This window comes from Kordiimonas marina, assembly GCF_023006325.1.
Classification (GTDB): domain Bacteria; phylum Pseudomonadota; class Alphaproteobacteria; order Sphingomonadales; family Kordiimonadaceae; genus Kordiimonas; species Kordiimonas marina.
In genome coordinates this window covers 169,204-283,521 of record NZ_JAINDF010000001.1, presented here as the reverse complement: position 1 = coordinate 283,521, position 114,318 = coordinate 169,204, and the positions used below count along the sequence as shown (strand labels likewise).

At 60.4% G+C, this 114,318-nt stretch carries 106 protein-coding genes and 1 tRNA gene (2 of these 107 cut by a window edge); 67 read left to right on the top strand and 40 right to left on the bottom strand.

Annotation, left to right across the window (positions count from 1 at the left end; genetic code table 11):
- The 4 genes from K6118_RS01345 to K6118_RS01330 all read right to left on the bottom strand — a co-directional run.
- Positions 1–846: the 5' portion of a saccharopine dehydrogenase family protein gene (locus K6118_RS01345; RefSeq protein WP_247118328.1), read on the bottom strand. 213 nt of this gene lie to the left of the window's left edge; only the first 846 of its 1,059 coding nucleotides appear in the window; it begins with the start codon at positions 844–846; its stop codon lies off the left edge, out of view.
- On the bottom strand, positions 846–1,529 hold the full coding sequence (locus K6118_RS01340) for a glutathione S-transferase family protein (RefSeq protein ID WP_247118327.1): 684 nt from the start codon (positions 1,527–1,529) through the stop codon (positions 846–848). The genes K6118_RS01345 and K6118_RS01340 overlap by 1 nt, the downstream gene beginning before the upstream one ends.
- A complete protein-coding gene (locus K6118_RS01335; RefSeq protein WP_247118326.1) occupies positions 1,526–2,218 on the bottom strand; it encodes a glutathione S-transferase family protein in 693 nt (230 codons plus the stop codon). Before K6118_RS01335 ends, K6118_RS01340 begins: the two co-directional genes overlap by 4 nt.
- Positions 2,219–2,321: 103 nt before the next feature.
- The gene (locus tag K6118_RS01330; RefSeq protein WP_247118325.1) at positions 2,322–2,942 is read right to left on the bottom strand and encodes a TetR/AcrR family transcriptional regulator; all 621 of its coding nucleotides are present in this window, start codon (positions 2,940–2,942) and stop codon (positions 2,322–2,324) included.
- Positions 2,943–3,053: 111 nt separating this feature from the next.
- Here K6118_RS01330 and K6118_RS17470 point away from each other — a divergent pair, with 111 nt between their 5' ends.
- The 3 genes from K6118_RS17470 (at position 3,054) to K6118_RS01315 (ending at position 6,605) form a co-directional block, all read left to right on the top strand.
- Complete coding sequence (locus tag K6118_RS17470) at positions 3,054–3,908, top strand: peptidylprolyl isomerase (protein ID WP_247118324.1); 855 nt, start codon at positions 3,054–3,056, stop codon at positions 3,906–3,908.
- Positions 3,905–5,056 (top strand): HupE/UreJ family protein, encoded by a 1,152-nt coding sequence (locus K6118_RS01320; RefSeq protein ID WP_247118323.1) that lies wholly within the window; start codon positions 3,905–3,907, stop codon positions 5,054–5,056. Before K6118_RS17470 ends, K6118_RS01320 begins: the two co-directional genes overlap by 4 nt.
- Positions 5,057–5,171: 115 nt before the next feature.
- Entirely contained in the window at positions 5,172–6,605 is a 1,434-nt protein-coding gene (locus K6118_RS01315; RefSeq protein WP_247118322.1) for an aldehyde dehydrogenase family protein, read from the top strand.
- An 85-nt stretch (positions 6,606–6,690) separates the two neighbouring features.
- Here the strand turns inward: K6118_RS01315 and K6118_RS01310 are convergent, their stop codons facing one another.
- Positions 6,691–9,600: a TonB-dependent receptor plug domain-containing protein gene (locus K6118_RS01310; RefSeq protein ID WP_247118321.1), complete on the bottom strand. Its 2,910-nt coding sequence runs from the start codon at positions 9,598–9,600 to the stop codon at positions 6,691–6,693.
- 363 nt (positions 9,601–9,963) lie between these two features.
- Here K6118_RS01310 and K6118_RS01305 point away from each other — a divergent pair, with 363 nt between their 5' ends.
- A complete protein-coding gene (locus tag K6118_RS01305; protein WP_247118320.1) occupies positions 9,964–10,671 on the top strand; it encodes a PepSY domain-containing protein in 708 nt (235 codons plus the stop codon).
- On the opposite strand, the gene K6118_RS01300 is transcribed toward K6118_RS01305, so the two are convergent.
- Positions 10,649–11,239: a thymidine kinase gene (locus K6118_RS01300; RefSeq protein WP_247118319.1), complete on the bottom strand. Its 591-nt coding sequence runs from the start codon at positions 11,237–11,239 to the stop codon at positions 10,649–10,651. The two genes, K6118_RS01305 and K6118_RS01300, sit on opposite strands and share 23 nt — an antisense overlap.
- 115 nt (positions 11,240–11,354) lie before the next feature.
- Between K6118_RS01300 and K6118_RS01295 the strand changes: the two genes are divergently transcribed.
- The 4 genes from K6118_RS01295 to K6118_RS01280 all read left to right on the top strand — a co-directional run bounded on the left by K6118_RS01295 (position 11,355) and on the right by K6118_RS01280 (position 18,019).
- The gene (locus tag K6118_RS01295) at positions 11,355–12,917 is read left to right on the top strand and encodes an adenosine deaminase family protein (protein ID WP_247118318.1); all 1,563 of its coding nucleotides are present in this window, start codon (positions 11,355–11,357) and stop codon (positions 12,915–12,917) included.
- Positions 12,918–12,966: 49 nt separating this feature from the next.
- The gene (locus K6118_RS01290; protein WP_247118317.1) at positions 12,967–14,568 is read left to right on the top strand and encodes a SulP family inorganic anion transporter; all 1,602 of its coding nucleotides are present in this window, start codon (positions 12,967–12,969) and stop codon (positions 14,566–14,568) included.
- Between the two features lie 72 nt (positions 14,569–14,640).
- On the top strand, positions 14,641–15,600 hold the full coding sequence (deoC, locus tag K6118_RS01285) for a deoxyribose-phosphate aldolase (RefSeq protein ID WP_247118316.1): 960 nt from the start codon (positions 14,641–14,643) through the stop codon (positions 15,598–15,600).
- 10 nt (positions 15,601–15,610) lie between these two features.
- Positions 15,611–18,019, top strand: a complete 2,409-nt coding sequence (locus K6118_RS01280; protein WP_247118315.1) for an aldehyde dehydrogenase family protein — start codon at positions 15,611–15,613, stop codon at positions 18,017–18,019.
- Between the two features lie 77 nt (positions 18,020–18,096).
- Here the strand turns inward: K6118_RS01280 and K6118_RS01275 are convergent, their stop codons facing one another.
- Genes K6118_RS01275 through upp form a run of 3 tightly spaced genes read right to left on the bottom strand, consistent with a single transcriptional unit; the run spans position 18,097 to position 20,135 of the window.
- Complete coding sequence (locus K6118_RS01275) at positions 18,097–18,915, bottom strand: purine-nucleoside phosphorylase (protein ID WP_247118314.1); 819 nt, start codon at positions 18,913–18,915, stop codon at positions 18,097–18,099.
- 20 nt (positions 18,916–18,935) lie between these two features.
- On the bottom strand, positions 18,936–19,490 hold the full coding sequence (locus K6118_RS01270) for a phosphoribosyltransferase (RefSeq protein ID WP_247118313.1): 555 nt from the start codon (positions 19,488–19,490) through the stop codon (positions 18,936–18,938).
- Between the two features lie 6 nt (positions 19,491–19,496).
- The gene (gene upp, locus K6118_RS01265) at positions 19,497–20,135 is read right to left on the bottom strand and encodes a uracil phosphoribosyltransferase (protein WP_247118312.1); all 639 of its coding nucleotides are present in this window, start codon (positions 20,133–20,135) and stop codon (positions 19,497–19,499) included.
- Positions 20,136–20,323: 188 nt separating this feature from the next.
- Here upp and K6118_RS01260 point away from each other — a divergent pair, with 188 nt between their 5' ends.
- From K6118_RS01260 to K6118_RS01215, 10 genes are all read left to right on the top strand, one after another.
- Positions 20,324–21,325: a BMP family lipoprotein gene (locus K6118_RS01260; RefSeq protein ID WP_247118311.1), complete on the top strand. Its 1,002-nt coding sequence runs from the start codon at positions 20,324–20,326 to the stop codon at positions 21,323–21,325.
- Positions 21,326–21,354: 29 nt separating this feature from the next.
- The gene (locus K6118_RS01255; RefSeq protein ID WP_247118310.1) at positions 21,355–22,893 is read left to right on the top strand and encodes an ABC transporter ATP-binding protein; all 1,539 of its coding nucleotides are present in this window, start codon (positions 21,355–21,357) and stop codon (positions 22,891–22,893) included.
- A complete protein-coding gene (locus K6118_RS01250; RefSeq protein WP_247118309.1) occupies positions 22,893–23,999 on the top strand; it encodes an ABC transporter permease in 1,107 nt (368 codons plus the stop codon). The genes K6118_RS01255 and K6118_RS01250 overlap by 1 nt, the downstream gene beginning before the upstream one ends.
- Positions 23,996–24,970 carry an ABC transporter permease gene (locus K6118_RS01245; protein ID WP_247118308.1) on the top strand — a complete coding sequence of 325 codons (975 nt, stop codon included), beginning with the start codon at positions 23,996–23,998 and terminating at the stop codon, positions 24,968–24,970. Before K6118_RS01250 ends, K6118_RS01245 begins: the two co-directional genes overlap by 4 nt.
- A gap of 3 nt (positions 24,971–24,973) precedes the next feature.
- Positions 24,974–25,405: a cytidine deaminase gene (locus K6118_RS01240; protein WP_247118307.1), complete on the top strand. Its 432-nt coding sequence runs from the start codon at positions 24,974–24,976 to the stop codon at positions 25,403–25,405.
- Positions 25,402–26,733, top strand: a complete 1,332-nt coding sequence (gene deoA / locus K6118_RS01235) for a thymidine phosphorylase (RefSeq protein ID WP_247118306.1) — start codon at positions 25,402–25,404, stop codon at positions 26,731–26,733. The genes K6118_RS01240 and deoA overlap by 4 nt, the downstream gene beginning before the upstream one ends.
- Positions 26,734–26,738: 5 nt before the next feature.
- Entirely contained in the window at positions 26,739–27,956 is a 1,218-nt protein-coding gene (locus tag K6118_RS01230; RefSeq protein ID WP_247118305.1) for a phosphopentomutase, read from the top strand.
- A 28-nt stretch (positions 27,957–27,984) separates the two neighbouring features.
- Entirely contained in the window at positions 27,985–28,767 is a 783-nt protein-coding gene (locus K6118_RS01225; RefSeq protein ID WP_247118304.1) for a S1/P1 nuclease, read from the top strand.
- Between the two features lie 416 nt (positions 28,768–29,183).
- Positions 29,184–32,318: a TonB-dependent receptor gene (locus tag K6118_RS01220; RefSeq protein ID WP_247118303.1), complete on the top strand. Its 3,135-nt coding sequence runs from the start codon at positions 29,184–29,186 to the stop codon at positions 32,316–32,318.
- Between the two features lie 122 nt (positions 32,319–32,440).
- On the top strand, positions 32,441–33,085 hold the full coding sequence (locus K6118_RS01215) for a TetR/AcrR family transcriptional regulator (protein WP_247118302.1): 645 nt from the start codon (positions 32,441–32,443) through the stop codon (positions 33,083–33,085).
- A gap of 4 nt (positions 33,086–33,089) precedes the next feature.
- On the opposite strand, the gene K6118_RS01210 is transcribed toward K6118_RS01215, so the two are convergent.
- The 6 genes from K6118_RS01210 to K6118_RS01185 form a co-directional block, all read right to left on the bottom strand.
- On the bottom strand, positions 33,090–34,739 hold the full coding sequence (locus K6118_RS01210) for a sulfatase-like hydrolase/transferase (RefSeq protein WP_247118301.1): 1,650 nt from the start codon (positions 34,737–34,739) through the stop codon (positions 33,090–33,092).
- A 65-nt stretch (positions 34,740–34,804) separates the two neighbouring features.
- Entirely contained in the window at positions 34,805–36,100 is a 1,296-nt protein-coding gene (locus K6118_RS01205; protein WP_247118300.1) for a spinster family MFS transporter, read from the bottom strand.
- 172 nt (positions 36,101–36,272) lie between these two features.
- A complete protein-coding gene (locus K6118_RS01200; RefSeq protein ID WP_247118299.1) occupies positions 36,273–39,575 on the bottom strand; it encodes a S41 family peptidase in 3,303 nt (1,100 codons plus the stop codon).
- Positions 39,576–39,727: 152 nt separating this feature from the next.
- Positions 39,728–40,924 (bottom strand): dipeptidase, encoded by a 1,197-nt coding sequence (locus K6118_RS01195; protein WP_247118298.1) that lies wholly within the window; start codon positions 40,922–40,924, stop codon positions 39,728–39,730.
- A gap of 70 nt (positions 40,925–40,994) precedes the next feature.
- The gene (feoB, locus tag K6118_RS01190) at positions 40,995–42,839 is read right to left on the bottom strand and encodes a ferrous iron transporter B (protein ID WP_247118297.1); all 1,845 of its coding nucleotides are present in this window, start codon (positions 42,837–42,839) and stop codon (positions 40,995–40,997) included.
- Entirely contained in the window at positions 42,836–43,132 is a 297-nt protein-coding gene (locus K6118_RS01185) for a FeoA family protein (RefSeq protein ID WP_247118296.1), read from the bottom strand. Before K6118_RS01185 ends, feoB begins: the two co-directional genes overlap by 4 nt.
- A gap of 165 nt (positions 43,133–43,297) precedes the next feature.
- Between K6118_RS01185 and K6118_RS01180 the strand changes: the two genes are divergently transcribed.
- Positions 43,298–44,572, top strand: a complete 1,275-nt coding sequence (locus K6118_RS01180; RefSeq protein WP_247118295.1) for an NAD(P)/FAD-dependent oxidoreductase — start codon at positions 43,298–43,300, stop codon at positions 44,570–44,572.
- Between the two features lie 10 nt (positions 44,573–44,582).
- On the opposite strand, the gene K6118_RS01175 is transcribed toward K6118_RS01180, so the two are convergent.
- The 3 genes from K6118_RS01175 to K6118_RS01165 all read right to left on the bottom strand — a co-directional run bounded on the left by K6118_RS01175 (position 44,583) and on the right by K6118_RS01165 (position 48,148).
- Entirely contained in the window at positions 44,583–45,443 is an 861-nt protein-coding gene (locus K6118_RS01175) for a DMT family transporter (RefSeq protein ID WP_247118294.1), read from the bottom strand.
- 9 nt (positions 45,444–45,452) lie between these two features.
- Positions 45,453–46,655, bottom strand: coding sequence for a pyridoxal phosphate-dependent aminotransferase (locus tag K6118_RS01170; RefSeq protein ID WP_247118293.1), 1,203 nt, complete (start codon positions 46,653–46,655; stop codon positions 45,453–45,455).
- A 773-nt stretch (positions 46,656–47,428) separates the two neighbouring features.
- Complete coding sequence (locus tag K6118_RS01165; protein WP_247118292.1) at positions 47,429–48,148, bottom strand: TorF family putative porin; 720 nt, start codon at positions 48,146–48,148, stop codon at positions 47,429–47,431.
- 300 nt (positions 48,149–48,448) lie between these two features.
- On the opposite strand from K6118_RS01165, the gene uvrB reads away from it, so the two are divergent.
- Positions 48,449–50,593: an excinuclease ABC subunit UvrB gene (gene uvrB / locus K6118_RS01160; RefSeq protein WP_247118291.1), complete on the top strand. Its 2,145-nt coding sequence runs from the start codon at positions 48,449–48,451 to the stop codon at positions 50,591–50,593.
- 16 nt (positions 50,594–50,609) lie between these two features.
- On the opposite strand, the gene K6118_RS01155 is transcribed toward uvrB, so the two are convergent.
- Entirely contained in the window at positions 50,610–51,521 is a 912-nt protein-coding gene (locus K6118_RS01155; protein WP_247118290.1) for a glycosyltransferase family protein, read from the bottom strand.
- A 124-nt stretch (positions 51,522–51,645) separates the two neighbouring features.
- Here K6118_RS01155 and K6118_RS01150 point away from each other — a divergent pair, with 124 nt between their 5' ends.
- Positions 51,646–51,957, top strand: a complete 312-nt coding sequence (locus K6118_RS01150; RefSeq protein ID WP_247118289.1) for a cupin domain-containing protein — start codon at positions 51,646–51,648, stop codon at positions 51,955–51,957.
- A 52-nt stretch (positions 51,958–52,009) separates the two neighbouring features.
- On the opposite strand, the gene K6118_RS01145 is transcribed toward K6118_RS01150, so the two are convergent.
- The 3 genes from K6118_RS01145 to K6118_RS01135 form a co-directional block, all read right to left on the bottom strand.
- Positions 52,010–52,816 (bottom strand): hypothetical protein, encoded by an 807-nt coding sequence (locus K6118_RS01145; protein WP_247118288.1) that lies wholly within the window; start codon positions 52,814–52,816, stop codon positions 52,010–52,012.
- 91 nt (positions 52,817–52,907) lie between these two features.
- Positions 52,908–53,399 (bottom strand): GNAT family N-acetyltransferase, encoded by a 492-nt coding sequence (locus tag K6118_RS01140; protein ID WP_247118287.1) that lies wholly within the window; start codon positions 53,397–53,399, stop codon positions 52,908–52,910.
- An 80-nt stretch (positions 53,400–53,479) separates the two neighbouring features.
- Positions 53,480–53,758, bottom strand: a complete 279-nt coding sequence (locus K6118_RS01135; protein ID WP_247118286.1) for a PGPGW domain-containing protein — start codon at positions 53,756–53,758, stop codon at positions 53,480–53,482.
- Positions 53,759–53,916: 158 nt separating this feature from the next.
- Between K6118_RS01135 and K6118_RS01130 the strand changes: the two genes are divergently transcribed.
- Both K6118_RS01130 and K6118_RS01125 read left to right on the top strand, forming a co-directional pair.
- A complete protein-coding gene (locus K6118_RS01130) occupies positions 53,917–54,459 on the top strand; it encodes a pyridoxamine 5'-phosphate oxidase family protein (protein ID WP_247118285.1) in 543 nt (180 codons plus the stop codon).
- Positions 54,460–54,488: 29 nt separating this feature from the next.
- Positions 54,489–55,028 carry a putative signal transducing protein gene (locus tag K6118_RS01125; RefSeq protein WP_247118284.1) on the top strand — a complete coding sequence of 180 codons (540 nt, stop codon included), beginning with the start codon at positions 54,489–54,491 and terminating at the stop codon, positions 55,026–55,028.
- A 15-nt stretch (positions 55,029–55,043) separates the two neighbouring features.
- Here the strand turns inward: K6118_RS01125 and K6118_RS01120 are convergent, their stop codons facing one another.
- The 4 genes from K6118_RS01120 to K6118_RS01105 form a co-directional block, all read right to left on the bottom strand.
- Positions 55,044–56,426, bottom strand: a complete 1,383-nt coding sequence (locus K6118_RS01120; protein ID WP_247118283.1) for a glutamate--cysteine ligase — start codon at positions 56,424–56,426, stop codon at positions 55,044–55,046.
- A gap of 118 nt (positions 56,427–56,544) precedes the next feature.
- Positions 56,545–57,099: a cysteine dioxygenase gene (locus K6118_RS01115; RefSeq protein WP_247118282.1), complete on the bottom strand. Its 555-nt coding sequence runs from the start codon at positions 57,097–57,099 to the stop codon at positions 56,545–56,547.
- A 209-nt stretch (positions 57,100–57,308) separates the two neighbouring features.
- Positions 57,309–58,052 carry a 16S rRNA (uracil(1498)-N(3))-methyltransferase gene (locus K6118_RS01110; protein ID WP_247118281.1) on the bottom strand — a complete coding sequence of 248 codons (744 nt, stop codon included), beginning with the start codon at positions 58,050–58,052 and terminating at the stop codon, positions 57,309–57,311.
- Between the two features lie 19 nt (positions 58,053–58,071).
- Positions 58,072–58,551, bottom strand: coding sequence for a GNAT family N-acetyltransferase (locus tag K6118_RS01105; RefSeq protein ID WP_247118280.1), 480 nt, complete (start codon positions 58,549–58,551; stop codon positions 58,072–58,074).
- 166 nt (positions 58,552–58,717) lie between these two features.
- Between K6118_RS01105 and K6118_RS01100 the strand changes: the two genes are divergently transcribed.
- From K6118_RS01100 to ppa, 3 genes are read left to right on the top strand one after another with little or no spacing between them, the layout of a single operon-like run.
- A complete protein-coding gene (locus K6118_RS01100; protein WP_247118279.1) occupies positions 58,718–60,337 on the top strand; it encodes a tetratricopeptide repeat-containing sulfotransferase family protein in 1,620 nt (539 codons plus the stop codon).
- A 5-nt stretch (positions 60,338–60,342) separates the two neighbouring features.
- Positions 60,343–61,275, top strand: a complete 933-nt coding sequence (gene ubiA, locus K6118_RS01095) for a 4-hydroxybenzoate octaprenyltransferase (protein WP_247118278.1) — start codon at positions 60,343–60,345, stop codon at positions 61,273–61,275.
- A 48-nt stretch (positions 61,276–61,323) separates the two neighbouring features.
- A complete protein-coding gene (gene ppa / locus K6118_RS01090) occupies positions 61,324–61,860 on the top strand; it encodes an inorganic diphosphatase (RefSeq protein ID WP_247118277.1) in 537 nt (178 codons plus the stop codon).
- 75 nt (positions 61,861–61,935) lie between these two features.
- Here the strand turns inward: ppa and K6118_RS01085 are convergent, their stop codons facing one another.
- Positions 61,936–62,661, bottom strand: a complete 726-nt coding sequence (locus tag K6118_RS01085) for a glutathione S-transferase family protein (RefSeq protein WP_247118276.1) — start codon at positions 62,659–62,661, stop codon at positions 61,936–61,938.
- A gap of 101 nt (positions 62,662–62,762) precedes the next feature.
- Positions 62,763–63,032, bottom strand: coding sequence for a hypothetical protein (locus K6118_RS01080; protein ID WP_247118275.1), 270 nt, complete (start codon positions 63,030–63,032; stop codon positions 62,763–62,765).
- Positions 63,033–63,311: 279 nt separating this feature from the next.
- On the opposite strand from K6118_RS01080, the gene K6118_RS01075 reads away from it, so the two are divergent.
- A complete protein-coding gene (locus K6118_RS01075) occupies positions 63,312–64,016 on the top strand; it encodes a CoA transferase subunit A (protein WP_247118274.1) in 705 nt (234 codons plus the stop codon).
- Complete coding sequence (locus K6118_RS01070) at positions 64,016–64,645, top strand: CoA transferase subunit B (protein WP_247118273.1); 630 nt, start codon at positions 64,016–64,018, stop codon at positions 64,643–64,645. Before K6118_RS01075 ends, K6118_RS01070 begins: the two co-directional genes overlap by 1 nt.
- Positions 64,646–64,698: 53 nt before the next feature.
- Here K6118_RS01070 and K6118_RS01065 read toward each other — a convergent pair whose 3' ends face one another.
- Positions 64,699–65,463, bottom strand: a complete 765-nt coding sequence (locus K6118_RS01065) for a transporter substrate-binding domain-containing protein (RefSeq protein WP_247118272.1) — start codon at positions 65,461–65,463, stop codon at positions 64,699–64,701.
- A gap of 234 nt (positions 65,464–65,697) precedes the next feature.
- Here K6118_RS01065 and K6118_RS01060 point away from each other — a divergent pair, with 234 nt between their 5' ends.
- Positions 65,698–66,273, top strand: a complete 576-nt coding sequence (locus tag K6118_RS01060; RefSeq protein ID WP_247118271.1) for a PAS domain-containing protein — start codon at positions 65,698–65,700, stop codon at positions 66,271–66,273.
- Positions 66,274–66,309: 36 nt separating this feature from the next.
- On the opposite strand, the gene K6118_RS01055 is transcribed toward K6118_RS01060, so the two are convergent.
- Positions 66,310–66,837, bottom strand: a complete 528-nt coding sequence (locus tag K6118_RS01055) for a PAS domain-containing protein (protein WP_247118270.1) — start codon at positions 66,835–66,837, stop codon at positions 66,310–66,312.
- Between the two features lie 192 nt (positions 66,838–67,029).
- Here K6118_RS01055 and K6118_RS01050 point away from each other — a divergent pair, with 192 nt between their 5' ends.
- Entirely contained in the window at positions 67,030–67,980 is a 951-nt protein-coding gene (locus tag K6118_RS01050) for a hypothetical protein (protein ID WP_247118269.1), read from the top strand.
- Here K6118_RS01050 and tldD read toward each other — a convergent pair.
- Positions 67,977–69,410: a metalloprotease TldD gene (gene tldD, locus K6118_RS01045; RefSeq protein ID WP_247118268.1), complete on the bottom strand. Its 1,434-nt coding sequence runs from the start codon at positions 69,408–69,410 to the stop codon at positions 67,977–67,979. The two genes, K6118_RS01050 and tldD, sit on opposite strands and share 4 nt — an antisense overlap.
- A gap of 317 nt (positions 69,411–69,727) precedes the next feature.
- On the opposite strand from tldD, the gene coxB reads away from it, so the two are divergent.
- From coxB to K6118_RS00985, 12 genes are all read left to right on the top strand, one after another.
- Complete coding sequence (gene coxB, locus K6118_RS01040; protein WP_247118267.1) at positions 69,728–70,618, top strand: cytochrome c oxidase subunit II; 891 nt, start codon at positions 69,728–69,730, stop codon at positions 70,616–70,618.
- A gap of 23 nt (positions 70,619–70,641) precedes the next feature.
- The gene (gene ctaD / locus K6118_RS01035) at positions 70,642–72,246 is read left to right on the top strand and encodes a cytochrome c oxidase subunit I (RefSeq protein WP_247118266.1); all 1,605 of its coding nucleotides are present in this window, start codon (positions 70,642–70,644) and stop codon (positions 72,244–72,246) included.
- Positions 72,247–72,336: 90 nt separating this feature from the next.
- Positions 72,337–73,209 carry a heme o synthase gene (cyoE, locus tag K6118_RS01030; RefSeq protein WP_343269896.1) on the top strand — a complete coding sequence of 291 codons (873 nt, stop codon included), beginning with the start codon at positions 72,337–72,339 and terminating at the stop codon, positions 73,207–73,209.
- Positions 73,206–73,343 (top strand): hypothetical protein, encoded by a 138-nt coding sequence (locus tag K6118_RS01025; RefSeq protein WP_247118264.1) that lies wholly within the window; start codon positions 73,206–73,208, stop codon positions 73,341–73,343. Before cyoE ends, K6118_RS01025 begins: the two co-directional genes overlap by 4 nt.
- The gene (locus K6118_RS01020) at positions 73,340–73,951 is read left to right on the top strand and encodes a cytochrome c oxidase assembly protein (protein ID WP_247118263.1); all 612 of its coding nucleotides are present in this window, start codon (positions 73,340–73,342) and stop codon (positions 73,949–73,951) included. The genes K6118_RS01025 and K6118_RS01020 overlap by 4 nt, the downstream gene beginning before the upstream one ends.
- A 50-nt stretch (positions 73,952–74,001) precedes the next feature.
- The gene (locus tag K6118_RS01015; RefSeq protein ID WP_247118262.1) at positions 74,002–74,862 is read left to right on the top strand and encodes a cytochrome c oxidase subunit 3; all 861 of its coding nucleotides are present in this window, start codon (positions 74,002–74,004) and stop codon (positions 74,860–74,862) included.
- On the top strand, positions 74,862–75,305 hold the full coding sequence (locus K6118_RS01010; protein WP_247118261.1) for a DUF983 domain-containing protein: 444 nt from the start codon (positions 74,862–74,864) through the stop codon (positions 75,303–75,305). Before K6118_RS01015 ends, K6118_RS01010 begins: the two co-directional genes overlap by 1 nt.
- Entirely contained in the window at positions 75,305–76,024 is a 720-nt protein-coding gene (locus K6118_RS01005) for an SURF1 family protein (RefSeq protein ID WP_247118260.1), read from the top strand. The genes K6118_RS01010 and K6118_RS01005 overlap by 1 nt, the downstream gene beginning before the upstream one ends.
- 153 nt (positions 76,025–76,177) lie before the next feature.
- Positions 76,178–77,575, top strand: coding sequence for a threonine synthase (gene thrC / locus K6118_RS01000; RefSeq protein ID WP_247118259.1), 1,398 nt, complete (start codon positions 76,178–76,180; stop codon positions 77,573–77,575).
- On the top strand, positions 77,572–78,810 hold the full coding sequence (locus tag K6118_RS00995; RefSeq protein WP_247118258.1) for a M16 family metallopeptidase: 1,239 nt from the start codon (positions 77,572–77,574) through the stop codon (positions 78,808–78,810). The genes thrC and K6118_RS00995 overlap by 4 nt, the downstream gene beginning before the upstream one ends.
- A 131-nt stretch (positions 78,811–78,941) precedes the next feature.
- Entirely contained in the window at positions 78,942–79,634 is a 693-nt protein-coding gene (locus K6118_RS00990; RefSeq protein WP_343269763.1) for a PAS domain-containing protein, read from the top strand.
- Positions 79,635–79,738: 104 nt separating this feature from the next.
- Complete coding sequence (locus tag K6118_RS00985; protein ID WP_247118257.1) at positions 79,739–80,122, top strand: MAPEG family protein; 384 nt, start codon at positions 79,739–79,741, stop codon at positions 80,120–80,122.
- Between the two features lie 3 nt (positions 80,123–80,125).
- Here the strand turns inward: K6118_RS00985 and K6118_RS00980 are convergent, their stop codons facing one another.
- The gene (locus tag K6118_RS00980; protein WP_247118256.1) at positions 80,126–80,677 is read right to left on the bottom strand and encodes a hypothetical protein; all 552 of its coding nucleotides are present in this window, start codon (positions 80,675–80,677) and stop codon (positions 80,126–80,128) included.
- Between the two features lie 65 nt (positions 80,678–80,742).
- Positions 80,743–81,306, bottom strand: a complete 564-nt coding sequence (locus K6118_RS00975; protein WP_247118255.1) for a YqgE/AlgH family protein — start codon at positions 81,304–81,306, stop codon at positions 80,743–80,745.
- Positions 81,307–81,512: 206 nt separating this feature from the next.
- On the opposite strand from K6118_RS00975, the gene K6118_RS00970 reads away from it, so the two are divergent.
- The 4 genes from K6118_RS00970 (at position 81,513) to K6118_RS00955 (ending at position 86,235) form a co-directional block, all read left to right on the top strand.
- A complete protein-coding gene (locus K6118_RS00970) occupies positions 81,513–82,358 on the top strand; it encodes a protein-disulfide reductase DsbD domain-containing protein (protein WP_247118254.1) in 846 nt (281 codons plus the stop codon).
- A 109-nt stretch (positions 82,359–82,467) separates the two neighbouring features.
- On the top strand, positions 82,468–82,950 hold the full coding sequence (locus K6118_RS00965; protein WP_247118253.1) for a peroxiredoxin: 483 nt from the start codon (positions 82,468–82,470) through the stop codon (positions 82,948–82,950).
- 184 nt (positions 82,951–83,134) lie between these two features.
- Complete coding sequence (locus K6118_RS00960; protein ID WP_247118252.1) at positions 83,135–84,424, top strand: DsbA family protein; 1,290 nt, start codon at positions 83,135–83,137, stop codon at positions 84,422–84,424.
- A gap of 131 nt (positions 84,425–84,555) precedes the next feature.
- Positions 84,556–86,235 carry a M28 family metallopeptidase gene (locus K6118_RS00955; protein ID WP_247118251.1) on the top strand — a complete coding sequence of 560 codons (1,680 nt, stop codon included), beginning with the start codon at positions 84,556–84,558 and terminating at the stop codon, positions 86,233–86,235.
- A 73-nt stretch (positions 86,236–86,308) separates the two neighbouring features.
- Here K6118_RS00955 and rnhA read toward each other — a convergent pair whose 3' ends face one another.
- From rnhA to ispH, 3 genes are read right to left on the bottom strand one after another with little or no spacing between them, the layout of a single operon-like run.
- Complete coding sequence (gene rnhA / locus K6118_RS00950) at positions 86,309–86,773, bottom strand: ribonuclease HI (RefSeq protein ID WP_247118250.1); 465 nt, start codon at positions 86,771–86,773, stop codon at positions 86,309–86,311.
- A complete protein-coding gene (gene thrB / locus K6118_RS00945) occupies positions 86,763–87,722 on the bottom strand; it encodes a homoserine kinase (protein WP_247118249.1) in 960 nt (319 codons plus the stop codon). Before thrB ends, rnhA begins: the two co-directional genes overlap by 11 nt.
- Positions 87,722–88,696 (bottom strand): 4-hydroxy-3-methylbut-2-enyl diphosphate reductase, encoded by a 975-nt coding sequence (gene ispH, locus K6118_RS00940; protein ID WP_247118248.1) that lies wholly within the window; start codon positions 88,694–88,696, stop codon positions 87,722–87,724. The genes thrB and ispH overlap by 1 nt, the downstream gene beginning before the upstream one ends.
- A gap of 224 nt (positions 88,697–88,920) precedes the next feature.
- Between ispH and K6118_RS00935 the strand changes: the two genes are divergently transcribed.
- A complete protein-coding gene (locus K6118_RS00935; protein WP_247118247.1) occupies positions 88,921–89,427 on the top strand; it encodes a hypothetical protein in 507 nt (168 codons plus the stop codon).
- A 174-nt stretch (positions 89,428–89,601) separates the two neighbouring features.
- On the top strand, positions 89,602–90,060 hold the full coding sequence (locus K6118_RS00930; RefSeq protein WP_247118246.1) for a VOC family protein: 459 nt from the start codon (positions 89,602–89,604) through the stop codon (positions 90,058–90,060).
- A 70-nt stretch (positions 90,061–90,130) separates the two neighbouring features.
- Here the strand turns inward: K6118_RS00930 and K6118_RS00925 are convergent.
- Positions 90,131–90,207 (bottom strand) — tRNA-Pro (locus K6118_RS00925).
- A 97-nt stretch (positions 90,208–90,304) separates the two neighbouring features.
- On the bottom strand, positions 90,305–91,333 hold the full coding sequence (locus K6118_RS00920; RefSeq protein WP_247118245.1) for a polyprenyl synthetase family protein: 1,029 nt from the start codon (positions 91,331–91,333) through the stop codon (positions 90,305–90,307).
- Between the two features lie 169 nt (positions 91,334–91,502).
- Between K6118_RS00920 and K6118_RS00915 the strand changes: the two genes are divergently transcribed.
- From K6118_RS00915 to K6118_RS00880, 8 genes are all read left to right on the top strand, one after another.
- Positions 91,503–92,297 carry a tRNA1(Val) (adenine(37)-N6)-methyltransferase gene (locus tag K6118_RS00915; protein ID WP_247118244.1) on the top strand — a complete coding sequence of 265 codons (795 nt, stop codon included), beginning with the start codon at positions 91,503–91,505 and terminating at the stop codon, positions 92,295–92,297.
- A 26-nt stretch (positions 92,298–92,323) separates the two neighbouring features.
- Positions 92,324–93,238 (top strand): S49 family peptidase, encoded by a 915-nt coding sequence (locus tag K6118_RS00910; protein WP_247118243.1) that lies wholly within the window; start codon positions 92,324–92,326, stop codon positions 93,236–93,238.
- Positions 93,239–93,565 carry a chorismate mutase gene (locus K6118_RS00905; RefSeq protein WP_247118242.1) on the top strand — a complete coding sequence of 109 codons (327 nt, stop codon included), beginning with the start codon at positions 93,239–93,241 and terminating at the stop codon, positions 93,563–93,565.
- 3 nt (positions 93,566–93,568) lie between these two features.
- Positions 93,569–94,309: a type I methionyl aminopeptidase gene (gene map, locus K6118_RS00900; protein ID WP_247118241.1), complete on the top strand. Its 741-nt coding sequence runs from the start codon at positions 93,569–93,571 to the stop codon at positions 94,307–94,309.
- 126 nt (positions 94,310–94,435) lie between these two features.
- Positions 94,436–95,320 (top strand): glycine--tRNA ligase subunit alpha, encoded by an 885-nt coding sequence (locus tag K6118_RS00895; protein WP_247118240.1) that lies wholly within the window; start codon positions 94,436–94,438, stop codon positions 95,318–95,320.
- 2 nt (positions 95,321–95,322) lie between these two features.
- Positions 95,323–97,527 (top strand): glycine--tRNA ligase subunit beta, encoded by a 2,205-nt coding sequence (gene glyS / locus K6118_RS00890; protein ID WP_247118239.1) that lies wholly within the window; start codon positions 95,323–95,325, stop codon positions 97,525–97,527.
- 126 nt (positions 97,528–97,653) lie between these two features.
- Positions 97,654–100,314 (top strand): pyruvate, phosphate dikinase, encoded by a 2,661-nt coding sequence (gene ppdK, locus K6118_RS00885; RefSeq protein WP_247118238.1) that lies wholly within the window; start codon positions 97,654–97,656, stop codon positions 100,312–100,314.
- Positions 100,315–100,395: 81 nt separating this feature from the next.
- Positions 100,396–101,232 (top strand): phytanoyl-CoA dioxygenase family protein, encoded by an 837-nt coding sequence (locus tag K6118_RS00880; protein WP_247118237.1) that lies wholly within the window; start codon positions 100,396–100,398, stop codon positions 101,230–101,232.
- 11 nt (positions 101,233–101,243) lie between these two features.
- Here the strand turns inward: K6118_RS00880 and K6118_RS17245 are convergent, their stop codons facing one another.
- On the bottom strand, positions 101,244–101,369 hold the full coding sequence (locus K6118_RS17245) for a hypothetical protein (RefSeq protein WP_281500524.1): 126 nt from the start codon (positions 101,367–101,369) through the stop codon (positions 101,244–101,246).
- A gap of 69 nt (positions 101,370–101,438) precedes the next feature.
- A complete protein-coding gene (ygfZ, locus tag K6118_RS00875; RefSeq protein WP_247118236.1) occupies positions 101,439–102,239 on the bottom strand; it encodes a CAF17-like 4Fe-4S cluster assembly/insertion protein YgfZ in 801 nt (266 codons plus the stop codon).
- A gap of 131 nt (positions 102,240–102,370) precedes the next feature.
- Between ygfZ and pyrC the strand changes: the two genes are divergently transcribed.
- From pyrC to K6118_RS00820, 11 genes are all read left to right on the top strand, one after another.
- Positions 102,371–103,441, top strand: a complete 1,071-nt coding sequence (pyrC, locus tag K6118_RS00870) for a dihydroorotase (RefSeq protein WP_247118235.1) — start codon at positions 102,371–102,373, stop codon at positions 103,439–103,441.
- Positions 103,442–103,494: 53 nt separating this feature from the next.
- A complete protein-coding gene (locus K6118_RS00865; RefSeq protein ID WP_343269749.1) occupies positions 103,495–104,133 on the top strand; it encodes a LysE family translocator in 639 nt (212 codons plus the stop codon).
- Positions 104,134–104,341: 208 nt separating this feature from the next.
- Positions 104,342–104,896: a peptidoglycan-associated lipoprotein Pal gene (pal, locus tag K6118_RS00860; RefSeq protein WP_247118233.1), complete on the top strand. Its 555-nt coding sequence runs from the start codon at positions 104,342–104,344 to the stop codon at positions 104,894–104,896.
- Positions 104,897–105,045: 149 nt separating this feature from the next.
- Positions 105,046–105,933: a tetratricopeptide repeat protein gene (locus tag K6118_RS00855; RefSeq protein WP_247118232.1), complete on the top strand. Its 888-nt coding sequence runs from the start codon at positions 105,046–105,048 to the stop codon at positions 105,931–105,933.
- A gap of 18 nt (positions 105,934–105,951) precedes the next feature.
- Positions 105,952–107,235: a tRNA lysidine(34) synthetase TilS gene (gene tilS, locus K6118_RS00850; protein ID WP_247118231.1), complete on the top strand. Its 1,284-nt coding sequence runs from the start codon at positions 105,952–105,954 to the stop codon at positions 107,233–107,235.
- A 131-nt stretch (positions 107,236–107,366) separates the two neighbouring features.
- The gene (gene ftsH / locus K6118_RS00845) at positions 107,367–109,277 is read left to right on the top strand and encodes an ATP-dependent zinc metalloprotease FtsH (RefSeq protein ID WP_343269747.1); all 1,911 of its coding nucleotides are present in this window, start codon (positions 107,367–107,369) and stop codon (positions 109,275–109,277) included.
- A 6-nt stretch (positions 109,278–109,283) separates the two neighbouring features.
- Positions 109,284–110,411: a dihydropteroate synthase gene (folP, locus tag K6118_RS00840; protein WP_247118230.1), complete on the top strand. Its 1,128-nt coding sequence runs from the start codon at positions 109,284–109,286 to the stop codon at positions 110,409–110,411.
- 42 nt (positions 110,412–110,453) lie between these two features.
- A complete protein-coding gene (gene glmM, locus K6118_RS00835; protein WP_247118229.1) occupies positions 110,454–111,797 on the top strand; it encodes a phosphoglucosamine mutase in 1,344 nt (447 codons plus the stop codon).
- The gene (gene thiD / locus K6118_RS00830; protein ID WP_247118228.1) at positions 111,797–112,609 is read left to right on the top strand and encodes a bifunctional hydroxymethylpyrimidine kinase/phosphomethylpyrimidine kinase; all 813 of its coding nucleotides are present in this window, start codon (positions 111,797–111,799) and stop codon (positions 112,607–112,609) included. The genes glmM and thiD overlap by 1 nt, the downstream gene beginning before the upstream one ends.
- Positions 112,609–113,370 (top strand): alpha/beta fold hydrolase, encoded by a 762-nt coding sequence (locus K6118_RS00825; protein WP_247118227.1) that lies wholly within the window; start codon positions 112,609–112,611, stop codon positions 113,368–113,370. The genes thiD and K6118_RS00825 overlap by 1 nt, the downstream gene beginning before the upstream one ends.
- Positions 113,371–113,435: 65 nt before the next feature.
- On the top strand, positions 113,436–114,318 hold the 5' portion of the coding sequence (locus K6118_RS00820) for a serine hydrolase domain-containing protein (RefSeq protein ID WP_247118226.1). It continues 293 nt past the right edge of the window; the window shows 883 of its 1,176 coding nt (coding positions 1–883); its start codon is at positions 113,436–113,438; the stop codon falls past the right edge of the window.

The following is a 114,318-nucleotide window of genomic DNA, read 5'->3' as shown; positions in this document are numbered from 1 at the left end:
GAGCGTCGAATGGGTGTGCGCTCGTTCTTCCTCGCTCGGCCCGGCGGGCTGTTTGTCGATCCGGCGCTTGAGGAAATTCTGGAACCAGGGTTTGCGCAGAAGCGGCGCCAGAAGCCGTGCCAGGCGCGCCATGGATTTGATCTCCCCGCTATAGGGAAAATAGACCTCAATGTTGCCGATATGGGTGCTGTAGTATGCCGTGGCGATGTCGCCCCAGGAAACGGTGAAGAACTCTTTGGGGCCGTTCCCTAAATCAAACGTCCGACGCAGGTCGCCCATCGGCCGGGCAATATATTCGCCTTCCTCCCGGGTGAGGGAGCCGATGCCGAGCGTTTCCACCCCGGTTTTGGCGGTGCCCTGGGACATGCTGCTGAGTGCGTCGATAGCAATCCGGAGCGCGACGGGGTTTTTGACGCGGGCGGCAGTGTGGGCGGCCAAACAGTCGCTCGGCACCACATCGAAGCCAACACCGGGGATCAACGCAATCCCGGCGTTCTTGGCGGCATTGTCTTGGCTTGCCGCGTGCTCGAACACCGCAAACTCACCGGTGACATCCAGATAGTGGCAGCCGGACTTGAGGCAGGCGTCGATCATGTGTTTCGCCGTGTGCGAGAAGGGCCCCGCGACCGACAGCACGGCATCATGACCATTGAGTGCAGCTTCAGCGGCCTCCCTGTCATCCACCTGGAAAGCGGTCCAGTCGAAGCCGTAGGGCTCAGCGACGGCCCGCACCTTATCGGCGTTCCGGCCAGCCAGTGTCGGCTTGAGGCCCCGGCGGGCGGCTTCCGCGGCGATCAGCTTACCGGTGTAGCCGGTGGCGCCATATATCATCCATTTTCTACCCATCAGCGTGTCACCATAGTGCGGGCTTGCTTGACGAAGTCGTCCGCTTTGGCGTCCTCTTTCAGTTTGGCGGAAATATCATAAGGCACGGCGATGCCTTTCTGGGCCGCGGGCCGGTCGGCGATGGCCGCGAGCCAGCGTTCCAGGTTCGCGAGGCCCTCGGTTGAGACGCCTGACCATTTGTGCGTCCGTACCCAGGACCAGTTGGCGATATCGGCGATGGAATAATCGCCCGCGAGATACTCATGGCTCGCCAGTTGGCCATCCAGCACTTCGAACAGGCGGCGGGATTCATTCTGGTAACGGCTGATGGCGAAGGGGATTTTCTCCTCCGCATAACGGTAGAAGATATTGGCCTGGCCCATCATCGGGCCGATGCCGCCCATCTGGAACATCAGCCACTGGATAACCCGGCTTCTGCCTGCCACGTCGGTCGGCATCAGTTTGCCGGTTTTCTCGGCCAGGTAAATCAGGATTGCGCCGGATTCAAACACCGCCAGGTCGCCTTCATCATGGTCGACGATGGCGGGGATGCGGCCGTTGGGGTTGATCTTGAGATAGTCGGGTTTTTTCTGGTCGCCCTTGGCGAGGTCGATGGCTTCAACCTCATAGGGCAGGCCCATTTCCTCAAGCGCGATGGAGGCTTTCCAGCCGTTCGGGGTCGGCGATGTATATAGCGTGATCATGACCATAGCTCCTCAGCTGGTACATTCAGTTTGGCAAGCCCTGCATCCATTTCCGCGTGCTCGGCGTTGACGGTGCGGAAGCTTTCGCGGGCGAAAGCGCGGCTCAGGAAATCGTCCAGCGCGGGCCAGCGGTCGGACGCGGGGGCCACACCCGTCAGCCCAAGGTTGACGAAATGGGTGGCGACCGAAATGTCCGCAAGGCTGAAGCGGTCGCCCGCGAACCAGTCCCGTCCCTCGATCTGGCTTTCCAGATAGTCGAACAGCCGGGCGAGCTTGCGCGCGCCTTCAGCGGCGCTTGCCATATCCGGCGCGCCACCAGCCAGTTGCGGGAACACCATGGGCCGGAACACGCCGATACCGACTTTGCCAGCCAGTTCCGTGTCGGCATATTCCTCAAGCCACAGCGCGCGGCCATAGTCGGCGACGCTTTCCGGCATCATCGGGCTGTCGGGGTGCTTGCGCTCGATATAATGGGCGATGGCACTTGAATCCGGCAGGGTGAAATCCGGCCCTACGTCGGCATCCTTCAGAAGGGGAATACGGCGCAGCGGGTTGATGGCGGTGAAATCGTCACCGGCCTGAAATGGGTTCAGGGGTTCCACATCATGCGGCACGCCTTTTTCGATCAGTTGAACGCGGATTTTACGGACAAAGGGCGACAGGTTTACGCCACAGACGGTCAAGGCCATCAAATTCCTCCCCCAGGTTACAGGCTCACTCGTACAGAGTGTAACATGGAGCGTCTTGGCATTTTGCCAACCGGGGACCGATCAAAAGCCGGTGAACCGGTCGTCAGGACTTGAGGATAGCCATGGTCGTGCGGATGACGAGGTCGGAGATTTCCTGCGCCGATTGCTTGGGCGCTTCCCGCAGGCACCAGCGCTTGAGCGCGAGCACACCGGCGTCATAGGCGATCGACTGTTTGAAGCGGCGTTCGTCATCCGGCAGGTGGCTGAGGCAGCGGTCATACTGCTCGAATGTGCGGCCGAGACCGGTAAGGGTATAGTCCTTGATCGCGCGGCGGAGGTCCCAGTCCGGCTGGCTGATCGCCTGGCTCAGGAACAGGACATAGTTGCGCCCGGCTTCATCGGTTTCGGCGAGCTCGGCCAGCGGCAACACCAGTGCGGTCAAAACTTCCTTGAGGCTGGGCTCACCTTTCCAGGCTTCGACAAGCTCCACCCGGCGCACATCGATCTGCGCCGTGCGCTCGCTGATGGTGGCGTGCATCAGCCCGGCTTTGGAGCCGAAATGATACTGCAGCGCTGATTGGTTGCGTTGGCCCGCTTCCTGTAGTATCTCGCGTGTAGACACTTGGGCTAGGCCCTTATGTGCGATCAGGCGTTCGGCGGCCTTGATAAGGGCAGCACGGGTCGCGTCAGCCCGTTTGGCCTTCCCGTCTGTCTGGCTTGTCACCCCTGGTCTCCTACAGTTTTTATATTCTGTCCCTGCTTCTTATTTAATGAGAAACATTAATAAAAGCAAGGCTCTATTTGGCTTTGGACGCAGGGGAAATCCGGGGGCGGTGTGGCTTCTTCCTTAAAAACCAAACTTTTTGCGGCCTCGGCCTTCGTCGGCATCGCGCTGGCGGTGGCGGGCAGCATTGTCGCCCCGGCGAAGACGCAAACGCCCGGTGGCGTCGCCCGCGTGAATGGCCATGAAATTACCAAAGCCGAGTATGACCAGGCGCTTAAGGCGTATGCAGGGTCAGCGGCGGATGCGCTTGATGCTGAGGGCCGGAAGGCTGTTCTGGACAAGCTGATCAACGAACGCCTGCTGATTGACAGGGCCTTTGCGCTTGGCCTGCCAGAACGGGACGCGAAGGTCAGGCAGGCGATCCTGTCGGCCATGCAGGAATTTATCGTCGCCGAGGTGCCGGAGCCTGATGACGCAACGCTGAGGGCCTTCTATCAGGCCCATCAGGCCGAATTCACTCCGCCCAAACAATATGCCGTCCGCACGCTTTTTATCGCTGACAGCCGGGACAGGGTGCGCCTGGGCCGTGTTGAGGCGGGGCTCAAGGCCAGGGTTTCGTTCGCGGAGCTTGCCAGCAAGGAAGGGCAGGCGTGGGACGGGACGCCGCCCAAAGCGGCGCTGCCGGAAGGCCTGCTCGTGCGCAAGCTTGGTCCGTCGGGGGCAGCCGCCCTCCCGACCATGAAGGTCGGGGAAACCATGGGGCCGTTTGAGGCCGGGCACGGTGTTTATTATCTGCATCTCGCCGATGTGAAAGCTTTGCCCGCGCCCGCGTTTGAAAGCGCCCGCACCCAGGTGCTGGCAGACTGGCGCCGTCTCAAAAATGCCGAAGCGATGAAAGCCTATATCGCCAAGCTGCGCGCCAAGGCTGAGATCGACCGGCAGGGCGGGGAGGGCACAGCCCCATGATGCGGTTTCTGTCCGTCCTGCTGTTGCTGCTGTTCACCACGGGCGCCCACGCGCACACCATCGGCCGGTCGTCGTCCGACTGGACGGTCGCGGACGGCGCCACCAAGGGCCAGTGGGTCATGGCGTCCGGCGAGTGGAAGAGCCTATCAGGCGGCCAGGGGGCGGATGCTGCCGCGCTGGTGAAGTCCTTTCTGTATCTGGAGGCAGACGGGCAGGCGTGTCCGCTCACGCTCCCCGTTCCACCGCGGGACCGGGACGGGGAAATGGTGCTGACGATCAGCGCGCCTTGCGCCGCTGACCGGATCAGTTTTGAAGGGCTTTTTAAGGCCGCGCCTACCCATGTGCATCTGCTGCGCGTGACCCGTGGGGCAGGCCAAACCGAATATCTGCTGACCCGTGCGCAACCGGACGTGAGCCTCGGCGCGGAAGCCACCGGCGGGTTCGGGCCCTACCTGCACCTCGGCATCTTCCATATCCTTGAAGGCTTCGACCATCTGGCCTTTCTGTTGGCGCTGATGCTGGCCGTCCGCGCCTTGCGCCCGCTCATCTGGTGTATCACCGGCTTCACGCTGGGGCATAGCATCACGCTTGCCCTGGGGGCGCTTGGCCATGTCGCGCCCAATTCCGCCGTGGTGGAGCCGCTCATTGCCTTCACCATTGCCTTCACGGTTGCTGACTGGGCGGTCGCGCGTTCGGCGGCGCCCAAGCGCCTGATGACCATCGGCCTTCTCGCCGTCGCGGGGCTCGCGCTCGCCGATCAACTGACGGCGGGCATCCTGCCGCCTGTCGTCTGGGCGGGCCTGCTGCTCATGAGCACGGGCATCTGGGGCATCAGCCTTGAGGGCGAAGAAAAGGCGGTGCGTATCCTGCCGCTAGTCACCATCGGCTTCGGCCTGATCCACGGCTTCGGGTTTGTGGGCGTACTGACGGACATTGGCCTGCCGGTGGAAAGCCGGGTGCTGGCGCTTTTCGGTTTCAACCTCGGTGTTGAGGTCGGCCAGTTGCTGTTCCTCGGTGCGGCCCTTGGGGCTTTTGCCCTCCTGAAGCGCTTTGCGTCCCGGCTGCTCCCGGTGGCGGAACCCGTGTTCGCCATGGCGATTTTGGCGGTGGGGCTGTTCTGGTTCAGTGAGCGGGTTTTCTTCACCTGAGCTGTCAAGGACAGGCTGTTCAAGAAAAACTGACTTGCCCCGCCTGCCTGTAACCCCCATTTAACAGGTCAATTCCATAGTACCTTCTCAGTTTCAGCTTTCAGGGAGAAAGATCATGCGGCAGCTTGATAAGCATTATATCGGCGGTGAATGGGTGGCGCCCGCGGGCACGGATGTGCGCGATATCGTCAACCCGGCCACGGGCGCCAAATCCGGCACCATGGTGCTCGGCACCGAGGCCGACGTCGACAAGGCAGTCGCCGCCGCGCGCGAGGCTTTCGAAAGCTTCGGCCAGACCACCCGGGAAGAGCGCCTGGCGCTGATGGAACGGGTGATCGAAGAATATAAAAAACGCATGGGTGATATGGCTGAGGCCATCACCGAGGAAATGGGCGCTCCGAAAGCCTGGGCTTCGGGCGCGCACGCGCCGTCCGGCCTCGGCCACCTGATGGTCGCCTATGAAGCCTTGAAGACCTACAGCTTCCATGAAGACCGCGGCACCACCCGCATCCGCAAGGAACCGATCGGCGTTGTCGGCATGATCACGCCGTGGAACTGGCCGATCAACCAGATCGCCTGCAAGGTGGCCCCTGCGCTGGCGACCGGCTGCACCATGGTGCTGAAGCCGTCTGAAGTGGCGCCCTATAGCTGCCAGCTGTTTACCGAAATCATGGATGCGGCGGGTGTCCCCGCGGGTGTCTATAACGTCGTATACGGCGAGGGCCATTCGGTTGGCAACGCCATGTCCGGCCATCCGGGCATCGACATGATGTCCGTCACCGGTTCCACCCGCATGGGCGCGGCCGTTCAGGCCAACGCCGCCGCCACCATCAAGCGCGTGGCGCAGGAACTGGGCGGCAAGTCGGCCAATATCATCCTCGACGATGCCGATTTCGAAAAGGCCGTGTCGGCCGGTGCCGTCGGCGTGATGCGCAACACCGGCCAGACCTGTACCGCGCTCACGCGGATGCTGGTGCCCCATGGCCGCATGGACGAAGCCGCCGCGATCGCGGGCCAGGCTGTCGGTGCCGTTGTTCCGGGTGACCCGAACAAGGAAGGCACCACCATGGGGCCGATTGCGCATTCGGCGCAGTTCCAGAAGGTCAAGGACATGATCGAGATCGGCGTCAAGGAAGGCGCGCGGCTCGTGGTTGGCGGGTCGGACCTGCCCGCCGGGTGCCCGGAAGGTGGCTTCTATGTGAAGCCGACCGTCTTCGCCAATGTAACCCCGGACATGACCATCGCGCGCGAGGAAATCTTCGGCCCGGTCCTGTCAATCATTGGGTATGAGGATGACGAAGATGCCATCCGCATCGCCAACGACAGCGTCTACGGCCTGTCGGGTGCGGTGCAGTCCAAGGACCTGGCCCGTGCCCAGCGCGTTGCCTCGCGGATGCGGACCGGCATGGTTTACATCAATGGCGCCCAGGGCGACCTGACGGCGCCGTTCGGTGGCTACAAGCAGTCCGGTAACGGCCGGGAGTGGGGCGACCATGGTTTCGCCGACTTTCTCGAGCTCAAATCCGTGCTGGGCTACAACGCTGGCTAAGCCTCACCGACACGTCGGTTGAAAAAGAAGGAGCGCCCCGGTTGGGACGCTCCCTTTTTTATGTTTTGGATGAATTCCTGACGCGTTAGAGCGTGAAGGAAATCCGGCCGTAGAAGAAGCGGCCCGGTACCGGATAGATGGTGCCGTCCATGCTGTTCAGGTCACAGCTGTAGCAGATCGGCGTTGCCGTCTTGAGCAGGTTCTGAACACCGAAGGTGATGCCCACCTTGTCGTTCAGGTCTGTCGGACGGTACGTAACCTGCAGGTCGGTATAGAGACGGCCCTTCAGCTTGTTGCGGGTCGGGGTCGTACACTGGTTGGTGAAGCCGAAGTCGGCAACCGTGCCCGTGCAGTCTTCCCAGACCGTGTCGATGTAGCGGAAGGTGGCACCAGCCGACCATTCGTCCAGCGTCCAGTCAACCAGGAGGCTCGACTTCCACTTGACGTAAGCGCGGGTCGGCGAACCGAGTTCCTCACCGGCCAGGTCCTGCACCTGGAAGCCGTCCGCCGTCGGGGTCGTCTGCTCATACTTGAACAGGTGGCTGTTCACCCACTTGAAGCGCATCTGGCCCCAGTCCGCCGGCGTGGTATTCAGCGCGATGGACCAGTCAAGACCACTGGTTTTGATGCTGGCGATATTCTGAAGGATACCGTCGATCCGCGTTACCGTACCGGTCGAGGAGCGGGTGATCGCACCACAAGCGGTCGGGTCGAGCGTATCAACACAGCGGTTCAGAACGTCCGCAGCGTCAGGCGCCTGGATGGCGTCGTTGATCTTGATGTTATAGTAGTTGGCTTCAAAGGTGATCAGGTCGACACCCATGCTGTCCGCCAGGCCTTTCGGGCTGTAGGTCAGGCCCGCGGTCCAGGTTTTCGCCTGTTCCGGTTTCAGGTTGCGGTTACCACCGGTGGTGACGCTGATCTGCGGGTTCGGCTGGTTATAGTCAGCCGGAAGACCGAAGGTCGCACAGTTATCCGGAACAACGCCGTCCGAGCTGTCGCACGGGTCGGTGATGCCGGCATCGAAACGCGAACCGCTGTTGAACAGTTCACCGATATTCGGTGCCCGGAAGCCTTCGGACCAGTTGCCGCGGAAGGTCAGGTCGTCGTTAACCTGCCAAACGCCACCGACCTTGAAGACGGTGTTGCTGCCCGAGGTGCTGTAATCCGACCAGCGGAAGGCTGCATCGAGGGCGAGCAGTTTGGCACCAGACACGTCCGAGAGAAGCGGAACGTTGGTCTCGCCGTAGATTTCTTTGCTGTGGATCTTACCGGCGGTGGGGCTGGCCGGAACACCCGCGGTTTCACCCGAAGATACGATCGCATCCGGGGTGAAGGAGCCTTGCTCTTCGCGGTATTCCCAACCGACAGCAACGCCGAGCGGGCCTGCAGGCAGGTCAGCAACGCTACCGGACAGGTTGGCGGTCAAATCCAGAAGCTTCTGCTGGCTGACGTCCTTCTGCGCGAAGGTGACATAGTCCAGCATGGCTTTGGTGATGCTGCCGTTGCCGTCAGCACCCTGGCCACCGAACAGGTTGAACGGTACACAGCCCGGAATGGCCGAGCAGGCTGCCGGGTCGCCCAGGGCATCGAACAGCTTGCGGGCGTTGAAGGCGCCGTGCTTGATCTGGCTTGCGTTGTTCTGCGACCAGACAGCGTTCACATCCCAGTACCAGTCTTTGCCGCCAGCATTGAACGAACCGTCAATGGTGTTGGCGATGTACCAGGTGTTGACATTCTGCTCGAAGACACGCGGGCCAGCCTCGATCGGACGGCGTCCGATAAAGATCAGGTTGCTGCTATCGAGCGTAATGCCGAACGGGTTGTAGGGGTTGTTGGCCGAGATGGAGACGTTTTCCATCCAGTGACCACCGCCACCGTCCGGGCCGAAGAACAGCGGCTCAGGCGCTGCACGGCTGGTGGACTGGCGGTTGTTGAACGCAGCCAGCACCCGGTAGGTGATGGTGTCGGTCAGGTCATACTCAGCCTTGGCGAACACATTTACGCGCTCGTTCGGCGTGCTCAGATAGTTATAAGGCTGGTAGTTGAAGCGGTCAGCCAGGGCGAAGTTATGGAAATCGCCGCCGGTCGGGTCCGCATAGTCGTAGGACGGAACGCCGCCAACACCATCGTTGATGGTGAGGTTCATCGTCTCGCCGTTACGCGGGTCGGTGAACAGGAAGCGGCCCTGCGGGGTACCCGAGGAAGCGCCGAAGGTCTGACCCGGGATCGGGTAGGCCGAAATGTCACGGTCGCCTGCGGAAATACCGCCTTGCTTGGCATAGCTTACATCCAGGAACATCCGGGCCTTGTCGGCTTTTGCACCGAAGGAAACGTCATATTCCTGGGTTTTGCCGTCGCCCTGGCCGTAAAGGCCATAGTAGGCGCTGCCGTGGATGCCGTCGTAATTGTCGCTGGTCTTGATGTTGACCACGCCTGCGATGGCGTCGGACCCATAAATGGTCGAGGCGCCGTCCTGCAGGACTTCGATCGACTTGATGGCGCCGGTCGGGATGGTGTTGAGGTCAACAGCCCCCGAAACGCCCGATGCGGACGAACCGCGGACCCAGCGCTTGCCATCGACAAGCACGAGAACGCGCTTGGAGGTCAGGTAGCGAAGGTCGACTTCCGATGCACCGGCACCGATACCGGAGCCATCCGGCGGGAAGCCGAGGTTACCGGACGAGTTGTTGGTGCGGTTGATGGCTGAACCGGCGATCGGCAGGCGCTGCAGGAAGTCAGCGATGCCAACAACACCGGACTGGTCGATGTCCTCGGCGGACATGACCTGCACGGGCGCTTTGGCTTCGAGCGGGTTCTGGCGAATACGGGAACCCGTTACGACCACTTCTTCAATCTGTTTGGGCTGATCAGCTTTTTTGGCTTTGTCGCTCGTGGTGTCCTGAGCGTGAGCCGCCGTCGCGAAGCTCAGGCTCAACAGAGCGCAGCTTGCAAGCAGCTGACCTTTTCTATTAGAGGCAAGATGATTTTTCATTGCCACTTCCTCCACTTGTTTTTGTGATTATCCGGGGCTGGCGCCGCTTTGTAGGAAACGACCCCCGTGTTCCCCAGGCAATTTCTCCCCTATCGGGAAAATCGCAACGAAAAGTAGACACGAAATGGTGGGGAAGGACGTAGTGGAAAGTGACTAAACGAAAGTAACGTTCGTAACTAATCTGTCATACTGTGACTTATTTGACGCACAATATCAAGGGTAACTTACTGGAAAATAATGGTTTTCATTGATTTTTGCCGGAATGGCGGAATTCTGGGGTTTTGGAGGGAAGAGTGCTTTTCAGGGTTGTCTCATGTTTATCTATGATGTCTTTTTTGTTCTCAATGGGGACAAGGAGGAAACATGGCGTCGAAAGTCCATCTGCTCGCGAGCAAAATCCATAAATGGATCGCTTTGATCGTCGGGCTTCAATTTCTTGCCTGGACCACAGGCGGGTTGGTGATGACCTGGCTGCCGATCGGGCTTGTGCGCGGGGAAGGCAATGTGGCTGAAGTAGCTGCGCCAGTTCTGAGCACGGACCAGGTTTCTCGCCTCGCTGCCTTGCATGGAGACATCCAGTCCCTGAAGGCCCGCAGGCTTGGCGGTCATCTCGCGGCCGAAGTCCGTACACCAGGGGGCTTGCACCTATTGGACGCCGAAACAGGGCAGTCGCTGTCACCGCTTAGCCGGGACCATGCAGTCGCTGTCGCCAAGGCGGACTTCAGCGGCAAGGGGGATGTTGCAGGGGCAACGCTGCTCAAGGCTCAGCCTGTTGATTACCGCGGGCCGCTGCCGGTGTGGCAGGTGGCCTTCGCGGATGCGGACAACACGAGGCTTTATGTCTCCCCCACCGAAGGCAGGGTCGTCGCGCGCCGCAACGCCTATTGGCGGGTCTATGATTTTTTCTGGATGCTGCACATCATGGATTATCAAGGCCGGGAGGATTTCAACCACCCGCTCGTCATGGCCGCTGCCCTCAGCGCCGTCCTGTTCGCGCTATCGGGCTTTGTGCTTATCTATCACCGTTTTCACCGGCGGGATTTCGGCCTCAAGCGCCGGCGGGCCCCCTGAGCTTTTCCATGAAATGCTTGCGGCAGAGCGCGATGTAGCGGTCGTTGCCACCGATCTCGATCGACTGGCCTTCCCTGACCGGGTTGCCCTTGCTGTCGATGCGCAGGTTCATGGTGGCCTTCGACCCGCAGGTACAGATGGTCTTCAGCTCATGCAGTTCATCGGCGACGGCGAGAAGCCACTGGCTGCCTTCAAACAGGTTGGCCTGGAAGTCGGTCCTCAGGCCATAGGCCAGTACTGGAATCTTGAGGCTGTCCGCCACGGAGGCCAGCTGGAAAACCTGCTCTTTTTTCAGGAATTGGGCCTCATCGACCAGAATACAGTGGATCGGGCGCGTCTTTAACGCATCTGCAATCTTGACAAAAAGGTCAACGTCCGCATCGAATAGGTGCGCGTTGGCATCCAGGCCGATGCGGGAGGAAATTTTCGGGTCGCCAAAGCGGTCATCCAGCGCGGCGGTGAACAACATGGTATTCATGCCGCGTTCCTGATAATTGAAGCTGGATTGCAGAAGCGTCGTGGTTTTGCCCGCATTCATTGCGGAATAATAGAAATAAAGTTTGGCCATGCCTTGGGCGCCCTATGGTCTTGCCTTTAGAGAGTATGATGCGCCGCCGAAATAGGTGGTGCGGGCGAGAGCCTAGGCGGATCGGACCGCGCGGGCAAGTGGCTGGGAGGAAAATATGCAGGTACGCAAGATCGGGCTAGCGGCTCTGGGCCTTCTGGCCGTCATCAGCGCCGGGACCACAGGGGCCGTCGCCGATAACCCGCAGGCCTTAAAGGCGCGAGCGGCGGCAGCAACCATCAGCTGGGCCGAAAATAATGGCCGCCTCCGCCAGGTGATGGCGGCGTTCCCGAAGGGCGGCGACCTGCATAACCACCTGCGCGGTGCCGTTTATGCCGAATCATGGCTCAAGTGGGCGGCAGAGGACGGCCTCTGTGTCGATATGAAGAAGCCCGCGATCAAGTTCAAGGCAGCGGCAACCTGTGCGGCCAGCGGCTGGATCACCGCCGATGAGGCCCAGAATAACGCCGATGACCGCCGCCGGTTGATCAACGCCATGTCCGTGCGCTCCTACGCGCCCGAAAACGGCTGGTCGGGTCATGACCAGTTTTTCGAGACCTTCAACCGCATCAATGTGGACCCCAAACGGCTGGGGGACGAGCTTGCCATGGTGGCGAACCGGGCAGGGCACCAGAATGTGCTGTATCTGGAGCTGATGGAAACCATCGTGTTCCCGGAGCTGTTCCCGCTTCTGTCCGACGTCAAGCTCTCGGGCAACCTGGATCAGGACTATAAAACCCTGATGGACGGCAAGTTCGGCAAGGCGATGCCCGACCTCGTGGCGTCTGTCCGCAGTCAGATCAGCGCTGCCATGAAGCGCAAGGACGAGCTTCTGAAATGCGGCACCAAGGACGCCAAGCCCGGCTGCGATGTGAAAATCCGCTTCCTCCATCAGGTGATCCGTGAATTCAACCCGGCCATGGTGTTCGGCCAGTTCATCCTGGGCTGGGAAGTCATGAAGGAAGACCCGATGGTCGTCGGCGCCAACCTTGTGGCGCCGGAGGACGGCTATATCGCGCTCCGGGACTATACGCTTCATATGCGCATGATCGATTATCTCTACCGCCACCTCGGCCCGCGCAATATTGCGCTGCATGCCGGGGAACTGGTGCCGGGCATGGTGCGACCGGATGAGCTGCGCTTCCATATAAGACAGGCGATCGAGATCGGCCACGCCAAGCGCATCGGCCACGGTGTCGATATCGCCTATGAGGACAATTCCGACCAGCTTCTGGATGAAATGGCCAAAAAGCACATCATGGTGGAGATCAACCTCACCAGCAACGATGTCATCCTCGGCGTGAAGGGCAAGAACCATCCGCTGATCCTCTACCGGGACAAGGATGTGCCCTATGCCCTCTCGACCGATGACGAAGGCGTGTCGCGGATCGACCTGACGCACGAATATATGCGCTACTATACCACCTACCACATCCCGTATTTCGAGATGCGCCATGCGTCGCGGAATTCGCTGACCTACAGCTTCCTTCCCGGCGCCAGCCTGTGGACGAATGGGGCCTGCGAAAAAGATGTGGAAGGCGCGCTTAAAGCTGGGGCAGACTGCAAAGCCTTCCTGAGGACAAGCGAAAAGGCGCGGCTTCAGTGGAAGCTGGAGGAACGCTTCCGCACGTTCGAGGATGAGGAGCGCATACCGAAGCGCAAGAAAACATCCTTCAATTAAAAGACGTTACGAAACATACGAAACTTAAAAGTGGGATCAGGGGACCAGTATGTCAGAGACTAAAACGGCGGCGTTTCAGATGGACGCGCCCACGTCGCAATTCGCGGCGGACCTCAATGCCGGGATGGCCTTCTTTCTGGATGTCACCGTCAACCTGTTCGTGATCGCGAGCATCCTGATCGGCGGCTTCCATTTTCCGACCGAGGTCGTGTTCGGGCGTATCATCCCCGGCTCGGTCGCCGGTATCCTGTTCGGCAACATCGCCATGTACTGGCTGACCCGCAAAACCCGCGAGGCCACGGGCAACCCGCGCCTGACCAGCATCCCCGTGGGCATGGACCTGCCGACCGAGTTCGGCATGTGCTTCTTCATCCTCGGCCCGACCTTCGCCGCCAATGTCGCCACGCTCGGGCCGGACGCCGCCGCGCATAAGGCCTGGGTCCTCGGCATGGCCTGCACGGTCTGGATGGCGGCGGTGAAGTTCGGCCTGTCCTTCTTCGGCCGCGCCATGCAGCGCGAACTGCCGCAGATGGCGCTTGTGGGCGCCATGGCCGGTATCGCCACCGTCTGGCTGGGGGCTGAGGCGCTTTATGGTGTCTTCTCGCTGCCGGAAGTGGGTATCGTGTCGCTGGTCATCATGATGTTCGCGCTGATTGCCGGGCACAAGCTGCCGTTCAACCTGCCGGGTGCGGTGTTTGCCATCATCGGCGGCACGGCGCTTTATTATATCCTGGCGTTCGCGGGCGCGGGTGACGGCTATGTCATCCACAGTTTGCCGTCCCTGTCCCCGGCGCTGCCGACCCCGACGCTCGAAGGCTATATGGCCGTCTTTGGTGACGTGACCAACAAGCTGGGCATCATCGTACCCTTCGCACTTCTGATTGCCGCGAGCAGCGTCAATGTGGTTGCGGGCGCGAAGATCACCGGGGATGATTTTGACGCGGGTAAAGTCGTGCGGCTCGATGCGGCGGCGACCGCCGTCAGCGCGCTGATGGGCGGGGTGGTACAGACCACGCCTTACTTCGGCCACGCCACCTACAAGCGCATGGGCGCACGCACGGGCTATGCGCTCGGGGCCGCCGGTATTGCCACCATCTTCGGCTTCCTCGGCGTTATCGCCTTCGCCTCGCAAATGATGCCGGAAGCGGTGTTGAAGCCGATCTTCGTCGTCGTCGCCTGTGACATCCTGCGCCTCGCTTTCTCGGGCGCCGATATCCGCCATGCGCCGGCGCTTCTGTTCGCCACCGTGCCGGGCATCCTCAATTACGCCTACACCAAAGTCTCCGACCTGATGGGCCGGATCGGGTCGGCCGCCCACACGCTCAGCCCGGACTGGATGAAGGACTATTATGTGCTGGGCGCGATGGCGCGGGGCTATATCCTCACCAGTCTCATCTGGGGTGCGCTGGTGGTCTGGATCATCGACCGCAAGCTTATCCGCGCGGCCATTGCTGCCTTCACGGCGGCGCTGTTCACCGAATTCGGCATCATCCATTCGGTTCTGCCGTCCTCCGGCATGTATCTGCCGTGGGCGATGCCGCACCTGGACGGCAATATGGAAACCTTGCCACACCGGCTGGCCCTCGGCTATTTCATCGGCGGTGTGTTGCTCCTTATCGCCAGTCGGCTGAAAAATGGAGAAGACGCCTAAATCATTTCTTGACCATAGGGTCAGGATTTGGCTTTGTGTCGCGAAGTTTTCGCACTCTTATCGGGATAGGTCATGACACCTGAAGGTTCGATCAATCGGGGTACCGCTTTCCATGCCGACTGGCTGGATGGTATCCGTGTCAACAAAAGCGCGGTTGAGCGCCGTATCGGCTCGCTTATGGGCCGCCGCTCGGTCAAGAAGGACAGCCAGATTGCGTTCATGCTGAAGGCGATCAGCTGTATCGACCTCACCACGCTCGCGGGGGATGACACGCCGGGCCGGGTGGAGCGCCTGTGCCGCAAGGCCGCGCACCCTGTCCGCCAAGACATCATGGACGCGTTGGGCGTGGGTGACATGCAGCTCACCACCGGGGCTGTGTGTGTCTATCATGAAATGGTACCGACTGCGGTGAAGGCGCTTGAGGGCACCGGCGTGCCGGTGGCGGCGGTTTCGACCGGCTTCCCGGCAGGTCTCGCGCCGTTTGAAACCCGGCTTGAGGAAATCCGCCGTTCGGTTGCTGCAGGCGCGGGCGAGATCGATATCGTCATCACGCGCGGTCATGTGCTCACGGGCAACTGGCAGGCGCTGTATGATGAAGTGAAAGCCTTCAAGGAAGCCTGTGGCCCGGCGCTGATGAAAGCCATCCTGGCGACCGGCGAGCACGGCAACCTCACGCAGGTTGGCAAGGCCTCGATGACCGCGATGATGGCGGGAGCCGATTTCATCAAGACCTCGACCGGCATGGAAGGTGTGAACGCCACGCTGCCGGTCACGCTGGTGATGATCCGCCAGATCCGTGATTTCTATCAGCGCACCGGCCAGAAGGTCGGCTACAAGCCTGCGGGTGGTATCAAGACCGCGAAGGACGCTGTGGCTTACCTCACGCTCATCAAGGAAGAGCTGGGCCGGGATTGGCTCACGCCGGAGCTGTTCCGCTTCGGCGCGTCCAGCCTTCTCGGTGACCTTGAGCGCCAACTGGAATATCATGCCTTCGGCGGCTACTCCGCCGCTTACCGCCACCCGATGGGCTAGGGAGCAGACGATGACTGTGAAAGAGAAGTTCGAAACCATGGACTATAGCCCGGCGCCCGAAAGCAGGGCGAACGCAGACGCGTGGCTGAAGGCGCACGACGGCCGTTTCGGCCTGTTTATTGACGGCAAGTGGGTGCAGCCCGCGGACGCGAAAACCTTTGCGACCTATGCGCCTTCAAGCGGCGAAAAGCTGGCGGACCTGACCGCCGCCGGTCAGGCCGAAGTGGATGCCGCCGTTGCCGCCGCCCGTTCGGCGCAAGGCAAATGGGCGTCGCTCGGCGGGCATGGCCGTGCGCGGTATCTTTATGCGCTGGCGCGCTTAGTGCAGAAGCATTCGCGTATCCTTGCCGTGCTCGAGAGCCTGGATAACGGCAAGCCGATCCGCGAAAGCAGGGATATCGACATCCCGCTGGTCGCGCGGCATTTCTATCATCACGCCGGTTGGGCGCAGCTGATGGATGAGGAATTCCCGGACCATGAAGCCGTCGGTGTCGCAGGCCAAGTGATCCCGTGGAACTTCCCGATGCTGATGCTGGCCTGGAAAGTGGCCCCCGCGCTCGCCGCCGGGAACACCGTGGTCCTCAAGCCCGCGGAATTCACCTCGCTGACTGCGCTCAAGTTCGCGGAACTGTGTGAGGAAGCAGGCCTGCCGAAGGGGGTCGTCAATATCATCACCGGTGAGGGCGACACCGGCGCCATGCTGGTGAATTCGAATGTCGACAAGGTCGCTTTCACCGGCTCGACCGAGGTCGGCAAGATCATCCGCCGCGCTATCGCGGGCACGGGCAAGAAGCTCACGCTCGAGCTGGGTGGCAAGTCGCCTTACATCGTCTTCGAAGATGCCGACATCGACGGCGCCATTGAAGGCCTTGTGGACGCCATCTGGTTCAACCAGGGTCAGGTCTGCTGCGCGGGCTCCCGCCTCCTCGTTCAGGAAGGCATCGCTGAACGCTTCCTCGAGAAGCTGCGGCGCCGGATGGAAACCCTGCGTGTGGGCCCGAGCCTCGATAAATGCATCGACATTGGTGCGGTGGTCGATCAGGTCCAGAAAGACCGCATCCATGAGATGGTGACCGCAGGCAAAGCCGCGGGCGCCACCGTATGGCACGCGCCGTGTGACATGCCGGAACACGGGGTCTTCTACCCGCCGACGCTGGTGACCGATGTCGGGACCGACAATATCCTCTTCAAGGAAGAAGTGTTCGGCCCGGTGCTGACCGCCATCACCTTCCGCACGCAGGCGGAAGCCGTGGCGCTGGCCAACAACACCCGCTATGGCCTCGCCGCCACCGTATGGTCGGAAAGCCTGTCGCGCGCGCTTGAAGTCGCACCCGCCCTCAAGGCCGGGGTGGTCTGGATCAACGGCACTAACATGTTCGATGCCGCCGCAGGCTTCGGCGGTTACCGCGAAAGCGGCTTCGGGCGTGAAGGCGGCCGCGAAGGTATGCTCGCCTACCTGAAGCCCAAGTTCGAAAAGGGCCTGAAGGAGTGGAAACCGGTCGCCAAGCCCGCCGACGTCGCCAAGCCGAAAGCGTCCGGCGGTATGCCGGGCGTGGACCGTACCGCCAAGCATTATATCGGCGGCAAGCAGGCGCGGCCGGATGGCGGTGATTCTGTTGCCATTGCCACCCATAAAGGCGCGTTCGCGGGCCTCGTAGGCGACGGCAACTATAAGGATATCCGCAACGCGGTTGAGGCCGCGACCAAGGCACAGGGCTGGGCGGGCACGACCGCGCACCTGAAGGCGCAAATCCTCTATTATGTCGCCGAGAACCTCAGCGCCCGCGCGGACGAGTTCGCGGACCGCTTAAGCGAGCTCACGGGCGTGAGCGGCAAGGCTGCGACGGCTGAGGTCGAGCTGTCGATCCAGCGCTTGTTCTCTGCCGCGGCGATTGCCGACAAGCATGACGGTGCCGTGCACCAGCCGCCGATCCGCGGTGTCGCGCTGGCAATGAATGAAGCCATCGGCACCATCGGTATCATCTGCCCGGATGAAGCACCGCTCCTCGCGTTCGTCACGCTGACGGCCTTCGCGATTGCGGCGGGCAACACGGCAGTGGTGATCCCGTCCGAGCGCTATCCGCTCCTCGCGACCGACTTCTACCAGATCCTCGAGACTTCCGACCTGCCGGGCGGGGTGGTCAACATCGTCACCGGCGCGCGTGACGCCATGGCGATGCCGCTTGCCAAGCATTACGGCATCGATGCCGTCTGGTACTTCGGGGACCGCGAAGGCTCGGCTGCCATTGAAAAGGCCGCGGCCGATAATATGAAACGGACGTGGGTCAGCTACGGCAAGGCCTATGACTGGTTCGACGCCAAGCAGATGGCGACCCGTGTGCTGATGGACCGCGCGTCGGAAGTCAAAAACATCTGGGTGCCGTATGGCGATGCCAACGAAGGCGGCAAGAGCTACTGAGCCTTGCCCCTTTAAAGCCCAAACAAAAAAGCCCGGCCAAACCAGCCGGGCTTTTTCATGTCTGAATGGTTTGAAGCCTAAAGCACGTCGGCGACGAAGGCGCGCAGCAGCTTCTCCAGGTTCACGGCGGCGATGGCGCCATATTCCATGGTTTCATGGTGCGTGAGCTCACCCTGCATCCCGGCGGCGAGGTTGGTGATCGAGCTGATGCCAACCACTTTCATGCCGCAGTGACGCGCGACTAGGCATTCCGGCACGGTCGACATGCCGACGGCATCGGCGCCCCAAACCTTGAAAGCACGGATTTCTGCCGGGGTCTCGAAGTTCGGGCCCTTCGCCATCAGGTAGACGCCGCTATGAAGCGGAATACCGAGCGCGTTCGCGCACGCCAGCAGCTTCTTGGTCAGGGCCTTGTTCCAGGCTTCACTGACATCCGGGAAGCGCGGGCCGATACGGTCATCGTTCGGGCCGACAAGCGGGTTGACGCCCGAGAAATTGATATGGTCGGTGATCGCCATCAGGCTGCCGGGGCCGGCTTCTTCGCGCAGGCTGCCCGCCGCGTTCGTCAGCACCAGCGTCTCGACGCCGAGGGCCCACAGCACGCGGGTGGCGTAGCCGAGCTTTTCCGCCGGGTGGCCTTCATAGGCATGGGCGCGGCCCTGCATACAGATGACCGGCTTGTCGCCAAGCTTGCCGATCAGCATCCGGCCGGCGTGGCCCTCCACCGTCGGCTTCGGAAAACCGGGCAGGTCAGCGTAGGAGAAGACGGTGGCGTCTTCGAGGGCATCAGCCAGGCTGTTGAGCCCGCTGCCGAGCACCATGGCAAGCTTGGGCATCTCGCCGGTGAAGCGTTCGCGGATGAAGCCCGCACAGGCCTGGACGTCGTCGTAATTCATGGCGCCGCGGCTCCCGTTCCTCAGAATTTCATGTCCGGGAGGTCGAGGCCCTTATGTTCCTTGATCTCCGCGAGGCTCATGTCCGAAAGCTCATGCGGGAACACCAGCCAGTCGTCGGTTTCATGGCAGTAGAAATCCGGCTCCAGGTCGGTGACGTTGCGCGCGGGCTTGTAGAAGACCGTGGCGATCTTGATGATTTCCGGGGTGTTGCGGCGGCATTTCGCCTTCAGGTGCTCGATGATCGCGGCGATCGAACGGCCGCTGTCGAACACGTCATCGACGATGAGGAGGCTGTCCTCGGCGTTGATGTTGTTGACGATATATTCGAGGCCGTGAACCTTGACCTCTTTCTGCTGCTGCATCCCGATGTAGCTGGAGGTGCGGATGGCGATATGGTCGGTATGGATACCGTAATAATCCATGATTTCCTGCACGGCGATGCCGGTCGGGGTGCCGCCACGCCAGACACCGACGATGAATTTCGGCTTGAAGCCGCTTTTCAGGATTTTGACGCCGAGCTGGAACGAATCGTCCAAGAGCTCTTGAGCGGTTACATAGTGTTTCGTGACGGTCATTTTACTTTAGGCCCCTTTGGTTCCAAACAAGCGGTCACCGGCGTCGCCGAGCCCCGGGACGATGTAAGCTTTTTCATTGAGCTTTTCGTCGATCGAGGCGGTCACAACGGGCACGTCCGGATGCGCTTCCGTGAAGGCCTTGATACCCTCGGGCGCGGCCAGGAGGCAAACAAAACGAATATCCTTGGCGCCTGCGTCCTTGATTTCCTGTATAGCCCGGATCGCCGAATGGCCAGTCGCCAACATCGGGTCCAGCACCACATTGAGGCGTTGGCCCAGGTTCTGCGGCACCTTGAAGAAATATTTGGTGACCTCCAGGGTCTCCTCATCGCGGGACAGGCCGATCTGGCCGATCCGGGCGGAGGGCACCAGGTCCAGCATCGGGCCGAGGAGGCCGTCGCCTGCGCGCAACACCGAGATAAAGGTCAGCTTCTTGCCCGCGATCACCGGGGCTTCCATGCCGCAGATGGGCGTGTCGATATGCAGTTTACCGAGCGGCAGATCGCGGAGCGCTTCATAGCCGAGAAACAGCCCGATTTCGCGCAAAAGTTTGCGGAATTCTGCGGTACTCGCTTCCTTGCGGCGCATCAGCGTCAGCTTATGCTGAACAAGGGGATGATCCACAACTGTAACATTTGAAGTCATAGAGTAGCTCCGTCGGCAACTGGATTTGCCTTTTCATAGGGGCAGGAAATGCAATTGTCGACTGAATCTTGACCAAAATGTCAAAAATGGTTGACCACGGGGTGATGCTCTGGTTCCCTTGCGCCCTTCCGTCAAATCAAGGCATAACAAAGCATAGATAAACATATGCTGCTGGGGAGTGAAAAGTCATGAAAAAGACCTTTGGCCGCGCGGTGCTTTCGCTTGCCGCGTCCATAGTGATGAGCGTCACGGCGATGGCGGCCGACTTCAAGCCTGTTGTGCTTTATGATATCGGCGGCAAATTCGATAAGTCCTTCAACGAGGCGGCGCGCGTGGGCGCTGACGCCTTCAAGGCCGAAACCGGTATTGCCTACCGCGAATTCGAACCCCGCAGCGAAACCCAGTATGAGCAGGCGCTGAAGCGATTCGCCCGCCGCCACGCGGACCTGATCGTCGCGGTGGGCGTTGGCTATGCCGTTGCGGTCCGGAATGTCGCGAAGGAATTCCCCAATGTGAAATTCACGGTCGTCGACGCCATTGTCGACCTGCCGAACGTGCAGTCGATCACCTTCAAGGAAAACGAAGGCTCGTTCCTTGTGGGCATGATCGCGGCGATGAAAACCAAGACGAACAGCATCGGCTTCATCGGCGGCATGGATATACCGCTGATCCGCCGGTTCGAACGCGGCTATAAGCAGGGCGCGGACTATGTGCGCAAGGACCTGACGTTCACCGAAAACTATGTCGGCACTACGCCGAGCGCCTGGAATGACCCGATCAAGGCGGCTGAGCTTGCCAAATCCCAGTATGCACGCGGGGTGGATATCATCTTCTCCGCCGCCGGGCCGTCCGGCCTTGGCGTCATTCAGGCGGCGAAGGATGCGGGCAAGTTCGCGATCGGCGTTGACAGCAACCAGAACTATGTCGCCCCGGGCACCGTGCTGACCAGCATGATGAAGCGCGTTGACCTTGCCGTTCACCGGGCGCTTGCCCAGGCCAAGGATGGCACCTGGAAGCCGGGCCACACGGTCATGGACCTCAAGGACGGCGGTGTCGATTATGCGCTCGACAAATATAACGCCAGCCTGATCACGCCGGAGATGAAGGCGAAGCTCGATGAGGCCCGCGCCAAGATCATCAGTGGTGAACTCGTCGTCGGCGATGTCGCCGGTAGCAACACCGGACGTTAACAACCGCCCTAGAGCCCGCAGGACCCACCATGTCCAACCCTGAATTTGCTATCGAAACCCGTGCGCTCACGAAGCGCTTCGGTGATGTTGTCGCAAACGACAGCGTTTGCCTGAAGGTGCGTGCGGGCACGGTGCATGGCATCGTAGGTGAAAACGGGGCGGGCAAGTCCACGCTCCTTAAAATGCTGTTCGGCTTCTACCAGCCGGATGAAGGCGAGGTGGTGGTGGATCGCACGGCGCACACGTTTGCCGACCCGTCGGCGGCCATGAAGACGGGCATCGGCATGGTGCATCAGCATTTCATGCTCGTGGAGCCTTTCACGGTGCTCGACAATATCATCCTCGGGGCGGAAGGCAGCGCCAAGCTGGAGGACGCCCGGGCCACGGCACGCGGGGCGCTGGCGGCGCTTGAGCGCCAGTTCGGCTTCAACCTGCCGCTCGACACGGTGGTCGAGGAGCTGCCGGTCGGTGTGAAGCAGCGGGTGGAGATTTTGAAGGCGCTCTACCGGGGCGCGGAAATCCTGGTCCTCGATGAACCGACAGCCGTCCTGACCCCGCAGGAGAGCGAGCAGCTTTTCGCGCTCGTCCGGCAACTCAGGGCCGAAGGCAAGACCGTGCTGTTCGTCACCCACAAGCTTCATGAAATCATGGCCGTCACCGATGACGTGACGGTGATGCGCGCCGGCAAGATCGTGGCTGAGCGTAAAACCGCGGAAACCTCCACGGGGGAGCTGGCTGAGCTGATGGTCGGTGCTAAGGTCGCGCGGGAAAAGACGCGGGAAGCGCATGGCGAGCGCGTCATACGGCTGAGCCTCAAAAATGTCTCCGCCAATAATGACCAGGGTGTCCGGGCGCTCAAGGCCGTGTCGCTAGATGTCCATGACGGTGAAGTGCTGGGCGTCGCCGGGGTTGCCGGAAACGGCCAGACCGAGCTGATGGAAGTCATCACTGGCCTCAGGCAAGTGGCGGCGGGCTCGGTCGAGTTCGACAATGTCGTCATCGCGTCCCCGGATGTGGCAACCAACCCCATAACGCTCCGACGCATGGGCATGGCGCATGTGGCCGAAGACCGTTTGAAAACCGGCGTAGTCGAAAGCTTTTCGGCCGAGGACAATGCCATGCTCGGCTACCAGCGGGAGCCTGATTTCTCCCACCGCGGTATTCTGAAGCTGAAGGCGCTGGCCGAAACCGCGAAGCGCTATTTCGAAAGCCAGGACGTACGGCCCCGGAACCCCAAGCTGGCGATCAGCAGTTTTTCGGGCGGCAACCAGCAGAAACTGGTGATCGCACGGGAAATCGCCCGAGACCCGCAGCTGATGATCATCGGCCAGCCGACCCGGGGCGTGGACATCGGCGCCGTCACCAAAATCCATGACCAGATCACCGAGCTCCGGAACGCCGGCAAGGCGCTTCTGGTCGTCTCCGCCGATCTCGATGAACTGCTCGCCATTTCCGACCGTATCGCCGTCATGTGCGAAGGTGAGCTGGTCGGTATCGTAGCGGTTGAAGACGCGGATGAGAAAACGCTGGGCCTGATGATGGCGGGCGAGAAGAGGAGGGCAAGCTGATGGCGGCCGCGCGTAAGCTGCCCTTTTGGGCCGACAATATCCTGCTGCCCGCGCTCAACTTGCTGGCGGCCTTTGTGGTCTCAGGCATCGTCATCTGGGCGCTGGGTGATAACCCGTTCCAGGCGCTGTCGCTTCTGGTTCAGGGCGCGTTCGGCTATCAGGAAGCCATCGGATACACGCTTTATTACGCCACCAACTTCATCTTTACCGGGCTTGCCGTCTCCATCGCTTACCATGCCGGGCTTTTCAATATCGGCGGTGAAGGGCAGGCGATGGTCGGCGGGGTTGGCCTTACGCTCGGCGTGTTCGCCTTCGGGCCTCATGCCCCGCTTCTGGGCGTGTTTGCAGGCATTGTGGGCGCGGCTCTGTTCGGCGCGATTTGGGCCTTCATCCCGGCGTGGCTTCAGGCCAGGCGCGGCGCGCATATCGTGATCACCACGATCATGTTCAACTTCATCGCCTCGGCGCTGCTGGCTTACCTGCTGGTGGGGCCCTTGCACCGGCCGGGCGGCCAGATGCCGGAAAGCGCGGACTTCCCTGCAGGCACGGCGCTCATTCATATCCATGACCTGCTGGGCATGATGGGGATTTCTTACGACAACAACCCGATGAATATCTCCTTCCTGATCGCGCTATTGTGCGCGTGGGGTATGGGCTTCCTGCTGTGGCGCACGCGCTTCGGCTATGAGCTTCGGGTCGTTGGCAAAAGCGCAGGCGCGGCGCGGTTCGCCGGGGTTTCGGTTTCGCGCATGACCATCATCGCCATGATGATTTCGGGCGCGCTGGCCGGGCTCATGGGGCTGAATGAGCTTCTGGGCGAGCAGCACCGGCTCCTCGCCAACTTTACGCTTGGCTACGGCTTCGTCGGGATCGCAGTCGCCTTCATGGGCCGGAACAAACCCCTGGGGATCATCCTCGCTGCCATTCTTTTCGGCGCGCTTTATCAGGGCGGCACCGAGGTGGCGTTCGACATTCCGAACTTCTCACGCGATGCGGTGGTGATGGTGCAGGGCCTCGTCATCCTGTTCGCGGGGGCGATGGAACATCTGTTCCGTGACCCGATCAGTCTCTTGTTCTGGCGCTTTGCGGAAAGGAAGGCGGCATGATCGACCTTTACGCCGATACGCTGCTTCTGGTGGCCTCGACCATCCGCACCGCCACGCCGCTGGTGCTGGCGGGTCTCGCGGGCCTGTGCGCCGAACGCGCGGGCGTTGTCGACATCGGGCTTGAAGGCAAGATGCTGGGCGCAGCCTTTGCGGCCGCGACAGCGGCGGCGGTGACCGGCTCGGCCTGGGTCGGGCTAGGCGCTGGCCTGGCCACGTCGTTGGTCCTCGCGCTTCTACACGCCTACGTCTCGATCACCCAGCGCGGCAACCAGATCGTCTCCGGCATGGCGATCAATATTGTCATCGCGGGCCTCGCGCCCACGCTCGCTGGCGCCTGGTTCCATCAGGGTGGGCAGACGCCGCTTCTCTCCGGCGGTGCGCGCTTCACCGAAATCAACCTGCCGTTCGCGGAAAGCCTCGCCTCCGTGCCGGTGATCGGCCCGCTTTATAGCGAGGTGATTTCGGGCCATAATATCATCACCTATATGACGGTGGCGATTGTGCCGCTGGTGGCGTGGATGCTGTACCGCACCCGCTTCGGCCTGCGCCTGCGCGCAGTGGGCGAAAACCCGGAAGCGGTGGATACCGCCGGTATTTCGGTGGCCAAGCTGCGCTATCAGGCGATGGCGATTGCCGGGTTGTTGTGCGGGCTGTCGGGGGTCGTGCTGTCGACCGGGCTTGGCGCGGGCTTCATCCGGGACATGTCGGCGGGTAAAGGCTATCTGGCGCTGGCGGCGATGATCTTCGGGCGCTGGAAACCGGTGCCGACACTGCTTGCCTGCCTGTTGTTCGGCTTTGTCGACGCGCTGCAGGGGCGGCTGCAGGGCGTGGCGCTGCCGCTCATTGGTGAGATACCGGTTCAGTTCACCATCATGCTGCCGTACGTGCTGACGGTGCTTATTCTCGCGGGCTTTGCCGGGCGCATGGTTGCGCCGAAAGCCAGCGGTATTCCGTATGAAAAGGACCACTAGGCCATGACAGACACCCTGAAGGCGATGATCGAGGCGGCGCTTGATGCCCGCGCGCGCGCCTATGCGCCTTATTCCCACCACCCGGTGGGCGCCGCGATCCTGACCCGGGGCGGCAAGATCTATGCGGGCTGCAATGTGGAAAACGCGGCCTATCCGCTCGGCACCTGCGCCGAAGGTGGCGCCATCAGCGCCATGGTCATGGGCGGGGATACGGCCATCGCGCATGTCGTGGTGATCGGCCCCTCGGATACGCCCTGCACACCGTGCGGGGGCTGCCGTCAGAAAATCCGGGAATTCAGCCCGCCTGAAGGCTGCAAGGTCACCGTGTGTAGCAAGGACGGCGAGGTGCTGATTGAGACCGACAGCTTGGCCCTGCTGCCCCACAGCTTTGGACCTGAAAATGTTCACGCGCAAAAGGAAGACCAGTCAAAATGACATTCCTGCCCCAGGAAATGATCCGCACCAAACGGGATGGCGGCACAGTCTCAAGCGCCGACATTCAGGCGTTCGTGCGCGGCATCACCGACATGAGCGTGACTGACGGCCAGGTCGCGGCTTTTGCCATGGCGGTGTTCTTCAACGGCATGAGCCCGGAAGAGGGTGCTGCGCTCACGCTCGCCATGCGGGACAGCGGTGATGTGATCGACTGGTCCAAATATGGCCTCGATAAGGAGGCGCCGATTGTCGACAAGCATTCGACCGGCGGCGTTGGCGACAAGGTCAGCCTGATGCTGGCGCCGATCGTGGCGGCCTGCGGTGGCCTTGTGCCGATGATCTCGGGCAGGGGCCTCGGCCACACCGGTGGCACGCTCGACAAGTTCGAAGCCATTCCGGGCTATGACCCGTACCCGAGCATCGACCGCTTCGCCGAGATCGTGAAGACGGTCGGCTGTTCGATCATCGGCCAGACCGGGGACCTTGCCCCCGCGGACCGGCGCTTCTACGGCATCCGGGACGTGACGGCGACGGTGGAAAGCGTGCCCTTGATCACCGCCTCGATCCTGTCGAAGAAGCTGGCGGCGGGCCTGAACGCCTTGGTCATGGACGTGAAGTTCGGCACTGGGGCCTTCATGGACAGCGCCGACAAGGCGCGGGTGCTGGCGGAAAATATCGTCCGGGTCGCCACAGCGGCGGGCGTACCGACGACCGCGCTGATGACCGACATGAACCAGGTGCTGGGCCGCACGGCCGGCAACGCGGTTGAGGTCATGGAAACGCTGGCGTTCCTGAAGGACCCGGCAGGTGCCGATAAGCGCCTCATGGATATAACGCTCGATCTGGCAGCCCACATGCTGTCGCTTTCGGGTGCGCAGGCTGATGCAAGCGCGGCGCGCAAGGCAGCTGAGGAAGCGCTTGCGAGCGGCAAGGCGACAGAGATTTTCGGCCGGATGGTTTCGGCCCAGGGCGGCCCGGCGGACTTCCTTGAGAAAGCAGACAGCTACCTCACGCTCGCGCCGGTGGTGAAGCCGGTGACACTCGGGGAAGGCTATGTGTCCGCGATGGATGCCCGTGCAATCGGCATGGCGGTGGTCGCGCTTGGCGGTGGCCGCACGGACCCGAGCCAGAAGGTCGACCACAGCGTCGGCTTCACGGAATTTTGTCAGGTCGGCGACAAGCTCACGGCGGATCAGCCCGCGTTGATGGTGTATGCTCAGGATGAGGCCGCTGCGGATGCCGCGATTGAACGCGTGCGTGCAGCCGTGACGCTTTCGGATACCGCGCCCGCGCTCAAGCCCATCACCGCCGAGATTATTGAAGGATAAGGCCCATGGCCCGCGCATTCATTCTTGTTTTGGACAGTTTCGGCATCGGCGCCGCGCCGGACGCCGCCAAATTTGGCGATGTGGGCGCAGACACGCTCGGCCATATTGCTGACTGGTGCGCTGAAGGGAATGTGGCAGCTGACCGCCCGGCCGCGGGCCCACTTTCGCTTCCCCACATGGCAGAGCTCGGCCTCGGCAAGGCCGCAGAACTGGCGACCGGGCATGAGCCCAAGGGGCTTGAGTTCAGCGGTGACGTGAAGGGTTTCTATGCCGCCTGCGCTGAGCAGTCTTTCGGCAAGGACACGCCGTCCGGCCACTGGGAGATGGCGGGCGCGCCGGTGCGGTTCGACTGGGGCTATTTCGCGCAGGAATACCCGAGCTTCCCGAAGGACCTGCTCGATGAGCTGTGCAAACGCTGCGACCTGCCGGGTGTGCTCGGCAACAAGGCGGCGTCGGGTACCGTGATCCTCGAAGAGCTTGGCGATGAGCATATGAAGACCGGCAAGCCGATCGTCTACACCTCGGCCGACAGCGTGTTCCAGATCGCGGCGCACGAAGACACCTTCGGGCTGGAGCGGCTTTACGAAGTGTGCGCGGTCGCACGCGAGCTGGTGGATGACTATAATATCGGCCGGGTGATCGCACGGCCGTTCGTCGGCGAAAATGGGGTCTTTACCCGGACGGGGAACCGCCGTGATCTCGCGACCCCGCCCCATATGCCGACGCTGCTGGAAAAGCTGGCGGATGTCGGGCATGAGGTGATCTCGGTTGGCAAGATCGCCGATATTTTCGCCCACAAGGGCCTGACCAAAAAGGTCAAGGCCAACGGTCTCGATGGTCTCTTTGACCTCACGCTGAAGATGCAGGCAGAAGCGCCCGAGGGCTCGCTCACCTTCGTCAATTTCGTTGATTTCGACCAGAGCTTCGGCCACCGCCGCAATGTGGCGGGCTATGCGAACGCGCTCGAATATTTCGATGACCGGTTGCCGGAGTTCATGGAGGCGATGAAGGACGGCGACATTGCCATCCTGACCGCAGACCATGGTTGCGACCCGACCTGGAAAGGCACCGACCACACGCGGGAGCATGTGCCTTTCATCGCCTTTGGGCCTGCGCTCAAGCCGGGCACCGGCGGGGTTCGCAAAAGTTTCGCAGACATCGGCCAGACTGTGGCCGCACATCTGGGTATCGCGCCGCTCAGCGAGGGCGAGCGCGCCTTTTAACAAGACCTTTCCTTTATAGGGGGAACTCATGCGTCGTTTGATTGGACTTGTGGCCTGCCTGATGCTTGGCAGCCTTTCCGCCCATGCTTATGGCCCCACCGGCCACCGGGTGATTGCCGAAATCGCCAGCCATCACCTGACACCCACGGCCGCTAAGGCGGTGAAGGACCTTCTCGGCAATGAATTCATGGCGGAAGCCGCCACCTGGCCGGATGACATGCGTGCCGACCCGGACGAATTCTGGCGCAAGACCGCGTCGCCCTGGCACTATATCAACGTGCCCCAAGGCCAGACGTACGAAGAAAGCGTGAAGAACCCGGCGGGCGATGCGCTCACGGCGCTCAAGGCCTTCACCAAGACGCTGAAGGACAAGTCCGCGCCGAAGGCCGAGCGGGTGAAAGCGCTCCGCTTCATCATCCATATCGTCGGTGACCTGCACCAACCGATGCATACCGGCAGGCCGGAGGACCATGGCGGCAACCTCATCCCCGTCGTCTGGTTCGGGGTGATGAGCAACCTGCATAAGGTTTGGGACGTAGACCTTATCCAGAAGCGCGGGCTTTCCTATACCGAATGGACCCGTTTCCTCGATGCCAAGATCACCCCTGAGGAGATCAAGACCTGGCAGAACAGCAAGCCGATCGATTGGGTGCATGAAGACATGGCGATGCGGGACGGCATCTATAATGTCGGCAGCGCGATCCTGAGCTACGACTATGTCTATAAATATATGCCGGTCATCAAGAGCCAGCTTTCGAAGGGGGGGATTCGCCTGGCGGGTTATCTCAACCAGATTTTCGACGGCAAATAACCTGAAATAGTGATTCGCTTGAAGCGCTTATCAAGGCGCAAAGCGGGAAAGGCATCGCCTGTGGGCGGTGCCTTTTGCGTACCCGGGACGTTTTCCTGACGCTACGGTTTTCGGGGGCAAAAACGGGAACTGTGCTTTTTAAACAACGGCCTGCAAACGAAAGTTCGTGAGGGGTTTCAGGGGGGCTCACCCAATCTTGACACTTTCGTCAAAAAACTGAAAAGAAAGCCGCATAAAAGGGCATTCCACGCAGCGCGGGGGCGACGCGGGCCAGGCCTTGACCTTTTGGTCAGGATTTGATCCACTGGCGGCCTTGTTTTGTGTGGGGACTTTTTAGAACAACTGAATAGTTGTCGGAATCGTATATTCGTGCCTCCCCAGGGGGCGGGTGTGCGGCACTCAATGGAGCTTAGGGAATGAAACGCCAAATTAAAGCTGTCCTGTTCGGCGGCGTGGCTATTGCTGCACTTGCAGCAACCACTCTGCCTGCAGCGGCACAGGAAACGTCGTCCGCGATCCGCGGCGTCGTGGTCAGCCAAACCGGTGATCACCTTGCCGGTGTCAAAGTACAAATCGTTCACGTGCCCACGGGTACAGTTAAGGAATTCACCACCAACGCCGACGGCACCTTCTTCGCCCGCGGCCTGAAAGTCGGTGGCCCTTACATCGTGAAGCTTGCTGATGGTACGCAGTATAAAGCCAACAGCATCAGCGACCTGAACCTGGTTCTCGGTCAGGCTGCCAACGTTACGCTCGTTGCCGCCAGCCACAGCGCCGGCATGGAAGAAATCGAAGTCACCGCGCAGCGCGGCAGCTTCATGATCAAGACCGGTGCGGCGAGCGAATATGGCAAAGCCGACATCTCCAACATGAACTCCACCGACCGTGACCTGAAAAGCGTTCTGCGGATGGATTCGAAAGTCTGGATCGACCCGGCCAACTCCGACGCACTGTCGATTGCCGGTACCAACAACCGCTACAACAGCCTGACCATTGACGGCGTTCGTCAGAGCGACGACTTCGGCCTCAACAACAACGGCTACCCGACCCAGCGTTCGCCGATCTCGCTTGACGCGATTGAGCAGATTTCGGTTCAGACCGCGCCGTTCGATGTAACCTATGGCCACTTCCAGGGCGGTAACATCAACGTCGTGACCAAGTCTGGTACCAACGAATTCCACGGTGGCGCCTTCCTCGACTATTCGAACGACGGCATGGTTGGCAGCTCCAGCAAGGACGACACCGACCTTCAGTTCAACTTCACCGAAAAGAACTACGGCGCATACCTCGGCGGTCCGATCGTCAAGGACAAGCTGTTCTTCTTCGGTTCGTATGAAAAGTACGACAGCACGAAGCCGTTCGAATACGGTGCGTCTGACTCGAACGCTCCGAACAAGATCATCGGCGTTACCCAGTCTGACCTCGACCGTGTCGAAAGCATTGCCAAGTCGGTTTACAACTACGACCCGCAAGGCTTCAGCGCTGACAACCTCAAGGAAACCGACCGCAAAATCCTGTTCAAGATCGACTGGAACATCGCGGACGGCCAGCGTTTCTCGGCTACGTACCAGAATGTTGACGGTAACAACATCAACCCGCAGAACACCTACTATAACAACGCAGGTATGCTGGGTGACTGGTACAACAAGAACGACAAGATGCAGACCTACAGCTTCCAGCTCTTCTCTGACTGGACCGACAAGCTGTCGAGCGAACTGAAAGTTGGCATCAAGAACGTTCACACCATCCAGCAGTCGATCGGTGGTACTGACTTCGCTCTGATGAAAATTCAAACCGCTGATGGTGGTAACATCTTCATCGGCCCGGACTTCTATCGCCATGCAAACGACCTGAAGGACGATAGCCTGACGGTTAAGGCTAAGGTTGACTATTCGACCGGTGACCATGTGTTCACCGCGGGTTACGAGCTGGAGCACCTGAAGGTCTTCAACCTGTTCGTACCGGGTTCGGCTGGTGAATATACCTTCAACAGCATCGACGACTTCGAAAACCAGAACGCTGCCAGCCTTTACTACAGCAACGCCTACACCAACGATGCCAACGATGCTGCGGCCAACTTCACGTTCAACGTCCACACCCTGTATGCTCAGGACCGCTGGACGCCGACCGACAAGATGACCGTTTTCGCTGGTGTGCGCTATGAGCGTTACCAGACGAGCCAGGCACCGCGTCTCAACACCTCTTTCGTTGATCGTAACGGCTTTGCCAACACCGAAAACCTCGATGGCAAGAGCATCCTGCTGCCGCGCCTTGGCTTCAACTATGTTGCTGATGAGCGCACCACGGTTCGTGGTGGTTTCGGTCTGTTCTCGGGCGGTACGCCGAACGTATGGCTGTCGAACGCCTACTCGAACGACGGTACCATCATCTCCAGCGTTTACCTGACCGGCCTGACCGGTGTTGACGGCTACAACCTGCCGGCAGCAGCAACCGGTGCTCTCGTACCGGGCAACGGTAACGTGAATGCCACCGACCCGAACTTCAAGATCCCGTCGACCTGGAAGTTCAACATTGCTGTCGATCATGACTTCGACCTGTCGTCCATCGGTCTTGGTGACCAGTGGCACGTAACTGCCGAAGCTATCTTCAGCAAGGTCAAGAACGCTGTAATCTGGCGTGAACTCCGTCGTCAGGTCGTTGGCCAGGCACCGGATGGTCGCCCGATCTACGATATCCCGAGCGGGCATGACCTTCTCCTGACCAACACGGATCAGGGTTCGAGCCAGATCTACTCGATCGATGTCGACAAGCAGTGGCAATCCGACGCTGGCGACTTCGCCATTCGCTTCGGTTACACCCACACCAATGCCAAGGATGTCAACCCGGGCCAGAGCTCCACGGCTGACTCCAACTATGGTAAGGTTCCGACGACCGACCGCAACAACCTCGCGCTGGCGCATTCGGACTTCGAGATCAAGCATAACTTTACCGCCAACTTTAACTGGCAGAAGAAGTTCTGGGGTGACAACGCGACCAGCGTGAACCTGTTCATGCTGAGCCGTTCGGGCCATAACTTCAGCTACACCTTCGACGATCCGGGCAGCCGTTCGCAGGGTATCTTCGGTGGTAGCTATGACTACTGGAAGCGCGACACCCAGCTCTTCTACGTCCCGACCGGTGCTGACGATCCGAACGTGGATATGAGCGGTATCGACGCAAACGCGCTGATGCAGTTCGTTCACGACCAGGGTCTGGACAAGTACAAGGGTAAGGTTGCACCGCGTAACGTGGGCCGTAGCCCGTGGGTTACCCGCCTCGATATGCGGATCAGCCAGGAACTGCCGATTCCGTCCCTGAAGGGCCACAAGGTTATCCTTCACATGGACATCGACAACCTGACCAACCTCTTGAACAACAACTGGGGCCGCTTCGAACAAGTTAGCTTCCCGTATAACAGCAACGTTGTCCGGGCGACCATCAACGACGCAGGCCAGTATGTGTACACCAACTTTAACGGTTCGGTTTACAGCCGCTTCTACCAGCTGCCGTCGCTGTGGAAGATCAAGGTTGGCATCAAGTACACCTTCTAATTTGAGCGTGTACGTGATCTAGAAAATCGGACGCCCGGGGCCATATGCCTCGGGCGTCTCCATTTCTCAGATAGACCTTTTTTGTTTCTTATGCTTAAACACGTGGCATCAAGAGGGACACGATGACACAAGAAAATCATGAAGATACCGGCCATAAGGCAGGTATCCGGCGCGAAAATGTCACTAAAATTCTGGCAGCCGCCGAAACTGTATTTGCTGAAAAGGGCTTTAAAGGTGCCAGCGTCGGGCTGATCGCCGAACGCGCAGGCGTGCCCAAGCCCAATGTTTATTATTACTTCGGTGCCAAGGAAGACCTGTACCGCCGGGTGATTGAGGGCGTGTGCTCCACCTGGCTGCACGCGGCCGATACATTCGACGAAACGGACGACCCCAAAACCGCTTTCACCACCTATGTCGGGGCCAAGATGGACCTGGCAAGGGCGCGGCCGCATGGCTCCCGCCTGTGGGCGATCGAAATGGCGTCAGGTGCGCCGTTCCTGCAGGACTATCTCGTCGGCACGGTGAAGCCGTGGCTTGAAAGCCGTGAACGGGTTCTGGAACGCTGGGTGGCCGAAGGCCGCCTGAAGCCGGTCAATGCCCGCGTGCTGTTCTATATGATCTGGGCGACGACCCAGCACTATGCCGACTTCGAGGCCCAGATCAATGTCATGAATGGGGGCAAACCCCTGAATGACGAACAGTATGACGACGCCAAGGAGACAGTGATCAAGCTGGTGCTCAACAGCGTCGGCCTGGGGGATTTCTAGGGCTTCATTTGCCCGAAAGCGCATCCAGAAGCAATGTGGCGGCCCGGTATCGGGCCGCTTTTTTTGCGAGGCGACCATCAGGGCCGTGCACGGGCGTCAGGCTGCCGTCTTCATAGTCGAAGTCGGCGCGGGTGCCATCATGCCACAGCACCGCGAAGCCGTTCGGATAGGCGTAGTCGCAGTTCGCCAGGATCACCGGCGTGTGGGCCGCCAGGGCAGGCGGGGCGTTCCTGAGGCTTTCGACGACATAGGGCATCAGGTCTGTGTGGCTGAGGACCGGGGCCTTTTTCGCACCGATCACAAGGAAGGGCACCACGGTCTGGGCTGCATCCAGCTGGCTGGCGTGCCCGATTTCACCGTTTTTCAGGAACTCCTCGCCATGGTCGGCGGTGACGATCACCAGCGTGTTCTTGAGCGCGCCTTCGGCTTGCAATCCATCCATCAGGCGGCCGAATTCCCGGTCGAAAGCGCTGATCGCGGCTTTGTAGCGGGCGTAATCGCTGTCTTTCACCGGACCATTATAGGGATAATGGGTGCCGGTATAATAGGCGAGGTGGAAGAAGGGCAGGGTGCTCTTGGTCTTGAGCCGCGCGAGCGTGAGGTCGGTCACCGCTTCGTCGCGCGCTTCCAGGCTGTCGCCGGTCGCAATATCCCGCTTGGCGCCATCGAGCAGGATCGCCGCGGTATCATACCAGTCCAGCGATTGGCTTTCCGCGCTGGATAGCCGGTAGCCGTTCTGGGCCAGAAGGGCGGGCAGGGTCAGCACCGGATGCCCGGCGCGCGCGCGGGCGAAGCCGGTCGGCAGCTTGCCTGTCAGCATACTGAAGAAGCTGAAATGGGTGCAGTTGGACGTGCTGTAATGGTCGAGCGACAGCCAGCCGCGCGTGGCCCAGCGCATCAGGTTAGGCGCGAGCGCCGGGGTCTGGCGGATGTCTTCCGCCCGCAGGCTGTCTGCCACCACGATCAGGACATTCTTGCCATGGGGCGGCAGGCTGACGGGGGCTGTGGGGGCATCCGCAATCGGGCTGTCCACATGGGCAAGCGCGAACGGGTTCCTGCCGCGCGGGCCCAGCACGGCGGACAGCACTTTCTGGCTGTAATAGGGGGGCAGGACCGCGAAAAACGGCATCTCGCGCCGGGCTTCCACCGCCGCGGTCGACCCGTAAAAGTAAAACAGCGCATAAACGAACTGTGTCAGCAGCAAAGCGCCGACGGTCAGGATGATCGGCAGGCGGGCGTGAAGCCCCAGCACATAACGCCTGAACCGGGTCAGCACCAGGCTGGGAATGCAGGCGGCGACAATCAGGCCAACGGTAAACCCGGTGCGCGAAAGGCCGATCTGCGTCATGGCCTCGGGCTGCGCCAGAAGCGACAGGACGAACCGGTTGAGATGGAGCCCGGTCAGCGTCTCCACGGTGATTTCGCCGATCAGGACCAGGGTGGTAAGGCCGAACAGGGCATGACCCACCAAGAGGTGCAGCCGGTCCGCAGCCTGCCTCATCAGGAGGTAGAGGCCAGCCAGGGCAAAATACTGCAGGAAGGCAAGCGTGAGGGCAGCGACCGACAAGCCCGCCACCGGCGTCAGCGCGACCAGCAGCAGCACCAGGACAAAACTTGTTTCCGTGAGGCTGTAACGATGTTTGTTTGCGGGCATAAGGGTCTGGTATCTCAGAATTCTCCCTATGCTCGCAAACTTCGACCGCTTTTACCAGCCCGGTTTCAGCCTTTCTTCATGGCGGCCAAATCCGCAGGCAAATTCTTGCCGCCCTTCCAGAAGAGATAGCCTTTAACGAGCGCGAGCGAGGAGCCGATAATCAGCGCCGAACGCAGGCTTTCCTGGCCGGTGATGTGATGCAGGATATCGCTGATCGCGCCTACGACCACCGGGCCAAGGCCAAGGCCAATCAGGTTGAGGACGAAGAACAGGATCGCCGATGCCATCGCCCGCATCCGCGGTGACACCAGCCGGTGCGCCATGGCGATCGACGGCGCGAGATAGAAGGTGCCCAGGGTCGCGGCGAAGAAATAAAGCACCAGCATCAGCGTGGTGTTTTCGGTCAGGTACAGCACAAGCCCGATCGGGATGGCGATGACGCCGGTAAGGCCGGGCAGCCACAGGTACCAGCGCGGGTCATTCTTGGCGATCCGGTCGGTAATGGTGCCGCCGAGGTAGGTCCCGAGCATCCCGCCGCCGCCGCCAGTGATACCGAGCAATAGCCCGATCTGGCTTAAGGGAATGTCATGATAGCGCACCAGGAAGTTAGGCATGAAATTGCTGGTGCCGTAGCTGACGAACGCCGCCATGGCACAGCCGAAGGCGAAGAAGGGGAAGGACTTGAGCCGCCAGACATAGGTCAGCGTGTCCTTGAGGCTGGGTTGTTCACCAACCTCACCGCCGTCATGGTGGCCGCGGGCGGGTTCCCGCACGGTAAAGCGCAGGAGGAACGCCAGCAGGACGCCGGGAATACCGACCATCAGGAAGGTGGCGCGCCAGCCGAAGCGTTGGCCCAGGTAGCCGCCGAAGACATAGCCAAGCACCACGCCGAGATAGAGCCCGGCGGAATAGATGGACAGCGCGCTGGCACGCCTTTTGGGCTCATACATGTCCGAGATCATCGAGTGCGCGGGCGGGCTGCCGCCGGCCTCCCCGATGCCGACCCCGATACGGGCCAGAAGAAGCTGCCAATAGGTGTTCGCAAGGCCGGAAAGCGCGGTCATGCCGCTCCAGACCGTGAGCGCGATCGCGATGATATTGCGGCGGTTGCTGCGGTCCGCCAGCCGGGCGATCGGGATGCCGAGCGTGGTATAGAAAACCGCGAAGGAAAAGCCGGACAGGAGGCCGAGCTGAGTATCGCTGAGCATCAGCTCCTTCTTGATCAAGGGCTGCAGGATCACCAGGATCTGCCGGTCGATGAAATTGAAGGCATAGACGGCCGTCAGGATTAAAAGCGTATAGGCCCGGATACGGCTGGACATCATCTCTGATGCCGGTCCGCCGCGCGATAGATCGGTCATGGTCCCTCCCAGGTAAATAGTGACGCTTCCCCAAACGTCTTGTCTGACGATAGGGCGGATGCGGGGTGGGGCAAGCCGGGCGGGGCGGAATAGCGATAACATCGGCGTTATCGCGGGGATAGGAAGCCGTAGCGTCAGGGTGAAGTTTGACGCTACGGCAAGGGCTTAAAGCCTATTTCTTCTTGTCGTCCTCAACGGTCTTCATGAGGACTTTGACAGCTTCTTCGATCTGCTGGTCTTCCCCGTGTGAGGAAGCGCCCGGCATGTTCTTGACCTTGTAATCCGGCTCAAGCTCATGGTTTTCCAGATAGTTGCCGTGCGTGTCCAGCATACCCACCTGCGGGATGCCGAAGACGATGTCGCCCGAATGCAGCCATTCCCACCAGACGGCGGTCATGGTGCCGGGGACCGGCATGCCGACGGTCTGGCCGATCTTCAGCGTCTTGTAGGCATAAGGGAAGCCGGAGGCATCGGAATAGTTGCCTTCGCCCATCACCACGATCGACGGCTTGTACCACTGGTCCATCGGGTCGCCCTGATAGACGCGGCCGCGCACCTTCATGTGGGTATATTCCTTGCCGGACAGAAGCTTGGCCAGGTCGTTATGCAGCCAGCCACCGCCATTCCAGCGGGTATCGACGACGACACCGTCCTTATCGAAGCCGCGCCCGAACAGTTCATTATAAACCACACGGAAGCTGGCATCGTTCATCGCCCGGACATGGACATAGGCCAGATGTCCGCCCGAAAGCTTGTCGACAAGCGCCCGGCGGCTCTTGACCCAGCGCTCATAAAGGAGGTTGTCCTCGGCGCGCATACTGATCGGCTTGATCACCTCATCGAAGCGGCTCTTGTCCTTGCGTTCGAAGGTCAGGCGCACGCGTTCGCCGGTCTTGCCGTTGAGGAGCTCCGCGAGGTTGGTGGTGGCTGACAGCTCAACACCGTCGACGGCGGCGAGCTTCATGCCAGGTTTCACCTCACTGCCAGCCTTCACAAGCGGGCTTTTCTCCAGAACGGCGGCAATGGTCAGCGGGCCCTTGGTGTCCTTCATGTCGAAGATAACGCCGAGGGCTGCGGTGTTGTCGGCATTCTTGTGCTTGCCGCGGTAGTAGGCCCCGGTGTGCGACGCGTTCAGTTCCCCAAGCATTTCTTCCATCATGCGGGCGAAATCGCGGTCGTTGCCGATGGACGGGAGCTTGGGCTCATACTCGGCACGCATGGCCTTCCAGTCGATGCCGTGCATGTTGGGGTTATAGAATTTGTCGCCAACCTGACGCCAGATATGGTCGAAGAAATACTGGCGCTCGGCGTAGGGCTTCAGCTCCATGCTGGCCTTCAGCTGCACCGGCTTCTTCTTGGCGCTGTCCTTCGAAAGCGTCAGCTTGGAAATGCTGCCGTCCGCCAGCACGAAGGCCGACTTTTCATCCGCCGCCAGCTGGATCGCCGCCTGCTTGGCGTCAAACTTGACGATCAGCTTGGTGGCCTTTTCGCGGAAATCGTGCAGCCACAGGTTATAGCCGCCTTCAAAGCGCGACAGATAATAGAGCTTGCTGCCGTCCTTGGTCAGCACGGCATCGGCCAGGTCGGACGAGTTGACGGTCAGGCGCAGGGTGCGGTCGTCAAGATTGTTGAAGTCGATCTTGATCGGCTTGACCTCGGCTTCCTTCTTCTCGTCCTTTTTGTCCTCGGCTTTCTCTGCGGCCTTGTCGCCTTTCTTGGCGTCATCCTTGGCCTTTTTCTCTTCTTCCTTCTTCTTGGCGTCCTCGAGCTCCTTCTTCAGCTCATATTCTTCTTTGCTCATGGTGAAGCGGTCGTAGGAATCCTGCGTGAGGAAGGCGGCTTCCACATCAAGCTGGGTGCCCCAGCTGCCATGGTCGCGCATGCCGTAGCGGGCGGTGAACCACAGGACGGCGCCCCCATCCGCCTGCCAGCGCGGCGTGGAGTTCAGATAGCCGGACTTGGTGATATCCACCGGCGGCTTGGAACCGTCCGCAGGCACGATGGCGATGTTGGTGATGAAGATACGCTGACGCGGCGCGAAATCGACGGTCAGCCACTTGCTGTCCGGCGACCAGTTGAAATGAATGTCGCCGTCGGCATAGCTGTAGTTATAGCTGGCGGGCAGCGCGGTCACCGCCTTGCCGGTTTCCGTATCGACGACCCGAAGCTCGTCCCGGCCATAGAGGAAGGCGACTTTCTTGCCGTCCGGTGAATATTTCGGCTGGAAGGAATCCTTGTCGCCCCTATAGAGCACGCGCTCCTTCAGGGTCGTGCTGGCGAAGAAATATTTCTCGTCCGGGTTCTGAAGCGAGGCTTCGACCAGTTCCCACTTGCCGCCGCGTTCGGCCGCATAAACCAGCTTCTTGCCGTCCGGGCTGAAGTTGACGCTGCGCTCCTGCGCCGGGGTGTCGGTGACGCGTTTGGTGGTCTTGAATTCGGCCGAGGTGACGAAAACCTCACCACGGGCGACGAAGGCCACTTCCTTGCCGCTCGGCGAGACCGAAAAGTCCGAGACGTCGCCGGAGACATCGATGGTCTGCACATCGCGGCCATGGCCGTCGTTGAGGACCGAGATCTTCAGTTTCTGCGGCTTGCCGCCGTCCTTCACGGTATAAATGTCACCATGGTGGATGAAGGTCATCGTGCCGTTATCGGCGCGGCTCAGTGAGCGGACAGGGTGTTCCTTGAAGTCGGTGACAGCCTGTTTCTTGCCGCTCGACAGGTCCATCTTCCAGACGTTGAAGGTATCGTCCAGCTCTTCCGAGGTATAATAGATTGTGCTGCCATTGCCCCAGACCGGGTTATGGTCGCCACCGGGGAAGTCGGTCAGCTGCTTGTAGCTGCTGGTCTTGGCGTTATAGAGCCAGATATCGCGCGCGAAGGCGGAGCGGTTATGCTTCCTCAGCGGGCTTTCTAGCGACTTTTCCTCCCGGTAGAGAAGCTCATCGCCCTTTTTGTTCCAGCGGGCCTGTTCGGCCGGGATCGTCAGCACCATTTCCGGCGTGCCGCCCGAAAGGCCCACATTGTAAAGTTCCGGCAGGCTGCGGCGCGGGAACTGGCTGCTCTGCGCCGAATCCACCCGCGGTGACGTGAAGGTCACGGCCTTGTTGTCGGCGGTGAAGTCGGTCGGGATGTCGTTGGCGCTATTGTAGGTGAGGCGTTTGGCATCGCCGCCTTTAGCGGGCATGACATAGACATCCAGGTTGCCATTGCGGTCGGACGAGAAAGCGATCCATTTGCCGTCATGGGACCAGACCGGGTGGCCTTCCCAGGCGTCGTTGATGGTCAGCGGCGTGGCGCTGCCGCCACCCACGGGCACCTTGTAGATATCGCCTTTGTAACCAACCAGGACGGTTTTGCCATCGGGTGAGATGGCCGCATCGGTGAACCAGTCGCTATCGGGTGCTGCATGGGCGCCGATGCTGGTGCCGGACAGCAAGCTGATCGCCACAAGGCGCAGCATTGTTTTTTTCATTTCAATTCCCCCTCAGGATTTAGATGAACGGATACGGTAGCAATTTCGTTCCGCGCGTCCAGCCCAAAGGTGGCCCATTCACGGCGATGTCATGCAAAAAGCCGCCGAAAACGGCGGCTTTTATGACTTTGGTTTATGATGCCTAAGCGGTGTCAGGCAACCTTGTGGTTGGCGGCATAGGTTTCGACCGCGCGCCAGACGCGCAGGAGGTTGCCGCCGAGGATCTTCTTGATGTCCGCTTCCGAATAGCCGCGTTTGAGGAGCCCGGCGATGATGTGCGGATAGGTGGACACGTCCTTCAGGCCTTCCGGCAGGCTGTCGCCGACACCGTCAAAGTCCGAGCCGATACCGACATGGTCCACACCCACCAGCTTCACCACATGGTCGATATGGTCCAGGACGTCATCGACCGTGGCGTAGGGGTAGGGGTTGTCGGCGCGGTATTTCTTTTCGAAGGCTTCGTGGGCTTCGGTGCTGGCCTTGGTGCCGCTTTTGCGCAGGTAGGCCTCATAGGCTTCATCCATGTGCGGGCGGTACTGGTTGGCTTCTTCCGTGAGGAAGGAGGAGCCGAAGTTGATCTGGATCACGCCGCCCTTTTCGGCTAGCGCCTTGATCATGTCATCGGACATGTTGCGCTCGAAATCCGGGGTGAAGGCGCGCGCGGAGGAGTGCGAGGCGATCACCGGCGTCTTGCTGGTCTTCATCACGTCCCAGAAGGCTTCGTCGGAGATATGGCTGACATCGACCATGATGCCCAGGTCATTCATGCGCTCCACCACCTGTTTGCCGAAGTCGCTGAGGCCGTGCCATTTGCGGGTCGGGTCGTAGGAGCTATCCGCGATATCGTTGGCCTTGGAATGCGCCAGCGTGATGTAGCGGATGCCCTTGTCGTAGAAATAGTCCAGGTTCTTGAGGTCATGCAGGATGGGGGAGCCGTTCTCCATCCCCATCGGCAGCGCGATCACGCCGTCCTTGAAGGCCTTCTCCACATCGTCGACCGACTTGGCGATGCGAAACTTATCCGGCGCCGAGGCCGCGATCTTTTCGACGATGGCGATCATCTCATCGGCGTGCTCTTTGGCCTTGGGCGTGCCGTCATACTGGGCCGGGGTATAGATGGACATGAAGGGGGCGTTGAGCCCGCCCTTCACCGCGCGGGGATAGTCGAAATTGCCTGTTTCTGTTGCCGATGCAACATCTTCCCATTTGGCGGCCAGGCGGTAGGGCACGTCGATATGGGTGTCGACGATCAGGTCGTCATGGGCGATCTGTTCGGCTTTTTTCTCGGTGCCAGCGTCCGAGCATCCGGCAAGCGCAAGCAGCGATACCGCGGCAATCAGGGCTTTCATCTGGTCTGTCCTCCCGCATTTTTCTGGTTGCCTACTTGGCTAACCCAGATTTGTGGCGGGGACAAGGCCGTCAGAGCAGGGCGGAGGAGATCTGGTAGGTCGCGAAGGAGACCAGATACGCCAGCACGAACAGGTAGCCGATCATGAAACCGGTCCATTTCCAGCCGCCGGTCTCACGCCGCGTGATGGCGATGGTCGACAGGCACTGGGGCGCGAAAATATACCAGGCGAGGAAGCTAAGCGCGGTCGGCAGCGACCAGGCGCCCTGCAGCATATGCACAAGGCCGGTCTGCACCGCGTCCTCATTGCCGGACAGCGAGTAGACGGTACCCAGCGCCGCAACCGCCACTTCGCGGGCGGCCATGCCGGGCACCAGGGCCGCGGACATCTGCCAGTTGAAGCCGATGGGCGCGAAAATGACCGACAGCCAGCCGCCGATGATGCCGACGAAACTGTGCAGGATCGCCGGGCCCTTGGCATCCGCAGGTGCGGCCGGGAAGTTCGAAAGCACCCACAGGACCATGGTGGATGTGAGGATGATGGTGCCGGCGCGGCGCAGGAAAATGCGCGCGCGTTCCATCAGCCCGATCAGCACATAATTCAGCTTGGGCGCCTGATATTTCGGCAGCTCCAGCATGAAGGTCTGCGGCTTGCCTTTCACCACCGTGCGCTTGAGCACGAAGGCGACGATAAGCGCCGACAGGATACCGGAAAGATACAGGATGAACATCACCAGCCCCTGCAATCCGAACAGGCCGCCAATCACCGGCTTGTTGGGAATGAAGGCAGAGATGATCAGGGTATAGACCGGAATGCGTGCCGAGCAGGTCATCAGCGGCGCGATCAGGATCGTGGTCAGCCGGTCCTTCTGGTCCGAAATCGTGCGTGCCGACATGATGCCGGGTACGGCGCAGGCGAAGCTGGACAGAAGCGGAATGAAGGCACGGCCGTTGAGCCCCACCGATGCCATCAGCCGGTCCATCAGGAAGGCTGCCCGCGCCATATAACCGGACGATTCCAGAAGCAGGATGAAGGCAAACAGGATCAGGATCTGCGGCAGGAACACGACCACGGAACCGACGCCCGCGAGGATGCCGTCCTCGATGAAGCTTTTGACCCAGCCACCGGGCAGGAAGGCGTCTATATGGGCCTGCAGCCAGCCGATACCGGCATCGATCCATTCCATCGGCGTTTCCGCCCAGCTGAAGACGGCCTGGAACATCAGGAACAATAGTCCGAACAGGATGATGGGTCCCGCAACAGGGTGGAGGAGCACTTTGTCCAGAAGCCGCGTGGTTTTGTGACCCATGCCTTCGGAAAGCGTGACCTTGGCGGCAATCCGGCGCGCGAAGGTCTGCAGGCTCCTCACGTCGGTGGCATATTCAACCGGGTTGGCGATCGGCACACTGAGGACGCCGTTGAGGGCATCCTTGAGCTCGCTGAGGCCCTTCTTGCGCACGGCGACGGTCTCAATCACCGGCATCACCAGTTTCTGGCTCAGCGCCCGGCTGTCGATGGTGATTTTCTCCCGCGCCGCCAGGTCGGTCATGTTGAGCGCCAGCACCATCGGCAGGCCCAGGGTCTTGAGTTCCAGCACGAAACGCAGGTGCTGGGCCAGGTTGGTGGCGTCGACCACGCACAGGATGGCGGCGGGTTTGCGCTCACCGATATAATTGCCCATCAGCACGTCACGGGTGACGGCTTCGTCCGGGCTTCTCGGGGTCAGGCTGTAGGTGCCGGGCAGGTCCACCAGTTCGACGCGGTTGTCACCCAGAAGCGGCCCCGCGCGGCGTTCAACCGTCGCACCCGGATAGTTGGCGACTTTCTGGCGGAGGCCGGTGAGGGCGTTAAAGAGGGCCGACTTGCCGCAGTTGGGGTTACCGACTACGGCGACGAGGCTCGTGGGCGTGCTCATTCGTCAGAAACCACCACGATGTTGGCGTCAGCCCGGCGCAGCGCAACCGTCATGCTGCCGACACGGACGGCGATCGGGTCGCGTCCGAACGGGCTTTGATGCAGAACCTCGATCATCAGATCTTCCGCGAACCCCATTTCCCGAAGCCGGTCCGTCATCTCGACGCCTTCACCATTGAGGTGTTCGGCATCAAAATGGGAAATACGACCCTTGTGCCCCGGACGCAGAAGGCCGAGGCGGTTCTGGCCAGTAAAGTCCAGGTCGGGGCGGGTTGGTTTAGTGGTGCTACGCATGAAGATACTCACATCCTTGGATGTTTTTGAGAATAGTTCTCAATATATATTTGCTCATTATCATGAACGGATAAGAGAATGCAAGCAGTATGGGATTGCATCGCCTGAGCATATTGACGCACACTGCCGACCTTGAAATGTGATCTCATTTTTATCGAGGGTTCCATGGCGGGTGAATTTCCAGAAAGCTGGTATGCGGCGTCAGCCGGCAAGCCGAAAGATTGGCCTGCGCTTGCGGGTGATGTAACCGCCGACGTCTGCGTGATCGGCGGCGGTTTCACCGGGCTTTCGACCGCCCTGAGCCTGGCTGAACAGGGGCGCGACGTCGTGCTTCTGGAAGCGCGGCAAGTGGGCTGGGGGGCTTCGGGCCGGAATGGCGGCCAGATGATCCATGGCTTTGTCGGCCAAGACCGGGTCGCCAAACATGCCGGGGCGGACAAGGCTGCTTCGGTGCGCGCGCTGACCTGGGCCGGGCATGACCTGATCCGCGCACGCGTGGATACCTACGGCATCGACTGTGACCTGACGCCGGGCTGGCTCGAAGTCGCGCTGACGCCGCGCCAGAATGCCGGGCTCTATCATCAATATAATGAGATGGAGACGCTGTATCCCGACCGGGGCTTTCATTATATGGGGCCGGACGAACTTGAGGAGCGGATCGGCACCAAGCGTTACCTGGGCGGTTTCCTCAGTAAGTCGGATGGTCACCTGCATCCGCTCAAGCTCTGTTTCGGGCTTGCCGCGGCTGCCGATGGGCTCGGCGTCAAAATCCATGAACATAGCGCGGTGACGAAGATCGAGCCGGGCGAGACCGTGGCGATCCACACCGCGGGCGGCACGGTGCGGGCGAAGGAACTGGTTCTCGCCGCCAATGCCCACAATGACCTGTTCAAGCGCAGGATGTCCGGCTTCGCCTTCCCGGCGGGCAGCTTCATGATCGCGACCGAGCCCCTCAGCGGCGAGCAGCTCGCACGGCTCAACCCCAACCGCTGGGCCATCTGCGACAGCAACATGGTGTGCGACTATTACCGCATGGGCGCGGACGGCCGCATCCTGTTCGGCGGGCGGGTGAATTTCTCCGGCCGCAAGCCACGCTCGATCAAGGCCAAGCTGTTGCCGCGGCTTCTGAAAACATGGCCGGAGCTTGAAGGCATCAAGGTCACCCACGAATGGGGCGGCAAGCTGGGGGTCTCCATCGGGGAGGTGCCGCTTGTCGGCCAGATCGGCGATAATATCTGGTACAGCTTCGGCTATACCGGCCACGGCGTGAATATGGGCAACCTGATGGGCAAGGTGGTGGCGGAGGCCATGATGGGCGACCGCGCGCGCTTCGACCTGCTCGCCGACGTGCCCAAATGGCGCCTGCCGTTCGGGCGTACCATCGGCCGCCAGATTGTCGCGTCGGCGATCCTCTATTACAAGCTCAGGGACAGGCTGTAGGCCCGCCCCGTCAGACCGACTTCAACAGGACGGCGCCGAGCGCGATCATGAGGACCGCGACTGTTTTGCGGCGGCTGAAAGCTTCCTTCAGCCAGAAGAAGCCGATGAGGCTCGCGAAAATGATGCTGGTTTCCCGAAGCGCGGCAATCTCACCGAGCGCGCCCAGGCTATAGGCATACAGCGCGATGCCGTAGCCGCCTTGCGCGATGATGCTGAGCGGCAGGCCGATCTTCCACCAGGCGAGCGACCGGGTGAAAATGGCGCGGCCGTGGCGGATGCGGGCATAGCCTGTCAGCACGGGCACGAAGGCAAGCCCGGACCAGACGACATAGGTGAAGGGGTTTTCGGCCCGGCGGACGGCGAGGCCATCCACCACCGTATAGCTGGCGATCAGGCAACCCGAGAGCACGGCATAAAGGAGGGCGGTGCGGAACTGGGCGTGATCCGCCGTCAGTTTCCGGCTGGCGCCCGCGGTCGCGAAAATGCCACCCACCAGCACGCCGACGGCCCCGAGCTCAGAGAGGCTCATCTCCCCCTTCAGGAAGAAATAGCTGAAAACGGCCACCAGCATCGGCCCCGTGCCGCGCGCCACCGGGTAGGTGAAGGTGAGGTCCCCGGCCTCGAGCGCCAGGGACAGGATGCGCTGGTAAAACAGATGAATGCACAGCGAAGCCGCGATCCAGCCCCAAAGCTCGGGCGTTGGCAAGGGTACGAGCGGTGCGAACGGCAGGAACAGAAGGCCGCCGATGCCCGAGATGAAGACCATCGCGGCGAACTTGTCCGGCGCTTTCTTGACCCCCGCGTTCCAGCTCGCGTGCAGCAAGGCCGAGGTCAGGATCAGTCCGGTGGCTATGGTATCGGGCGCGGCCAAGCGGCGGTCTTATTTCAGCGCCGCGCAGGCATCCTGGATGCGCGCGCAGGCCTTCTGGAGCGCCTCGGTCGAGGTGGCGTAGGACACGCGGAAATGCGGGCTCAGGCCGAAGGCCTCGCCGTGCACGGCCGCCACACCATAATCCTCGAGGATGTAGCTGACGAAATCGCCATCACTTTCGATGGTTTTGCCCGCAGGCGTTTTCTTGCCGATGCTGCCTTCGATCGACGGGTAAACATAGAAAGCGCCTTCCGGCACCGAGCAGGTGATGCCTTCGGCTTCATTGAGAAGCTTGCACACCATATCGCGGCGGTCCTGGAAGATGGCGGCGCGCTCTTGGAAGAAATCGGTCGGGCCCGTCAGTGCCGCAACGGCCGCAGCCTGGCTGATCGAACAGGGGTTGGAGGTGGACTGGGACTGTATCTTGGCGATGGCCTTGATGAGCTTCTGGTCCCCGCCCGCGAAGCCGATGCGCCAGCCGGTCATGGCATAGGCCTTGGCGACACCGTTCATGGTCAGCGTGCGCTCGAACAGCTCCGGCACGGCGGCGGCGATGGTGGTGAATTTGAAATCGTCATAGACGAGGTGTTCGTAAATATCGTCGGCGAAGATATGGACGTGCGGGTGGCGCTTCAGCACCTCGCCGAGGGCGACGATCTCCGTTTCCGAATAGGCGGCACCGGTGGGGTTGGAGGGCGAGTTGAAAATCAGCCATTTGGTCTTGGGCGTAATCGCGGCTTCGAGCCCCTCCGGCGTTATCTTGAAGCCGGTCGCGGCGGAGGACGGCGCGAACACCGGCGTCCCGCCCGCGAGCAGCACGATATCGGGGTAGCTGACCCAGTATGGGCAGGGGATGATCACTTCGTCGCCCGGGTTCAGGGTCGCGACCATGGCGTTATAGATGGTGTGCTTGCCGCCCGCGTTCACCGTCACCTGGCTCACGTCATACGCGAGGCCGTTTTCCCGGCGGAATTTCTCGACCACCGCGCGCTTGAGCGCAGGCGTGCCGTCGACCGCGGTATATTTGGTGTCGCCCGCACGGATGGCCTCAATCGCGGCGTCCTTGATATGATCCGGCGTATCGAAATCCGGCTCGCCCGCCCCGAGGCCGATGACATCCTTGCCCGCGGCCTTGAGCTCAAGGGCCTTGGTGGTGACGGCGATGGTGGGCGAAGGTTTGATACGGTCAAGCGATGCGGACAGGAAAGACATGGGGAACCCCTGTGGTCGATGTGGAAAGCTTGGCCCGAGCTTAGGGCCAGCCCCTTGCCCCCGCAATGATTTGTTGGCAGCGACAGGCGGACTTGACGCAAAAACATCTAAGCGACTCGGCAGAAAAAACTCACCGAACTCACGTGGGGCAATCAGTCTCGCGAATCGGTTGGTTGGTGGCTACTTGCAGGGGCCCAGAAATGGGAATGGCTTACCGGCAAGGTGAAGGTCGGCACCGTGCCGGTAAGCCAGGGGAGGGATACCTCGGGACACCTGGGAAGGTCTGTTACCTGGGAAGGGTAAGTGTCCGTCGGTAGTCGTCCATTTTGCCGTTGGCTAGTCCGAAATTGACCAATACCGCAGGCTCTGAATGAACAAATAAATCGGTTCTTTCAAAGCTCCCTACCTGTGCCCGCTTTCCGGTTTTTAGGACCGGTCCCTGGGATGGCTTACCGGCAAGGTGAAGGTCGGCACCGTGCCGGCAAGCCAGGGAGGGATAGGTGAACCGTAAATGCCTGGGAAGGTTTTTTACCTGGGAAGGGTATACCTGGGAAGGATTATGGCATTTATGGTTCAGTATTTGTTTCTAACAGTCCTCCTTTTTCTCTCTATATTTACTTCATATTACTTAGTCTTTGTTTCATTAACATTATAAATACATGTTGTTTTAGAGAGTCAATTAAAAAATTTATTTCAGTTATTGCTTTCTTCTAAATACGCGTACCGGCGGCGATGTGTCTGAGAACCGCCGGTACGCGGTTGGTATTTGGTCCTTAGAAGCTGGCTGACAGCATCCCGACAACCGTGGCCTTGCCGATGCCGTCCGTGGTGGCGTCGTTAAGGTTGGTGTCTACGTAGGAGAGTGACAGCGTGTATTGTTTGTAGGCGTAGGCGACGCCCATGCTCCAGTCCCACTTCTTGTCGGCGAAGGCGCCGTTTTCGTAAGCGATATGGCCTGCAATCGAGAAGGGCGTGTCGGCGATCGGCGCGTCACCGTTCAGGTACAGATAGATATTGTCCTGGTTGCCGGTGTTGGCCTGGCTCCAGACATAGGCGGCACCAACCTTCCAGTTGACGATGCCTGCGGTGCCAGAAAAGCTGCCGTAGCCTTCAATATAATGCGTGTGCTTCGACCCCGGGTAGGTATAGGCAAGGACACCGATATCCGAGGTGATGCCGTTCCAGTCGTGTTTGTAGCCGCCGTAGATGTCCATTTCGAGTTCGGATCCGCCGTAAGGCTGGATCGACGAGCCCCAGGTGCCGACATAGAAGCCGCTTTTGGTCGAGACATCGAGACCGCCCTGCAGCGCCGGGTCGTGGTCACTGAGCGACAGGCCGCGGAAGCGGTATTCGGTTGCGAAAGCGACGTTGGCCGACAGGCTGACGGGGCCGTCGTCTTCAGCGCTGGCGGCCGGGGCGTAGAGGGCGCTCATGGCGACCGTGGCTGCAAGGGCAAATCTGACTCTTGACGTAAGGGAAGATTTGATGGGCATGGTTTCCTCCAAAAGAGAGCCTTTGTTTTGGCGTGTTTCTAAAAAGCACCTCATAAAAAGCAAGGGGTGTGCCAGCTGGAATGAATTTGTTAAGTACTTGAAATTAAAGAAAACATTTATTGAGCTGCCTAGCGGGCGCTCTATTATCAGATTAAAAAATATACAGTGATTAAATTATATGCACTTAATCCGCCGCTCCCGTGTGCATTCGTGACTTGAAAACAAAGGGTGAACGCGCCAGTGTGGCGAACGTGAACAAGGGCCTCCCCAGGCGGCCCCAATCCTGATCCGGAGAAGAGCATGATCCCCGACGGCGCAAATGTGCCCTTTGTCCCCCATCGGCCCGACCGGCCGGAGAAATCGGAAGGCGGTATTGCCTTCAAGGTGGAGTCGGAGTTCGAGCCGGCGGGCGACCAGCCGCAGGCAATCAAGGAGCTGGTCGAAGGCATCAAGCACAAGGAACGGGATCAGGTTCTCCTCGGTGTCACCGGCTCGGGCAAGACCTACACCATGGCCAAGGTGATTGAGGCGACCCAGCGCCCGGCGCTCATCCTCGCGCATAACAAGACGCTGGCAGCCCAGCTTTACGGTGAGTTCAAGGCCTTCTTCCCGGAGAACTCGGTCGAGTATTTCGTTTCCTACTATGACTATTACCAGCCGGAGGCCTACGTCCCGCGCACCGATACCTTTGTGGAGAAGGAAGCCACGATCAACGAGCAGATCGACCGGATGCGCCATTCGGCCACCCGCGCGCTGCTGGAGCGGGACGACGTCATCATCGTGGCGTCCGTGTCCTGCATCTACGGCATCGGCTCGGTCGAAACCTATACGGCGATGACGCTGACGCTGAAGCAGGGTGGCAGTATCGACAACCGCGAGCTTCTCAGGCGGCTGGTCGCCATGCAGTACACAAGGAACGACGCCGCCTTCCAGCGCGGCACCTTCCGGGTGCGCGGCGACACCATCGACATTTTCCCAAGCCACTATGAGGACCGGGCCTGGCGCCTGATGATGTTCGGTGACGAGATCGAGGAAATTGTCGAGTTCGACCCGCTCACCGGTGAGCGGATCAGCGCGATGGAAAGCGTGAAGGTCTATGCCAACAGCCACTATGTCACGCCGCGGCCGACGCTCGACCAGGCGGTCAAGGGCATCAAGCACGAGCTGAAGGAACGGCTGAAATATTATGAAAGCGTCGGCCGCATCCTTGAGGCCCAGCGGCTGGAGCAGCGCACACGCTTTGACCTTGAGATGATGGAGGCCACAGGCGCCTGCGCGGGCATCGAGAACTACAGCCGCTACCTGACCGGCCGCGCGCCGGGGGACCCACCGCCGACCCTGTTTGAGTATCTGCCGGATAACGCCCTGCTTTTCGTCGATGAAAGCCACGTCAGCGTCAGCCAGATCGGCGGCATGAGTCGGGGCGACGCCGCGCGCAAAAGCACGCTGGCAGACTATGGCTTCCGCCTGCCGAGCTGCATGGACAACCGCCCCTTAAAGTTCGAGGAATGGAACGCCATGCGGCCGCAGACCGTCTATGTCTCGGCCACCCCGGGCAACTGGGAGCTGGAGCAAACCGGCGGTGTCTTCACCGAGCAGGTGATCCGCCCGACCGGCCTTATCGACCCGGAGATCGACATCCGCCCGGTCGACACCCAGGTGGACGACCTGATGCACGAAGCCCGCCGCGTGGCCGAAAAGGGCATGCGCGTGCTGGTGACCACGCTGACCAAGCGCATGGCCGAAGACCTCACCGAATATCTGCACGAAAACGGCATCAAGGTCCGCTACATGCACTCGGACATCGACACGCTGGAACGGATCGAGATCATCCGCGACCTGCGGCTTGGCGCCTTCGATGTGCTCGTGGGCATCAACCTCCTGCGCGAAGGTCTCGACATTCCGGAATGCGGGCTCGTCGCCATATTGGACGCCGATAAGGAAGGCTTCCTGCGCTCGGAACGCTCGCTCATCCAGACCATCGGCCGTGCCGCGCGGAATGTGGAAGGCCGGGTTATCCTGTATGCCGACAAGATCACCGGCTCGATGAAAGTGGCGATGGATGAGACCAGCCGCCGCCGCGAGAAGCAGATGGCTTATAATGTCGAGCACGGCATCACGCCCGAAAGCATCAAGAAGCATATCGGCGATATCATCCAGCACGCGACCTCGGGTGACTATGTCACCATCGAGATGGGCACCGAGGCCAAGCACCTTGTCGGCTCGAACCTCAAGACGCACCTCGAAAGCCTGGACAAAAAGATGCGCGAAGCCGCCGAAAACCTGGAATTCGAGGAAGCCGCGCGCATCCGTGATGAAATCCGCCATCTTGAAGCAGGCGAGCTCGGCATTCCGGATTCCCGGGTCAAGCCCAAGGGGCGGGCGACCGGTGGCCGCCCCGGCACGCGGACGACCAAATCCAAAAGCCGCCCGAAAATGGGCTGAGGATGATCAGGCGCCCTTAGGCCGTCTGCATGGCTTTCAGGGTGTTGAACGCTTCCTCTGCGGCTTTGGAATCGAGACCGTTGTCCTGGGCCAGCAGCAAAAAGGCATCGGCGAAGGTCAGTGTGCTGAAGCGGCTTGGCTCCCTGGGGGCATCATAGGGGTAGACGATCCAATCCCGGGTTTCCTGGTCTTGGGCCAGAAGCGCGGTTGCCGGCAGGTAAAACCGGGGGGCCGTCGTCATATTGATGAAATTCCCGACATAGGCGGCGTTGGAAGCGCGGCCATGCAGCAGCTTCACCGGGCCACTGAAAAGCGCGGGTTTCGAGAAGCGGAAATTATAGGCGTAATCCAGAAGCAGCAGGTCGATGTTCAGGTCCCACACCAGCTTGCGGAAGACTGACTGGTCACCGAAATTCTGGTCCTCACTGTCCGGGCACTGGTCGATATAAAGCTGTTTCCATACCTCGAAAAAATCGTCCGGCAGCTTGTCGAAGTTAAGGCCCAGGACGCCGGTGTTCATCGGCGGCAGCGGGTTCGCGGTGGCGAAGCTGTCACGGCCGCGATCCCGTGGCGGAACCGGCACGGCCAGCATGGTCTTCTTTTCCAGCATGGTGAAGCATTCCGCCACATCGCAGACGCAGAGGATATCGACATCCATGAACAGGGTCTGGACGAAGGGGGAGGCCTGAAGGCCGCATACTTTGTTGTAGAAGCCCCAGAATTTCTCCGGGATGTCGGGGGTCTCCGGCTTCAGAATAATGACCTGGTCGAACAGGGCGTCGGCCTCGGGGCTGGTTGCGTCCGCCACAAGGGCGATCGGCGTGTCGGGCATCATGGCCTTGGCGGATTTGGCCGATTGGATGGCCTCTTCAAGATACTGATGGCCGAACGCCACCTGGAGGATACCTGTGCCGGAGCGTGTGTTCATGGTGCTTCTTATTTCGGTTATGACTGCAGATGATGTCGCGCACGCTAGCGCCCCCTGCTATGCATGGCAAGTCCCCGTGACCGAAGGATGGTACGCGGCGAAAATTATAGGAAGGACGATAGCGATGAAATTCACCGATCCGGCCGCCTTTACGGCGTCCCGCGCCTGGGATGCGCTCGATATAGCAGAGATCGAAGGCGCCAGCGTGCGTCTGCATTGGACCGACGAACCCTATAAATGGCACGTCAATGACGGCGCGGAAGTGTTCGTGGTGCTGAGTGGGGTCGTGGACATGCATTACCGTGCGGACGGGCACGAGCATGTCAGGCGGCTTGAGGCGGGCGACATCTGCCTGGCTGAGCCCGGGGATGAACATGTCGCCCACCCCAATGGCCCCGCACGGGTGCTGGTGGTCGAAAAGAAAGGCAGCGTCTAGCGCCCGGCCCATGGCCGGTGCGGCACGACCGTATTTGGGGCGCAAGACGCCGTTATTTGATCGGCAGGGGTTCCCGCAATTCCGGGAACCTGGCTGTCGCTTCCTTGAAATAACCCAGCTCGTCATGGATTCTGCGGATATAGCCGACAAGGTCGCCATGCGAGATGGTGATGTAATCCTTGTCGCCTGACCGGGCGACAACCCGCAGGTCTATATCGCCGCCATTTTCAAGGGCTTCGATGATCTTGCTGTAGGGCAGGTCGATCCACACGGTTTCCTCAAAGTCACACTGGACCTTGTCGCAGCCGCTGTCTGACTGGCGGGTATTATTGATGGCTGCCGGTTCGCCGCCATAGAAGCTCGCCCGGTTATAAATGCGCCAGCTGCCTGGGGTGATCTGGGGCGGCGGGTCGTCCGGCGTGCGGTTATAGTCGAAATTATTATAATCGACCGTATAGATGACTTCGAAGCTCGCGCCGTCAGGGCCGAAGGAAGCAGCAAGGTACCAGGATGAATCCGTCATGGAAAACAGCTCGCTGATGCTGCGACCATAAACCCGGATGTCCCGCTCATAGGGCGACCGCCGGATGTCAGTATATTTATAGGCTTTGATCACCTGCGCCAGGCGTTTGCGTTCGGCGCGCTCTTCTTTTCGGCGCTGCTTCTCAGCTTCCCTGAGCGCTTTCTTGAAAGCGACTTGCTGGCCGCCATCGAGCAAGGTGGTGTCAATGGCACGCAACTCCTCAAGCGACATGGCCTGATATTTGGGCAGGACTTCCTGCATGTGGCTCCGCTCAATATCCGTGAGCGGAGGCGCGCAGGCGCAAAGAAGCAAAAATGCGAGTAGATGCCGTTTCATACTGTCCCCCCTCATAGCTCCATAAGGAACATAAGAAGAACATTCGGATTAGGCAACTATAAATATATAGAGTTCCCTGATTTGGTGCGTGTCACACCCCCACGACGGTGCTGCGCCGTTCCATGAAGGCGATGTTGCGCCAGCGGCCATCAAGGCAGCCGAGCCGCTCCCGGATGCCGACAAGGCGGTAGCCGCAGGCTTCATGGAGGCCGATGGAAGCTGTGTTTTCCGCGAAAATACCGGCCTGCTGGGTCCAGATGCCCAGTTCCTCGCTCAGGCCATTAAGCGCGGTCAGAAGGGCCTTGCCGACCCCGCGGCCGCGGGCAGATGCGGCGATATAGACGCTGACCTCGGCCACGCCCCGGTAGGCACAGCGGTCGGAGACCGGCCACAACAGCGCCCAGCCGATGACGTCACCGTCTTCTTCCGCAACAAGCTGGCTGCCGGGCACGCTTTTGCCCTCCCAGGTTTGCTGGGGCTTGGGCTCGGTCTCGAAGGTGGCGATGCCGGTTTCGATGCCTTCGGCATAAATGCGCCGGACGGCGGGCCAGTCATCTGTGCGGTAAGGGCGGAGGGTCACCATCGCCTGTCTCTCCATGAGGTCTGTCTCGGGCGAGAGTGCCGTCCCCGCCATCGTTCGGCAAGCGGAAAGCTAGTAAGGGCTTAACGAGGGCGTGTGTCCGTCCGTGTCAGGATACGCTTCAAAAAGCCGGGCAGGTGCGGCGTGACCTGCCGGATCTTGTGGTTGGCGTGCGGGAAGCGCTTGCGGGTGCGTTTGATCCACCGGAGGATAAGCGGGTTGAAGGCGATGACGCCCAACCCCGCCGCAATCAGCAACAGGCCGGTCGGGATGGGGAGCGGCAGGGTGATAGCGCCCAGCACCAGCATCAGGGCACCCACCGGCAGCGCCAGCCATCTCAGGATATGTCGATAGCGTCTCATACGCCGTCACTCCGCTTCCCGGCTGGCCTGACGTTCAGGCATCCCCGGCGGCGTGTCATACCTTGATTGTGTCACATATTTATGAAGATGGCTTTATCGGTGGCATTTGGCCGACACGGAGCTAGTATCGGGCTTTCATGCGAAGAAAGGTGGCGGCCATGGCGGATTTTACGGACCATATCACGGAGAAACATGCAGCTTTCATCGAGGCGCAGCCGATGTTCTTCACGGCGACGGCGGCGTCTGACGGGCGCATCAACCTAAGCCCCAAGGGCATGGACTGTTTCCGGGTCCTCGGCCCCAACCTGTGCGGCTATCTGGATGTGACGGGCAGCGGCAACGAAACCTCGGCGCATCTCATCCGGGATGGGCGCATCACCGTGATGTTCAACAGCTTCAGCCGCAACCCGCTGATCCTGCGGCTTTATGGCCACGGGCGGGTGGTGCGGCCGGGCACGGAAGCGTATGATGAGATGAAGGGCACCTTTCCGGAGATACCGGGCGCACGGCAGATCATCCTTATCGAGGTCGACAGCGTGCAGACGAGCTGTGGCTATGCCGTGCCGGAGATGGAGTTGAAGGGTGAGCGGCAGACGCTCAAGAAATGGGCGGTCAGCAAAGGGCCGGAAGGGCTTCAGGCCTACAGGCTTGAGAAGAATGCCCGGTCGATCGACGGATTCGATACCGGCCTTGAGGGCTGAGAACCCCTGGCGCTGTTGGGAGTGAAGGTATGACTGAGAAGGCGGGCGGCACTGCGCTCATGGATGGCAACCGGCTGGTTGCGCTAAGGACCGGGCTTGAAGGTGCGGACGCTCAGCTGTTGCGCTCGCTCCTTGAAAGCAAGGGCCTGCAGGTGTTCCTCGTCAATGAATCGGCGGTGTCCGGGATGACGGGCCACGCGGTGTCGGTCGACCTTTATGTCCGCGCGGTGGATAAGCCTAAGGCGGACGCCATTCTCGGCAATGTCGTGACCTTGCCGCGTGCCATGCAGCCGCACCGCTTCGATGAGGACGGTGAGGAGCTGAGCTGTCACCACTGCGGCTCCACCCGCGTGCATCCCTATGAAGGGAAGGTGCCGACCCTGATCCCGGGCCTCAAGCTTCAGTCCGGCAAGAATGAGCGCTGGTACCACTGCCTGCAGTGCGACAGCTATTATGAGGAAGGCCGCAAACGCTTCAGCGGCTGGCCCATCGCCGTTATGTGGGCGGCGGTGCTGGGGCTTGCGAGCCTCGGCCTCATGTGGGTTATCAACTTCCTGCGCTTTCTGTAAGCGCAGGCGGGGTCCTCAGTAGCTGAGGGCGTCGAACACGCGGTCGGCGTCGCCGTCCCACTCGCCATTATAGCTGGCGAGAATCTGGTCCGCGGGCGTCATGCCGGTGTTCACGCTTTCCCACAGGCTCGAGAGGAAGCCCTGCTCGGTCTCGCCCGAAGTGGAGAGCTTGCCGCGTTTCTTGAGGCCTGCGTCCGCGATGGTCAGCACTTCCCGTGCGAGCCCCATGAAGTCACCATGGCCGTCGACCTTGGTCTCCAGCCCCAGCTTGGGCGCATTGTCCCGCATGGCTGCCATGTCCTCAATCGACCAGCCTTTGATCAGGTCGAGCGCGGCGGCTTGGGCGTCGGCGTCATAAAGAAGCCCGGTCCAGAAGGCGGGCAGGGCGCAGAGGCGCGACCAGGGGCCGCCATCGGCGCCGCGCATTTCAAGATACGTCTTGAGGCGGACTTCCGGGAACAGCGTGGTCATATGGTCCTTCCAGTCCTCCATGGTTGGCAATTCGCCGGGGGCCGCGGGCAGTTCGCCCTTCATGAAGGCGCGGAAGGACTGGCCGGAGGCATCGATATAACGGCCACCCCGGCGGATGAAATACATCGGGACATCGAGAACATGGTCGACCCAGCGCTCAAACCCCATGCCGCTTTCGAAGACGAAGGGCAGCATGCCACAGCGGTCCGGGTCCGTGTCGGTCCAGACATGGCTGCGATAGCTTTTCATGCCGTTGGGCTTGCCCTCTTTAAGCGGGCTGTTGGCGAAAAGCGCGGTCGCAAGCGGCTGCAGCGCGAGGCCGAGGCGGAATTTTTCCACCATGTCGGCTTCGGACGCGAAATCCAGGTTCACCTGCACGGTACAGGTGCGCAGCATCATGTCGAGGCCGAGGTTGCCCTTCTTCGGCATATAGGCGCGCATGATACCGTAGCGGCCCTTGGGCATGACCGGGATTTGCTCCCGCGTGCACGTCGGGTGGAAGCCGAGGCCGAGGAAGCCGATGTTCAGCTGTTCGCCGATTTCCTTGGCGATGCGCAGGTGCGAGGACGTTTCGTCACACGTCTGGTGGATCGTCTCCAAGGGGGCGCCTGAAAGCTCGAACTGCCCGCCGGGTTCCAGCGTGATTGAGGCGCCGTCTTTCACGCAGGCGATCAGGTTGCCGTCTTCCTCGATCGGCAGCCAGCCGCGCGAGACGAAGGCCGTCAGGACATCACGGATGCCGGGGCGGCCATTTTCGCCGGTGTAGCTCAGGGGCGCATGGTCACCGCGGTGGAATACGAACTTTTCATGTTCGGACCCAATACGCCAGGTGCTCCGGTCAGGCCGGACGCCGGTTTCGAGGAATTCGACAAGCTGGGCTTTCGATTCGATGACGCGAGCGTCGCTATCAGCGCTTGGGCTGGACATATGGCAGGTGTCCCTTGAACCTTATTGATCAGTGAAAGTAGGTCCTAGATAGGGACTAAGCAAGAAAAGTAAATATGCTATCACGCGGGCGTGACGCCAGAATTTCTGTTCTCAGACATTAGTGCTGGTAAGGAACGTTGATCGCCAGCGGGTCTCGGGACAGGTCCATGCCGTAAATATGAAGGGTTATGGCTTCCTTCTCCGTCGGGTTGAAAAGCCGGTGGATGCCTTCTGGGTTCGCGCCCACCGTGGCGACAGCCCCGGCCCCCGCCCGGATTAGGCCGGTCGAGCTCAGGAACGCCATCGAACATTCGCAGGCGTCTTCGCGGCAGCAATAGGTTTCGCAGCCGATCTCGCCCTCCAGCACGCCGACACAGCCCCAGGCGTTATGCCCATGAACGGGTGTATTGGCGCCGGGCATCCAGCGAACGGCGAGCACGGAGAAATGCCCGTGCGGATGGATATGCAGCATCTTGCGGGCATAGCCGCCATCGTTCACCGGGGTGTCGGAAAAGTCCGGGATGCCGACATGGGGCAGCGCCAGGCGCATGAGGCTCGCGACCGCGGCCCTGTGGTCCGTTTCATTCACCGCGCAGGTCAGGGCCTCGGCTTCGTTAATCAGCCGGGTCAGGTCGCCGCAGGTGTGCAGGGAAACGGTACTGTCTTTGGGCATGGCATCAGGTCCACTAGTTCGGTGAAGTCACGATATGTGGGATATGATACCAATGTTTCTGTGATAATTGTTTTCGAAGTTCGAATGAAATGCGGTTTAGTGTAAAATATATTTTCTGCTAAACCAAAGGATATAGCATAAAATCATTCCTGCCGCCCATGGGCTGGAAGCTCATGCTGGCGACAGGCGGAATCGTAAAATGATGGGGCTTACCAGTCGCCGAGGGCGGATTGCCACAGGGCGATGGCGGCCATGGCCGCAGTGTCGGCGCGGAGGACACGAGGGCCGAGCGAGACGACGGTGACATTCTCCTGCGCGCGGATCATTTTGCGCTCGGTATCGTCAAACCCGCCTTCGGGGCCGATCAGGATCGCCCATTTGCCGGGGTCCGCCTTGTCGGCGGCGGCCGCAAGCGCGGTGTGGGCCGATTGGCCGGAAAGGTCCTCATCACAGAACATGATACGGCGGTCTGCGGGCCAGTCTGCCAGCAGTTTATCGAGCTTCACCGGTTCGGCGATGGTGGGCACGTTCAGGCGTTCGCACTGCTCGGCGGCCTCGATGGCATTGGCCCCCAGCCGGTCGGTCTTGACCCGGTCGACAATCGTGCGGCGGGTGTAGACGGGGGCGAGGTGGCTGACCCCCAGCTCCGTCGCCTTCTGGGCGATGAAATCGAGGCGCGCCTTCTTGATGGGCGCGAACACCAGCCACAGGTCGGGCTCGGCGCGTTGCTCCTTGATCTTGCGGTCAATGCGCAGGGTGACGGCTTTTTTCTGAACCTCGGCGACCTCGGCGGCCCATTCACCGTCGCGCCCGTTAAAAAGGGCGACCGGGGTCCCCGCCTTCGCGCGCATGACATTGCCGAGATAATGGGACTGGTCGGGCGCGAGCGTTAAAATGCCGCCGCCGGGCAGGCTGTCTTCAACATAAAGCCGGATATGGATTTTATCGCTCATGGGTCTCGGGTCCGTGTGCCTACAGGAACTTGACCAAGTAGCGCACGGTTTTGCCGTTGGCAAGAAGCGTGCTGCCGGCCTCCTCGAACCCCAGCTTGGCGTGGAAGGCGTCCGAGCCCGGGTTGGGCGGGTCGCTGTTCACCTCACAGCCGACAAGCGTGTGGCCGCCCGCACGGGCCTGGGCGAACAGGTCCTCGTAAAGCGCGCGGGCCAGCCCCCGGCCGCGGGCCTCGGGTGCGGTGACGATGCGGTCGATATAGGCGAAGCGCGCGTAGCGGTCCTTGAACCACAGGAAATTGGGGCTGTCGTAAGCGCCGTTCTGGTCGAAGGCGATCAGGTAGGCATCGGCGGGCGCGACCCCTTTGGCATAAAAGGCTGCCGCCACCATCTGCCGGTATTTCTCCAGGCTGAGATAAGAGGTTTCCTTCTCATGCGCGTTATTGAGCGCGAGGATCGGCGCTTCGGCAAGGTCGGCAAGGGGGGTGAAGGTGAGGCTCATGATATACCGCTGACTCTATGAAAAATTGGCCGCTAGGGTGTTGTGCGGCGGCCTTGCTGTCAAGCCGAGTGTGGAGCGTCAAGAAACAGCCTCGGCGCAACTGCGTTCTTTATCTGGCGCGCGGCATCGGCTAGGTAGGGGGCACGGACAGGCGGAAAGGCATTTAATGGTTCAGACGCAGCAGCAGGAAATGGCCCTCAGGCAGGCGATCGGGCAGGGGTTTGACCTTCTGCGCCAGGGCAGGGCGGCGGATGCCGTCCGGCTGGCGGATAGCCTTGTAGCAAGCCACCGCGGCCATGCCCATGTGCTCTATTTCGCGGCGGAAGCCCGGGCGGCTTATGGCCGCACGGACGACGCCCTGCGCTTTCTCGAGGCCGCGATCAAGGCCGACCCCGGCCAGTTCCAGCTTATGTTCCGCAAAGCCCAGATTTTGCTGGCCATGCGCCGCCGGACGGACGCGCGCGCGGCGGCAACCGAAGCAGCGGCCCATGCGGGGCAGGATGCGCAGGCGTTGCAGGCGGTCGGCCAGCTTTTCAGCCAGAGCGACGACCCGGCGGGCGCACGGCCTTTTATCAAGCGTGCGCTCAAGGCCGCACCGGGCAACCCGGCGCTCATGTTCGATATGGCGACGGCGCAGTTTTTCCTCGGGGACCCCGTGGGGGCCGAGAAAAACCTCGATGAGGTGCTCAAGAAACAGCCGGGCAGCGGGCAGGCGCTTTATCTGCGCTCGATCCTCAAGCGGCAGACCAAGGCCGAGAACCATGTCGGGGACCTGGAACGCCGCCTGAAGGTCCTGCCGGACGGTGAGGAAAAAGCCAGCGCCTATTATGCCCTTGCCAAGGAATATGAGGATCTGGGTGACGTGGAAAAATCCTTCCCTGCGCTCAAGGCCGGGGCGGACATGAAGCGCGCGTCGATGCGCTATGATGTTGCCCCTGAATGCGCCGCCATGGAGGCGATCGCGAAGGCCTATACCAAGAAGGCCATGCAGGCGAAAACCGCAGGCTGCGCGGACGAAGGCGCCATCTTCATCGTCGGGATGCCGCGCACGGGCACCACGCTGGTGGAACGGATGCTCGGCCGTCACAGCCAGGTTACCTCGGCAGGTGAGCTGCCGGATTTCGCCCGCGTCCTGTCCCTTCGGGTGGAGGCTGAGCTTGCGGCGGACCCAAGCCGGGGCGCCAATATGGTCGAGGCTTCGCTCAAGACCGATTTTGCCGCGCTCGGGCAGGATTATATCGCCGGGGCGCGGGATGCCGTGCACGGTGCGCCGGTGTTTGTCGATAAAATGCCGGTCAATTTCCTTTATTGCGGGCTGATTAAGAAGGCGCTGCCGAACGCGCGCATCATCCATCTGGTGCGGGACCCGATGGACAGCTGCTATGCGGTCTATAAGACGCTGTTCCACCGGTCCTACAGCTTCTCCTACGACCTCGATGAGCTCGCGACCTATTATGCAGCCTACCAGCGGATGATGGCGCATTGGCACACGGTGATGCCCGGCGCCATTCTCGATGTGCATTATGAGGACGTGGTCCGCGATACCGAGGCTGAGGCGCACCGCATTCTCGACTGGTGCGGCCTTCAGTGGGAAGACGCGGTCCTCAAGCCGTCCGAGAATGACAAGGCCTCCACGACCGCGAGTGCGGCGCAGGTCAGGCAGGCGGTTTACACCAGCTCTGTCGGCAAATGGCGGCGCTACGCGGACGGGCTTGAGCCCCTGAAGGCGCGGCTGATGGCGGCTGGCGTCGTGGATGAAGACGGCAACCCGGTTAAGAAGGACTAAGCACAGTGGCTGATCCGAAACAGGTGGTGGTAACGGCGGACGCCGTTGAAGGCAGCTGGGTATACAGGCACGCGCCGACACACTGGCGGCCATACCTGAAGCTCGCGCGGCTGGACCGTCCGGTCGGGGCCTGGCTGCTGTTGTGGCCGTGCTGGTGGTCTGTCGCCTTGGCCTCAACGCTCGGTTTTTCGCTCTGGCATCTGTGGCTCATGGTGCTGTTCGGCATCGGCGCACTGACCATGCGCGGCGCGGGCTGTACCTATAACGATATCGTCGACCGGGATTTCGACGGCGCGGTCGAACGCACCAAAAGCCGGCCGATCCCGGCGGGCGAGGTGACGGTGAAGGGCGCCTGGGGCTTCCTCGTGTTCCAAAGCCTGATCGGGCTCGCTGTCCTCATCCAGTTCAATGTGCCTGCGATCCTGACCGGCATCGCTTCGCTGGCACTCGTCGCCATCTACCCGTTCATGAAGCGCGTGACCTACTGGCCGCAGCTGTTCCTGGGCCTCGCCTTCAACTGGGGTGCCTTGATGGGCTGGGTGGCCGTACGCGGCGAAATCGGCTGGCCCGCGGTGATTTTATATATCGGCGGCATCTTCTGGACGCTGGGCTACGACACGGTTTACGCCCACCAGGACAAGGAGGATGACGTGCTCATCGGCGTCAAGTCCACCGCGCTTGCGCTCGGGCGTCATACCCGGCTTGCGCTCGCCGTCTTCTATGGCCTGTTCTTTATCTCGCTGATCGCCGCAGGAATCCTTGCAAAGCTCGGCGGAATCTATTACATCGTCATCGCGTTTGCGGGGCTACACCTCGCCGTACAGGTGGTGCGGGTTGACATTGACAATTCAGCCGTCTGCTTAAAAATATTTCGTTCGAACATTTTGTTTGGCTGGATCGTGTTCCTGGCCCTGATTGCAGGACAGGTGTCACACTAGCCGGGTAAAAGGGTTCTCCCCACCCTTCGTGTAAAGGATAGTACCCCCATGGATATCACCAAGATTTCCGTCGGCCACAATGTGCCCTGGGACGTCAATGTCATCGTCGAGGTTCCGGCGGGCACCGAACCTGTGAAGTATGAGCTGGACAAGGATTCGGGCGCGCTGTTCGTCGACCGTATCATGCACACCAGCATGCGTTACCCGTGCAACTACGGCTTCATCCCGCACACGCTGGCGGATGATGGCGACCCGGTTGACGTTATCCTCGCCAACCACACGCCGATCATGCCGGGCGCGGTTGTCCGCTGCCGCCCGCTTGGCGTGCTGATCATGGAAGACGAAGCCGGCATGGACGAGAAGCTCCTCCTGGTCCCGGTCGACAAGCTGCACCCGTTCCACAAGGACGTGCAGAGCTATGAAGAGCTGCCGAAAATCTTCCTCGACCAGATCACTCACTTCTTCGAGCATTATAAAGACCTCGAAGCTGGCAAATGGGTGAAGGTCAAAGGCTGGGAAGGCCCGGAAAAGGCCGCTGCGCTCATCGAAGCCGGCATCGCCGCCGCCAAAGTTGCCAAAGACTGAGGCTTTTCGTCCTTCAAGAATGAAGAAGGCCCGGGCAGGTGACTGTCCGGGCCTTCTTGTTTTTGATGGCGGGTGCTATTCGGCGGCGCCGGCCATCATGGCAGCGGCATCTGGGTACCAGAGCGCCAAACCGCGCTCGATATAGGCGACCAGTCGTGGGCGTTTGGCTACCTCCGCAGTCGTCCAGCTTTTGATTGGGCTGGCATAATAGTTGGCGATATGGCCGAACAGGGAGGCATCGACATAGCAGGGTTGGTCCCCGCCGAAAAAGGCGCGATCGCCGATCAGCGTATCGGCCGCTTCAAGGTCGGCCTGGAAAAAGGCCAACCGCTCGGCGTCGCTGAAGCGGCTGAAGCCGGTGCCATCTAGATTTTGTCGCACGAGGCCGCGCGACATATCAGCCAGCCCCTCGGGCGCCTCTGAAAAATACAGCGGCTTGGTTTGTGCCCACCCGGCATCATCTACCCAGCGTGTCCACATCAGAGACAGATGGGTGCGGTGGTCGAGCATGCGGCAGAGCGCATGGCCCGTGGCCTTGCGGGTTTCATCCATGCCGTCATCGAGCGTTTTGCCGTACTTTTCCGCCAGGTAAAGGCGGATCAGTTCCGAATCCGGGATGAGCGTGTCGCCATCTTTCAATACCGGCAACTTGCCCTTCGGCAGTGCCTTGAAGTCCTCCGGCATGTCAGTCCGGTAGTCGAGCCCGCTCAGTTTCAACAGGATGTCTGCCTTGGCGCAGAAGGGGCTCAGGTTGAAAAAGCCCGGTGCGGTCGGAAAGGCATACAGGGTCAGGTTGGTCATGGTGTCCTCCTCGCTTGTGTGACGAAGAAGGACCTACCATAGCCATCCTGACAAAATTTGTCAGTATAAGGGGGAAGACTTAGCCGTATCAGGAGGAAGGCTTACCAGTCGGTGCCGCCGACTTCCGTCCGGCGCAGGACGCGGCGGTAAGGGGCAGGCGCGCGGCGGGTGACGGCATGCATGCTGCGGTCGAACAGGCCCGAACGGCCCCGGGCCCAGCGCACGCTGCGGGTGACAGACGGTGTCGTCGGGATCAGGAACATCAGCCCGATGACAAAAAGGATAAGCCCAAAGGGGATGGGGGTGAGCATACCCACAAGGCCGACAAGGCAAAATGCGCTGCCGATAAGCTGGCACAGGATGCGCAGCATGGCGTTTTCTCCGATCGCTGTCTTTATGTGTGACGCCGCCATGCGGCGCCATACGTTTTGTCTATTTATAGGATCAATATAATGTGGCTTAACAATGGCTTCAAGATGACCCATACAAGGAATTATGACCCACTGGGCAGGGAAATCTGCGGCTTGACAGGCTAACAATTTGTTGCATGTGAAACTAACAAGCGGTATGCCAAACCGGTTGCCGGTGTGGGGAAGCTGACTTGTGCAGCCGGACTGGTGGACGTCCAAATTTACAAGCGGGAGCTTGCGATGAACAAAGTTTACGAGAGCGCCGTAGAGGCGCTTGACGGTCTGCTGTTCGACGGCATGACCATGATGGCAGGCGGTTTCGGCCTGTGCGGTATTCCGGAAAATCTGATCGCTGCGGTCCATAAGGCGGGCACGCGCGACCTGACTTTCATCTCCAACAACTGCGGTGTCGATGATTTCGGCCTCGGCATCCTTCTGGGCGCCAAGCAGATCAAGAAGATGGTCAGCTCCTACGTTGGCGAGAACAAGGAGTTCGAACGCCAATATCTCGCCGGTGAGCTGGAGCTTGAGTTCAACCCGCAGGGCACGCTGGCCGAGCGCATCCGCGCGGGCGGCGCCGGTATTCCGGGCTTCTATACCAAGACCGGCGTCGGCACGCTGATCGCCGAAGGCAAGGAACACAAGGAGTTTGGCGGCGAAACCTACATCATGGAAACCGGCCTCAAGGCGGACGTTTCCCTCGTCAAGGCCTGGAAGGCCGACACCGAGGGCAACCTAGTGTTCCGGAAAACCGCGCGCAACTTCAACCCGATGATGGCGACGGCCGGCAAGGTGACGGTGGTCGAGGTCGAGGAACTGGTCGAACCGGGCCAGATCGACCCGGACCATATCCATACGCCGGGCATTTATGTGCAGCGCATCATCAAAGGCACGTTCGAGAAACGCATCGAGCAGCGCACCACCCGCAAAAGGGAGACTGCATAATGGCTTGGGATCGTGACCAGATGGCGGCACGCGCCGCCCGTGAACTGCAGGACGGCTTCTACGTCAACCTCGGCATCGGTATCCCGACCCTGGTGGCCAACCATATCCCGGACCATATGGATGTGACGCTCCAGTCCGAAAACGGCATGCTCGGCATGGGCCCGTTCCCGTATGAGGGTGAGGAAGACGCCGACCTTATCAACGCCGGCAAGCAGACGATCACTGAACTGCCGACCTCAAGCTATTTCTCATCCGCTGACAGTTTCGCCATGATCCGCGGCGGTCATATCGACCTCTCGATCCTCGGCGCCATGGAAGTGGCTGAAAACGGCGATCTGGCCAACTGGATGATCCCGGGCAAGATGGTCAAGGGCATGGGCGGCGCCATGGACCTGGTGGCGGGCGTCAAGCGCGTTGTCGTGATCATGGACCATACCAACAAGGCGGGCGAGGCGAAGCTTCTGAAGGCCTGCACGCTGCCGCTGACCGGCGCGGGCGTGGTCGACCGCATCATCACAAACCTCGGGGTGTTCGATATTGTCGAAGGGGGCCTCAAGGTGGTTGAGCTGGCGCCCGACGTCACGCTCGATGAGGTCAAGGCGAAGACCGAGGCGGCGCTGGTCGGGTAAACCGCCGGGCTGCTCTCAGATGATTTCGGGAACGGGGCCTTCGGGCCCCGTTTTCAGTTTGTCAGGCTGTGATACCTGTAGCCCAGGTCCTGCATGGCCTGATCCAGCCGGTTGATCGTCGCGGGCGTGACACCGTGGCTGCACACCAGATACAGGTTTGTGGGCGGCAGCGTGCCGAGATCCGGCAACATGACCAGTTTCGCCAGGTTAGGGTCGTGCTTGCGGGCGATCTGCCACTGGTCTTCGGGCACGATGGCATAATGCGCGCGGCCGGCGGCGACCATATGCATGAGCTGGAAATCGGTTTTGCCGTCCCGGTATATCCAGGGCGGGGATGAGCGGACGACGGTATCGATACCGCCGCCGTAGATGCCGCTGCCAAGCAGGGTGCCGATCAGTTTCGGGTCCCGGACGACAGACGCCATGGTGCCGTGCGCCTTGAGGGCCGGGGCTTTTTCCTGGGTGGTGACAACCACGTCGGCCGGGATCTTGTCGAACAGATAGGGCAGGAACGTCCAGTGTTTGGCGCGTTCAGCCGTATAGTAGCGGCCCGTGGTGCAGAAGCTGCGGCGGCCGTCATTCAGCATCCGGGCTTCTTCGTTGATCGTGGATTTGAGCCATTCGATCTTCAGCCCGGCTTTGGCGACGATGCGTTCGACCCCCTCGGCGTAAGGCCCGGTCGGTTTGTCCCCCTCGACCCGCAGTTTGGGCGGGTAATGATAATAGGTTACGGCCAAGGCTGTAGGCACGGCATCATCCGCGCCAGCCGCCAGCGATGCGGCAGCCAGAAGGCTCGATAAAATGAAAAACTTAACCACGGTTTGGTTCGTGACCCCTCTTAGTCTTAGAAGACCTTAAGCCTCGTCTATCTTGACCGTAGGATCAAGCACCAATATGGCACATCCTCCTTTGCCAAAATGGGACACATGCGATTTGTCCTATAAGACCCGGGAAAGACCGTGGATGCTTGTTAAAAAGGCAGAAATAGGCCAATCTTGTCTTTGTGCCATACGCTAGACCTTGTGGTGCGGGCACGGGGGGAAGAGGACGAGATGCCCACGAAGGGATATGAACCCGTCACCGAGTTTCCGGATTTCGCGGATCATCAGCAGATTCGGGACTTTTTCGATGCCTGGCACCGCTGGCGCGGCGAGGCGCTTGTGCCGAAACGCAGCCAGATCAAGCCAGGCGAAATTCCCCACCTGATGAGTGGCTGCATGCTTCTCGACATGTATGGGCTCGACCGCATCGTCTTTCGCTATGCAGGCAGCCTGCTTCAGGATTTCTACGGCGTGGACTTCACGGGAAAGAATTACTATGAACTGACGGCGCCCGCCGACCGGGATATGCGGGCCAGGAGGCTTCTGAACGTGGCGGAACAGCCGGCTGCCGCAGTCTGGACCACCCCCGCTATCGATACGGTTGATTTTGTCGGGGCGAGCGTGCCTGTCCTGCCGGATGACCTGGGCCAGCCTCTCATCGTGATGCAGGTGATGGTCCACCTGCGCGATCTGCACCATGTCCGCCCGTCGACCATTGCCCAGCGGCATGATACAGTGCATCTGTCCCAGAAGTTCCGCTATCTGGATATCGGGGCGGGGCTGCCGGACCAGAGCGTCGAGGCCTGACAGGAATAGGCGCCCCAGCCGGGCTTGTTCCCCGGCTTAAGGCTTTTCCCAGGAGGCGCAGCCGAACAGCCGGCTGACGGTCCCGTCCGGCCCCCGAAGCGGCAGGATGACGGTGTAGGAGCGTTTGATCAGCCCCAACTCGCCGAAAAAGTCCGTGACATAGAAGCAAGGCACGCCGGTTGCGTAAACCCGGCGGGCGAAGGTGAGGCTGTCGCGGGCGCTGGTGTCACGCTTCGCGGCGTCGCTCAGCCGCATTCCGGTGGCTTCCGCGCCGTAGCGGAGCGTATGTTCGGTGCCGAACAGGCGCCAGCGGAAGTCGGCGCCACCGTCCAGAACCTCGACGATATACATAAGCGGTAACAGCTCGCGCCCCAGCCAGGACGGCGTGACCGATGTCGCGTTCGGCGGCGTGCCGGGGAGGGCGGTCCACATGTCATGGAGCCTGACGGGCAGGGTGAAGGGCTCAAGCTGTCTTGCGGCCTGAAGCGAGACTTCCTCAGCCTGGCTTCTCAAGTTCAGGCCCCTGACGGTCTGGCCATCGGAAAAGGTGGTGAATCCAGTCAAGATCGTCGCTCGGCTCTACCTCATCTGTCACTCGATCCCACGGCAAGCGTACCACGGCGGCAAGCAAGCGGAAAGCGGGATCGCGCAGCACACTGGACAAGCGCGACCTTTGGTTGTCTATTTGGCCGTCAAGGCGCGTCATGCGGGTCCGGGCGGGCAACCGGGCAGGCGCGCATCGATTTAGGGGGGATTATGGAACATCGGAAAGACCTTATCACCGTATTCGGTGTCTGGGCAGGCGCATGGTTGCTGGTGCAGTTCGTACAGAGGCTTTTGTCCGTTGGCTGGCAAGCTTTTGCTTTACCGGATTTTACTTCGGAATGGGTGAGTTTAGGGTTGATGTCATTGGGGGCACTGACAGTCCTGTTGTTAGTGCTTTTTCTATGGCGCGGCTTCCGTTTCTGGATGGTGGCGGCTTTCTTGCTATTTGACCTTGGCATGAAGCTGGCTGGGATTTGGCTGAACCGAATCCAAGCCTCTGTCTATCGCGCTGAGGCGGCAGCAGCCGGGATGCATCATGCCAACGCTTATTATGTCACTCAGCCTTTCAGCGCGGCATTTATCTATGTCGCTTACATGGCGGGTGGCTATGCCTTGGCTCTCATGATCTACTGGCCTTTCCGTGAACCTGATGCTGCCGATGAGAGTGCTGAAGGCATAGTGAAGAAACAGAGCGGGTTCCAGACTTTCGTACAAAACTGGTTTTCTGTGCTGGCGGGGCTTGCTGCTGCGTCTGTTCTTGCTGAACGGCTTAGTGATGTCATCACAGTGGCCGCCCTTACTTCTGGTGTGCCTTGGCGGTTTCTCATGGCCGGATCAGCGTCTCATTGGGCCATTCCCGTGTTTGGAATAACTATTAGCATTGCAGCTGGCCTGTTGATGGGCTGTGGAAGTGGATATGTCTATGGGAAGTACTTCAAGGCTCCGCCGTTCGGGCAGGTCATCGGCTGTATGCTCATCCTGATGCTGATGTTAATGATCGGTCCTTTGCAATATCTGATCAGTAGCTATCTGATCACAGGTCATGGTCCGGGCATGAAGTGGATATGGATCATGGCGCTTGTTACCTTCGTCCCGCTCCTCATCCGGGCGCTGGCCTTCTGGCTCAGCGCCCGTCTCAGTGGCCGCCGCGTGGAAGCCTAACCCGCGGTGCCGCCGACGGTGAGGCCGTCGATCCTGAGGGTCGGTTGGCCGACACCGGCGGGGACGGTCTGGCCGCCTTTGCCGCACGAGCCGACGCCGTGGTCGATCTGAAGGTCGTTGCCGATCATCGACACGCGCTTCAGGACATCGGGGCCGTTGCCGATCAGCGTCGCGCCCTTCACCGGGTGCAGGATCTTGCCGCCCTTGACCCGGTAGGCCTCGGTGCAGCTGAAGACGAACTTGCCGGAGGTGATATCCACCTGCCCGCCGCCGAAATTGACGGCATAGAGCCCGTCCTCGACACTGGCGAGGATTTCGGCCGGGTCCTTGTCCCCCGCGAGCATGAAGGTGTTGGTCATGCGCGGCATCGGCGAATGGGCGAAGCTTTGCCTACGGCCGTTGCCGGTGGGTTTCATGCCCATCAGGCGCGCGTTCAGCCGGTCCTGCATATAGCCCTTGAGGATACCGTCTTCGATCAGCACGGTGCGTTCGGTCGGCGTGCCTTCGTCATCGATGGTCAGCGACCCGCGCCGGGCATCCATGGTGCCGTCATCGACCACCGTCACGCCGGGCGCAGCCACGCGCTCGCCCAGAAGGCCTGCGAAGGCCGAGGTTTTCTTGCGGTTGAAGTCGCCTTCCAGGCCGTGGCCGACCGCTTCATGCAGCAGCACGCCGGGCCAGCCCGGGCCGAGGACGACGGTCATCTCGCCCGCAGGCGCGTCCACGCTTTCCAGGTTCACGCTGGCCTGCCGGATCGCTTCATTGACCTGCGCCTGCCACTGGTCTTCGCCGAACAGGAAGTCATAGTCGCGCCGGCCGCCCGCGCCGTCGAAGCCGCTTTCCTGCCGGTCGCCTTCGCCGAGGACAACGGAGACATTGAGCCGGACGAGCGGGCGGATATCCCGCACCCGGTGGCCGTCGGCGCGGATGATCTCCACCGCCTGCCAGCTGCCGAGCAGGCTGGCGCTGACCTGTCTTACCCGCGGGTCGGCCGCGCGGGCGAAAGCGTCAATCTCACCAAGGAGCGAAACCTTGCGGTCGAAGTCGATGCCGAGGAGCGGGTTTTCGTCGGTATAGAGCTGCTTGTTGGTGCGCGCGGGCGCGAGACTCATGCTGCCGGAGCTGCCGGTTTTGACCGCGCGGACGGTATTTGCCGCCCGTTTGATGGCATCTTCGGAGAGTTCGTTCGAATGGGCATAGCCGGTGGAGTCCCCCAGCACGGCCCTGAGCCCGAATCCTTGACTGGAGTCAAAGCTGGCGGCCTTCAGGCGGCCATCGTCGAAGCTGAAGGATTCGGATTGGGTGCTTTCGAGGTAAAGCTCCCCATCCTCCATGCCCTCAAGAGCCTCTGAGACAAGGGTTTCCGTACGCTTTTCGTCCAGGTCCGAGTCTGTGAAAAAGAAATTCAGCGACGATGCCGCATCCGTCATGGCATACTCCTAAGGGTGACATTCTGCCCCTGTGCGTCAAAAGGCCGCAGGGGATGCGCAGTAGTTAGCCTAACCATGGTACTCTGTGTTGCCGTTGACAAGATATGATGCCGAAAAATAGAATTTTGTGGCAGAAAAATGGCAAGATGCGTGCTCACATACTTGAGCCTGAGCTATCCTCTGGTATAACTGGCGCGCATTATTATCGATCGGGGCTGGCGGACAACTGGCCAAAGATCGAAATGTCGGACATCGGTTGCGGGGGCAATTGAGGTTCGACTGCCCGGGTAGGGGTAGGAAAAAAGGAAAGCAGAACTATGAACGTCAAAAGGCTTACCGCCGGAATGATGGCCTCTCTTGTGGCCGTTTTCGGTCTTACGGTTGGCGCGCTGGCCGATGGAGTGAAGGGCATGGCGCACGACGGGGGTGTCTGGCTACAGACCCCGATGAACGAGCAAGCCGCGAAGATTGACGATTTCCACATGCTTCTTCTGTGGATCATCTCGGTCATCGCCGTCTTTGTCTTTCTCTTGGTTTTCTGGGTCATGTATCGCTATCGCGAGAAAAAGAACCCGGAACCGTCCAAGACCAGCCACAACACTCTCATCGAATTCATCTGGACGGTCGTGCCGATCGGCATTCTGGTCTTCATTGGCTTCTGGTCGATCCCGCTGCTCTATTATCAGGACGTCGTGCCCGATACCGAGTTTGCCATTCGTGTGACCGGCAACCAGTGGAACTGGACCTATAACTACCCTGACCAGGGTGGTATCGAGTTCACGGCTTCCGTTGTACCGAACAGCGCTTTCAAGAACCCGAAAGAAATGGCGGGTTACGAGACTGAGCTGTCGAAGTTCCTGGGGCATCCGGTCAAAATCCAGAACCGTCTTCTGGACCCTGACTACCGCCTTGTTGTTCCTGTCCATACCAAGATCCGTCTTCAGATCACCGGTTCTGACGTCATTCACTCCTGGGCGGTTCCGTCCCTCGGTGTGAAGCTGGACGCCATTCCGGGCCGTCTTAACCAGACCTGGTTCGAAGCCGATGATATCGGCACCTTCTACGGCCAGTGTTCTGAACTGTGCGGTCAGGACCATGCCTTCATGCCGATCGCGGTGGAAGTCATGTCCAAGGAAGATTTCGCCAAGTGGGTGAAGCACGCGAAGGCTGAATACGCCGACGCTGGCACCACCGCGCTTGGTCGTTAACAGTTTCTGGGAAAGGAAGAGCAATGGCTCACGCAAACCCAACAGGTTGGAAACGCTGGGTATATTCCACCAACCATAAAGACATTGGTGTCATGTACCTGTGGTTCGCCTTCATCGCAGGCTGTATCGGCTTTGGCATGTCCGGTCTTATCCGGATGGAGCTTATGGAACCCGGTATCCAGGTTCTGCCGAAAGTCTTCGGTATTACCGAACAGCAAGCCCACCAGATGTTCAACGTTCTGACCACCGGCCACGGCCTGATCATGGTCTTCTTCATGGTCATGCCCGCGCTTATCGGTGGTTTCGGCAACTATTTCGTGCCGCTGATGATCGGTGCGCCGGACATGGCGTTCCCGCGCATGAACAACGTCAGCTTCTGGCTGATGCCGCCGGCCTTCATCCTGCTGCTCCTGTCGACCATGGTTGAAGGCGCACCGGGGTCGAACGGTTTCGGTGGCGGTTGGACCGCTTACCCGCCGCTGTCGACGATCGGCCACCCTGGTCCGGCAATGGACCTTGCGATCTTCTCGCTCCATATTGCTGGTGCGTCGTCGATCATGGGCGCGATCAACTACATCACGACCATCTTCAACATGCGCGCTCCGGGGATGACCATCCACAAGATGCCGCTGTTCGTATGGTCGATCCTGGTTACCGCTTTCCTTCTGGTGCTGTCGCTTCCGGTTCTCGCTGGCGCCATCACCATGCTGCTGACCGACCGTAACTTCGGCACCACCTTCTTCGAGCCTTCGGGTGGTGGCGACCCGGTTCTGTACCAGCACCTGTTCTGGTTCTTCGGTCACCCGGAAGTGTACATCATGATCCTGCCGGCCTTCGGCATCATCAGCCACATTGTGTCGACCTTCTCGCGCAAGCCGGTGTTCGGCTACCTGGGTATGGCTTACGCCATGGCTGCGATCGGCATGATCGGCTTCGCCGTTTGGGCGCACCACATGTACACGGTTGGCCTGGATGTTGACACCAAGGCTTACTTCGTGGCGGCCACCATGGTCATCGCGGTGCCAACAGGGGTTAAGATCTTCTCCTGGATCGCGACCATGTGGGGCGGGTCCATCCGCTTCACCGTGCCGATGATGTATGCCATTGCCTTCATTCTCCTGTTCACTGTCGGCGGCGTAACCGGCGTGGTGCTTTCGAATGCTGGTGCTGACATCGTCCTGCATGACACCTACTATGTGGTTGCTCACTTCCACTATGTGCTGTCGCTCGGTGCCGTGTTCGCCATCTTCGCCGGTCTCTACTACTGGATCGGCAAAATGTCGGGCAAACAGTATCCGGAGACCCTTGCGAAACTGCAGTTCTGGGTCACCTTTATCGGCGTGAACACCATCTTCTTCCCGCAGCACTTCCTGGGGCTGCAGGGGATGCCGCGCCGTTATGTCGACTATCCGGATGTGTTCGAGAAATGGAACTTCGTTTCGAGCGTTGGTTACCTGATCACGCTCGTCGGCTTCCTGTTGTTCCTGGTGGTTATGGCCATGACCCTCTTCAAGAAGAAGAAGGACTGTGCCGACAACCCGTGGGGCGAAGGTGCGACCACCCTCGAGTGGACGCTCAGCTCGCCGCCGCCGTTCCACCAGTTCAACGAACTGCCGCGCATCAAGTAACTTGCTTGAGACGTAGAGGATACGGTTTTGGCTGATAGCCTTACATCCTTTGAAAACAGCAAACAGTCTTCCGCATCGGGTTACGACCCGATGCGCGAAGCTGAAGCGGGTGATTTCTTCGCGCTTTTGAAGCCGAGGGTCATGTCGCTTGTGATTTTCACTGCTTTCGTCGGCCTTGTTGCGGCGCCCGGGACCATGAACCCCGTGATGGCGTTTGCAGCCCTCCTGATGATTGCGGTCGGTGCCGGTGCGTCCGGCGCCCTGAATATGTGGTACGATGCCGACATCGATGCGGTGATGAACCGCACCGCCAAGCGGCCGATCCCGGCGGGCAAGCTGACCCGCGGTGAGGCCCTCGGTTTCGGGGTCACGCTTTCCGTTGCTTCCGTGGTGCTCCTCGGTCTCATGATCAATGTGACCTCGGCGGCGCTTCTGGCGCTGACCATCGTTTTTTATGTGCTCATCTACACCATCTGGCTGAAGCGGCGCACACCGCAGAATATCGTGATCGGCGGGGCTGCCGGCGCGTTCCCGCCGATGATCGGATGGGCTGCCGTGACCGACAGTGTGACCCTGCAGTCGATGGTGCTTTTCGGCATCATCTTCCTGTGGACGCCGCCGCACTTCTGGTCGCTGTCCCTGTTTATCTCCAAGGATTACGAAAAGGTCGGCGTGCCGATGCTGCCCGTTGTGGCTGGCGTCAAGGAAACCCGCCGTCAGATCCTGCTTTATAGCCTGCTTCTGGTGCCGTGTGGTGTCGCGCCTTATTTCATGGGGTTTGCGGGCCCGGTGTACGGGATTGTCTCCGGCGCGCTCGGGGCCTGGTTCCTGTATCTGGCTTTCCAGGTGTGGCGCGAGCGGGAGAAAGCCGAACGCAAGCTGTTCGCCTTTTCGATCCTGTATCTGTTTATTGTGTTCGCGACCCTGGCCGCTGAACGTTTGATTGAAGGCCTGATGGTATGAGTGATAACCGCGACAATGACGAGCGCATGGCGCGCATTAAGAAGCGCAACCGGGTGCTTGGCATGGTTCTGTGGGGCTTTGTCCTCTTTCTGGCGGTTATGAGCTTTTACCGCATGAAGGGATTGGCTCCATGACCGACGGACGGAAAAACAGCAATGGCCGCGTCGTTCTGATCACCCTCACCGTCGTGATCGGGATGGGGCTTCTGACCTTTATCGGCGGCCCCTGGCTTTACCGGCACTTCTGTGCCGTAACCGGGTACGGCGGTACGCCGAAACGGGTCAGCGCCGAAGATGCGACGAACGAGGTGGTCAACCGTGACATGACGGTTCGCTTCGCGGCCAACGTCAACTATAATATGCCCTGGCAGTTCAAGCCGGAGCAGAACAAGCAACAGATCAAGGTGGGTGAGCAGAAGGTCGCTTACTTCTCGGCCTACAACCCGACGGATAAAACCATTACGGGCCGGGCGTCCTACAATATCACGCCCGACAAGGCGGCGACCTATTTCGCGAAGATCGACTGTTTCTGCTTCACCTTGCAGACGCTTAAGCCGCATGAACGTGCGGATATGCCCGTCGTCTATTATATCGATCCTGAGATTGTGAAGGATCACGATGTGGACGACGTAAACGAGGTCACCCTGTCATACACCTTCTTTGTCGTGAAGGACGGTGACAAGGATCAGGCTGATGCCAAGCCGGTGGCCCAAAATATACAAAAAGTAGAAGTTAAGAAATAATAGGTAGGGAAAAGTCAGCCGAATATCGGCGCTTTGTTAGGAGAGAATTAATGGCGGGCGACGTTAAACACGATTACCACCTGGTCAACCCAAGCCCCTGGCCGGCGTTTGGTTCGCTGTGCATCCTGGTGGCTCTGATCGGTGCGGTCTTCAGCATGAAGCCGAATGCCACCCTCTTTGGGATCGAAGGTCACTATTTCGGCCACTGGATGCTGGGGATCGGTTTCCTCGGTCTTCTGTACACGGTCTTTTCCTGGTGGCGGGACGTCATCAAGGAAGCCGAGCAGGGCGACCACAAACCGGTCGTACGCCTTGGCCTGCGCTATGGCATGATCCTGTTCATCGCGTCGGAAGTGATGTTCTTCGTCGCCTGGTTCTGGGCTTTCTTCAACTCTTCGCTCTACCCGCACCTGCCGGTGCCGGATGTCAGCGCCTTCTGGGACAGCCTGGGCACCAACGCACCGTGGCCGCCGAAGGGTATTGAAACCTTTGACCCGTGGCACCTGCCGTTCATCAACACGCTGATCCTGCTCCTGTCGGGCACGACTGTGACCTGGGCGCACCATGCCATCCAGCACGGCGACCGCGAAGGCCTCAAGAAGGGCCTGTGGCTGACCGTCCTCCTGGGCGCCAGCTTCTCGATGGTGCAGGCGCACGAATATAGCGAAGCCGCTTTCAGCTTCGCCGGCAACATCTACGGTTCGACCTTCTTCATGGCCACCGGCTTCCACGGTTTCCACGTTCTCGTGGGTACGATCTTCCTGGCCGTGTGCCTGATCCGCGCCTACAAAGGCCAGTTCAAGCCGGACCACCATTTCGGTCTCGAAGCTGCCGCCTGGTACTGGCACTTCGTTGACGTCGTATGGCTGTTCCTGTTCATGTGCGTCTACATCTGGGGCGGCAACGCCTGATGACCGGAACGCCGGACCATAAAAATGCCGATACCGGCCGGGAGCACACCTCCCGGTCGGTTTCGCCTTATAAGGCCGGGCTGACCTGCACCTGCCCGAACTGCGGCGAGGGGGCGTTGTTCACCAACATCCTCGAGGTCAAGGACCGCTGCGACGTCTGCGGGTTCGACCTTTCTGCCGCTGACCCGGGCGACGGCGCCCAGGTTTTCGTGATCCTGGTGATGGGGGCCCTGTGCGCCATCATCGGCGTTATCCTCTATGGCCCGGTCGGGCTGCCGCCTGCGGTGGTTGCCGGTGTGCTGTTTGCCATGGTGGTGTTCGGCAGCCTGTGGATGCTCCGCGTCTTCAAGGCGCTCCTGATCGCGCTTCAGTTCCACCATGACGCCCGGGAAGGCCGTCAGGAGGACATTGCCCACGAGAAAAAGGAAGGCGACGACACCTAATGTCCAAGCGTTTTGCCCCTGGCACCTCCGCTACCGTCACAGCCCTTATCGGTCTCGCTATTCTCTTCTCGCTCGGCACCTGGCAGGCCCTCAAGGTCGGCCCCAAGACCGAGCTGATCACCCGCATCAAGGCCGGGATGAGCGAAGCGCCGATGGAACTCACCGTTCATATCGATGATCCCAGCGTGCTCGAATACCGCCATGTCGGCTTCGAAGGCACGGTGATGAAGACGGCGCCCGTCAAGGTGTTCGGCACCAACACGATGGGCGAGGCGGGCTATCACCTCTATATCCCGGTGACCATGCGCTTCGGCCGCGCCGTGTTCGTCGATTTCGGCTGGGTGCCCGCCGCCATCAAAACCCCGCCGTCCTTGCATCAGGGCGAGATGATCACCGTGACCGGTATCCTGCGCCAGAGTGCCAAAGCAGGCTGGATGACGCCGGATAATGTGCCGGACAAGGGTGAGTGGTTCACGGCGGACATCTACCAGATGGCCAAGCATTACGGCCTCGGCTCCAAGGATTTCTATCATTTCCGCGTGATCGCCGACAAAGGCGTGCTCGCGGGCAACCTGCCGGTCGGCGGCCAGGTGCGGGTCGATATCCCGAACAACCATTTCCAGTATGCGCTGACCTGGTTCGGCCTCGCCGCGGCCCTCATCCTCATCTATGTGTCCTTCGGCTTCTCGGAAGGGCGTGAGGACAAGCCGGGCGCCTGAGACATTAGCGCCGCCCAGGTGGGTGTGCGCTATCGCACCTGTTTAGAAAAATTGCCTGCCCCGCTCGGCCGGGAAGGCTTGAATCGCTTGATTCTCGGGCCTTCCGCCCCTATGACTATCGGCTCGCGTTTAGTCATGTAGGGTACGAGAGCTGTGAAATATATCTCCACGCGCGGCCAGGCCGATATTCTCGACTTTGAAGGTGTCACCATGGCGGGGCTCGCCCGCGATGGCGGACTTTATGTGCCGGAGGCACTGCCGAGCCTGAGCGCGGAGGATATCCGCGCGCTCCGGGGCCTTCCCTATGCCGAGATCGCCTTCCGGGTGATCCGCCCGTTCGTCGAAGGCAGCCTCACGGATGCCGAGCTGAAGGCGATGCTCGACGCCACCTATGCGGGGGCTTTCCGCCACGCCGCGACCGCGCCGCTCGTCCAGCTCGCGCCCAATGACTGGGTGCTGGAGCTGTTCCACGGCCCCACGCTCGCCTTCAAGGATTTCGCGCTCCAGCTCCTGGGCCGCTTCTTCGACCATTTCACCGCCAAGCGCGGCGAGAGGCTGACCATCCTCGGCGCCACCTCGGGTGATACCGGGTCGGCCGCCATCGAGGGCTGCCGGGGCCGCGATAACGTCAGCATCTTCATGCTGCACCCGAAGGGCCGCGTCTCCGAGGTTCAGCGCCGCCAGATGACCACGGTCATCGAGAAAAACGTCGTCAATATCGCCATCGACGGTACGTTCGACGACTGCCAGGCGCTCGTCAAAGCCTGCTTCAACGACCATGCTTTCCGCGACCGGGTCGGCCTCACGGCCGTCAACTCGATCAACTGGGCGCGGGTGATGGCGCAGATCGTCTATTATTTCGCCGCCGCCACCGCGCTGGGTGCGCCCGAACGCGCGGTCAGCTTCTCGGTGCCCACCGGCAACTTCGGGGATATCTTCGCGGGCTACATCGCCAAGCGCATGGGCCTCAATATCGACAAGCTGGTGATCGCCACCAACAGTAACGACATCCTCGCCCGCACGCTGAAGACCGGCCGCTATGAACGCGGCGACGTGTTCGCGACCCTGTCGCCCAGCATGGATATCCAGATCAGCAGTAACTTCGAACGCTTCCTGTTCGACCTCGCGGGCCGCGACGGTGACACTGTCCGCCGCTATATGGACGCGCTGACGGCTGAAGGCGGCTTCGCGCTCGAGGGCGCGCACTATGATGCGCTCAAGGCCACCTTCGCCGCCGAACGGGTCGATGACGCCCAGACCGCCGCGACCATGAAGGCGGTCCACGAAGCCACCGGTTATGTCGCAGACCCGCACACCGCCGTCGGCATCAAGGCGGCGGAAGATTGCCTCCCGGCCACTGGCGCGCCACGTGTGACACTGGCGACCGCGCACCCCGCCAAGTTCGGCGATGCGGTCATCAAGGCCACAGGCGTCACCCCCACGCTCCCCGCCCATATGGCGGACCTGATGGACCGGGAAGAACGCTACCTCACGCTCGCCAACGACATGGCTGCATTGCAGGCGCGCATCCTTGAAGGGGGCTGGTCTTGAGCGTCCGCCTGACCCGGCTCGACAACGGGCTGCGTATCGTCAGCGAAAGCCGTCCTCTCCTTCAGACTGTCGCGGTCGGCGTGTGGGTCGATGTCGGGGCGCGGCATGAAACGCCGGCCCAGAACGGCATCACCCACTGTATCGAACATATGCTGTTCAAGGGCACCGAGCGGAGGAGCGCGCGCGATATCGCCTTCGAGATCGAGGCGGTCGGCGGCCATATGAACGCCGGGACAGCGCGTGACCAGACCAGCTATTACGCCCGCGTGATGAAGGAAGACATGGGCCTCGCGCTCGACCTTCTGGCCGACATCATCCTCAACAGCCGTTTCGATGCGGGCGAGCTCACGCGCGAAAAAGAGGTGATCATCCAGGAAATCGGTCAGGCGATCGATACGCCCGACGATATCATCTTCGACCACTTGCAGGCTGTTTCCTTCGGGGGGCAACCGCTCGGCCGGTCGATCCTGGGCGAGCCGGAGACCGTGCGCTCCTTCACGCCGGATGACCTGCGCGGCTTCCTGCAATCGAAATATACCGCGTCCAACATCGTCATTTCGGCGGTTGGCAACCTCGACCATGGCGCGCTGGTCGCCCAGGTGATGGAAAAGTTCAGTGCCCTGCCGGAAGGCCCGCGCCATGAAACGGTGCCCGCCACCTTCACCGGTGGCCGCCATCTGGACAAGCGGGAGCTGGAGCAAATCCACGTCGCCCTCGGCTGGCGGGGCGCGTCCTTCCATGAAGATGACTATTATGCGCTTCAGGTCTATTCGACCATCCTGGGTGGGGGCATGTCCTCGCGCCTGTTCCAGGAAGTGCGGGAAAACCGTGGGCTCGCCTATTCGGTTTACAGCTTTACCTCCAGCCACAAGGAAACCGGTATTTTCGGCCTCTATGCCGGGACAGGGCCTGACATGGCCGCAGATATGATGCCGGTCATCCGCGCCGAGATGGAGGCGCTGACCAAGGGGCCGACCGACCAGGAATTCGGTATCGCGCTCGCGCAGCTCAAGGCCGGGCTCACCATGGCGCTTGAGGCCACCACATCCCGCATGGAGCAGCTGGGCCGTCAGATGCTGGTGTTCGACCGCATCATCCCGGTCGAGGAAATGCTCGCCAATGTATCGCGCGTGACACCTGCCGATGTTAAGGCCATGGCCACCCGCATCCTTGACGAGAATGCCGTTTCGACTGCCCTTGTTGGGGGTGGTGCGCTGGAAAAGGTTAATTTCTAAAATAATTATCCAAAATTTTCTTTAATTCCCGAGTCCCTGGAAAGAATTTCTTACTATCGTCAAAGTATTGCTGACCATCGGTTAAGGTGATAGGCTCTGCAATATAAGAAACTTATTTCAGGGGGTGTTTCTTGAGTCCTGAGCTCTGCCAGTTCTTGCGATATTGGCGGTCACTTGGTGGTGGGGACCGGGTTCCGGATCGTAATCAGCTTGATCTCCGTAAGCTGACCTCTTTGCTGTCCTGGATGTTCATCCTGGAAATGGGCAAGGAGGGCGCGCTTCGCTACCGTCTTTCCGGGTCCTCGCTTGAGGGCGCGGTCGGCTGCGGCATGTCGGGCCGCGTCTATGCCGATATCTTCGCCGATCATGACCAGGCCGCCCTGATGGAGGAGCTGTATGCCGTTGCGCTTGTGCAAAGCTGCGGCATCCTGCGCACCGGGGCCTTTTCACTTGCGTCCGGCCGCCGGTTCGACCTTGAAGTGCTGGTCCTGCCGTTCGCGGAGCCGCGGGTCATGGGCGGGACGGAACTGGTCGGTGTCGTGCGGCCGTTCGACTATCAGAACCAGGGCTTCATCGATAAATGGGGCGGGTTCGAGCACGAAATCAACAGCCTGCTTGTGGTGCCGTCGCCGCGTATCCTGACGCCAAAACACCTGTCGCCGCGCGTCCTTGGCGCGATGGACCGCGCCGGGCTGGAGATGCGTGCGCTCGATATGGAAACCATGCTGGAACTCGACCGCCTCGGCGTTCAGGAGCAATACCCCGACGTTCCCTCCCTCAGCCTAGACGCCTTCGACGGCCCCCAGGAACAGTCCCTGAACTGAGGCGTCAGGCCTCTAGTCTTCCCAAGCGCAGACGCAAAGATTGCCAAGGTCATGCTTTCAGCCAATAATCGAGCTGGGACATTACTCTTGGGGAGGAAATATCAATGTCGCTCACAACTATCATTCTTCTGGTGCTGGTGCTTTATGTGCTCCAGCTTTTTCTTCAGGAAGTTTCGCGCTTCGGCCTCAATGTGACGGTTCTTGTCGGCAACCGGGACAACCCGCCTGACATGACCGCCGTTGCCGCCCGGCTCGACCGCGCCAAGAACAACATGATGGAAGCCATGCCGCTGTTCCTTGCGCTGGCGCTGTTGGCGATGGTCAAAGGTGTGGATACGTCAAGCGATGTCATGAACGGCGCCATGCTTTTCCTGGCCATGCGGGTTCTGTTCATCCCGGCCTACGCCAGTGGCCTGCCTTGGTTCCGCTCGATCTTCTGGATCGCGGCCAACGTCGGCCTCATCATGATGGCGCTGCCACTGATTTAAGGGCTATTCTGGGTAACGAGAGAACGCCGGCGCAATTGCACCCCTTAGCTTCTCAACTTCATGAATGCTGCAGTATCCCAAGCTAAGTACATCATTGCGTTGTGAGTTTTGGAAGTAGTGGCGTTCGGAATATACCCTGCCATCAATTGGGTCTTCATACCTCGTCCCAATAACCATGTAAGCATAATGCTGTGACATATCATCTGGGCAAGAAACCCTCAAATGATGGGGCATATCAGGGAGAAGCGCGGTGGCGAAATTGCTTGGAGGATGGGCTAGTGATTCACTGAGGTCTGTCGCACGGTAAAAGGCAACTTTTAGTTCACACGATCTAGCCTGGCGGAGACCAATGTTTCTAAGAGCTATAACGATGAAGCTACGGTTTTGTTCTTCGGTCGCAGAAGTCATAGATAAATATGGACGTCCATTCTTCTCCTGCTCTTTACGCTCATTGACAGCTAAGCGAATTGTCATAAATGCAAAAATGGCGCTTCCTGTGGCTGCGATTGTAGACACAGTGCTCATAACTGATTGCCATAGGGATATGTCGCTCATTTGGTCCTAAAAATTGGCTGGAAAAATATTGCGAACCTACCGCTAATGGTTGGATGCTGAATATTTCACGCGTGGCCGGTTTCGGCGGACAGCATGGAGACATTCACGCCCAGCATCGCCATGGCGCGGGGCCATTTCTGTTCAAGCTCGGTATTGAAGATGATCTCATCGTCGGCTTCGGCGGTCAGCCAGCTGTTGGACTGGATTTCCTGCTCCAGCTGGCCTGCGCCCCACCCGGCGTAGCCGAGCGCGAGCAGGTGATGCTTCGGGCCGGTGCCTTCGGCAATGGCACGGAGGACATCGACTGTGGCCGTGAGCGCCAGCCGTTCGGAGACGACAAGCGTGCTTTCCTGCACATAGTCAGCCGAATGCAGCACAAATCCGCGGCCGGGTTCAACCGGGCCGCCGTGATGGATGGTGATGTCGGGCGCCTGGCCCTTCACGTCGATCTCCAGTTGCTCCAGTAGGTCGGGGAAGCTCAGCCCGTCGAACGGCTGGTTGATGATCAGCCCCATGGCGCCTTCGCTGTCATGCGAGCAGACATAGATCACGCTGCGGTCGAACCGGGGGTCCAGCATGCCGGGCATCGCCAGCAGAAGCTTGTTGTCGAGATATGTTGAAGATGTCATCCGCTTCCTCATGTCGCTTCCCCGAGCTTAGCCTTTATGGGCGGGACGTGCAATCATACGCTGATCTTGGGACTGGCTTTTGGCCCCAGTGAAGGGGTGATAATCAGCGAAGATGACCAGACTTTGACACATTCGTGAAATAGCGTGGTTGGAACCCGGCGCCCGGTCCTGCTATGGATCGGGCGAATATTTGTTAGGAGGTGCCGATGCCCCGGTTCTTATCTTGCCTTGCTTTGGCCGCTGCTGCGGCGTTTTCCCTTTGGGCGCCGTCCGTCATGGCGGATGACGCTGGCGCGGAAACCCCATGGCAGGATCATGACGGCATGGTGCGGACGCACCTTGTCGCCGCCTCGGCCGCGATGACGGACAAGGACGGCAACCGGCTTTATGCCTGGGAAGCGGATATGGCACCGGGCTGGAAAACCTACTGGCGTTCGCCGGGGGAGGCCGGGTTGCCCGTGCGCCTGCGCGAAGGCGACAAGCCGATCGAAATCCTGTTTCCGCTGCCTGAGCGCTTCACGCTGTTCGGCATTGGAACCACGGGCTACCACAACCGGGTGATGCTGCCTTTCCGCATGAAGAAGGGTACCAAGCCGGGAACCGTTATCAGCGCCGACTTCATGGTGTGCAAGGACATTTGCGTGCCGTTTGAAGCCACCTACAAGCTGCCTGAAACCCCTGATATTTCCGGGAACGATATCCGGATCGGTGTCTGGCTCAAGCGGGTGCCGGTGCGCGAAGGCGATGCCGGTGTCGGCCTCAAGGTCACCGGGATGCGGCTGATGGGCACCAAGGGCCATCAGCGGCTGATCGTCGATGTCGCCGCCGATGTGACGCTTTCGGGGGCCGACCTGTTCGCCGAAGCGGGGGACATGGTGCATTTCGGCACGCCGAAGATGAAGCTGATGGCGGACGGCAAAAGCGCGCGCTTTGTGCTCTCGCCGATGATGGGCAACAAGCCGTTCGACCTTCTGGGCCATGACGTGCGCCTGACCATCAGCGACGGCCACGGCCAGGCGATCGACCGCACGCTCAAGATTACCCGCCCCTGATCGTCGCCGCTTCAGCGCCGGTAAAACGAATCGTTTGCCTGCGCCCAAACCGGGGGTAGAGTGGCGGCAACTTCATCTGACTTGATAGATCTATGCGAGGAGCAAACCGATGACCATTAAAGTTGGCGACAAGATCCCGAGCGCAATGCTGACCACCATGACGGCGGACGGCCCGGCACCCGTGAGCACCGACGAATTTTTCGCCGGCAAAACCGTGGCCTTTTTCGCCGTGCCCGGCGCCTATACGCCGACCTGTTCGGCCAAGCACCTGCCGGGCTTCGTGACCCACGCGGGTGACCTGAAGGCCAAGGGCGCGGACGTCATCGCCTGCATGTCGGTCAACGACGTGTTCGTCATGAACGCCTGGGGCAAGGACCAGGGCGCGGACGATAAGGTCGTCATGCTCGCCGATGGTAACGCCGATTTCACCAAGGCGCTGGGGATGGAGCTTGACGCCTCCGGCTTCGGCATGGGCACCCGCGCCAAGCGTTTCTCGATGATCGTGAAGGACGGTGTTGTGACCGAGCTCAATATCGAGGACCCGGGTGCGTTCCATGTCTCGAGCGCCGACCATATGCTGACCCAACTTTAAGGGCTGGGCATTCCTGACCTGAAAGGGCGGCTTCGGCCGTCCTTTTTTATGGGGGGCATGGGCCGTGGGATGAAGGCCCTTATGTTTGGACTTTAACTGTTGGGCGCAAACGGCTAAGTGTTGCAGGTGCAACAGCAAAACAACAGTCATGCAACAGTTGCCGTGGGGGCGATGTCGGGGTTCAATGAGCGCTAAAGCACTGATTTCAGCCGGTCTTTCGACCTGGCTTACCAGCGACACCAGGCTCGGCCTGACCCGCGCGCGTGCCGAAATCGGCCGTCGTCTGTCCCGTAAGGGCCATGAACTCCTTTATTTTCATAGGGTTGATGACCCCTACTGCCAATTGATGGTGCAGGTGCTGCCGGACTTTCTGGCGCGCTTCAATGTCAAGCTCCGCCCCAAAGTGGTGGAACGTTTGCCCGCCAATATGTACCCGGACCCGGAACGCTATGAAGCCTACAGCATCCTTGATGCCACAAGGCTCGCGCGCCTTTATGGCCTTGGGTTTCCGAACACCGCGATGGTGCCGGACAGGCTCGCTGTCGGCATGGCCAACCGCTATCTCGCCAGCATCGAAGACGACCCGAATTTCCTGTCGGTCGCTGAGGAAGTCGGCGCCGCCCTCTGGCGCCATGACCTTGGTGATATCCGCAGCCTGTGCGTGGTGGCCGATATTGGCGACGACCGGCTGGCGGAGAATGAGAAGCTGTTGCGCACGCTTGGTCATTACGCAAGCGGAACAGTTTATTATGGTGGCGAATTCTACCCCGGGCTTGACCGGCTTGACCATCTGGAGCGCCGCCTGAACCGCCTGGGTGTCGGCGATGACGAGGTGCATTTCGAGCTTACCCGTCTTTGGCGCTACCGGCTTGAAACCATGGAGAAATCCGTCGCCGGCAAGACGGTGGAGCTCTTCTTCTCGGTCCGCAGTCCCTACAGCTACCTGGGCCTGACGCTGGCATCGGAACTGGCGGTGCGCTCGGGCATCCGCCTGAAGCTCCGCCCCGTCATGCCGATGCTGATGCGCGGGATGAAGGTCCCGCCTTCCAAAAGCCGCTATATCCTGATGGATGCCACCCGCGAAGCCCGGCTGGAGGGTATTACATTCGGCACCATAGTCGACCCGCTTGGCCTCGCCACGCGCCGGGCTATGGCGCTTGGTTTCGCGCTGGCCGAGGAGGGCAAAGACCTCGCCTTTTTCAAGGCTTTCACGCGCGGCGTGTGGGCCGAAGGTATCGATGGCGCCAGCGACAAGGGCATCGCCAAAATCCTCGCCCGCGCCGGGCTTGAGAAAGACTGGCTCGCCGAAGCGGATGCCACCCCGGGCCTGGACTGGGAAGCCAAGGCAGAAAAGAACCGCCAGGACATGCTGATGGCTGGCAGTTGGGGTGTGCCCACCTTCCGGGTTGGTACCACCACGCTGTGGGGGCAGGACCGGCTGTGGGCGGTGATCGACGCGCTCGAGCAGGCCTGACACCCGTTCCGAACGTTACCTCTATCGTTAGCGTTGACTGGCGGCGTAACCCCTCTATTCTCAAGCTCCTGAACGAAAAGTTGCCCTTGGGCTGGGCAGATAAACGGGGGTAGGAAATGGGAAGTCACCTCATGAATATTTTTACGAAAATCGGGCCATCACGTGCCCGGCTTGGCGGTGCGATAACCGCCGTTTTCATGCTGGCCGCGTGCGCCGGCCATGGTCTGGACCACAAGGTCAAGGACCCGGCGGTGCAATTCAGCGCAGCGCGCATCAAGGCGGATATCGCCTTCCTCGCTGATGACACACTCCGCGGGCGGGATACCGGCTCGGTCGGGCACCGGATCGCAGCCAATTATGTCGCGGCCGAATATGCGCGGCTGGGGCTGAAACCCGCGGGCGATAATGGCAGCTACTTCCAGGAAGTGCCGTTCAAGACCGCGGCGCTCAACCAGGAAACGGCGCTGATGACCGTGCGTGTCGGCGACACGGAAAAGAAACTCGCCCTCGGCGACGATTATGTCATGGGCGGCAATGTCCGTACCCCCAATGGGGATATAACCGCACCAGTGGTGTTCGTGGGTTACGGCGTTTCCGCGCCGGATTTCGGTCATGATGATTTGGCTGGCCTCGACCTCAAGGGCAAGATCGTCCTCGCGCTTGCCGGGGCGCCCCAAAGCTTCAACACCGAAATCCGCGCTTACTATGCCTCGACACGGACAAAGCTGATGGAATATGTGCGCCGGGGTGCTGTTGGCTATATCAGCGTCAACACCATCGAACGTGAAAAGCATCGGCCGTTTGCGCGCTACAAAAAATATCTCGGCCGCAAGAGCTATGAGTGGGTGATGCAGAACGGCCAGCAGGACCCGACATCGCTGATCAAGGTCAGCGCGGCGATCAGCGCCGATACCGCCCGGATGATGTTCCAGGGCAGCGGCCACAGTTTTGATGATGTCCTGGCCGCTGCGGAAGATGGCTCGCCCAAGGGCTTCCCCCTGAAGGCGACGGTCCATATGAAGCGCGACAGTATCGTCTCCGATCCGTTCAACAGCCCGAACGTACTCGGTGTCCTCGAAGGCAGCGATCCGAAACTGAAGGACCAGTATGTTGTCCTGTCGGCGCACCTTGACCATATCGGTGTGTCGCCGAACGCCAAGGGTGATGACAAGATCAACAATGGCGCGCTCGACAATGCCTCGGGTGTTGCGGTGATGATGGAAGTCGCCCGTGCCTACGCTCGGGCCCACAAGAAACCGCGCCGCTCTATCCTGTTCGCAGCGGTCACGGCCGAGGAAAAGGGCCTTCTGGGCGCAGAATATTTCGCCCATTACCCGACAGTTCAGAAGAAGGACCTCGTCGCGGACGTGAACCTGGACATGCCGGTGCTTCTGTATGATTTCAGCGATGTCGTCGCATTCGGTGCCGACCGGTCAAGCCTTGGCCCGATCACGGCGGAAGCGGTTAAGAAGGCTGGGGTTACCTTGAGCCCCGACCCGATCCCGGAAGAGGGCATCTTTACGCGGAGCGACCATTACCGTTTCGTTCAGCAGGGTATTCCGTCGGTATTTCTGATCACCGGTTTCGGCAAAACGGCCGAGGGTGAGGATGGCGGCGCCATCTTCATGAATTTCCTCAACCACACCTACCATTCGCCAGCCGACCAGATCACCCTGCCGATCAATTATCAGGCCGGGGCCAAGTTCGCCTATGTGAACTGGCTAATCTGTAGCGCGATCGCCAACGCCGACAAGCGTCCGAGTTGGAACAAGGGTGACTTCTTCGGCAAGACCTTCGCGGGCTCCAGGTAGGCAGCAGCGATTAGAGACAAAAAAGGCGGTACCCTCATAGGGTGCCGCCTTTTCTTCTTATCTGAGAATGTGTTCAGAGCTTGTAGGGGGCCATGCCTTGGTTGGCGAGCGCATCGGCGCGTTCGTTGCCGTCATGGCCTGCGTGGCCCTTTACCCATACCCATTCGATATCATGATGTTTGGTGGCGGCATCGAGCGCCTGCCACAGGTCGGCGTTCTTGACCTTCTTCTTGTCAGCTGTCCGCCAGCCCTGTTTTTTCCAATTGTGGATCCATTTGGTGATGCCGTCGCGCAGGTAACGGCTGTCGGTATGGAGCTTCACCTTGCAGGGGCGCTTGAGCGCATTCAAGGCCTCCACCGCCGCCATCATTTCCATGCGGTTGTTGGTGGTGTGCATCTCGCCGCCGGTGATTTCCTTTTCAAGGGCACCATAGAGAAGCAGCGCGCCCCAGCCGCCGGGGCCGGGGTTCCCGGAACAGGCGCCGTCGGTATAGATCTCGACAGAGGTGGTGTCTTTGATTTCGGCTTTAGACGACATAATCGGCAGCATCCCTGACGGCGCGGTGGAAATTCAGTTTCTTGAGATACTCACGTGGGTCCTTCGCGCGAACGACCGCCCCGGGGACGGGGTTGAGCCAGTCATAAAGGCGCGTGAGCAGGAAGCGAAGCGCCGATCCTCGGCACAGGATGGGGAGCGCGTCGATCTCCGCGGCACTGAGCGGGCGGTGGCCGTCATAAAGCTCGGTCAGGCGCTTGGCCTTCGCGGGCACGAACAGGTGGGCCTCATCGAAGCACCAGCTGTTGATGCAGGTGGCGATGTCGAAGGCCAGCATATCGGTGCAGGCGAAATAGAAGTCGATCACGCCGGTGATGCGGTCGCCTGAGAAGAGGATATTGTCCGGGAACAGGTCGGCATGGATGGTGCCGGTGGGCAGGCCCTTGGGCCAGTTGGCTTCGAGGAAGGCGATTTCATCAGCAATCAGCTTTGACAGGCCGTCCTCCACCTCATCGGCACGATCGGCGGTCTGTTCGGCGAGCTTTTTCCAGCCTGCGAGCGCTAGGTCATTCGGACGTGTTTCCTGGAAGGTCTCGGTGGCCTTGTGCATCCCCGCGAGCACAGCACCAAGCGAGGCACATTGGTTCGGGGACGGGTGGTCAACGCTCACACCTGTCAGAAAGCTGATCAGGCACGCCGGGCGGCCTGCAAGCTCCTGAAGCGCTTGGCCGGTCTTGTCATGGATCGGCAGCGGCGCAGGCAGGCCTGCGGCGGCCAGATGTTCCATCAGGTCCAGGAAATAGGGCAGGTCCGCGGGGTTCGCGCGCTTTTCATAAAGCGTGAGAATATAGCGGCCTTTGGTCGTCTCCAGCAGATAGTTGGAGTTTTCGACACCTTCGGCGATGCCCTTGAAGCTGACGGCTTGGCCGACGTCATAGCGATCCAGAAACGCAGCGAGGGTTGTGTCGTCCACATGGGTGTAAACGGCCATCAGGCGATATCCTTCAGGATCGGCGGCACCTTGAAGGTGACATTTTCTTCGGCGGTGGTGACCACTTCTACCGCGACATCTGCGTCATAATGGCTGCGGATCGCCTCAATGACTTCTTCAACCAGCACTTCCGGCGCGCTGGCGCCCGCGGTAATGCCGATGGTCCGGGCGCCTTCGAGCCAGTCCCAATCCAGACAGGAGGCACGCTGGGCAAGCCGGGCAGGGCAGCCGGCCTTTTCGCTTACCTCTACAAGGCGCCGGCTGTTGGAGCTGTTCGGCGCGCCGATCACGATCACGCGGTCACAGTCCTCGGCGATGGCTTTCACGGCCGACTGCCGGTTGGTGGTGGCGTAGCAGATGTCTTCCTTCTTGGGTGTGATCATCGACGGGAACCGGCGTTCGAGCGTGGCGACAATATCCGCCGTGTCATCGACCGACAGTGTGGTTTGCGTGACAAACGACAAGTGTTCCGGGTCGGTGGGGTCAATGGTTTCAGCATCTTCCACGGTTTCGATCAGTGTCATGGAGCCCTTGGGAACCTGGCCCATGGTGCCGATCACCTCCGGATGGCCGGCGTGTCCGATCATCAGTATATGACGCCCGGCGCCCTGATGGCGCTCCACTTCCCGGTGGACTTTGGAGACCAGTGGACAGGTGGCATCCAAATAGATCATTTCGCGCCGTTCGGCCTCCGCGGGGACGGCTTTGGGCACACCGTGGGCGGAAAAGACCACGGGGACGTCTTCCGGTACTTCATCCAGCTCGTCGACAAAGACGGCGCCTTGGGCTTCCAGGCTTTCCACCACATAGCGGTTATGTACGATTTCATGGCGCACATAGACGGGCGCGCCGAACTTTTTGATCGCGAGTTCGACGATCTTGATCGCGCGGTCGACCCCGGCGCAGAAGCCGCGAGGGTTGGCAAGCAGGATGCGCAGGCTGGCACGGCCAGAGGCAGGCGCGGTGGACGTCATGAGAAAGTCTCCTCGATACCTTCGAACCCTTAGCTAACCCCCGCGCCTCATAGGGTCAAGCACGGGGCGCTTCGGTGCCACACTTTTGTCATGCTCGGCGCTTATTCGGGCCTGAATGTTAGGAGGTCAGAAGGCCGCTTGCTCTTTATGGGGGTAGTCCTTATGATCGCCCCGCTCGCGGCACCGTATAGGGGGCCGCCGGTTCGATTTTTGAAAGGGTTTCTATGTCCGTCCGTTTTGCGCTTTTGGCCTCTTTGTCTCTTCTCGTTGCGGCCTGTGCCAAAAACCCGCTGCAGGTTGTCGTATCGCACTGCCCGGCTGTTGCGGTGGTAGGTGATGTCGGCACGCTGACCCGCTTCAAGGGCGAAGGACGCACGACGAACGATGTGGAATTCACCGCCTCGATCACCAATGTGAAGCCTGATTGCAAGCAAGCAGACAGCGTTACATCGCATGTGACTTTCGATATCACCGCCGAGGCGGGCAAGGCGCTGACCAGCCGTACGGTGACGCTGCCTTACTTTGTTGCCGTCCTGAAGGACAATAGCCAGATCGTCTCGAAGAAACGCTATGACGTGACGCTGACCTTCGGCCGGGACGGTATCGCCCATGCGACCCAGACGGTTGAGCAGTTCATCCCGACGATGGCGCAGGCGAAACGCTATAACTACGAAGTGCTCCTCGGCTTCCAGCTGACGCCTGAGGAAGCCATGTACAATATGGAGCGCTGAGGACGCGCCCATCCTCTAGTGCGTGGAGACAGAAAACCCCGGTCTTGATGGCCGGGGTTTTGTTTTTTATGCAGTTCGATGGCCTTTTAGAAGGCGCAGGTTTGACAGGGGACGGCTTTCTTTTTTATTAATATGTTTATATCAACGTATAATATGGCAACGAAAGGAAGGCCGATGGCAGCAGAGGACAAGATCACCCCGTTTTTGTGGTTCGACGACAATGCGGAGGAGGCGATCAACTTCTATCTCGGTACATTCAAGGATTCGCGGATTGTTAGCACCTCCCGGAAAGGCGGGGATGATGGTCCGCTTTTTGGTGCGACGTTCGAACTGGCGGGCAGGCGTTTCATGGCCCTGAACGGCGGGCCGCATTTCAAGTTCAATGAGGCTGTTTCACTGTATATCGAATGCGAGGACCAGGAAGAGGTGGATACCTTGTGGGCGCGGCTTTGTGATGGTGGCGCCCCGGGCCAGTGCGGTTGGCTGAAGGACCGCTTCGGTCTTAGCTGGCAGGTGGTGCCGAAGGCTCTGCCCAGGCTGTTAGGCGAGAAGGATCCTGCCCGGGCGGGCCGTGTGATGGCCGCTATGATGAAAATGCAGAAGATCGACATCAAGGCTTTGGAGCAAGCCTGAGACGGCGTGTAGCCGTTGGTCCAGGTGTGTCGGAAAAGCAAAAGGCCGTCCCGGAGGACGGCCTTTTTATTGGTCGGGGAAAGAGGATTCGAACCTCCGGCCCCTGCGTCCCGAACACAGTGCTCTACCAGGCTGAGCTATTCCCCGATATGGAATTTGTGGGACAGGGCCAATTCGTGGGCGCTTATATAGGATAAGCATTTCAGAAGCGCAAGCGTGAAAAACGCCTCTGCCGATTTTCTTTTCAGTAAGCGCGGCTGATGCAGAAATCCACGATGTCGATCATGGCTTCTTTAGCCTCGCTATCCCGGAAAATCGCCAGGGCATCCTTGGCACGGGCACCATAATGGCGGGCGCGTTCCAGCGTGTCATTCAGTGTGTCATGGTCGTTGATCAGTTGGATCGCGCGCTCGAGGTCGCCGTCTTCCTGCTTGCGGCGTTCCATGGTGCGTTTCCAGAATTTCCGTTCCTCATCACTACCGCGGCGGTAGGCGAGGATGGTCGGCAGCGTGACTTTGCCTTCGCGGAAATCGTCACCGATGTTCTTGCCAAGCGTTGCCTGACGTGCCGAATAGTCGAGCGCATCGTCGACCAGCTGGAAGGCAATGCCGAGGAAGCGGCCATAGGATTCGAGCGCTTCTTCCATTTCCTTGCCACCTTCTGCGACTACGCCGACCACTTCACACGCGGCGGCGAACAGGACGGCTGTCTTGGCGGTGATGACTTCGAGATAGGTGTCTTCCGAGGTCTTCAGGTCGTTGGCGGTGGTCAGCTGCAGCACTTCCCCTTCGGTAATGACTGCGGCGGCATTGGCAAGAATTTTGAGCACCCGAAGCGAATCACTTTCAACCATCAGCTCGAACGAACGGCTGAACAGGAAGTCACCCACCAGCACGGTCGGCTGGTTGCCCCAGATAAGGTTGGCGGTTTTTTTGCCGCGCCGAAGCGTGCTTTCATCCACCACATCGTCATGCAGAAGCGTGGCGGTATGGATAAACTCAACGGCGGTGGCGAGGCCGATATGGCGCTTGCCTTCATAGCCGACCATCTTGGCGGAGGCGAGCGTCAGCATGGGGCGGAGCCGTTTGCCGCCGGAGCTGATCAGGTGGCCTGCAAGCTCGGGGATCAGCGCTACCGGGCTTTCCATGCGTTTGAGGATGGTGGCATTGACCTCTTTCATTTGGTCAGCAACCAAAGCTTGTAAGCGGTCAACCGCTGCGGCTGTGGTGTCGGCCTTTTTGTGGCCATGCATGGAAACTACATTGCTGGACATAATGCCCCCCGGCAGGTTGGTTTAGTAGAGCGCGCGGACCATACTGTGTCAAAAAGCCAAGCGCAAGCGACAGAGCCCCATCTGCGCCGATTGACCGCGCCTGAATTCGACGTACTATATGACGCGCAATCCTTAATGTGTGGTGAAGAATAACGTGAATCACGATGGCGTGACAAAAAATTGGCCCGGCGAGGCCGATCTCCGGGGCGATCTTAATGTCACCGTCGATGATTTTGTGGGCGGCAGTGTGCGCCTCATTCAGCCACGCGAAGGCTATCGGGTGTCAATGGATACCGTGTTTCTGGCAGCCGCGATCCCGGCGAAGGCGGGGGACAGGGTGCTCGAGGGCGGCATCGGGTCCGGCGGGGCGTCGGTTCTGCTGGCGGCCCGCGTGCCTGGGGTGAAGGTCCACGGTATCGATATTCAGGATGACATGCTCGCACTCGCCCGCAAGAATGCCGATTTCAACGAACTGAGTGATCAGGTTACGCTCGAAAAGGGCAGTATCACGGACCTGACCGGCCCTGAAGGCACCTATGACCATGTCATGGTCAATCCGCCGTATCTGGCAGCTGGCACCGCGATCAGGCCGCCTGCCGCCTCCAAGGGCCTTGCCCATATGGATTCGAACGCCACCTTGAAGGACTGGATCAGTTTCTGCGTCTATAATGTCCGCCACAAGGGCACGGTGACCATCGTCTATAGGGCGGACCGTATGGATGAAGTGATCGCCCGGCTGTACCGGCGTGTGGGCGAGCTTAAGATCATGCCCTTCTGGCCGCGCATGGGAATGCCTGCCAAGCGGGTGATCATTCAGGGTCGAAAAGGTGTGCGCGGGGCTGCTACCCTGTTGCCAGGGCTGCCGCTACACGGTACGGAAGACCGCTACAGCCCGGAAGCTGAAGCGATCCTGCGGTGCGGCGACGCGCTCGACCTCAAGAATTTTGCCCACGGGCGCCCCTGAACCCAAGTTAGAGTTAGAGACCCATCATGCCGAACATGATTGTCGAGCCGGAGAATGAAGACGGAATGCTGAAGACGGTTGGGAATACCCTTAAGGCCCTCAGGCGTGCGATCTTTGGCGAACCGGCCCCCAAGGTCGCCGTGGTGCGTCTTTATGGCGTCATCGCGCCGGGCCAGCGGTTCCGCCAAAGCCTCAATATGGCCGGTGTCGCGGGGCAGCTCGAACATGCGTTCGGGATGGGCGGCATCAAGGCGGTTGCGCTTCTCATCAACTCGCCCGGTGGGTCGCCGGTGCAGGCGTCGATGATCACGGACCGTGTCCGGGCGCTCGCCCGGGAAAAGGATGTGCCGGTATTGGCCTTCGCCGAAGACCTTGCCGCGTCCGGCGGCTATATGCTGGCGCTGGCGGGTGATGAGATTTACGCCAACGAAAGCTCGATTATCGGCTCGATCGGCGTTGTGTCCTCCGGCTTCGGCTTCAAGAAGGCGATTGAGAAAATCGGTGTTGAACGCAGGCTTTATACCGCGGGTGAAAGCAAGGCGATGCTGGATGCCTTCCAGGATGAAAAGCCTGAGGATGTCGAGCGCCTGAAGGCAATCCAGGGCGAAATCCACGAACATTTCAAAAGCATGGTGCGCGACAGACGCGGCAAGCGCCTGAAGGGCCTGAGGGGCAAGATATTCTCGGGGGAGGTTTTCACCGGGCAGGATGCCGTCAAGCTCGGCCTCATTGACGGCATCGGTGACGTCCGCATGGTGATGCGCAACCGGTTCGGCAGGAAGGTGAAGCTGAAGGTCGTGGGTGAAAGCAAGCCACGGCTGCGGTCGCTTATCGGGCTTGGCCGCAACGCGCATGATGGGCTGGGCAGCATGGCCGACATTCCGGGGGCTGCGATCGCGGCCGTTGAGGAGCGGCTGTTTTGGAACAAGTTTGGATTATAGATGACGGACGCAAGGACGGATCAGGAACAGATGGAAAACCACGCCAGGATTTTGGAAGCCTACCGCGAAAGCATCGACAATATCGATGCGGCGCTCGTCTTCATGCTGGCGGAACGCTTCAAGATCACGAAGGCTGTGGGTTTCTATAAGAAGGAACACAAGTTGCCGCCCGCCGATCCGAGCCGCGAACAGCGTCAGATCGAACGTCTGCGCGCGCTGGCCAAGTCCGCGAACCTGGACCCGGAATTCAGTGAGAAATTCCTCCAGTTCATCATCCGCGAGGTGATCCGTCACCATGAAATCATTCGCGATGAAGGCGAGCTTTGACCGATGACTGTTGACGGCCCCGACCAGCTTGAAAAACTGAAGGAAATCGGCGCGATCTGCCGCGATGTTCTGAACGCGATGGGCGAACGCGTGGCCCCCGGGGTGACCCCGTGGGAGCTCGACCAGCTCGCGGGCGAAATGCTGGAAGAACGCGGTGCGACGTCCGCGCCGCGGCTCGCCTATAATTTCCCCGGCCATACCTGCATTTCGGTGGGGGATGCGGTCGCGCACGGTATTCCGGATCACCGGCCGCTCGAAGAAGGTGAACTCGTCAATATCGACGTCTCGGCCGAGAAGGACGGTTTCTTCGGGGATACTGGTGCCAGCTTCGCAGTCGGCGCCATCGCGCCGGAGCTTCAGAAGCTTCTGGACGCCACCAAGGCGGCGCAGCGCAAGGCCATGTATGCTGCGCGCGCGGGCCAGCCGCTCAATGCCATCGCCAAGGTGGTCGAGCGTGAAGCCAAAAAGCACGGCTTCAAAATTATCGAAGGCCTCAACGGCCACGGTGTCGGGAGCTGGATCCATGAGGACCCGACCATTTCCAACATCTATTACCCGAGCGAGCGGGAGAAGCTGACCGAAGGACAGGTTATCACCATCGAACCCTTCCTCGCGACCCACAGCCACCAGTATGTAGAGGCCGAGGACGGCTGGACGCTCCGGCTGGCCCAGGGCGGCCATGGCGCCCAGTTCGAACACACGTTCGTCGTCACCAAAGGCGCGCCGATTATTTTGACCGCGTGATCAACGATCGGACGAACGACCAGACTAACCCAATAGGCCAGTTTCCTTTGCTTGACCGCACCTCACGCGCCCGTTAGGTTGCAGCGCAATATTGGCGTATTCGATTCGGATTCAACGCGGTTTCATATGACACAAGTTCCTGAGAAGGCTGGCCCTCTGCCGTTCCAGCAAATGATCCTGACGCTCCAGACCTACTGGGCGGCACAAGGCTGCGTGATTCTGCAGCCCTATGACATGGAAATGGGCGCGGGTACCTTTCACCCGGCGACCACGCTCAGGGCACTCGGTCCGGACCACTGGAAAGCCGCCTATGTTCAGCCGTGCCGCCGCCCGACCGACGGCCGTTATGGCGAGAACCCGAACCGCCTTCAGCATTATTACCAGTTTCAGGTGATCCTGAAGCCGAGCCCGGAGAATATGCAGGAGCTGTATCTCGGCTCCCTCAAGGCTATCGGTATCGACACCGAGTTGCATGACGTTCGCTTCGTGGAGGATGACTGGGAAAGCCCGACCCTGGGCGCCTGGGGCCTTGGCTGGGAAATCTGGTGCGACGGTATGGAAGTCAGCCAATATACCTATTTCCAGCAGGTTGGCGGTTTCGACTGCAAGCCGGTCGCGGGCGAACTCACCTACGGGCTCGAACGCCTGGCGATGTTCGTGCAGGGTGTGGACAATGTCTATGACCTGGACTTCAACGGCGCGGGCGTAACCTACGGCGACGTTTATCTGGAAAACGAGCGCGAGCAGTCGGCCTATAACTTCGAACATGCCGATACAGAGCGCCTGTTCCGCAACTTCGCCGAGGCGCAGGAGGAGTGCAAGAAGCTCCTGGACGCCGAGCTGCCGCTGCCTGCCTATGAGCAGTGCATCAAATCCAGCCACACCTTCAACCTTCTGGACGCGCGCGGAGTGATCTCGGTCACCGAACGCCAGGCCTATATCGGCCGGGTGCGCGAGCTGGCCAAAGGTTGCTGTGAGGCGTGGATCAAGAAAAACGGTTGGGAGGTATAACCATGGCTGACCTTCTGATCGAACTGTTCAGCGAAGAAATTCCGGCCCGGATGCAGAAGAAAGCATCCGACGACCTGAAAGCGGCCATGACTGGTGCGTTGAAGGATGCTGGCCTCACTTTCGAAAGCGCCGATACTTACGCGACCCCGCGCCGCCTTGCCCTGCATGTCGCCGGTGTGCCGACCGCACAGCCGGACGTGAAGGAAGAACGCCGCGGCCCGCGTGCCGACGCGCCCGAAAAAGCCATCGAAGGCTTCCTGCGCGGCGCCGGTGTGACCCGCGCCGAGTGTGAGGAGCGGGAAGACCCTAAAGGCACCTTCCTCTATGCCATCATCGAGAAGAAGGGCCGTTCGAGCGCCGAGGTTATTGCGGAATCGCTTGAACAGATCATCCGTAGCTTCCCGTGGCCCAAGGCCCAGCGTTGGGGTAAGGGTAGCCTCAAGTGGGTGCGTCCGCTTCACAGCATTCTGTGCCTGTTCGACGGCGCCGTCGTGCCGGTGAACGTGGACGGCATCAAAGCCGGGAGCAAGACCTTCGGCCATCGCTTCATGGCGCCCGAGTGGTTCGACGTGACCGACCTTGGCGATTATGAAGCCAAGCTGCTGGCTCACAAGGTGGTGCTGGACCCCTCCGAGCGGGCGGCGCTGATTGAGAAGCGCGTGTGTGACCTTGCGGCTGAAAAGGGCCTTGAGTGGGTTGAAGACCGTGGTCTCCTCGCGGAAGTCGCAGGCCTTGTCGAATGGCCGGTGCCGCTGATGGGCAACTTCGATCCCGCCTTCATGGAGGTGCCTGAAGAGGTGCTGATCCTGACCATGAAGAAGGACCAGAAATATTTTGTCACCCGTGACCCGAACACCGGCAAGCTGGCCCCGCACTTTATCACGGTCGCCAACATGGAACCGTCGGACGGCGGCGTGGCCGTGGGGCAGGGCAACGAACGCGTGCTGACCGCGCGGCTCAGCGACGCCAAATTCTTCTGGGAGCAGGACCTGAAGGTCAAACTGGATGACCGCCTCGACGACCTCAAGGACATCGTGTTCCATGCTGACCTTGGTACAGTAGCTGGTCGAGCTGATCGTATGAAGAAACTGGCGGGTTATCTCGCCCAGTTCATTCCGGGCTGTGACAATGGGGAAGCCGAGCGCGCTGCTGAACTCGCCAAGGCTGACCTTGTCTCCGGCATGGTGTTCGAATTCCCGGAAGTGCAGGGCGTCATGGGCCGCTATTACGCCCAGAAGCAGGGCGAAAGCGCCGCGGTGGCCGATGCCATCCGTGACCATTATGCCCCGCAAGGCCCGAATGACGATTGCCCGACCGCACCGGTTTCGGTCGCTGTTGCCCTCGCTGAGAAACTGGACACGCTGGTTGGCTTCTTTGGTATCGGCCAGAAGCCGACAGGCTCGAAGGATCCCTATGCCCTCCGCCGTGCCGCGCTTGGTGCGATACGCTTGATTACGGAGAATGATGTTCGTTTTTCGTTGCATGAGATATTTAATGCCGCAGCGTATTTCTATGCTTCACAGAAAAAAGCATCAATTCTGACAACTGCAACGGGATCGATCACCGACATAGTTTTGGTTGGCGATGAAATACATGTTTATAAAGATGGCGAAGTTCAGCGGGTCGTCAGTGAGGATGCCCCTGGCAGCTACTATTGGCCTCAGTTTGAGGATTATAGAGAAGTACGAAACCTCCTCGCTTTCTTTGCTGACCGTCTCAAGGTCCAGCAGAAGGACAAGGGTGTGCGGCATGACCTGATCGATGCCGTGTTCGCCAAGGGCGATGATGACCTCGTCCGTGTGCTCAACCGCGTTGCTGCGCTCAGCGATTTCCTCGCGACCGATGACGGGGAAAACCTGCACGCAGGCTACAAGCGCGCCGCCAACATCCTCAAGATTGAGGAGAAGAAGGACGAGCGCAGCTACGACCAGCCGGTTGACGCCGCTGAACTGGTTGAGGCTGAGGAAAAAGCGCTCGCCGCCGCCCTTACCACCGCGAAGGCCGGGGCCGAAAAAGCGCTCGCGGGCGAAGACTTTGAGGGCGCGATGTCGCAGCTTTCCACTTTGCGCGCGCCTATCGATGCCTTTTTTGATAAGGTGACCGTGAACGCCGATGAGGCCGCCTTGCGCGCCAACCGTCTGGCGCTTCTAAGCGATATTCGGGCTGCCGTGAATACGGTGGCCGATTTCAGTCTTATTGAAGGCTGATACCGTAAGTACTGGGTGAATAGACATAAAGCCGGCCCAGCGATTGACCAACCATCGGCACTGCCCGTTTTCGCAACCACGCGGGACATAAGGGGATCGGGCAGCGCGGATAAAGGACCGTCTATTATGACCAAATGGGTTTACACGTTCGGGGACGGTGCGGCTGAAGGCCGGGCCGACATGAAAAATCTTCTGGGCGGCAAAGGCGCCAACCTTGCCGAAATGGCTTCCCTGGGATTGCCCGTCCCGCCGGGGCTGACCATCACCACGGAAGTCTGCACCTACTATTATGACAACGGCCAGAAGTACCCCGAAAGCCTGAAGGCGGACGTGGATGCAGCCGTTGAGAAGATCGAGAAAAGCGTGGGCGCCAAGTTCGGTGACGCCAAGAACCCGCTTCTGGTTTCCGTGCGCTCCGGCGCGCGCGTTTCGATGCCGGGCATGATGGATACGGTCCTAAACCTCGGCCTCAATGACCAAACGGTTGAAGGCCTCGCGGCCATGAGCGGCAATGAGCGCTTCGCGTGGGACAGCTACCGCCGCTTCATCCAGATGTATTCGGACGTCGTGCTCGGCGTTGACCATTACCATTTCGAAGAACTCATCGAAATGCATAAGGAAGACAAGGGCGTCGACCTGGATACCGACCTGACCGCGGAGGACTGGAAACTGCTCGCAGGCCAGTTCAAGGCCAAGACGGAAGAAGAGCTCGGCCGTCCGTTCCCGCAGGATGTTCAGGAACAGCTGTGGGGCGCCATCAGCGCCGTCTTCGGCAGCTGGCAGATCGAGCGTGCCAAGGTTTACCGCCGCCTCAACAATATCCCGGAAAGCTGGGGCACCGCCGTCAACGTTCAGGCCATGGTGTTCGGCAACATGGGTGACACGTCGGCAACCGGCGTGGCCTTCACCCGCGACCCGTCGACCGGTGAAAACGAATATTATGGCGAATATCTCATCAACGCGCAGGGCGAGGATGTGGTGGCCGGTATCCGTACGCCGCAGAACCTGACCAAGCGCGCCCGGGAGGCAGCAGGCGCCACGGCACCCTCGATGGAAGAAAGTATGCCTGAGGTGTTCGGCCAGCTCGCAGACGTGTTCGTGAAGCTGGAACGTCACTATAAGGACATGCAGGACATCGAATTCACGGTCCAGCACGGCAAGCTGTGGATGCTGCAAACCCGGAACGGCAAGCGCACCGCCAAGGCCGCGCTCAAGATCGCGGTCGACATGGTGGCTGAAGGCCTGATTGACGAGAAAACCGCTGTGTTGCGTGTTGAACCCGCGGCCCTCGACCAGCTTCTGCACCCGACGCTCGACCCTGACGCGCCGCGTGACCTGCTGACCCGCGGCCTGCCAGCGTCGCCTGGTGCGGCATCGGGCGCTGTGGTCTTTACCGCGGATGATGCCGAAGCCTGGGCCAAGGACGGTCGTGACGTCATCCTGTGCCGGCTTGAGACCAGCCCGGAAGACATCCACGGCATGCACGCCGCCAAGGGTATCCTGACCGCGCGTGGCGGCATGACCAGCCACGCCGCCGTTGTGGCGCGCGGCATGGGCCGCCCGTGTGTATCGGGCGCAGGCCAGCTCCGCATCGATGCCAAAACCGAAACGCTCGTCTGCATGGGCCGTGAGGTCAAGAAGGGTGAGAAGATCACCATCGACGGTGCCACCGGTGAAGTCATGGTCGGGGCGGTCAAGACGCTCCAGCCTGAACTCGCCGGGGACTTTGCCTCGCTCATGGTCTGGGCTGACAAGTACCGCAAGCTGCGTGTCCGCACCAACGCCGACACGCCGGGCGACACCCAAACCGCACGGGACTTCGGTGCCGAAGGTATCGGCCTGTGCCGGACCGAGCATATGTTCTTCGAAGGCGACCGTATCGTTGCGGTGCGGGAGATGATCCTTGCTGAGGCTGTGGACGGCCGCAAGCGTGCGCTCGCCCAGCTTCTGCCGATGCAGCGCGGTGACTTTGTCGCCATCTTCAAGATCATGCGTGGCCTGCCTGTGACGATCCGTCTTCTCGACCCGCCGCTGCATGAATTCCTGCCGCGTGAGGATGATGAGTTCGAGGATGTCGCCAAGGCCATGGGCACGACTGCGGACCTGCTGAAACGCCGGGCGGCTGAACTGCATGAGTTCAACCCTATGCTCGGCCACCGTGGCTGCCGTCTCGGTATCACCTATCCGGAAATCTATGAGATGCAGGCGCGGGCCATCTTCGAAGCCGCGGTTGAGGTCGAGAAGGAAACCGGCGACACCGTCGTGCCGGAGATCATGATCCCGCTCGTCGCCACCGAAAAGGAACTGGCGATTTTGCGCGCCCGCGTTGAAGCCATGGCTGAAGAGGTGTTCGCGGAGAAGGGTCACACGCTCACCTATATGGTTGGCACCATGATCGAGCTGCCGCGCGCGGCTATCTGCGCCGACCAGATCGCGAACTCGGCCGACTTCTTCTCCTTCGGGACCAACGACCTGACGCAAACCGCCATCGGCATTAGCCGGGACGATGCGGGCCGTTTCCTGGAGGAATATGTCCGGAAGGATATTTTCGCGATCGACCCGTTCGTTTCCATCGATCAGGACGGCGTCGGTGCTCTGGTGAAGCTGGGCGCCGAGCGCGGCCGGTCCACCAAGCCGAACCTCAAGCTTGGTATCTGCGGTGAGCATGGCGGTGATCCTGCCAGCGTGGAATTCTGCCACGGCGCCGGGCTCGACTATGTCTCCTGCTCGCCCTACCGGGTGCCGATCGCAAGGCTCGCCGCCGCACAGGCCGCGCTGAAAGGCTAAAGATCAAAAGGCCCCGGTTCTCCGGGGCCTTTTCTTTTAGGGCGCGCGGCCTACCCTCATGGAAACAAAGGGGACGCCACAATGGATCATGCCGCACTGATTGAGACCATGAAGACCCGGGGATATGTCATCCTCGAGAACCTGATGCCTGAGCGTGAGGTTCAGACGGCACGGGACGTGCTCGACCCCATCTTCGCGGGTGGCCCCACGGGGCGGAACCAGTTCGAAGGTTTCAAGACCCAGCGCATCTATTCGCTCCCCAAGCTTTCGCCCGCGCTGTGGCCCTTTTTCATGCATGAGGATGTGCTGAAGGTCGTCAAGCCGCTCCTGTGGGATGACTGCCTGATTACGGCGGCGCTGGCGGCCAACGTGCTACCGGGTGAACAGCCGCAGGCTTTCCACATTGATGATGGTTTCTATCCGATCCCGCGGCCCCGTCCGGCTTTCTCGGTCGGGGCGATCTGGGCGATGGACGACTTCACGTTCGAAAACGGCGCGACCCAGCTCATTCCGGGCAGCCATTTGTGGGGCGAGGACCGGGTGCCGAAAGGCGTGCTGGAACTCGATGAAGCCTTCCAGAGCCATCAGCCCGGGGGAAAAACTGGCTGGGGGGACCCGGAAGGCGATGAGATTATCGCTGCTGAAATGCCGCGGGGCTCCGTGCTGATCTTTATGGGCAACCTATGGCACCGGGCAGGGGGGAATGTGACCGGCAAGGCCCGCCTGGGCATCTTCCCGCAATATTGCGCGGCCTGGGCGCGCACGCAGGAGAATTTCTTTCTTTCGATCCCGAAGGAGACGGTGGCGGAAATGCCGCCAGAACTGCAGGCGCTTCTGGGCTATAATATCCACCCGCCCTTCATGGGGCACGCGGGCGGCTTTCATCCGCTCAAGACCCTGCCGCCTAAACGCGGATAAGGCGTGCCGCCTCAGCCGTGGGCGAGGGAGAGCACAGTCGCCAGAATCGCGGCAACGGCAAGAACCAGCACCAGCATCCGCTGGCGGTCATGCTGGGTGTTGATGTCTTTTTCGCGTTGCTTCTTTGATTTAGTCATAAGCCTTCCCCTCTTATGTTGGCTACCGCACCATAAAATCACCCGGGTGCAAGTGTGTGGAACGCCGCATCAGCTATCCTGGACGGTGACGGCCCTGCCATCCGTGCTTAAGGGCTCATCCTTATATTCCAGACGCAGGTAGGCGAGGGCATGGTCGCCCGCGCCGGTGCGGATTTCGCCTGCATCCTTGCCGCTTGCGGTGACAATGGCTGTATCAGGCTCAGGCGCGCCACCAGTCACGGTAACAGGAACCAGCAGCTTCTTGAGCGTGGTGCGGTGCTTCATGCGCGCGGTCAGCTCCTGCCCGATGAAGCAGCCCTTGGTGAAGGATACCCCGTTCAGGCGTTCGGCCGCGGTTTCCAGCCAGAAATATTTGTCTACCTTCATGTCGCGGCTGCCGTCCGGCACACCGAGGCTGAGGCGTTTGGTCTCATAACCCTCAAGGGGCATCGGCTCGGCGTCCGGAGTTTCGCCCGCAGGCAGGACAAGCCGGGTGCCAAGGTCAGCGCTTCGCGGGTCGGGGGTCGAAATGCCTTTGCCCGGCGCATCCCCGAAGACCGCCCAGACACTCAGGCGGTCGCTTTCGTCCGTGATCTCCACGGCGGCCCGCAACCTGTACATCATCAACCGGCGCAGCAGCTCGCCGAGCCGTTCGGCCTCCACATCGAGGAGGAGGTCATCACCGTCCGCCATGATGATCATGTCATAGAGATATTTGCCCTGGGGGGTCAGAAGCGCGGCATAGACAGCGTGGCCGGGCGCCACCGCCATCACGTTGTTGGTGACGAGGCCCTGAAGGAAGCTGCGTGTCTCTGCGCCCGAAAGGCGGATCACGCTGCGGTTTCCCAGTTTGACGGTGTGTGCTGTCATAAAACATCCTCATCGTGCGGCTATGGCATGGCGTCATGGTGCCAGCTCCTTACGGCTTTGAAGTTGTAAGCCGGGCGGAACGCCGTTACAACTGCTGCCAGAATGAATTTGATATTTGCCGAGAGTATTCGATGACCAAAACCGCCACGGAACCCACAGACCGCCTCGTGCTCAGGCAGCCGGATGACTGGCACGTCCATGTCCGTGACAGCGCGATGATGGAAACCGTGGTCGGCTTTACCGCCCGACAGTTTGGCCGCGCGATCATCATGCCGAATCTCACCCCGCCCGTTACCACGGTCGCGGCGGCTATCGCCTACCGGGACCGTATCCTGGCGGCGCTTCCCAAGGACACGGGCTTCACACCGCTGATGACCTGTTACCTGACCAACGATACCGACCCGGCTGAGGTGGAACGCGGGTTCACCGAAGGCGGTTTCACCGCCTGCAAGCTTTACCCAGCGAACGCGACCACCAATTCGGCCTTCGGGGTGACGGACGTTAAGAACATCCATGGTGTGCTGGAGGTCATGCAGCGCATCGGCATGCCGCTTCTGGTGCATGGTGAGGTCACGGACCCGGAGATCGATATCTTCGACCGTGAAGCCGTGTTCATCGAGCGGGTCATGTCGAAAGTGACGGCAGATTTCCCGGCGCTCAAGGTCGTCTTCGAACATATCACCACGAAGGACGCCGCCGCTTTCGTTGAGGCAAGCGGCCCGACTATCGGCGCCACCGTCACGCCGCAGCATCTGGAATGCAACAGGAACGCCATGCTGGTCGGCGGCATCAAACCGCATTTCTATTGCCTGCCGGTCATCAAGCGGGAGGAACACAGGCTTGCGCTCCGTAAGGCGGCGACATCGGGCTCGCCCAAGTTTTTCCTCGGGACAGACTCTGCCCCTCACGCGCAGGACCGCAAGGAAACCGCCTGTGGCTGCGCCGGTATCTTCAATGCGCCCTTCGCGCTTGAAAGCTACGCCAAGACGTTCGAGGAAGAAGGCGCGCTCGACAAGCTTGAGGCCTTCGCGTCCGAAAATGGCCCGAAATTCTATGGTTTGCCGCTCAACAACCGCCGGGTCGTGCTGGAACGCAAGCCGACGCTGGTGCCGGAGGCCATTGAAGGCGCGGGCACCACGTTGGTGCCGTTCCATGCCGGTGAAACGCTTAACTGGCACTTTGCCGGGTTTGAAAACGCGTAAGTTCAGCTTTCCAACAACAGTCTTTCCCACTAACAGCAGGGACCAAAGAGGCGGTGATAAGCGAAGTCGGATATCTGCTTTGGGGCATTAGCTTTGGCTTCGTTCTGTCAGCACCCGTGGGGCCCATCAATATAATCTGCTTGAGGCGCAGCCTGTTCGGTCGGGCACGTGACGGCTTTGCCATCGGTCTCGGCGCCGCGGTGGGGGACGCCTTCTATGCCGGGCTAGCCGCCTTGGGCCTCAATGCGGTCATCGGCTTGATCAATACCTATGATATTGCCCTTCGGCTCGGCGGTGGGTTGATCATGATGGTCTTTGCCATCCGTATCTGGCGCAGCCACCCGCATCTGGACCGGGAGCCGCAGACAGGCGGTGTCAAACGCGGCATGGCGGCAAGCCTGGTGCTGACGCTGACGAATCCGGGCGTTTTTGTCGGGTTTCTGGGGCTTTATACGCTCGCAGGCATTGGCGACCTCGGGTCGGGTGGCCAAGCCGCCCATCAGGATGCCATCGCGCTCGTCCTGGGGGTTTTTCTTGGCGCCGCTTTATGGTGGGGCACGCTTGTCAGCCTTGGTCGTTTCCTGCGGGATAAAGTCACCGACCGGCTTCTGGAAATTATCAACCATATTTCCGCGGCGCTTATCGCCGTTTTTGCCATCGTTGCAATTGCCAGTGTTGTTGTGCCCACGTAACGGTGATGCAGATCACTTAAAATTCATCGAAAATTCACGAAAGAACAAGTATTTGCCTTATTTTGAGCGCTTGATCATGTCGAAAACGCGTTCTATAGTTGCTGCCGAAATAAGCGGTCGTTGATCAGGGCATGAGGGCAGGGTTAACGGTCGGTTGATGATATTTGTAATCTGGGGGAAGCCCCCAATCCGTTGAGGGAGCAAAATTATGTCCGTGCGCCTGGGCAAGAAGATTGTCTATCTTTCCGCTGTCGCGCTGCTGGTTGCAGCTTGTGCGAAAGACGAAAACAAACCGTCCGCTACCACCGATCAGTCGCAAACTGCTGTTGAGAGCGGAAGCTCTGGTACGCCGGATGCTGTTAAGACACCGACTGTTGAAGAACAGGAACTGATGACCTGGAAAGGCGGCAACGAGCAGGGCATGATTGCCTATGCCGGTACGGACCGTGTGTTCTTCCAATATGATAGCTCCGAGCTGACGGCTCATGCTCAGGATACGCTCCGCAAGCAAGCTGACTGGCTGAAGCACTATCCGCAGATCAAGGTTCAGGTTCAGGGTCACTGCGATGAGCGCGGCACCCGTGAATATAACCTCGCGCTTGGTGAACGCCGCGCGACCGCCGTTAAAAACTATCTCGTTGCTCTTGGTGTCCCGGCCTCGCGCCTCAGCACCATCAGCTATGGTAAGGAACGCCCGGCCGTTGTTGGCAACGGTGAGCAGTTCTGGAGCCAGAACCGCCGCGGTGTGCTGGTCGTCCAGTAATCCGCCTCAGGCGCAAAGAACAATGGCCCCGTGCCCGGAATTCCGGGGCGGGGTCGTTTTTTTAGAAAAGCCAATCTACTGGCGGTCTTCGCACGCCAGCCCTGTTTTTGCCGTAAAAGCAGGGGAAGTTGTAGGGAAGGAGAAACAGTATGAAAGTCAGGGCTTGGGCTCTTTCCGTTTTGATGGCGGCGCTGATGGTGCCGGCGTTTGGCACGCCCGCCGATGCGAAAAGCCGGTCGGACCAGTTGGCTGAGCAGGTGGCGCAGCTTACGCGCCAGGTTCAGTCGCTTCAGCGCAAGGTGTTCGGGGTTGACGCGTCCGGCAATGTGTCGGCACCGACCCAGCCGGCCGCGGTTTCCTCCAATGATCGTCAGGTTCTCGCCGACCTGTCGGCGCAGATCGGCGCGCTGTCACACCAGATCCGCACCCTGACGGGGCGGATGGAGCAGGTCGAATACCAGCAGCGTCAGTTCGAGGATGCGCTCGACCTCCTCAAGAAACAGATCATGCTTCAGCAGAACCAGATGGACACGGTGCAGGCCGCAGGCAAAGTGGCCCAGCCTGCTGGCACGCCTGCCGCGAGCACGACCCCGGCGCCCGCGACGGCGGAGGCCCCCAAGCCTGCCGCCCCGGCAGTTGAGCTGCCTGAGGGCGACGCCGCCAAGCAATATCAATATGCATTCGCCTTCATCCAGAAGAACGACCTGGAAAGCGGACGCATCGCCATGGAGAAATTCCTGGCGGTCAACAAGGATGAGAAGCTGGCGGGCAATGCCAAGTTCTGGCTTGGGCGCATTTATATGCTTCAGGGCAAGATGGCGCAGGCGGCCCAGCAGTTCCTTGGGCTGATCGAGAAGCATCCGAACCATGAAAAGCGTGTCGATGCGCTTGTCGACCTTTCCGAAGTGCTGATCAAGCTTGGCAGCGCATCGGACGCCTGCAATGCGCTGGCGGAATTCCGCCGCAGTGAAGCCAAGGCCAATGACCGGTTGAAGGATCGGGCGGCGGACCTTGCCAAAGAGGCGAAGTGCAGCTGATGCCTTTGAGGAGCCGCCATGGTCAGCGCTGATCCGCTCACAGCCCAGGAGGTTGCAGTCGCGCTTGATGCCTGCCGCATTGGTGCGGATGAGCAGGTTGCCATTGCGGTCTCCGGTGGGGCGGACAGCTTATGCCTCGGCCTTATGGTGGCGGCGCTTAGGCCGGCAGTGTGCCTGACCGTGGATCACGGCCTCAGGCCGGAAGCGGCGGACGAGGCGGCTATGGTCCATGACCTTCTGGCGGCCCGCGGCATCGCGCATGAAACGCTGGTGTGGGAAGGCGAAAAGCCGTCGGCCAATATCCAGGCGGCGGCACGGGGCGCCCGTTACCGCCTTTTGTGTGATTGGTGCCGGGATAAAGGCATCAAATGGCTTTTGACGGCGCACCATCAGGATGACCAGGCGGAAACTCTGTTGCTTCGGCTTGCGCGCGGTAGCGGCGTCTACGGGCTTGCCGCGATGGCGCCTGTCTCCAAACCGCCCGTGGGGGACGTGCCGCCCCGGCTTGTGCGTCCGTTCCTGGACTTTCCGAAGGCCCGGCTTATCGCCACGCTTGAAGCCATGGGGGTCACTTGGGTCGAGGACCCGAGCAATAGCTCGCTGTCCTATGACCGGGTGAAAGTGCGGGCTTTGCTGGCCGATCCGCCACTTGAGGGCCTGAGTGCCCAAAGGCTGGCTGACACGGCACGGCGGCTCAGACGCAGCCGGGACGCGCTTGAATATTATGAACACCTCTGGCTTCGGGACGCTGCGCGCCTCAGACCGGAAGGACACGCTTTTCTCAACCCGGACCTCTTGGATGCAGCGCCTGAGGATATCGTCCTTCGGGGCCTTGCGTCTCTTTGCCGCATGATCGGCGGGCGGCCGTATGTGCCGCGTTTCGAGAAGCTTGAACGCCTGCTGGAGGCACTCATGGGCGATGAGTTCAGCGGCCAAACGCTGGACGGTGTTCAGTTTGCGCCCAACCCGGGCGGCAGCATAATCGTCTTCCGCGAATTGGCGGCAATCGGCCCCGCGGAACCGCTGGTCGATCAGACTGATTGGGATAACCGGTTTGACATTTGCGCCCGCGGTGATATTGCAAAGCTCAAGATTGGTGCGCTTGGCGAAAAAGGCTGGGCGCAGCTGGTGGCTGACCGGCCGGAGATGCGGGATTGTGGCCTGCCTTATCCGGTCAGGCTCGTCCTGCCGGCGGTTTTTGATGAGGACTGTTTGCAGGCGGTTCCTCATCTGGGATATAGTGTCCGGGATGACCTTACGGTCACCTTGACGCCGAAATGGCTCACTTTGTCGAAAAAGTGAGGGCTTCTCAGGGGCGAACCCTTGCACCTGCGGGCTGGACGCTTATCTCTTGAGGTAAGCGGGACGAAAGCGGACAAGCTTTCGCGCCCTCATAGTTGCGTGAGACGCCAGTAAAAGAAAGGCGATACATAGTGAACGGTTTTATGCGAAATGCGCTCGTTTGGGTGTTGATCATCGCGCTTCTGGTTATGCTGTTCAACCTGTTCCAGGGTGGTGCCGGCAAGGTACCGGAAGTCAGCTACAGCCAGTTCCTCGATGCTGTTGAACAGAACCGTGTCGACAGTGTTGAGATAAAAGGGCAGCAGGTTTCGATCATCTATGCCAACAAAGAACATGCGAAAAGCATCAAGCCGACCGACGATTCCGAGCTTTATGGCCTGCTGCGCAAGCATAATGTCAACTTCAAGGAAGTCCCGGAAGACCAGGGCGCATTCCTGAGTGTTCTCTTCTCCTACCTGCCATTCCTGCTGATCATCGGCGTCTGGATATTCATGATGCGCCAGATGCAGGGCAAAGGCGGTGGCGGTGGTGCCATGGGCTTCGGTAAAAGCCGGGCACGCCTGCTGACCGAAAAGCAGGGCCGGGTGACGTTCGAGGATGTCGCTGGGATCGAGGAAGCCAAGGAAGAGCTTGAAGAGATCGTTGATTTCCTCAAGGACCCGCAGAAATTTCAGCGTCTTGGCGGTAAAATTCCGAAAGGCGCGCTGCTTGTCGGCCCGCCTGGTACTGGTAAAACCTTGCTCGCGCGTGCGATTGCGGGTGAAGCCAATGTGCCGTTCTTCACCATTTCGGGTTCCGACTTCGTGGAAATGTTCGTCGGTGTGGGCGCGAGCCGTGTCCGTGACATGTTCGAACAGGCGAAGAAGAACGCGCCCTGCATCATCTTCATCGATGAGATCGACGCTGTCGGCCGCCATCGTGGTGCCGGCCTTGGCGGCGGGAACGACGAACGCGAACAGACGCTGAACCAGCTGCTGGTTGAGATGGACGGCTTCGAAGCCAACGAGGGCATCATCATCCTCGCGGCAACCAACCGACCTGACGTTCTTGACCCCGCGCTTCTGCGTCCGGGCCGTTTCGACCGCCAGGTTGTTGTGCCGAACCCGGACATCAACGGCCGTGAGAAAATCCTCGGCGTGCATATCAAGAAAGTGCCGCTGGCACCGGATGTGGACATCAACACCATCGCGCGCGGGACCCCCGGTTTCTCGGGTGCCGACCTCATGAACCTCGTCAACGAAGCTGCCCTGCTGGCGGCCCGCCGCGGCAAGAAGATCGTCTCGATGGCGGAATTCGAAGATGCCAAGGACAAGGTGATGATGGGCAGCGAACGCCGCTCCATGGTCATGACCGACGATGAGAAAAAGCTCACTGCCTATCACGAAGGTGGGCACGCGCTTGTTTCCGTCTACTGCAAGTGGGCGGACCCGATCCACAAAGCCACCATCATTCCGCGCGGCCGTGCGCTTGGCATGGTCATGCGCCTGCCGGAGCGTGACGAATATTCGCAAAGCCGCCAGAAGATGCATGACAACCTGGCGATTGCCATGGCGGGGCGTGTGGCTGAGGAACTGACCTTCGGCTATGGCGCCGTAACCTCGGGCGCATCGTCCGACATCCAGTATGCAACCAACCTCGCGCGGTCGATGGTGACCAAGTGGGGCATGTCCGACAAGCTGGGCCCGCTGCTTTATTCGGCGAACGAGGAAGAAGTGTTCCTCGGTCATTCGGTGGCGCGCCAGCAGAATGTGTCGAGCGCGACAGCCAAGCTGATCGATGAGGAAGTCAAGTCCTTCGTTGAAGACGCAAACGGCCGCGCCAAGCAGATTCTGACCGAGCATAACGATCAGCTGGAACTGCTTGCGCAGGCGCTGCTGGAGTATGAAACCCTGTCGGGCGACGAGATCAAGGCTGTCATCGAAGGCAAGCCGATCCGTCAGAAACCCAAGGGCCAGGACCATCCGCCGAGCGTGACCCCGGCGGCGTCGAGCGCGGTTCCGAGCGCTGGCGCCGACCATGGCGAGCCGCAAACGCAGAGCTAAGTATCTGTGAAGACGGATAAAAACAAACCGAACACCGGCGGGGCAAGGGCTTACCTTGTACCCGCCGGTCCCGTTTACGGCGGCACGCTGGGCCTGCAGGCAGGCAGTGCTGGCCTGAGGTTCCTCACATTCCGCCTTCTGGTGCGCGAGGGTGGCAAGATCACCCACGATGAAACTGTTGCAGCTGCAACAGCTGAGGGGGCTTTCGCCCAATTTTCTTCGGAAATTCAGGATCAATTGGTGCGCCAACATGTTGCCCTTGCAACACCAAGGCCGCCGATGACGCTGCCGGGGCAGGACCGGGCGCTGACCTTCACGCGTCCGCTGATCATGGGCATTCTGAATGTGACACCGGACAGCTTTTCCGACGGCGGCAAATTCCTCGATCACGGGGAAGCGGTCCTGCATGCCCGCGCGATGATCGCCGAGGGTGCCGACATGATCGACATCGGCGGCGAAAGCACGCGCCCGGGGGCGACCCCGGTGTGGGAAGGCGAGGAAGCGACACGCGTGGTGCCGGTCATCGAAGCCCTGCAGGCTGACGGCATTCCGCTCTCCATCGATACGCGCCACAGCTTCGTCATGGACAAGGCCGTGCAGGCTGGCTGCCACATCATCAACGATGTCACGGCGCTGGAGTATGATCCCGAAAGCCTGCGCGTGGCGGCGGAGACAGACGCGCCGATCGTGCTGATGCATTCGGCGGGCGACGCCGGGAATGAAGCCGACTATGACGACGTGCTGCTGGACGTTTACGACTATCTGGCTGAGCGCGTGGCCGTATGCGAAGCGGCGGGGATCGACCGGTCCCGGCTGATCCTCGACCCCGGCATCGGCTTCGGCAAGAAGGTGGTGGCGGAGAATGTCGCGCTCATGAACGGGCTCGCGCTGTTCCACACGCTTGGCTGCCCGCTGCTGGTGGGCGCCTCGCGCAAGCGTTTCATCGGCGCGATCTCAGGGGAAGACGTGGCGGAGCGCCGCATGGCGGGCTCGGTCGCGGCAGCGCTTCATGCCGCCCGCCTGGGTGTGCAGATCGTCCGGGTTCACGATGTGGCGGAAACCGTGCAGGCGCTTAAGGTCCAGCAGGCGTTCCACGATGCCTCAATCATGGACGCCATCAAACAAAACGGTTAGAATCGCTTCTCAAACGGGCATTTCAAAAAAATAGGGTATGGGATGAGCCGCAGTTATTTTGGCACCGACGGCATCAGGGGCCGTGTCAATGAAGGGCTGATGACGCCCGATATCGCCATGCGCGTGGGGCTGGCCGCCGGCCGCGCCTTCATCCGCGGCGAGCATGTCCACCGCGTGGTGATCGGCAAGGATACCCGCCGGTCCGGCTATATGTTCGAGCCTGCGCTCGCCGCCGGTTTCGTCGCCGCGGGCATGGATGTCATCATGGTCGGCCCGATGCCAACCCCCGCCATCGCCATGCTGGTGAAATCCTTGCGCGCCGACCTGGGCGTGATGATCTCGGCCAGCCACAACCCGCACTATGACAATGGCATCAAATTCTTCGGTCCCGACGGCTACAAGCTGTCGGACGAACGCGAGGCCGAAATCGAGCGCCTGATGAAGGGCGATCTGGATGAGGCCTTGGTCGCACCCGACCGCATCGGCCGCGCGACCCGGCTTGAGGACGCGAGCGGCCGCTATGTGGAATTCGCCAAGGCGACAGTGCCCAACGGCGTAACCTTCGACGGCCTCAAGGTGGTGGTCGATTGCGCGAACGGTGCCGCCTACAAAGTGGCGCCGATGGTGCTGTGGGAACTGGGCGCCGAGGTTATCCCGATGGGCGTATCGCCGAACGGTTTCAACATCAATGCCGATTGCGGTTCCACCCACCCCGAAGCCATGTGCAAACGGGTGGTGGAAGAAGGCGCTGACCTCGGCATCGCGCTCGATGGCGACGCCGACAGGCTGATCCTGTGCGATGAGAAGGGCGAGATCGTCGATGGCGACCAGGTAATGGCGCTCATCACCCGCAACTGGCACCGGCGCGGTCTCCTCAAAGGCGGCGGGCTTGTCGCAACCGTCATGTCGAACCTGGGGCTCGAACGGCTGCTTACGGGCGAAGGCATCAAACTGGAGCGCACCAAGGTGGGCGACCGTTATGTGGTTGAGCGGATGCGGTCGGGCGGCTTCAATGTCGGCGGCGAACAGTCCGGCCATATCGTGCTGAGCGATTTCACCACCACCGGCGACGGATTGATCTCCGCGCTGCAGGTGCTGACGGAAATCCGCCAGTCCGGCTTGGCGGCGTCGGAGGCGTGCAAACAGTTCGAGCCCGTGCCGCAGATCCTGAAGAATGTCCGTTATGCGGATGGCGATCCGCTGTTGAAAGAGAGCGTGCAGGCCAGCATCAAGGCCGCCGAGGCGGAGCTGAATGGCGCAGGCCGCCTGCTCATTCGCAAGTCCGGCACCGAACCGCTTATCCGCGTCATGGCCGAGGGCGATGACGAGGGCAAGATCAACCGGCTGGTTGACCAGATCTGCCATGAGATTGAGGAGGCCGCCTGATGTCCCCCGCCGAAAAAATGGGCCGGGTGCTTATCGTCGCAGGGTCGGATTCCGGCGGCGGCGCGGGCCTTCAGGCGGATATCAAGACCGTGACCATGCTGGGGCAGTATGCGTCCACGGCGGTGACGGCGATCACGGTGCAGAACACGCTGGGGGTGACCGACGTGATGCCGGTGCCCGCTGAAACCGTGGCTGCACAGATGCGCGCCGTGATGGACGATATCGGCACCGATGTCATCAAGACCGGGATGCTGTATGACCGGGCGATCATCGACACTGTCCTGCAGGTGATCGATGATGCGGCCTTCGATGGCGACCTGGTGGTCGACCCGGTGATGATCGCCACCTCAGGCGCCAAGCTTATCGATGATGACGCGATCGAGGCTTTGAAAACGCTGGTCGCGCACGCAAGCCTCGTCACCCCCAACGCGCCGGAAGCCGAGGCGCTGACCGGCATGACCATCGACACGTTCGATGACATGAAGGCTGCGGCCTACAAAATTCTGGATAGCGGCGCGGAAGCGGTGCTGATCACCGGCGGGCACCTCGCGGGTAAGCAGGTCACCGACCTTCTCGTCAGCCTCAAGGGCGAATGCCAGATCACGTCTGACAGGATCGAAACCCGCCACACCCACGGCACCGGCTGCACGCTCGCGAGCGCCATGGCGGCCTTGCTGGCCGAGGGGCTTTCGCTTGAGGATGCGTTTGAACGCGCCCACGCGTATGTCCATACCGCCATCGCCAAGGCGCCGGGCTTCGGCAAAGGCTATGGCCCCCTGGGCCACGCGCTTGTCAGGCCGGAGACGAACTAATGCAGCTTTATTTCAGGGAACGCGGTGCCGGGGCGCCGCTCGTCATGCTGCACGGGCTTTTCGGGTCGGCCGATAACCTGGGCGGCATCGCCCGTATTCTGGAAAGCGATTTCCGCGTCATCGCACCGGACCTTCGGAACCATGGCCGCAGCCCCCATGATGACCATATGAGCTACCCTTTGATGGCGGCCGATGTGCTGGCGCTGATGGACAGCCTGGGGCTTGAGAAAGTGCACCTGTTCGGCCATTCGATGGGCGGTAAGACCGCGATGCAGCTGGCGCTCAATGCGCCTGACCGGGTTTCGAAGCTTGTGGTCGGCGATATCGCGCCGGTGGCGTATGGCCATCACCACAGCCGTATCCTTGAAGGGATGCGCGCGGTGGCGGACGCGGGCGACATGAGCCGCTCAGACGCCGAGAAAATCCTCAGCACTTACGTGGATGAGCCGGATGTGCTGAGCTTCCTTTTGACCAACTGGCGCAGGCAGGATGACGGCACGCAGGGCTGGCGCCTCAATCTGGACGCTATCGAGCGGGACTATATGGAAATTGCGGCAGCGAACACCGGCGGGCCTTTCATGGGGCCGACCCTGTTTGTGCGCGGCGGCAATAGCGACTATGTGCAGGCGGAACACCGGGAGGCGATCCTGCGGTTGTTCCCGAACGCCAGCGTGCGCACGGTTGAAGGCACGGGCCACTGGCTTCACGCGGAAAAGCCTGATCTGGTGGCGCGTATTGTTAACCGGTTTCTGATAGGCTAGAATCTTCCTTGGGTAAGAAACCGGATAAAAACTGGGCAGTTTTGAGTAGGGGATAAGGAGACAGAATGCGGGTCTTGGTGCGTTTCAGGGGGCTGATCCTGGGAGCTTTTGTGGCTGCTGCTGGTTGGACAATTGTCAGTCCGGCGGCGCAGGCGGAGAGCGAAGAGGCACTATTCCAGCATTTCGACCATCAATTCCACACCCTGACACGGCAGAAGCATATCCCCGGTGGCGCCTATGCCATCGTGCGGGACGGCGAGGTTGTCCGCATGGGCACGTTCGGCGTGCGCTCCAAGCATCATCATGCCCGGGTCGACCGCAAAACCATTTTCCGTTTGGCGTCGGTTTCCAAAACCTTCGCGGCTGACCTTGCCGGTATATTGGTCGAGGAACATAAATTCAGCCTTGATGACCCGATCACCCGCTATGTGCCGGACCTGCGCTTCAAGAAGACCGGGTTCGCCAAGGAGATCAAGATCCGCCATATCCTCAGCCACAGTGCGGGGCTGATGCCCAACTCCTACGACATGATGGTCGAGGACGGCTGGAAGATCGATAAAATCCTGCCTTACTTCAAGAAGCTGAAGCCGGTGTGCGACCCCGGTGACTGTTATGGCTACCAGAATGTGCTGTTCAGCCTGATCGGCAAGGTGGTGGAACGCGCAGCGGGGCAACCTTATTCCGAGCTGGTTGACGCCCACTTCTTCAAGCCGCTCGGCATGGCGGATGCTTCCATCGGCTATAACGCCTTCATGGCGACCAAGGACCGGGCCGACCCCCATGTCCTGACCCGCCGGGGGCTGGTGCATATCCACCCCAGCCGCACCTATTATAATGTCGCCCCGGCCGCGGGCGTGAACGCCAGTATTGAGGATATGAGCAAATGGCTCATCGCCCAGATGGGCTACCGTCCGACCGTACTGCCAGAGCCTGTGCTCAAACTTGTCA

Coding starts and splice junctions, on each gene's coding strand:
- K6118_RS01145 (WP_247118288.1), bottom strand. CDS start 52,816: ATGAAACGGCATCTACTCGCATTTTTGCTTCTTTGCGCCTGCGCGCCT.
- K6118_RS01100 (WP_247118279.1), top strand. CDS start 58,718: ATGGTTCAGACGCAGCAGCAGGAAATGGCCCTCAGGCAGGCGATCGGG.
- K6118_RS01125 (WP_247118284.1), top strand. CDS start 54,489: ATGACTGAGAAGGCGGGCGGCACTGCGCTCATGGATGGCAACCGGCTG.
- K6118_RS01140 (WP_247118287.1), bottom strand. CDS start 53,399: ATGGTGACCCTCCGCCCTTACCGCACAGATGACTGGCCCGCCGTCCGG.
- K6118_RS01335 (WP_247118326.1), bottom strand. CDS start 2,218: ATGGCCTTGACCGTCTGTGGCGTAAACCTGTCGCCCTTTGTCCGTAAA.
- K6118_RS01295 (WP_247118318.1), top strand. CDS start 11,355: ATGCAGGTACGCAAGATCGGGCTAGCGGCTCTGGGCCTTCTGGCCGTC.
- K6118_RS00905 (WP_247118242.1), top strand. CDS start 93,239: ATGACGGACGCAAGGACGGATCAGGAACAGATGGAAAACCACGCCAGG.
- K6118_RS01275 (WP_247118314.1), bottom strand. CDS start 18,915: ATGAATTACGACGACGTCCAGGCCTGTGCGGGCTTCATCCGCGAACGC.
- K6118_RS00825 (WP_247118227.1), top strand. CDS start 112,609: ATGCAGCTTTATTTCAGGGAACGCGGTGCCGGGGCGCCGCTCGTCATG.
- K6118_RS01110 (WP_247118281.1), bottom strand. CDS start 58,052: ATGAGCGATAAAATCCATATCCGGCTTTATGTTGAAGACAGCCTGCCC.
- K6118_RS01220 (WP_247118303.1), top strand. CDS start 29,184: ATGAAACGCCAAATTAAAGCTGTCCTGTTCGGCGGCGTGGCTATTGCT.
- ygfZ (WP_247118236.1), bottom strand. CDS start 102,239: ATGACAGCACACACCGTCAAACTGGGAAACCGCAGCGTGATCCGCCTT.
- K6118_RS01290 (WP_247118317.1), top strand. CDS start 12,967: ATGTCAGAGACTAAAACGGCGGCGTTTCAGATGGACGCGCCCACGTCG.
- K6118_RS01225 (WP_247118304.1), top strand. CDS start 27,985: ATGCGTCGTTTGATTGGACTTGTGGCCTGCCTGATGCTTGGCAGCCTT.
- tldD (WP_247118268.1), bottom strand. CDS start 69,410: ATGACGGATGCGGCATCGTCGCTGAATTTCTTTTTCACAGACTCGGAC.
- K6118_RS01050 (WP_247118269.1), top strand. CDS start 67,030: ATGGAACATCGGAAAGACCTTATCACCGTATTCGGTGTCTGGGCAGGC.
- K6118_RS01170 (WP_247118293.1), bottom strand. CDS start 46,655: ATGTCTTTCCTGTCCGCATCGCTTGACCGTATCAAACCTTCGCCCACC.
- K6118_RS01230 (WP_247118305.1), top strand. CDS start 26,739: ATGGCCCGCGCATTCATTCTTGTTTTGGACAGTTTCGGCATCGGCGCC.
- uvrB (WP_247118291.1), top strand. CDS start 48,449: ATGATCCCCGACGGCGCAAATGTGCCCTTTGTCCCCCATCGGCCCGAC.
- K6118_RS01280 (WP_247118315.1), top strand. CDS start 15,611: ATGACTGTGAAAGAGAAGTTCGAAACCATGGACTATAGCCCGGCGCCC.
- K6118_RS01005 (WP_247118260.1), top strand. CDS start 75,305: ATGTCCAAGCGTTTTGCCCCTGGCACCTCCGCTACCGTCACAGCCCTT.
- K6118_RS00965 (WP_247118253.1), top strand. CDS start 82,468: ATGACCATTAAAGTTGGCGACAAGATCCCGAGCGCAATGCTGACCACC.
- K6118_RS00975 (WP_247118255.1), bottom strand. CDS start 81,306: ATGACATCTTCAACATATCTCGACAACAAGCTTCTGCTGGCGATGCCC.
- K6118_RS01300 (WP_247118319.1), bottom strand. CDS start 11,239: ATGGCCAAACTTTATTTCTATTATTCCGCAATGAATGCGGGCAAAACC.
- K6118_RS00985 (WP_247118257.1), top strand. CDS start 79,739: ATGTCGCTCACAACTATCATTCTTCTGGTGCTGGTGCTTTATGTGCTC.
- ppa (WP_247118277.1), top strand. CDS start 61,324: ATGGATATCACCAAGATTTCCGTCGGCCACAATGTGCCCTGGGACGTC.
- ppdK (WP_247118238.1), top strand. CDS start 97,654: ATGACCAAATGGGTTTACACGTTCGGGGACGGTGCGGCTGAAGGCCGG.
- deoC (WP_247118316.1), top strand. CDS start 14,641: ATGACACCTGAAGGTTCGATCAATCGGGGTACCGCTTTCCATGCCGAC.
- pyrC (WP_247118235.1), top strand. CDS start 102,371: ATGACCAAAACCGCCACGGAACCCACAGACCGCCTCGTGCTCAGGCAG.
- K6118_RS01210 (WP_247118301.1), bottom strand. CDS start 34,739: ATGCCCGCAAACAAACATCGTTACAGCCTCACGGAAACAAGTTTTGTC.
- thiD (WP_247118228.1), top strand. CDS start 111,797: ATGTCCCCCGCCGAAAAAATGGGCCGGGTGCTTATCGTCGCAGGGTCG.
- K6118_RS01250 (WP_247118309.1), top strand. CDS start 22,893: ATGGCGGCCGCGCGTAAGCTGCCCTTTTGGGCCGACAATATCCTGCTG.
- thrB (WP_247118249.1), bottom strand. CDS start 87,722: ATGGCCGTTTACACCCATGTGGACGACACAACCCTCGCTGCGTTTCTG.
- K6118_RS00955 (WP_247118251.1), top strand. CDS start 84,556: ATGAATATTTTTACGAAAATCGGGCCATCACGTGCCCGGCTTGGCGGT.
- K6118_RS01215 (WP_247118302.1), top strand. CDS start 32,441: ATGACACAAGAAAATCATGAAGATACCGGCCATAAGGCAGGTATCCGG.
- K6118_RS00960 (WP_247118252.1), top strand. CDS start 83,135: ATGAGCGCTAAAGCACTGATTTCAGCCGGTCTTTCGACCTGGCTTACC.
- K6118_RS00930 (WP_247118246.1), top strand. CDS start 89,602: ATGGCAGCAGAGGACAAGATCACCCCGTTTTTGTGGTTCGACGACAAT.
- K6118_RS01240 (WP_247118307.1), top strand. CDS start 24,974: ATGACAGACACCCTGAAGGCGATGATCGAGGCGGCGCTTGATGCCCGC.
- K6118_RS01135 (WP_247118286.1), bottom strand. CDS start 53,758: ATGAGACGCTATCGACATATCCTGAGATGGCTGGCGCTGCCGGTGGGT.
- K6118_RS01165 (WP_247118292.1), bottom strand. CDS start 48,148: ATGCCCATCAAATCTTCCCTTACGTCAAGAGTCAGATTTGCCCTTGCA.
- K6118_RS00880 (WP_247118237.1), top strand. CDS start 100,396: ATGGATCATGCCGCACTGATTGAGACCATGAAGACCCGGGGATATGTC.
- K6118_RS01260 (WP_247118311.1), top strand. CDS start 20,324: ATGAAAAAGACCTTTGGCCGCGCGGTGCTTTCGCTTGCCGCGTCCATA.
- K6118_RS01200 (WP_247118299.1), bottom strand. CDS start 39,575: ATGAAAAAAACAATGCTGCGCCTTGTGGCGATCAGCTTGCTGTCCGGC.
- K6118_RS01080 (WP_247118275.1), bottom strand. CDS start 63,032: ATGCTGCGCATCCTGTGCCAGCTTATCGGCAGCGCATTTTGCCTTGTC.
- K6118_RS01130 (WP_247118285.1), top strand. CDS start 53,917: ATGGCGGATTTTACGGACCATATCACGGAGAAACATGCAGCTTTCATC.
- ctaD (WP_247118266.1), top strand. CDS start 70,642: ATGGCTCACGCAAACCCAACAGGTTGGAAACGCTGGGTATATTCCACC.
- pal (WP_247118233.1), top strand. CDS start 104,342: ATGTCCGTGCGCCTGGGCAAGAAGATTGTCTATCTTTCCGCTGTCGCG.
- ispH (WP_247118248.1), bottom strand. CDS start 88,696: ATGACGTCCACCGCGCCTGCCTCTGGCCGTGCCAGCCTGCGCATCCTG.
- K6118_RS01150 (WP_247118289.1), top strand. CDS start 51,646: ATGAAATTCACCGATCCGGCCGCCTTTACGGCGTCCCGCGCCTGGGAT.
- K6118_RS00920 (WP_247118245.1), bottom strand. CDS start 91,333: ATGTCCAGCAATGTAGTTTCCATGCATGGCCACAAAAAGGCCGACACC.
- K6118_RS01180 (WP_247118295.1), top strand. CDS start 43,298: ATGGCGGGTGAATTTCCAGAAAGCTGGTATGCGGCGTCAGCCGGCAAG.
- K6118_RS01105 (WP_247118280.1), bottom strand. CDS start 58,551: ATGAGCCTCACCTTCACCCCCCTTGCCGACCTTGCCGAAGCGCCGATC.
- K6118_RS01270 (WP_247118313.1), bottom strand. CDS start 19,490: ATGACCGTCACGAAACACTATGTAACCGCTCAAGAGCTCTTGGACGAT.
- K6118_RS01155 (WP_247118290.1), bottom strand. CDS start 51,521: ATGAACACACGCTCCGGCACAGGTATCCTCCAGGTGGCGTTCGGCCAT.
- deoA (WP_247118306.1), top strand. CDS start 25,402: ATGACATTCCTGCCCCAGGAAATGATCCGCACCAAACGGGATGGCGGC.
- K6118_RS00910 (WP_247118243.1), top strand. CDS start 92,324: ATGCCGAACATGATTGTCGAGCCGGAGAATGAAGACGGAATGCTGAAG.
- K6118_RS00895 (WP_247118240.1), top strand. CDS start 94,436: ATGACACAAGTTCCTGAGAAGGCTGGCCCTCTGCCGTTCCAGCAAATG.
- K6118_RS00970 (WP_247118254.1), top strand. CDS start 81,513: ATGCCCCGGTTCTTATCTTGCCTTGCTTTGGCCGCTGCTGCGGCGTTT.
- K6118_RS01075 (WP_247118274.1), top strand. CDS start 63,312: ATGAACAAAGTTTACGAGAGCGCCGTAGAGGCGCTTGACGGTCTGCTG.
- K6118_RS01025 (WP_247118264.1), top strand. CDS start 73,206: ATGAGTGATAACCGCGACAATGACGAGCGCATGGCGCGCATTAAGAAG.
- K6118_RS01115 (WP_247118282.1), bottom strand. CDS start 57,099: ATGCCCAAAGACAGTACCGTTTCCCTGCACACCTGCGGCGACCTGACC.
- feoB (WP_247118297.1), bottom strand. CDS start 42,839: ATGAGCACGCCCACGAGCCTCGTCGCCGTAGTCGGTAACCCCAACTGC.
- K6118_RS01205 (WP_247118300.1), bottom strand. CDS start 36,100: ATGACCGATCTATCGCGCGGCGGACCGGCATCAGAGATGATGTCCAGC.
- K6118_RS01245 (WP_247118308.1), top strand. CDS start 23,996: ATGATCGACCTTTACGCCGATACGCTGCTTCTGGTGGCCTCGACCATC.
- map (WP_247118241.1), top strand. CDS start 93,569: ATGACTGTTGACGGCCCCGACCAGCTTGAAAAACTGAAGGAAATCGGC.
- K6118_RS01085 (WP_247118276.1), bottom strand. CDS start 62,661: ATGACCAACCTGACCCTGTATGCCTTTCCGACCGCACCGGGCTTTTTC.
- tilS (WP_247118231.1), top strand. CDS start 105,952: ATGGTCAGCGCTGATCCGCTCACAGCCCAGGAGGTTGCAGTCGCGCTT.
- K6118_RS01305 (WP_247118320.1), top strand. CDS start 9,964: ATGGCGTCGAAAGTCCATCTGCTCGCGAGCAAAATCCATAAATGGATC.
- glyS (WP_247118239.1), top strand. CDS start 95,323: ATGGCTGACCTTCTGATCGAACTGTTCAGCGAAGAAATTCCGGCCCGG.
- K6118_RS01315 (WP_247118322.1), top strand. CDS start 5,172: ATGCGGCAGCTTGATAAGCATTATATCGGCGGTGAATGGGTGGCGCCC.
- K6118_RS01060 (WP_247118271.1), top strand. CDS start 65,698: ATGCCCACGAAGGGATATGAACCCGTCACCGAGTTTCCGGATTTCGCG.
- K6118_RS01185 (WP_247118296.1), bottom strand. CDS start 43,132: ATGCGTAGCACCACTAAACCAACCCGCCCCGACCTGGACTTTACTGGC.
- K6118_RS01255 (WP_247118310.1), top strand. CDS start 21,355: ATGTCCAACCCTGAATTTGCTATCGAAACCCGTGCGCTCACGAAGCGC.
- rnhA (WP_247118250.1), bottom strand. CDS start 86,773: ATGTCGTCTAAAGCCGAAATCAAAGACACCACCTCTGTCGAGATCTAT.
- K6118_RS01120 (WP_247118283.1), bottom strand. CDS start 56,426: ATGTCCAGCCCAAGCGCTGATAGCGACGCTCGCGTCATCGAATCGAAA.
- K6118_RS01195 (WP_247118298.1), bottom strand. CDS start 40,924: ATGAAAGCCCTGATTGCCGCGGTATCGCTGCTTGCGCTTGCCGGATGC.
- glmM (WP_247118229.1), top strand. CDS start 110,454: ATGAGCCGCAGTTATTTTGGCACCGACGGCATCAGGGGCCGTGTCAAT.
- K6118_RS00935 (WP_247118247.1), top strand. CDS start 88,921: ATGTCCGTCCGTTTTGCGCTTTTGGCCTCTTTGTCTCTTCTCGTTGCG.
- coxB (WP_247118267.1), top strand. CDS start 69,728: ATGAACGTCAAAAGGCTTACCGCCGGAATGATGGCCTCTCTTGTGGCC.
- cyoE (WP_343269896.1), top strand. CDS start 72,337: ATGCGCGAAGCTGAAGCGGGTGATTTCTTCGCGCTTTTGAAGCCGAGG.
- K6118_RS01070 (WP_247118273.1), top strand. CDS start 64,016: ATGGCTTGGGATCGTGACCAGATGGCGGCACGCGCCGCCCGTGAACTG.
- K6118_RS01010 (WP_247118261.1), top strand. CDS start 74,862: ATGACCGGAACGCCGGACCATAAAAATGCCGATACCGGCCGGGAGCAC.
- K6118_RS01310 (WP_247118321.1), bottom strand. CDS start 9,600: ATGAAAAATCATCTTGCCTCTAATAGAAAAGGTCAGCTGCTTGCAAGC.
- K6118_RS17245 (WP_281500524.1), bottom strand. CDS start 101,369: ATGACTAAATCAAAGAAGCAACGCGAAAAAGACATCAACACCCAGCAT.
- K6118_RS01015 (WP_247118262.1), top strand. CDS start 74,002: ATGGCGGGCGACGTTAAACACGATTACCACCTGGTCAACCCAAGCCCC.
- K6118_RS01340 (WP_247118327.1), bottom strand. CDS start 1,529: ATGATCACGCTATATACATCGCCGACCCCGAACGGCTGGAAAGCCTCC.
- K6118_RS01020 (WP_247118263.1), top strand. CDS start 73,340: ATGACCGACGGACGGAAAAACAGCAATGGCCGCGTCGTTCTGATCACC.
- K6118_RS00855 (WP_247118232.1), top strand. CDS start 105,046: ATGAAAGTCAGGGCTTGGGCTCTTTCCGTTTTGATGGCGGCGCTGATG.
- K6118_RS00980 (WP_247118256.1), bottom strand. CDS start 80,677: ATGAGCGACATATCCCTATGGCAATCAGTTATGAGCACTGTGTCTACA.
- upp (WP_247118312.1), bottom strand. CDS start 20,135: ATGACTTCAAATGTTACAGTTGTGGATCATCCCCTTGTTCAGCATAAG.
- K6118_RS01320 (WP_247118323.1), top strand. CDS start 3,905: ATGATGCGGTTTCTGTCCGTCCTGCTGTTGCTGCTGTTCACCACGGGC.